The sequence below is a fragment of the Chromobacterium sp. CCUG 76385 genome (assembly GCF_059916625.1).
In genome coordinates this window covers 1-111,882 of record NZ_JAUCGU010000010.1, presented here as the reverse complement: position 1 = coordinate 111,882, position 111,882 = coordinate 1, and the positions used below count along the sequence as shown (strand labels likewise).

At 64.2% G+C, this 111,882-nt stretch carries 111 protein-coding genes and 1 riboswitch (1 of these 112 only partly in view); of the genes, 54 read left to right on the top strand and 57 right to left on the bottom strand.

From position 1 onward, the window contains the following. Positions 1-57, bottom strand: the beginning of a protein-coding gene (locus tag QUG01_RS09275; protein WP_500829878.1) for a DUF3141 domain-containing protein. It extends 2,211 nt beyond the left edge of the window; only the first 57 of its 2,268 coding nucleotides appear in the window; its start codon is at positions 55-57; the stop codon falls past the left edge of the window. Positions 58-431: 374 nt separating this feature from the next. Between QUG01_RS09275 and QUG01_RS09270 the strand changes: the two genes are divergently transcribed. The 3 genes from QUG01_RS09270 to QUG01_RS09260 all read left to right on the top strand — a co-directional run bounded on the left by QUG01_RS09270 (position 432) and on the right by QUG01_RS09260 (position 1,736). Next, on the top strand, positions 432-875 hold the full coding sequence (locus QUG01_RS09270; RefSeq protein ID WP_500829877.1) for a Spy/CpxP family protein refolding chaperone: 444 nt from the start codon (positions 432-434) through the stop codon (positions 873-875). 287 nt (positions 876-1,162) lie between these two features. Beyond that, positions 1,163-1,369 (top strand): hypothetical protein, encoded by a 207-nt coding sequence (locus tag QUG01_RS09265; RefSeq protein WP_500829876.1) that lies wholly within the window; start codon positions 1,163-1,165, stop codon positions 1,367-1,369. Between the two features lie 184 nt (positions 1,370-1,553). Further along, the gene (locus QUG01_RS09260; protein ID WP_500829875.1) at positions 1,554-1,736 is read left to right on the top strand and encodes a hypothetical protein; all 183 of its coding nucleotides are present in this window, start codon (positions 1,554-1,556) and stop codon (positions 1,734-1,736) included. A 32-nt stretch (positions 1,737-1,768) separates the two neighbouring features. On the opposite strand, the gene QUG01_RS09255 is transcribed toward QUG01_RS09260, so the two are convergent. From QUG01_RS09255 to QUG01_RS09195, 13 genes are all read right to left on the bottom strand, one after another. After that, a complete protein-coding gene (locus tag QUG01_RS09255; RefSeq protein ID WP_043626947.1) occupies positions 1,769-2,233 on the bottom strand; it encodes a DMT family transporter in 465 nt (154 codons plus the stop codon). 16 nt (positions 2,234-2,249) lie between these two features. Beyond that, the gene (locus QUG01_RS09250) at positions 2,250-2,612 is read right to left on the bottom strand and encodes a nuclear transport factor 2 family protein (protein ID WP_500829874.1); all 363 of its coding nucleotides are present in this window, start codon (positions 2,610-2,612) and stop codon (positions 2,250-2,252) included. A gap of 41 nt (positions 2,613-2,653) precedes the next feature. Beyond that, complete coding sequence (locus QUG01_RS09245; protein ID WP_043626951.1) at positions 2,654-3,043, bottom strand: YkgJ family cysteine cluster protein; 390 nt, start codon at positions 3,041-3,043, stop codon at positions 2,654-2,656. Between the two features lie 72 nt (positions 3,044-3,115). Beyond that, positions 3,116-3,655: a P-loop NTPase family protein gene (locus tag QUG01_RS09240; RefSeq protein WP_500829873.1), complete on the bottom strand. Its 540-nt coding sequence runs from the start codon at positions 3,653-3,655 to the stop codon at positions 3,116-3,118. Beyond that, positions 3,642-4,139, bottom strand: coding sequence for a DinB family protein (locus QUG01_RS09235; RefSeq protein ID WP_500829872.1), 498 nt, complete (start codon positions 4,137-4,139; stop codon positions 3,642-3,644). The genes QUG01_RS09240 and QUG01_RS09235 overlap by 14 nt, the downstream gene beginning before the upstream one ends. Next, complete coding sequence (locus QUG01_RS09230) at positions 4,132-4,440, bottom strand: putative quinol monooxygenase (RefSeq protein WP_500829871.1); 309 nt, start codon at positions 4,438-4,440, stop codon at positions 4,132-4,134. The genes QUG01_RS09235 and QUG01_RS09230 overlap by 8 nt, the downstream gene beginning before the upstream one ends. 32 nt (positions 4,441-4,472) lie before the next feature. Next, a complete protein-coding gene (locus QUG01_RS09225) occupies positions 4,473-4,928 on the bottom strand; it encodes an NUDIX domain-containing protein (RefSeq protein ID WP_500829870.1) in 456 nt (151 codons plus the stop codon). Positions 4,929-5,018: 90 nt separating this feature from the next. After that, positions 5,019-6,200, bottom strand: coding sequence for an alkaline phosphatase family protein (locus tag QUG01_RS09220; RefSeq protein WP_500829869.1), 1,182 nt, complete (start codon positions 6,198-6,200; stop codon positions 5,019-5,021). Between the two features lie 73 nt (positions 6,201-6,273). Next, positions 6,274-6,717 carry a YiiD C-terminal domain-containing protein gene (locus QUG01_RS09215; RefSeq protein ID WP_043626958.1) on the bottom strand — a complete coding sequence of 148 codons (444 nt, stop codon included), beginning with the start codon at positions 6,715-6,717 and terminating at the stop codon, positions 6,274-6,276. A gap of 51 nt (positions 6,718-6,768) precedes the next feature. Then, positions 6,769-7,824 (bottom strand): linear amide C-N hydrolase, encoded by a 1,056-nt coding sequence (locus tag QUG01_RS09210; RefSeq protein ID WP_500829868.1) that lies wholly within the window; start codon positions 7,822-7,824, stop codon positions 6,769-6,771. Positions 7,825-7,986: 162 nt separating this feature from the next. Continuing rightward, on the bottom strand, positions 7,987-8,388 hold the full coding sequence (locus tag QUG01_RS09205; protein WP_500829867.1) for an MAPEG family protein: 402 nt from the start codon (positions 8,386-8,388) through the stop codon (positions 7,987-7,989). Positions 8,389-8,476: 88 nt separating this feature from the next. After that, positions 8,477-8,617, bottom strand: coding sequence for a hypothetical protein (locus QUG01_RS09200; protein ID WP_500829866.1), 141 nt, complete (start codon positions 8,615-8,617; stop codon positions 8,477-8,479). Positions 8,618-8,793: 176 nt separating this feature from the next. After that, positions 8,794-10,770 (bottom strand): peptidase U32 family protein, encoded by a 1,977-nt coding sequence (locus QUG01_RS09195; RefSeq protein ID WP_500829865.1) that lies wholly within the window; start codon positions 10,768-10,770, stop codon positions 8,794-8,796. A 206-nt stretch (positions 10,771-10,976) separates the two neighbouring features. Between QUG01_RS09195 and QUG01_RS09190 the strand changes: the two genes are divergently transcribed. The 8 genes from QUG01_RS09190 to QUG01_RS09155 all read left to right on the top strand — a co-directional run bounded on the left by QUG01_RS09190 (position 10,977) and on the right by QUG01_RS09155 (position 22,249). Further along, on the top strand, positions 10,977-12,677 hold the full coding sequence (locus QUG01_RS09190) for a methyl-accepting chemotaxis protein (RefSeq protein WP_500829864.1): 1,701 nt from the start codon (positions 10,977-10,979) through the stop codon (positions 12,675-12,677). 421 nt (positions 12,678-13,098) lie between these two features. After that, the gene (locus tag QUG01_RS09185; RefSeq protein WP_500829863.1) at positions 13,099-14,490 is read left to right on the top strand and encodes an OprD family outer membrane porin; all 1,392 of its coding nucleotides are present in this window, start codon (positions 13,099-13,101) and stop codon (positions 14,488-14,490) included. 83 nt (positions 14,491-14,573) lie between these two features. After that, entirely contained in the window at positions 14,574-15,830 is a 1,257-nt protein-coding gene (locus QUG01_RS09180) for an ABC transporter substrate-binding protein (protein ID WP_500829862.1), read from the top strand. A gap of 75 nt (positions 15,831-15,905) precedes the next feature. Next, positions 15,906-16,775: a carbohydrate ABC transporter permease gene (locus QUG01_RS09175; RefSeq protein ID WP_103320941.1), complete on the top strand. Its 870-nt coding sequence runs from the start codon at positions 15,906-15,908 to the stop codon at positions 16,773-16,775. A gap of 9 nt (positions 16,776-16,784) precedes the next feature. After that, on the top strand, positions 16,785-17,639 hold the full coding sequence (locus QUG01_RS09170) for a carbohydrate ABC transporter permease (protein ID WP_043626972.1): 855 nt from the start codon (positions 16,785-16,787) through the stop codon (positions 17,637-17,639). Then, on the top strand, positions 17,636-19,153 hold the full coding sequence (gene nagZ, locus QUG01_RS09165; protein WP_500829861.1) for a beta-N-acetylhexosaminidase: 1,518 nt from the start codon (positions 17,636-17,638) through the stop codon (positions 19,151-19,153). Before QUG01_RS09170 ends, nagZ begins: the two co-directional genes overlap by 4 nt. Before the next feature lies 1 nt (position 19,154). Further along, positions 19,155-20,270: an ABC transporter ATP-binding protein gene (locus QUG01_RS09160; RefSeq protein ID WP_500829860.1), complete on the top strand. Its 1,116-nt coding sequence runs from the start codon at positions 19,155-19,157 to the stop codon at positions 20,268-20,270. A gap of 356 nt (positions 20,271-20,626) precedes the next feature. After that, a complete protein-coding gene (locus QUG01_RS09155) occupies positions 20,627-22,249 on the top strand; it encodes a methyl-accepting chemotaxis protein (protein ID WP_500829859.1) in 1,623 nt (540 codons plus the stop codon). A 56-nt stretch (positions 22,250-22,305) separates the two neighbouring features. Here the strand turns inward: QUG01_RS09155 and QUG01_RS09150 are convergent, their stop codons facing one another. The 4 genes from QUG01_RS09150 to glpK form a co-directional block, all read right to left on the bottom strand. Next, the gene (locus QUG01_RS09150; RefSeq protein WP_500829858.1) at positions 22,306-22,962 is read right to left on the bottom strand and encodes a B3/B4 domain-containing protein; all 657 of its coding nucleotides are present in this window, start codon (positions 22,960-22,962) and stop codon (positions 22,306-22,308) included. 149 nt (positions 22,963-23,111) lie between these two features. Then, positions 23,112-24,623: a glycerol-3-phosphate dehydrogenase gene (glpD, locus tag QUG01_RS09145; RefSeq protein ID WP_500829857.1), complete on the bottom strand. Its 1,512-nt coding sequence runs from the start codon at positions 24,621-24,623 to the stop codon at positions 23,112-23,114. Between the two features lie 256 nt (positions 24,624-24,879). Next, positions 24,880-25,581 (bottom strand): MIP/aquaporin family protein, encoded by a 702-nt coding sequence (locus QUG01_RS09140; protein WP_103320948.1) that lies wholly within the window; start codon positions 25,579-25,581, stop codon positions 24,880-24,882. A 64-nt stretch (positions 25,582-25,645) separates the two neighbouring features. Further along, on the bottom strand, positions 25,646-27,148 hold the full coding sequence (glpK, locus tag QUG01_RS09135; RefSeq protein ID WP_500829856.1) for a glycerol kinase GlpK: 1,503 nt from the start codon (positions 27,146-27,148) through the stop codon (positions 25,646-25,648). 749 nt (positions 27,149-27,897) lie between these two features. Here glpK and pyk point away from each other — a divergent pair. Continuing rightward, a complete protein-coding gene (pyk, locus tag QUG01_RS09130; protein WP_500829855.1) occupies positions 27,898-29,304 on the top strand; it encodes a pyruvate kinase in 1,407 nt (468 codons plus the stop codon). A gap of 131 nt (positions 29,305-29,435) precedes the next feature. Next, on the top strand, positions 29,436-30,200 hold the full coding sequence (locus tag QUG01_RS09125) for a substrate-binding periplasmic protein (protein ID WP_500829854.1): 765 nt from the start codon (positions 29,436-29,438) through the stop codon (positions 30,198-30,200). Between the two features lie 19 nt (positions 30,201-30,219). On the opposite strand, the gene QUG01_RS09120 is transcribed toward QUG01_RS09125, so the two are convergent. Beyond that, positions 30,220-30,591 carry a VOC family protein gene (locus QUG01_RS09120; RefSeq protein ID WP_500829853.1) on the bottom strand — a complete coding sequence of 124 codons (372 nt, stop codon included), beginning with the start codon at positions 30,589-30,591 and terminating at the stop codon, positions 30,220-30,222. Positions 30,592-30,724: 133 nt separating this feature from the next. Between QUG01_RS09120 and QUG01_RS09115 the strand changes: the two genes are divergently transcribed. Beyond that, positions 30,725-31,933, top strand: a complete 1,209-nt coding sequence (locus tag QUG01_RS09115; protein ID WP_500829852.1) for a winged helix-turn-helix domain-containing protein — start codon at positions 30,725-30,727, stop codon at positions 31,931-31,933. A 3-nt stretch (positions 31,934-31,936) separates the two neighbouring features. Here the strand turns inward: QUG01_RS09115 and QUG01_RS09110 are convergent, their stop codons facing one another. Then, positions 31,937-32,296: an EthD family reductase gene (locus QUG01_RS09110; protein ID WP_500829851.1), complete on the bottom strand. Its 360-nt coding sequence runs from the start codon at positions 32,294-32,296 to the stop codon at positions 31,937-31,939. Positions 32,297-32,443: 147 nt separating this feature from the next. On the opposite strand from QUG01_RS09110, the gene QUG01_RS09105 reads away from it, so the two are divergent. The 3 genes from QUG01_RS09105 to QUG01_RS09095 all read left to right on the top strand — a co-directional run bounded on the left by QUG01_RS09105 (position 32,444) and on the right by QUG01_RS09095 (position 34,623). Then, the gene (locus tag QUG01_RS09105) at positions 32,444-32,737 is read left to right on the top strand and encodes a hypothetical protein (protein WP_043626996.1); all 294 of its coding nucleotides are present in this window, start codon (positions 32,444-32,446) and stop codon (positions 32,735-32,737) included. A 109-nt stretch (positions 32,738-32,846) separates the two neighbouring features. Further along, positions 32,847-33,416: a PTS sugar transporter subunit IIA gene (locus QUG01_RS09100; protein WP_500829850.1), complete on the top strand. Its 570-nt coding sequence runs from the start codon at positions 32,847-32,849 to the stop codon at positions 33,414-33,416. An 85-nt stretch (positions 33,417-33,501) separates the two neighbouring features. Continuing rightward, the gene (locus QUG01_RS09095) at positions 33,502-34,623 is read left to right on the top strand and encodes a GGDEF domain-containing protein (protein ID WP_500829849.1); all 1,122 of its coding nucleotides are present in this window, start codon (positions 33,502-33,504) and stop codon (positions 34,621-34,623) included. A gap of 202 nt (positions 34,624-34,825) precedes the next feature. On the opposite strand, the gene QUG01_RS09090 is transcribed toward QUG01_RS09095, so the two are convergent. The 3 genes from QUG01_RS09090 to thiC all read right to left on the bottom strand — a co-directional run bounded on the left by QUG01_RS09090 (position 34,826) and on the right by thiC (position 38,567). After that, positions 34,826-35,947 (bottom strand): GGDEF domain-containing protein, encoded by a 1,122-nt coding sequence (locus QUG01_RS09090; protein WP_500829848.1) that lies wholly within the window; start codon positions 35,945-35,947, stop codon positions 34,826-34,828. A gap of 376 nt (positions 35,948-36,323) precedes the next feature. Next, entirely contained in the window at positions 36,324-36,563 is a 240-nt protein-coding gene (locus tag QUG01_RS09085; protein WP_500829847.1) for a DUF2789 domain-containing protein, read from the bottom strand. Between the two features lie 105 nt (positions 36,564-36,668). Next, complete coding sequence (thiC, locus tag QUG01_RS09080) at positions 36,669-38,567, bottom strand: phosphomethylpyrimidine synthase ThiC (RefSeq protein ID WP_500829846.1); 1,899 nt, start codon at positions 38,565-38,567, stop codon at positions 36,669-36,671. Positions 38,568-38,643: 76 nt separating this feature from the next. Next, a riboswitch (TPP riboswitch) is annotated at positions 38,644-38,790 on the bottom strand. Between the two features lie 114 nt (positions 38,791-38,904). On the opposite strand from thiC, the gene QUG01_RS09075 reads away from it, so the two are divergent. The 5 genes from QUG01_RS09075 to aac(6') all read left to right on the top strand — a co-directional run bounded on the left by QUG01_RS09075 (position 38,905) and on the right by aac(6') (position 42,556). Then, entirely contained in the window at positions 38,905-39,564 is a 660-nt protein-coding gene (locus QUG01_RS09075) for a protein-L-isoaspartate O-methyltransferase family protein (RefSeq protein ID WP_261174613.1), read from the top strand. A gap of 2 nt (positions 39,565-39,566) precedes the next feature. Further along, complete coding sequence (locus QUG01_RS09070) at positions 39,567-39,893, top strand: rhodanese-like domain-containing protein (RefSeq protein ID WP_500829845.1); 327 nt, start codon at positions 39,567-39,569, stop codon at positions 39,891-39,893. 113 nt (positions 39,894-40,006) lie between these two features. Then, the gene (locus tag QUG01_RS09065) at positions 40,007-40,729 is read left to right on the top strand and encodes a uracil-DNA glycosylase (RefSeq protein ID WP_500829844.1); all 723 of its coding nucleotides are present in this window, start codon (positions 40,007-40,009) and stop codon (positions 40,727-40,729) included. A 79-nt stretch (positions 40,730-40,808) separates the two neighbouring features. Further along, complete coding sequence (locus tag QUG01_RS09060) at positions 40,809-42,119, top strand: hemolysin family protein (RefSeq protein WP_500829843.1); 1,311 nt, start codon at positions 40,809-40,811, stop codon at positions 42,117-42,119. Further along, positions 42,116-42,556 (top strand): aminoglycoside 6'-N-acetyltransferase, encoded by a 441-nt coding sequence (aac(6'), locus tag QUG01_RS09055; protein WP_500829842.1) that lies wholly within the window; start codon positions 42,116-42,118, stop codon positions 42,554-42,556. The genes QUG01_RS09060 and aac(6') overlap by 4 nt, the downstream gene beginning before the upstream one ends. Before the next feature lie 470 nt (positions 42,557-43,026). Here aac(6') and QUG01_RS09050 read toward each other — a convergent pair whose 3' ends face one another. Then, positions 43,027-43,479, bottom strand: coding sequence for a GNAT family N-acetyltransferase (locus QUG01_RS09050; protein ID WP_500829841.1), 453 nt, complete (start codon positions 43,477-43,479; stop codon positions 43,027-43,029). A 56-nt stretch (positions 43,480-43,535) separates the two neighbouring features. Continuing rightward, the gene (locus QUG01_RS09045) at positions 43,536-44,288 is read right to left on the bottom strand and encodes a glycosyltransferase family 2 protein (RefSeq protein ID WP_500829840.1); all 753 of its coding nucleotides are present in this window, start codon (positions 44,286-44,288) and stop codon (positions 43,536-43,538) included. A gap of 287 nt (positions 44,289-44,575) precedes the next feature. Between QUG01_RS09045 and QUG01_RS09040 the strand changes: the two genes are divergently transcribed. Genes QUG01_RS09040 through waaA form a run of 3 tightly spaced genes read left to right on the top strand, consistent with a single transcriptional unit; the run spans position 44,576 to position 47,022 of the window. Next, positions 44,576-44,764 (top strand): hypothetical protein, encoded by a 189-nt coding sequence (locus tag QUG01_RS09040; RefSeq protein ID WP_500829839.1) that lies wholly within the window; start codon positions 44,576-44,578, stop codon positions 44,762-44,764. A 33-nt stretch (positions 44,765-44,797) separates the two neighbouring features. After that, positions 44,798-45,757 carry a lipopolysaccharide heptosyltransferase I gene (waaC, locus tag QUG01_RS09035; protein WP_500829894.1) on the top strand — a complete coding sequence of 320 codons (960 nt, stop codon included), beginning with the start codon at positions 44,798-44,800 and terminating at the stop codon, positions 45,755-45,757. Beyond that, positions 45,754-47,022: a lipid IV(A) 3-deoxy-D-manno-octulosonic acid transferase gene (gene waaA, locus QUG01_RS09030; RefSeq protein WP_500829838.1), complete on the top strand. Its 1,269-nt coding sequence runs from the start codon at positions 45,754-45,756 to the stop codon at positions 47,020-47,022. The genes waaC and waaA overlap by 4 nt, the downstream gene beginning before the upstream one ends. A 75-nt stretch (positions 47,023-47,097) precedes the next feature. Here waaA and QUG01_RS09025 read toward each other — a convergent pair whose 3' ends face one another. Beyond that, on the bottom strand, positions 47,098-47,814 hold the full coding sequence (locus tag QUG01_RS09025; RefSeq protein WP_500829837.1) for a hypothetical protein: 717 nt from the start codon (positions 47,812-47,814) through the stop codon (positions 47,098-47,100). A gap of 172 nt (positions 47,815-47,986) precedes the next feature. On the opposite strand from QUG01_RS09025, the gene QUG01_RS09020 reads away from it, so the two are divergent. Both QUG01_RS09020 and QUG01_RS09015 read left to right on the top strand, forming a co-directional pair. Further along, positions 47,987-48,589: a CBS domain-containing protein gene (locus QUG01_RS09020; RefSeq protein ID WP_500829836.1), complete on the top strand. Its 603-nt coding sequence runs from the start codon at positions 47,987-47,989 to the stop codon at positions 48,587-48,589. 86 nt (positions 48,590-48,675) lie between these two features. Next, a complete protein-coding gene (locus QUG01_RS09015; protein ID WP_500829835.1) occupies positions 48,676-49,572 on the top strand; it encodes a methylated-DNA--[protein]-cysteine S-methyltransferase in 897 nt (298 codons plus the stop codon). A 27-nt stretch (positions 49,573-49,599) separates the two neighbouring features. Here the strand turns inward: QUG01_RS09015 and QUG01_RS09010 are convergent, their stop codons facing one another. Beyond that, positions 49,600-50,901, bottom strand: a complete 1,302-nt coding sequence (locus QUG01_RS09010) for an ATP-binding protein (RefSeq protein WP_500829834.1) — start codon at positions 50,899-50,901, stop codon at positions 49,600-49,602. Positions 50,902-50,904: 3 nt separating this feature from the next. Further along, positions 50,905-51,630, bottom strand: coding sequence for an osmolarity response regulator transcription factor OmpR (ompR, locus tag QUG01_RS09005; RefSeq protein WP_043624791.1), 726 nt, complete (start codon positions 51,628-51,630; stop codon positions 50,905-50,907). Positions 51,631-51,926: 296 nt separating this feature from the next. On the opposite strand from ompR, the gene QUG01_RS09000 reads away from it, so the two are divergent. Together QUG01_RS09000 and QUG01_RS08995 are read left to right on the top strand one after the other, a co-directional pair. Then, positions 51,927-52,280 (top strand): hypothetical protein, encoded by a 354-nt coding sequence (locus QUG01_RS09000; RefSeq protein WP_500829833.1) that lies wholly within the window; start codon positions 51,927-51,929, stop codon positions 52,278-52,280. Between the two features lie 62 nt (positions 52,281-52,342). Then, on the top strand, positions 52,343-52,795 hold the full coding sequence (locus tag QUG01_RS08995) for a hypothetical protein (RefSeq protein ID WP_500829832.1): 453 nt from the start codon (positions 52,343-52,345) through the stop codon (positions 52,793-52,795). Positions 52,796-52,799: 4 nt separating this feature from the next. On the opposite strand, the gene QUG01_RS08990 is transcribed toward QUG01_RS08995, so the two are convergent. Continuing rightward, positions 52,800-53,774: a quinone oxidoreductase family protein gene (locus QUG01_RS08990; RefSeq protein ID WP_500829831.1), complete on the bottom strand. Its 975-nt coding sequence runs from the start codon at positions 53,772-53,774 to the stop codon at positions 52,800-52,802. Between the two features lie 80 nt (positions 53,775-53,854). Beyond that, positions 53,855-54,436, bottom strand: a complete 582-nt coding sequence (locus QUG01_RS08985; protein ID WP_500829830.1) for a YqiA/YcfP family alpha/beta fold hydrolase — start codon at positions 54,434-54,436, stop codon at positions 53,855-53,857. A 190-nt stretch (positions 54,437-54,626) separates the two neighbouring features. Between QUG01_RS08985 and QUG01_RS08980 the strand changes: the two genes are divergently transcribed. From QUG01_RS08980 to QUG01_RS08970, 3 genes are all read left to right on the top strand, one after another. Further along, positions 54,627-55,034 (top strand): hypothetical protein, encoded by a 408-nt coding sequence (locus tag QUG01_RS08980; protein WP_500829829.1) that lies wholly within the window; start codon positions 54,627-54,629, stop codon positions 55,032-55,034. 94 nt (positions 55,035-55,128) lie between these two features. Further along, positions 55,129-55,584, top strand: a complete 456-nt coding sequence (locus QUG01_RS08975) for a MarR family winged helix-turn-helix transcriptional regulator (RefSeq protein WP_500829828.1) — start codon at positions 55,129-55,131, stop codon at positions 55,582-55,584. Positions 55,585-55,670: 86 nt separating this feature from the next. Further along, on the top strand, positions 55,671-56,099 hold the full coding sequence (locus tag QUG01_RS08970; protein WP_500829827.1) for an organic hydroperoxide resistance protein: 429 nt from the start codon (positions 55,671-55,673) through the stop codon (positions 56,097-56,099). A 67-nt stretch (positions 56,100-56,166) separates the two neighbouring features. Here the strand turns inward: QUG01_RS08970 and QUG01_RS08965 are convergent, their stop codons facing one another. The 5 genes from QUG01_RS08965 to QUG01_RS08945 all read right to left on the bottom strand — a co-directional run bounded on the left by QUG01_RS08965 (position 56,167) and on the right by QUG01_RS08945 (position 63,304). Further along, on the bottom strand, positions 56,167-57,639 hold the full coding sequence (locus tag QUG01_RS08965; protein ID WP_500829826.1) for a diguanylate cyclase domain-containing protein: 1,473 nt from the start codon (positions 57,637-57,639) through the stop codon (positions 56,167-56,169). Between the two features lie 132 nt (positions 57,640-57,771). After that, positions 57,772-58,509, bottom strand: coding sequence for a LytR/AlgR family response regulator transcription factor (locus tag QUG01_RS08960; protein WP_500829825.1), 738 nt, complete (start codon positions 58,507-58,509; stop codon positions 57,772-57,774). After that, on the bottom strand, positions 58,497-60,206 hold the full coding sequence (locus QUG01_RS08955) for a response regulator (RefSeq protein ID WP_500829824.1): 1,710 nt from the start codon (positions 60,204-60,206) through the stop codon (positions 58,497-58,499). The genes QUG01_RS08960 and QUG01_RS08955 overlap by 13 nt, the downstream gene beginning before the upstream one ends. A gap of 139 nt (positions 60,207-60,345) precedes the next feature. Next, positions 60,346-62,484: a UvrD-helicase domain-containing protein gene (locus tag QUG01_RS08950; RefSeq protein ID WP_500829823.1), complete on the bottom strand. Its 2,139-nt coding sequence runs from the start codon at positions 62,482-62,484 to the stop codon at positions 60,346-60,348. A gap of 64 nt (positions 62,485-62,548) precedes the next feature. Continuing rightward, positions 62,549-63,304 carry a substrate-binding periplasmic protein gene (locus QUG01_RS08945; protein ID WP_500829822.1) on the bottom strand — a complete coding sequence of 252 codons (756 nt, stop codon included), beginning with the start codon at positions 63,302-63,304 and terminating at the stop codon, positions 62,549-62,551. 121 nt (positions 63,305-63,425) lie between these two features. Here QUG01_RS08945 and metH point away from each other — a divergent pair, with 121 nt between their 5' ends. Further along, positions 63,426-67,139, top strand: coding sequence for a methionine synthase (gene metH / locus QUG01_RS08940; protein WP_500829821.1), 3,714 nt, complete (start codon positions 63,426-63,428; stop codon positions 67,137-67,139). Further along, a complete protein-coding gene (locus QUG01_RS08935; RefSeq protein ID WP_500829820.1) occupies positions 67,129-67,641 on the top strand; it encodes a DUF2878 family protein in 513 nt (170 codons plus the stop codon). The genes metH and QUG01_RS08935 overlap by 11 nt, the downstream gene beginning before the upstream one ends. A 52-nt stretch (positions 67,642-67,693) precedes the next feature. On the opposite strand, the gene QUG01_RS08930 is transcribed toward QUG01_RS08935, so the two are convergent. From QUG01_RS08930 to QUG01_RS08920, 3 genes are all read right to left on the bottom strand, one after another. Further along, complete coding sequence (locus tag QUG01_RS08930; protein ID WP_500829819.1) at positions 67,694-68,962, bottom strand: MgtC/SapB family protein; 1,269 nt, start codon at positions 68,960-68,962, stop codon at positions 67,694-67,696. A 220-nt stretch (positions 68,963-69,182) separates the two neighbouring features. Beyond that, complete coding sequence (locus QUG01_RS08925; RefSeq protein WP_500829818.1) at positions 69,183-70,571, bottom strand: aminopeptidase P family protein; 1,389 nt, start codon at positions 70,569-70,571, stop codon at positions 69,183-69,185. Between the two features lie 98 nt (positions 70,572-70,669). Further along, positions 70,670-71,887, bottom strand: a complete 1,218-nt coding sequence (locus QUG01_RS08920; protein ID WP_500829817.1) for a benzoate/H(+) symporter BenE family transporter — start codon at positions 71,885-71,887, stop codon at positions 70,670-70,672. A 119-nt stretch (positions 71,888-72,006) separates the two neighbouring features. Here QUG01_RS08920 and QUG01_RS08915 point away from each other — a divergent pair, with 119 nt between their 5' ends. From QUG01_RS08915 to QUG01_RS08895, 5 genes are read left to right on the top strand one after another with little or no spacing between them, the layout of a single operon-like run. Next, positions 72,007-73,431 carry an aminotransferase-like domain-containing protein gene (locus tag QUG01_RS08915; RefSeq protein WP_500829816.1) on the top strand — a complete coding sequence of 475 codons (1,425 nt, stop codon included), beginning with the start codon at positions 72,007-72,009 and terminating at the stop codon, positions 73,429-73,431. Continuing rightward, complete coding sequence (locus QUG01_RS08910) at positions 73,428-73,940, top strand: GNAT family N-acetyltransferase (RefSeq protein ID WP_500829815.1); 513 nt, start codon at positions 73,428-73,430, stop codon at positions 73,938-73,940. The genes QUG01_RS08915 and QUG01_RS08910 overlap by 4 nt, the downstream gene beginning before the upstream one ends. Before the next feature lie 9 nt (positions 73,941-73,949). After that, complete coding sequence (locus tag QUG01_RS08905; RefSeq protein ID WP_500829814.1) at positions 73,950-75,041, top strand: NAD(P)/FAD-dependent oxidoreductase; 1,092 nt, start codon at positions 73,950-73,952, stop codon at positions 75,039-75,041. A gap of 44 nt (positions 75,042-75,085) precedes the next feature. Continuing rightward, positions 75,086-75,850 (top strand): DeoR/GlpR family DNA-binding transcription regulator, encoded by a 765-nt coding sequence (locus tag QUG01_RS08900; RefSeq protein WP_500829813.1) that lies wholly within the window; start codon positions 75,086-75,088, stop codon positions 75,848-75,850. A 60-nt stretch (positions 75,851-75,910) separates the two neighbouring features. After that, positions 75,911-76,687, top strand: coding sequence for an EAL domain-containing protein (locus tag QUG01_RS08895; protein WP_500829812.1), 777 nt, complete (start codon positions 75,911-75,913; stop codon positions 76,685-76,687). 294 nt (positions 76,688-76,981) lie between these two features. Here the strand turns inward: QUG01_RS08895 and QUG01_RS08890 are convergent, their stop codons facing one another. The 4 genes from QUG01_RS08890 to QUG01_RS08875 form a co-directional block, all read right to left on the bottom strand. After that, positions 76,982-77,782 (bottom strand): hypothetical protein, encoded by an 801-nt coding sequence (locus tag QUG01_RS08890; protein WP_500829811.1) that lies wholly within the window; start codon positions 77,780-77,782, stop codon positions 76,982-76,984. 309 nt (positions 77,783-78,091) lie between these two features. After that, positions 78,092-78,496, bottom strand: coding sequence for a hypothetical protein (locus QUG01_RS08885; RefSeq protein WP_500829810.1), 405 nt, complete (start codon positions 78,494-78,496; stop codon positions 78,092-78,094). Positions 78,497-78,851: 355 nt separating this feature from the next. Further along, positions 78,852-80,021, bottom strand: a complete 1,170-nt coding sequence (locus QUG01_RS08880) for an MFS transporter (protein ID WP_500829809.1) — start codon at positions 80,019-80,021, stop codon at positions 78,852-78,854. Then, positions 80,021-81,196 carry a serine hydrolase domain-containing protein gene (locus tag QUG01_RS08875; RefSeq protein WP_500829808.1) on the bottom strand — a complete coding sequence of 392 codons (1,176 nt, stop codon included), beginning with the start codon at positions 81,194-81,196 and terminating at the stop codon, positions 80,021-80,023. The genes QUG01_RS08880 and QUG01_RS08875 overlap by 1 nt, the downstream gene beginning before the upstream one ends. A gap of 110 nt (positions 81,197-81,306) precedes the next feature. On the opposite strand from QUG01_RS08875, the gene QUG01_RS08870 reads away from it, so the two are divergent. Continuing rightward, positions 81,307-82,191, top strand: a complete 885-nt coding sequence (locus QUG01_RS08870) for a LysR family transcriptional regulator (RefSeq protein ID WP_500829807.1) — start codon at positions 81,307-81,309, stop codon at positions 82,189-82,191. A 135-nt stretch (positions 82,192-82,326) separates the two neighbouring features. On the opposite strand, the gene QUG01_RS08865 is transcribed toward QUG01_RS08870, so the two are convergent. Both QUG01_RS08865 and QUG01_RS08860 read right to left on the bottom strand, forming a co-directional pair. Continuing rightward, positions 82,327-83,094, bottom strand: coding sequence for a DeoR/GlpR family DNA-binding transcription regulator (locus QUG01_RS08865; protein WP_043613317.1), 768 nt, complete (start codon positions 83,092-83,094; stop codon positions 82,327-82,329). Positions 83,095-83,289: 195 nt separating this feature from the next. Next, positions 83,290-84,300 (bottom strand): zinc-dependent alcohol dehydrogenase family protein, encoded by a 1,011-nt coding sequence (locus QUG01_RS08860; protein ID WP_500829806.1) that lies wholly within the window; start codon positions 84,298-84,300, stop codon positions 83,290-83,292. A gap of 103 nt (positions 84,301-84,403) precedes the next feature. Here QUG01_RS08860 and QUG01_RS08855 point away from each other — a divergent pair, with 103 nt between their 5' ends. Beyond that, complete coding sequence (locus QUG01_RS08855) at positions 84,404-85,312, top strand: cupin domain-containing protein (RefSeq protein WP_500829805.1); 909 nt, start codon at positions 84,404-84,406, stop codon at positions 85,310-85,312. Here QUG01_RS08855 and QUG01_RS08850 read toward each other — a convergent pair. The 4 genes from QUG01_RS08850 to QUG01_RS08835 all read right to left on the bottom strand — a co-directional run bounded on the left by QUG01_RS08850 (position 85,309) and on the right by QUG01_RS08835 (position 90,163). Continuing rightward, the gene (locus QUG01_RS08850) at positions 85,309-86,004 is read right to left on the bottom strand and encodes an aspartate/glutamate racemase family protein (RefSeq protein WP_500829804.1); all 696 of its coding nucleotides are present in this window, start codon (positions 86,002-86,004) and stop codon (positions 85,309-85,311) included. The genes QUG01_RS08855 and QUG01_RS08850 overlap by 4 nt on opposite strands. A gap of 62 nt (positions 86,005-86,066) precedes the next feature. Continuing rightward, positions 86,067-87,629 (bottom strand): EAL domain-containing protein, encoded by a 1,563-nt coding sequence (locus tag QUG01_RS08845; protein ID WP_500829803.1) that lies wholly within the window; start codon positions 87,627-87,629, stop codon positions 86,067-86,069. A gap of 131 nt (positions 87,630-87,760) precedes the next feature. Next, complete coding sequence (gene argH, locus QUG01_RS08840; RefSeq protein ID WP_500829802.1) at positions 87,761-89,140, bottom strand: argininosuccinate lyase; 1,380 nt, start codon at positions 89,138-89,140, stop codon at positions 87,761-87,763. A 264-nt stretch (positions 89,141-89,404) separates the two neighbouring features. Next, positions 89,405-90,163 (bottom strand): substrate-binding periplasmic protein, encoded by a 759-nt coding sequence (locus tag QUG01_RS08835; protein WP_500829801.1) that lies wholly within the window; start codon positions 90,161-90,163, stop codon positions 89,405-89,407. A gap of 230 nt (positions 90,164-90,393) precedes the next feature. Here QUG01_RS08835 and QUG01_RS08830 point away from each other — a divergent pair, with 230 nt between their 5' ends. Further along, positions 90,394-91,350 (top strand): hypothetical protein, encoded by a 957-nt coding sequence (locus QUG01_RS08830; RefSeq protein WP_500829800.1) that lies wholly within the window; start codon positions 90,394-90,396, stop codon positions 91,348-91,350. Positions 91,351-91,419: 69 nt separating this feature from the next. Here QUG01_RS08830 and QUG01_RS08825 read toward each other — a convergent pair whose 3' ends face one another. The 6 genes from QUG01_RS08825 to QUG01_RS08800 all read right to left on the bottom strand — a co-directional run bounded on the left by QUG01_RS08825 (position 91,420) and on the right by QUG01_RS08800 (position 96,836). Next, positions 91,420-92,154 (bottom strand): amino acid ABC transporter ATP-binding protein, encoded by a 735-nt coding sequence (locus QUG01_RS08825; RefSeq protein WP_500829893.1) that lies wholly within the window; start codon positions 92,152-92,154, stop codon positions 91,420-91,422. Between the two features lie 5 nt (positions 92,155-92,159). Beyond that, positions 92,160-92,825, bottom strand: a complete 666-nt coding sequence (locus QUG01_RS08820; protein WP_500829799.1) for an amino acid ABC transporter permease — start codon at positions 92,823-92,825, stop codon at positions 92,160-92,162. Continuing rightward, positions 92,825-93,565, bottom strand: coding sequence for an amino acid ABC transporter permease (locus QUG01_RS08815; protein ID WP_500829798.1), 741 nt, complete (start codon positions 93,563-93,565; stop codon positions 92,825-92,827). Before QUG01_RS08815 ends, QUG01_RS08820 begins: the two co-directional genes overlap by 1 nt. Before the next feature lie 156 nt (positions 93,566-93,721). After that, entirely contained in the window at positions 93,722-94,621 is a 900-nt protein-coding gene (locus QUG01_RS08810; protein WP_103317167.1) for a glutamate/aspartate ABC transporter substrate-binding protein, read from the bottom strand. Between the two features lie 111 nt (positions 94,622-94,732). After that, positions 94,733-95,521: a 16S rRNA (adenine(1518)-N(6)/adenine(1519)-N(6))-dimethyltransferase RsmA gene (gene rsmA, locus QUG01_RS08805; RefSeq protein ID WP_500829797.1), complete on the bottom strand. Its 789-nt coding sequence runs from the start codon at positions 95,519-95,521 to the stop codon at positions 94,733-94,735. Positions 95,522-95,627: 106 nt separating this feature from the next. Next, a complete protein-coding gene (locus QUG01_RS08800; protein ID WP_500829796.1) occupies positions 95,628-96,836 on the bottom strand; it encodes a multidrug effflux MFS transporter in 1,209 nt (402 codons plus the stop codon). A gap of 247 nt (positions 96,837-97,083) precedes the next feature. On the opposite strand from QUG01_RS08800, the gene QUG01_RS08795 reads away from it, so the two are divergent. Together QUG01_RS08795 and rng are read left to right on the top strand one after the other, a co-directional pair. Next, the gene (locus QUG01_RS08795) at positions 97,084-97,680 is read left to right on the top strand and encodes a Maf family protein (protein WP_500829795.1); all 597 of its coding nucleotides are present in this window, start codon (positions 97,084-97,086) and stop codon (positions 97,678-97,680) included. A gap of 16 nt (positions 97,681-97,696) precedes the next feature. Beyond that, complete coding sequence (gene rng / locus QUG01_RS08790) at positions 97,697-99,193, top strand: ribonuclease G (protein ID WP_500829794.1); 1,497 nt, start codon at positions 97,697-97,699, stop codon at positions 99,191-99,193. Between the two features lie 212 nt (positions 99,194-99,405). On the opposite strand, the gene QUG01_RS08785 is transcribed toward rng, so the two are convergent. Beyond that, positions 99,406-100,638 (bottom strand): M23 family metallopeptidase, encoded by a 1,233-nt coding sequence (locus tag QUG01_RS08785; protein WP_500829793.1) that lies wholly within the window; start codon positions 100,636-100,638, stop codon positions 99,406-99,408. 231 nt (positions 100,639-100,869) lie between these two features. Between QUG01_RS08785 and QUG01_RS08780 the strand changes: the two genes are divergently transcribed. The 3 genes from QUG01_RS08780 to QUG01_RS08770 all read left to right on the top strand — a co-directional run bounded on the left by QUG01_RS08780 (position 100,870) and on the right by QUG01_RS08770 (position 102,709). Next, complete coding sequence (locus tag QUG01_RS08780) at positions 100,870-101,139, top strand: hypothetical protein (RefSeq protein WP_500829792.1); 270 nt, start codon at positions 100,870-100,872, stop codon at positions 101,137-101,139. A 221-nt stretch (positions 101,140-101,360) separates the two neighbouring features. After that, the gene (locus QUG01_RS08775) at positions 101,361-101,978 is read left to right on the top strand and encodes a glutathione S-transferase family protein (RefSeq protein WP_500829791.1); all 618 of its coding nucleotides are present in this window, start codon (positions 101,361-101,363) and stop codon (positions 101,976-101,978) included. A gap of 62 nt (positions 101,979-102,040) precedes the next feature. Further along, complete coding sequence (locus tag QUG01_RS08770; protein ID WP_500829790.1) at positions 102,041-102,709, top strand: O-methyltransferase; 669 nt, start codon at positions 102,041-102,043, stop codon at positions 102,707-102,709. A gap of 63 nt (positions 102,710-102,772) precedes the next feature. Here the strand turns inward: QUG01_RS08770 and QUG01_RS08765 are convergent, their stop codons facing one another. After that, the gene (locus QUG01_RS08765) at positions 102,773-103,522 is read right to left on the bottom strand and encodes a BPSS1780 family membrane protein (RefSeq protein ID WP_500829789.1); all 750 of its coding nucleotides are present in this window, start codon (positions 103,520-103,522) and stop codon (positions 102,773-102,775) included. Positions 103,523-103,763: 241 nt separating this feature from the next. Here QUG01_RS08765 and tkt point away from each other — a divergent pair, with 241 nt between their 5' ends. From tkt to fba, 5 genes are all read left to right on the top strand, one after another. Next, complete coding sequence (gene tkt, locus QUG01_RS08760) at positions 103,764-105,752, top strand: transketolase (protein ID WP_500829788.1); 1,989 nt, start codon at positions 103,764-103,766, stop codon at positions 105,750-105,752. 94 nt (positions 105,753-105,846) lie between these two features. After that, complete coding sequence (gene gap / locus QUG01_RS08755; RefSeq protein ID WP_500829787.1) at positions 105,847-106,857, top strand: type I glyceraldehyde-3-phosphate dehydrogenase; 1,011 nt, start codon at positions 105,847-105,849, stop codon at positions 106,855-106,857. A gap of 395 nt (positions 106,858-107,252) precedes the next feature. After that, positions 107,253-108,428, top strand: a complete 1,176-nt coding sequence (locus QUG01_RS08750) for a phosphoglycerate kinase (RefSeq protein WP_500829786.1) — start codon at positions 107,253-107,255, stop codon at positions 108,426-108,428. Between the two features lie 140 nt (positions 108,429-108,568). Beyond that, positions 108,569-109,198, top strand: coding sequence for a LysE family translocator (locus QUG01_RS08745; protein WP_307913652.1), 630 nt, complete (start codon positions 108,569-108,571; stop codon positions 109,196-109,198). Positions 109,199-109,281: 83 nt separating this feature from the next. After that, complete coding sequence (gene fba, locus QUG01_RS08740) at positions 109,282-110,346, top strand: class II fructose-bisphosphate aldolase (protein WP_043627725.1); 1,065 nt, start codon at positions 109,282-109,284, stop codon at positions 110,344-110,346. A gap of 86 nt (positions 110,347-110,432) precedes the next feature. Here fba and QUG01_RS08735 read toward each other — a convergent pair whose 3' ends face one another. Further along, positions 110,433-110,795, bottom strand: coding sequence for a hypothetical protein (locus QUG01_RS08735; protein WP_500829785.1), 363 nt, complete (start codon positions 110,793-110,795; stop codon positions 110,433-110,435). A 99-nt stretch (positions 110,796-110,894) separates the two neighbouring features. On the opposite strand from QUG01_RS08735, the gene moaD reads away from it, so the two are divergent. Beyond that, positions 110,895-111,146 carry a molybdopterin converting factor subunit 1 gene (gene moaD, locus QUG01_RS08730; RefSeq protein ID WP_440029586.1) on the top strand — a complete coding sequence of 84 codons (252 nt, stop codon included), beginning with the start codon at positions 110,895-110,897 and terminating at the stop codon, positions 111,144-111,146. A 1-nt stretch (position 111,147) separates the two neighbouring features. Next, on the top strand, positions 111,148-111,669 hold the full coding sequence (moaE, locus tag QUG01_RS08725) for a molybdopterin synthase catalytic subunit MoaE (protein WP_500829784.1): 522 nt from the start codon (positions 111,148-111,150) through the stop codon (positions 111,667-111,669). Positions 111,670-111,882 lie beyond the last annotated feature (213 nt).

The window sequence follows — 111,882 nt, the reverse complement described above, 5'->3', positions numbered from 1 at the left end:
GTAGTCCATCCAGTGCTGCCCCAGCGACCACCATCCTGCTTTGTCGGACTCTGCCATGCCCCGCTCTCCCTTTGTCAACAGCTTTCACTGTAGTCCACCATGCTGCAGCGCACCGCATCCTGCGCCAAGAACTTAGGGGCTGTTGACGTTTGGTGAGTGGATCGCGTTTGAGCTTCGCCAAACCCGCAGGGCCGGGCGCCTTTCGCGCCGACTCTTCGTTGTTCCGCGCTGGCAGAGAATGAAATGCGGCGCGCGAAACGCCTCGATTCGTCGCAAAACGCATCCCGGCGCGACCGCTCTCCAAACGTCAACAGCCCCTAGGAGGTCCCGCGCTTTAACAAAGCTGAACATCCGGTTTGCCCGCCGCAATACTCCGCTGACAAATTTGGCCGATACTGCCGATAGCTCATGCACTAACAGGAGTACCCGCCATGCCTCTGCTCTACAGGTCATTGCTTCTTGCCAGCATTCTCTGCGTCAGCGCCGCTCAAGCCGCGGAAACGGCTGAGCCACCGCATCCGGATAGGCAGATGGACCCGGCCATGCACCAGAAAATGATGGCCAGGCATATGCAGATGTTGCATGACAAGCTGAAACTGCAGCCGCAACAGGAAAGCGCCTGGCACGACTTCGTCGAGGCCATGAAGCCGCGCAAGCCCATGCCGCCGAAAGAGGGCCAGGATAGTGCGCCGGAAAGAATGGAACAGATGATGCAACAGCAGCAGGCCGAAATGCAGCAACGCCTGGACGCGTTGAAAGCTTTTTACGGACAGCTGACGCCTGAACAGCGCAAAGTGATGGACAACTTGCATCGCCCGGGCGGCGAGTGGCAACATCGCGGCAAGCGCGAGGCATCCAGCCCGAATCACGGCTGAACGGCGCGGCGGGGCCGTCTCTGATCAGGCTTGCTCCGCCGCCTTGCTGAGGGGGAGGCTGCGGCCAATTTAAGCGCGCTTCCTGTTTTATGCCTGACACGCTGCGCTTGCCGCGTTCGGTCAGCGCCGGACCGGCATCCGTCCCCGCGCGGCGGATGCAAAGCGATAAATACCCTCAACCGACTGCACGACTCGCCATGACAAGCCGCCAGCTTTCATCCCTGCTGTTATTGCTCGTTGGACTGGCTGGCCCGGCGCTCGCCGGCGCCGATAGGCCAAGTGACGATATGTCCCTCAACTGGCGCGGTGGCCACTGGCGCCATGGCAACCATGATGGCCGCTACGGCTGGTGGTGGGTCGTGGGCGGCATATGGTATTTCTACCCGACTCCGATCTATCCCTACCCTGCGCCCAAGGCGCCGGCGACGCCGGCCGCTCCGCCCGCTCCGCCCGCTCCGGCCCGCCCCTCGCAACCGATGGCGCCGGCCGGCTGAGGCCGCCATGCCGTTTAGAAACGGCGCTTAAGACATAGAAACACAATCGCGCCGCCATCTCCGCACGCTGGGCAAAACAGGGAGTCATACTGAAATCAGGCTTGGCCGCCGGTCAGGCCATCGCGCGGAGGCGCATCGAACAGATCGCCCCGAATCGCCGCTCACGCCCAAGAAGGAGTTCACAATGAAACTGTTCGCTCCACTAATGGCCGTTCTGCTCATGTTGTTGTCCAACCTGGCCAGCGCCCAGGATGCCAACACCCGGCCGTTCGACAGCACCGTGGTGCTGCCCAGCGTGCCCTTGTCGCTGCATGAGATGAACCAGCCCGTTAAACCCAGCGACGTCGTCGCCAAGCCCGCGCAATGAGCCCACGCCCTGCCATCCCGGCAGGGCTGTCTTTATCGGCCGAACCAGCGGTCGCCGAAATTCACCAGCAGCACGCCCGCCACCACCAACAGCGCGCCGATCAGCCGCGCCGCGCTCAGATCGCGCAGCGGCATAGCCAACCAGCCAAAACGATCGAACAATAGCGAAGTGCACACCTGCCCGGCGATGATCAGCGACACCATAGTGGCTACGCCCAGCCGCGGCGCCAACAGCGTGGTGCCGAACACGAAACCGGCGCCCAGCACGCCGCCCAGCAGCATCCACCACTCCACGCGGCTCAGCGCCGCCAGGCTCTGCCAACGCTGGCCGGTAGCCAGGCTGAGCAGGGCCAGGGTCAAACACCCGACGCTGAACGACACCAATGCCGCCAGCAGCGTGCTGCCGCCTATCAGCTGGCGTAATTGATTGTTCACCGCAGCCTGCATCGGCACCACTACGCCGACCAGGAACGCCAGCAGCGGAAAGATTGCCTGCATTGTCATCCCCTCTTATTCAATATCGTTCCACTGCCACGGCGCGCGCCGGCGCCTCATACGGTTCCGGCCACCAGTCGTCTATGCGCCGGATCAGGCCATCCTGGATGGTGAAGAAACTGATGCCGGACATCGTCTGCTGTTCCACGTGAAACGCGATCTCGCTGACCGCCTGATCGCCATCGGCCAGCACGCGGACAATCTCCAGCCGCCAGTCGCCCGGATAGGTGGCATTGAATGCCACGTATTGGTCCACGCCGCGGATCCGTTCGCGCGTCTGCGGCACCCGGTATTCGACATCCGGATGCAAGGTGTCGGCGAATCCGGTCCAGTCGCGCGCATTGGCGCATTCCCAATAGCGGCGGATCAACTGTGCGGACATGTCGGCTCCCGATCTATTCGAAGGCAAACAGGTTAATGGAATTATTTGCCTGGCGCGCGGCTATTGCGCGTATAGGCGCAAAAGCCGGGCTTGGGGCCGATCTTGGGATGGTTGCGGCAGGTATTGGGGCGGCGCTCGTAAATGGTGCAGCGCCGGGTCTGCGCGTCCAGATACAGGCAATCGCCGTTGGCGCGCTGCGCCAAGGTGAACAGGCTGTTCTTGAAATTGAAATGCTGGATCACCCGCTGCTTTTCCAGCCGCTTGGCGATGTTCTTGATCGGCTCTTCCAGCTCGAACTCGTCCACCACGCCGATGCGCACCAAGTCCGGCAGCTTCACTTCCACCGGCATGGTGCAACAGGACGCCATGCAGTCGCCGCACAGGCCGTTCTTGTACTTGATCCAGGTTTCCAGGCGATTGATATCGGCCACGTGGCATCCTTAACACATTGAATACGCGATACTTTCCCGTTGCGGGAAAGCGCGCATTCTACGGACGCCGCGTCAAACCGGCAAGCGGAAGGCGCGCAGCCAGCGCGCCGTCTCGTCCGGGCCGCGCAGCACATGCCACTGCGCCAGCGGATGCGCGTCGCGCAGCGCGGCCAGTTCGGCGCGGCGCTTGCCGTGGCTGCGCCAGGCCCACAGCAGCAGGGAATCTTTGGAAAACAACGTGCCGCGCAAGGTTTCGCGGTTGCCATGCGCCAGCGCCTCGCCGCGCCATGCCCGCAAGAGGCTGCGGCGCACGATGCGCCAAGCCATCAAGCTGAGGGGATAATCCAGCCAGACCACCAAGTCGGCGCGCGGCAGCAACTGGCGCAGCGCGGAACCATAGCAGCCTTCGGCCAGCCAGCGCTCGCCCTGCGCCAACGCCGCCACTCTGGCCTCGAACCCCTCCTGGCGAACCCACCCCGGCCCCCAGAACCATTCGTCCAGCTCCACCAGCGGCAAGGCCAGCGCGCGGCCGAGCGACTTCGCCAAGGTGCTTTTGCCGGCGCCGCTGCCGCCGACGATCAGCACCCGGCGCGGCGTCTCACATCCCGGCATAGCTGCGCAGAATGGCGGCGATGCGCCAGCGATGGTCGCGGTCGTGTTCGGCCAGTTGCTCCACCAGGCCCAGCACATTGATCGTGGTGCCGTCGCCGCGGATGCCGCTGCGGCCCAATTGCTTGGTATCCAGGCTTTTCAACTGCGCCAGCAGCGCCGCCCGTTGCGCGGTGAAGGCCGCAATGCCGGCCTCGCCGTCGCGCGCATGATAGGCGCGCGCCGCGGGCCAGTGCGACACCTCCATCGGCGCCAGCTGCGGCCGCTCCTCGCTCAGCACGCGGCGGATGCGCATGCCGTACAGATCGGTCTCGCAATCGTGCACATGCCAGACATGCTCCAACAGCGGCGAACGATCATGTATCGGCTGGCGGCCCCACACCTCGCCCGGCAAGCCGGACAGGGTCCTGCGCAAAAACACCGGCAGTTCTTCCAGCTGGATCAGCAGCTGCGAGTAGGCCTGCAGCAGCAAGGGGTGCTCAGTCATCGCGCTCCGCCTCCCGTCCCAGCCTGTCGCACGGATGCGCGGCACGATTGACCCGCGGCAGCACCTCAGGCAGATAAATCTCTTGAATCGCCGCCAATTTGCCGTGCGCCTCCCAATGGCCGCGGCTTTCCCAATGCTCCACCAGCACAAACTGGCTGGCGTCGGCCTGGGAATGGTAGGCCTCCCACAACAGACAGCCCGGCTCGGCCAGACACAGCGGCCGCATCCGCGCCAGCGCGGCGGCCACCGCCGGCGCCTCGGCCGGCTTCTTTACTTGCAGCGTCACAATCAACGGAAACATGGCATATCCCGGTTTGAAGTGAGCCCATCGACTCAATAGAATTCCATCTGGCGCAGGCCGACGTAGCGCGGCGCAATAAAGCCATGCTCGCGGTCGCGCCAATAATCGTCCAGCAGCATGGGAGGAAACACCGTCTTGTCGGCAAACTCGCCGCGCGCCAACCAGGCCGCCTCAACGATGTGCTCGCGCACCGCTTCCTCGGCGCTGCAATCGATGGCGCCGCCCAGCAGCTTGCCGGTGAACCAGAACTTGCACTCGCGGGTTTGCGGGCTGGCGAATTCCTCGATATAGGCCAGCGGCCCGATTTCCACCCGCAACCCGCACTCTTCCCACGCTTCGCGCCGCGCGGCGTCCGCCAGCGGCTCGTCATCGATGGCCCCGCCGCCCGGCGCCACCCAGAAGTCGTACACCCCCGGCTTGCAATGCCGCACCATCAGTACCCTGCCCTCATGCTCGACGATCACGCCGGCGGCTATGCGATGTTGCATGCCATTCCTCCCTGTAAACCGGCCAGTATACCAAATCAAATATGTATTTGGCATTACATGAAACAAGGCGGTTGGCAGAAAAATGCGCGTTCAGGGGCGGTAGACGATCAAGGGGATTTCCATCTCGTCCGGATGCACGCCGGCATGCGTGCCGGCCAATTGCAGCTTGCGCTCTCCGGGCAGCGTGTCGCGCAGGTTCCAGCCCGGCTTGGCGATCAGCGCCACGTCGCCGCAGCGATGAGCCAGGTCGGGATGCGCCGGCCCCGGGCCAAACACGCCGGCAGCCAGCAGTTCCGCGCTTGGCTCCACCCAGCAGGCGTGGCCCAGCCGCGCGCGCGCCAGCTCGATGAAACGCTCCATGCAGCCTGGCTTCACATGGCAGTAGCTCATGCGCGTCTCGCCGGATAGCGGGCGCGCCAACAAGCTGTACAGTTCCGGAATCTCGTCCACATCCAGCCATTGTTCGGCCGGCGCGGCGACAAAACCGTGGTCGGCAATCGCCACCACCGCCGCGTCGTTCTGCTTGGCCGCGTCCAGCAGGCGGCCGAAATCGCCGTCCAGCTCGGCCAGCAGCCTGACTGCCGCCTCGTCGTCCGGGCCGATCTCGTGCATCAGCGTGTCCATCTGCCGCAGATACAAATAATGGAAAGCCGGCACCGGCGAATACAGCCGCGCCGTGAGCTGGACGAAGGCATCCTCGGAATCGCGGTAAGGCAGGCGCATGCTGCTGCCGGCATGGTGGCGGCTGCATGGCGAGTGGCAGATGTCCTCCGGCAACATCAGGAAAGCCGGGCGGGAAAAACGCTCGAACAGCGGCGGCGCGCTGAACAGCGTATCGGCCAGCTGCTGCGGCGCGCTGGCGCTGCCAGCAGAATGGCGCACATATAGCGGCAAGGGCGCGATGATTTCCTCGCCATGCAACTGATGCCAGCCTATCAGGCCGTGGCGGCCCGGCGGCTGGCCGGTCAACACCGTGGTCACCGCCGCCGCCGTCGTGGGCGGAAACACGCTGCTCAAGGTGGCCCGCCGCCGCAGATTCAAGCGGGTTTCCGGCCCCAGCCGCCGCAGCTGCGCCGCGCCCAGGCCGTCTATCAGCAACAGGCAGACATGGCGGTGATGGCCAATGCCGGCCAGCACATCCGTGGCCAGCGGCGGATAACCCAGATCCGGGCCGCCCAGCTCCCAACTCAGCGTCTGCATCAGGTTGAGCAGGCCGCCGCCTTGATAATCCGGCCAAGCGGCCCCGGAACAACGGGATTTCAGATTGGACATGGCGGCTATGCCGATTGGGAAAACCGCATTGTTGTCCTCGCCGCCCGGCCCGTCAACGACTGACCGCGCCATGCTAGCTCGACAAGGCCACAAACTCGCCGCACAGCCGGCCCGCCTGCGCGCCATCATGTTCCAACACCGACGTCACCGCAATGCGGGCCTTGCCGCGACGCGACAAGGTTTTGATGAAACGCGGCCAGCTATCCGCTTCCGCTAGGAAGGCGCGCGCAGAAAACTCACCGGCGATGGTTTGCTCATACTCCATGCTGTTGCGCTGGATAAGCAATGTAGCGTTCCGGTCCTCGGCCCTCAGCCGGATATGCAGCAAGGACCAAGCCGCCAGGATGGCCAGCGCCGACCCGCTGCCGCCAAACACCGTCGCGCAATGGTTGATATTGGGCGCCAGCGGCGCGGTCAGCCTCACTTGGTCCGGATCGATGGCGGCCACCGATACCTCCATCGCGCGGGACAGCGGGATGTGCTGGTGCAGATAGGCTTGCAGTTGCTCAGCGTGCATGGCGTCTCCTGGAGCCGGGCATGATAAGGCCATTCTCAGCGACGCTCATGCTCAGAACGGCGCCTTGGCCAGCGGCTGGAATTGCTGATTGACGCTGCCGGACAGCTCCACATTGTCCGGATTCAGCATCCGCGCCGGCGCGCCGGCGGAAAAGTCCATCTGGTCCAGGTCCACCCGGATCACGTTGGGACTGCTGGCCAGCTCGAAGAAATACTGGCGGTTGCTCAGGTCCGCCACGGTACGGTATTCGGTGTCATAGCTCGACCCCGGCGTCTTGTACGGCGCGTTGAACGGCACCGAGGTATTGCGCGCGACGGACAGGATGGACGCCACCGCCTGGCGCTGGCTCTGCGGCTCGCGCAGCGTGCTCAGGAAGTAGTTGGCGCGGATGAAGCGGTCCACCGGATTGACATTGCCCGGCAGCGGCGTCTCGCGCGTGGCCTGGGAGAAATCCCACTTCTTCAGTTCCGCCAGCTGCTGCGCATACGGCGGATCGTTGGTCAGCACGCGGAATTCCCGGCCGTGATAGATCTGCGGCTTGCCGTCAACGTACTGGATCAGCGCCGAATCGCCGCTGGCATCCTCAATGGCCAGATGCAGCGAGGACTTGAAGCCGGCGAATTCCACCATCACCGGCTGGATGGCTCTCATCACCTCCAGCGCCTCCGCCACCGTCGCCGCGTTGTCCAGCAGATACTGGCCCCACAGCCCGGCCTGCACGCCCTGCTTGCCCGGTTCGCGCGCGCCGTAGTCGGTGGCGGTCAGGAACAACAGGTGCATGGCCAGTCCCTTCTCGTTCATGCCATCCACCGCGCCGACGCCATAGGCCGATGTCACCACGCTGCCGTATTTGGAGGTCCAGCGCGCCGCATTGTCCTTGATCACGGTGGCCGGCCCCAGCTTGCCGCCATCGCGCGCCATGCCGCGCGGCAGGATCATCAGCCGGGGTTGGGTGGATTCGGCCCAGTCCATGGACCGCCCTGCCAGCACGGCGAGATGGTTGGTATTCCACAGCGTGCGGGTGCAGGCATCCGCCACCGGGGACCACAGCGCGAACGAAGTCGTCGACGCGATCAGCAGGCTATGCAAGGCAGTCTTCATATCCATCCGGGACCCTTTATCGAAAATTATCAAAAACTTATAGACAGCGCCTAAGGCGAGCGGTTCCATGCCGCGCAGACGGAAACCGCCCGGCAAAGCCCGAGCAAGCCGAAAAATCAGGCCGCCACCGGACATGCCCAGCGGATATCAGGGCGGGAAACGCGGCGCTTACAAGGTGTATGCCAGCCAGCCCCACATCGCCAGCAACAGCGCGTTGGAAGTCAGGAAGGCCAGGAAACGGTGGATCGGGTGATTGTAGCCAAGGTGGATAACGGTATGGACCAGACGCAGCGCGACATAGCCCCAAGCCAGCGCCAGCACGGCCGGCGTGGCCAGATTCTTGGCGATGACGATGGCGCCGGCCACGTAAAACAGCACAGGCGCCTCGAACAGATTGGAGAAATTGCGCGCCAGCTTCACCTCGCTGTCCGGCGGAGCGTCGCCCTGCATCAGCCGGTAATAACTGCCCTTCACCCGCCCGGAACGGGCATTGGCGAAACGGGCGCGTCCCAGGCGGATGCCCACAAAGAAAGTCAGCAATACCAGCGCGAACATCGGGTAGATCATCATCGTCCCTTTCATAGAACCGCAATCGCTTCCCATCTCGTCTTGCAATGCCAACCATGTTGGCCTCCGGCCATCCCGTGGCACTCATTTCTCAATCAGCCTCTGCAAAAGCTCGGGCCGGGCTGAAAGCATGGTCCTGATATTTCCGCAGCAAAGGCATGAATGCCTCCGCCTGCATCCGGTACAGCGCCTCGGCATCGTCCAGTCTCGCCTTTATCGAACGGATTTCCATGCGTTCGCTCCCGACACGTTAACCGCACCATCAAGTTAAATTCAAATGCATTTGAATTTACCAGTTTCGATATTCTGGACAATCAAAAAGGGCAAGCCTTTTGGGGCTTGCCCTTTTCCTTACATCGATCCCAATATCGGTGCTGCGCCGCTATGGGGCGACCGCGCCCTGGCCCATCACTGCGGCCGCTGCTTGAAGAAAGTGATAGGCGCGCTGGCGGGGATTTCGCTCGGCGGCGGCGTCTTCAGGATGTGCTTCTTCATTTTGCCCATCACGTGCATCTCGCAGGGACGGCATTCAAATTTCAGGGTGTAGGTCTCGTCGCCGGATTTCAGAATCATCGGATCGGCGCGCACCTGGCCCATCACGCCCTTGACGCCCTTAGCCTGCTTCGGGCACAGATTATAGGAGAAGCGCAGGCAGTGCTTGGTGATCATCAGCGACACTTCGCCCTCTTCCTGGTGCGCCTCGTAAGCCGGTTCGATCACTTCCACGCCGTGCTGCTTGTAGAAGTCCCAGGCCAGCGCGTTGTAGACGTTGGCCAGATAGCTGAGCTCCTTCTGCGGGAAGACCGCCGGCGGCTCCACCGCCGCCTTGCGTTCGGGACGCGCCCAGGCGGCCAGGCGGGCGGCTTCCAGTTTTTCCACCGCCTCGCGGCGCAAGCCGTTGATGACGGAAGCCGGCACGAACCACGGTTGGGACAGGCTCAGCGACACATCGTGCGCCTGGAACAGGGTGTTGCCGAGCTTGGCGACGGCCTCGCGCAGGCTTTGCTCGGCGCGGGCGGCGTCCTTGGCCGGCTCCAGCGCCAAATCGACACTGGCGCAGGCGCTGCAGCCGTCGGCGTCGGTGTAAGTCAGCGCCAGGCCCGTAGCGGTTTCCGACAGCGTGGCCCACACGCCGATGCGGCGCTCGGCCGATTTTTTCAGCAGCGCCAGTTCCCAGGCGTGGTCGCGGTTGCGGCAAATATCGGTGCCGGGCTTCAGGCCGGAGAGCACGGCCGGATCGTTAGGCTCGCAGCGCCAGACCAGCAGGCTGCCGGCAGCCTTGCCCACCTGCTTGACGGTGTTGAGCTGCATGCCCACCACCTCGCGCTTTTTCATGAAGTTGATGCCGTCGCCGTTGGACATCTGCTCGCTGGTGGCGATTTCCAGCCAGCTATCGCCGACCTTGTGCACGGTGCCGAGGCCGACGCCGACGAATTTGGGCGAATCAAACGCGCCGATGTCCTGCTTGCGGCCGGTGGCGAAGTAATCTGTCGCGCCGCGATGGAAAGTCTTGTCCGGATTCGGCGTGAAGAAGATTTCGCTCGTGCCGCTGGCGGCCGGCGCCAGCTCCGGGCGGCGCTCGAAGATTTCGTCCAACAGCAGGCGGTAATGGGCGGTGATGTTCTTGACGTAGGACACGTCCTTATAGCGGCCTTCGATCTTCAGCGAACGCACGCCGGCGTCCAGCAACGCTTCCAGGTTGTCGCTCTGGTTGTTGTCCTTCATCGACAGCAGGTGCTTGTCGAAGGCCACCACGCCGCCTTTTTCGTCGGTCAGCGTGTACGGCAGTCTACAGGCCTGCGAGCAGTCGCCGCGGTTGGCGCTGCGGCCGGTGTCGGCGTGGCTGATGTAGCACTGGCCGGAGAAGGCCACGCACAGCGCGCCGTGGATGAAGTATTCGATGGTGGCGCTGTCCGCCACCCGGTCGGCGATGTTCTTGATCTGCGGGATGGTCAGCTCGCGCGCCAGCACGATCTGGCTGAAGCCGGCGTCGGACAGGAAGCGCGCCTTGTCGGCGTCGCGGATGTCGCACTGGGTGGACGCATGCAGCTGTATCGGCGGCAAGTCCATCTGCAGGATGCCCATATCCTGGATGATCAGCGCGTCCACCCCGGCATCGTACAGCTGCCAGATCAACTGGCGCGCGGCGTCCAGCTCGGCGTCGTGCAGAATCGTGTTCAGCGTGGCGAAAATGCGCGCGTGGTAGCGGTGGGCGAAATCGCACAAGCCAGCGATGTCCTGCACGCTGTTGCAGGCGTTGTGGCGCGCGCCGAACGACGGCCCGCCGATATACACCGCGTCCGCGCCATGCAGGATGGCTTCGCGGCCGATTTCGGCGGTTTTGGCGGGAGACAGCAGTTCGACTTGGTGCGGCAACAGGCTCATGGCGATTCCGGGGATGCTTTTAAGGTTATTCGGCTGGACGGGCGGGCCGGAAGTATAACGGAATCAGCAGCTTATAGATAGACCGGTTGATTTCATAGCGCGGATAAGTGCAACTACCTAGGATTGTTTATACGGATTGATTACCCACATGACGGCTGCTACCCAAAAAATATTGGAGGCGTGCCCTCCTATCCAGTGAGTCCGTCATGTTCCGCCAACTCTCCATCTTCCAGCGCCTGGCCATCTTGGTTGCGGCGCTGCTGTCCGTTCCCATCCTGGTTGGCCTGTATGGCCTGCATACCCAGGACGGCATCCTCGGCGACTTCGCCACCACCTACAACGACCGCGTGGTCTGCCTGAAACAACTGAAAATCGTAGGCGACGGCTACGCTGTCGGCATCGTCGACAACGCGCACAAACTGCGTAATCGCAGCCAGACCGCCAGCACCTTCCTCACCAACCTGAAGCAGGCCCAAACCGATGTCAAAAAGCAGTGGGGAGACTACCGCGCCACCTATCTGACGCCGGAGGAAAAACAGCTGGCCGATCAGACGGATCAGGCCATGGCCGTGGCCGACCGCAGCGTCGAGAAATTGCGGCAGATGGTTGAGCGCGGCGACGAAGCCGCGCTGCAGAACTATGTGGAACATGATATGTATCCGGCGCTGGATCCGGTAGCGCAGCGCATTTCCGCCCTGGTGGACCTGCAGCTGCGCGTCGCCGCCGAGGAATTCGCCTCGGCGCAACAGCGCGCCGCCAGCAGCCGGCTGGTCAACATCGCTTTGATCGTAGCCGGCGTGCTGCTGGGCCTGCTGCTGGCCCAGACCATCGTGCGCGGCCTGCTGGCCGAGCTGGGCGGCGAACCGCGCGACGTGGTGGCGCTGGCCGGCCGCGTCGCCCAAGGCGATCTGAGCCAAAAACTGCCGGTGAAGAATGGAGACCAATCCAGCATCGTCGCCTCGATGGCGCTGATGCAGAGCGCCTTGATCCAGCTGGTGCGCAATATGCAGGACATCACGCTGCGGCTGACCAATAGCGCGACCGAGCTGGCCGCGGCGTCGGAACAGGTGGCCAGCAGCGCCGAGGAGCAAACCCGCGCCGCTTCTTCGATGTCGGCCTCAGTGGAGCAGCTGTCGGTCAGCATCAGCTCGGTCAGCGACAACACCTCCGACGTGGCCAAGGATTCGGTATCCAGCGGCGAACTGGCGCGCAAGGGCGAGAGCATCATCAACGAAACGCTGCAAACCATGACCCATGTCGCCGAACAGGCGCGGTCAGCGCAGCAGCAAGCCGACCTGTTGGGCAGCCGTTCGCACGAAATCGCCAGCGTCATCCAGGTCATACGCGACGTGGCGGAGCAAACCAATCTGCTGGCGCTGAACGCGGCGATCGAGGCCGCGCGGGCCGGCGAACAGGGCCGCGGCTTTGCGGTGGTGGCGGACGAAGTGCGCAAGCTGTCGGAACGCACCTCGCATTCCACCACGGAAATCAGCGGCAGCATCCGCGACATGCTGGATTGCAGCCAGCACGTGGTGGACAACATCCATAGTACGGTGGAACGAATGGAAGCCGGATTAGGCCAGGCCGAACGCGCCCGCGAGGCCATCTCCGGCATCACCGGCAACGCGGAGCGGGTGAAACAGTCGCTGTCCGGCATTGCCATCTCCTTGAACGAACAGCAACAAGCCGGCACGGCCATTGCCGGCAATGTGGAACAGGTGGCGCAAATGTCCGAGGAAACCAGCACCGCCGCGATGCAGACGGCGAATGCCGCCAGTCAGGTCGAGCAGATGGCCGTCGCGCTGCAATCCGCGATCAGCCATTTCCGCCTGCCGGCTGGCGGTCTGGCTGCGGCCGGCGAACCCGCCTTGCAAGCCGCCGCCTCTCCCGCCGCCTGGCAAACCTGATCCACTGGCAGCGTGAGCCGCCGCTCTTAATCATTACGCGAGTCAAGATGGCGAACAGCAGTTCGCCATCTTTTTTTGTGCGCCGCACAAAAAATGTGAACTCTGATTTCGTTCGTTTTCGAAAACAAATTGGTATTAAAGTGGATATTTAACGACAATCTTTAATTATTTGTTTCGCATATGAATGGAAATTGCTTTTAAAGATTAAACACTCTCAATTTATTTTATTTTTCGTGCCATAACTCTAGTCAATTCATGACTTTAATCATAAGATGCATATTGCATGGCAACATTGCAACAGCATTACAGGCGATTTCCATTGGAATAGTCTCATACCAATTGAAGACCACTATAAGACCAGATAATTTGCCTCCAGGATTTCCACATATGGATTCCGCAACTGGACCTGGAGTTAAGAAAAATGCATACGCAACGCTCACTTCTCTTGGCAGTACTGGCTGCGTTCACCGGCGTCGCCCTGGCGGCGGAAGAGCCGGCCGTTCCCCCGGCAAGCGATGGCCCCGCACTGAAAGGTACGGCGCAGGCTATTCCCCCCAGCGATGTCTACGATCTGCTGACCAAATCGGAAACCACCTTCAGCGCGCTGTACTACGGCCGTGACCGGCAGGAAAAGCAGCCGAATAACAGCAACGCCGGCGATATCCGGGTCAATGCGCTGAACCTGGGTCTGAATTTCAAATCCGGCTACGCCTGGGACAAGCTGGGCTTCGACGCCGCGGCGCATAGCTCGATCCGCCTGACCAAGGGCATCGGCTTTTCCGAAGTGCTGTACCACGACTACAACGACATGAGCGACCCGGCGGAGGGCGGCGGCGGCAGGGACAAGAGCGATGCGGTGCTGAGCCAGGCGGCGGTCAAATTCCGCCAGAACCCGGATGGCCAAGGCCTGTCCTTCCGCGCCGGCTACACCCCGATCAGCATCGGCACCATGGGCACCTCCGGCGGCCTGCAGTCTCACGCCTATCGCGGTTTTGAAGGCAAATACAAGATCGGCGATTTCGAGCTGGGCTACGGCTGGGCCGATCAGTTCCGCAATGAGTGGGACTACCGCTTCCGCGACATGACCAACTCCTGGGAACAGGGCCGCAGCAACGGCAGCACTGCCAAGAAAGTCGATTACGTCAACAGCGTGGGCTTGCGCTACGCCCCGGAAAACGCCTTCATCGACATCGGCTTCGGCGAAGGCAAGGACTACCGCCGCACCGCCCAGATTGCCGGCTCCTACACCTGGAAACTCTCCGGGGGCGACACGCTGACCGGCGTCGCCTACTACTTCCAGGGCAAGGACGAATCGCAGCTGGGCATGAAGAATTCGCAAACCGCCTGGCACAGCAGCGCCAGCGTGACCTACACCACCGACGGCCTGTCGCTGATGGGCGGACTCGGCAAGAGCCGCAACCCGGATGGCGGCGAAGTGAACTTCCGCATGACACCGTACGGCAACAGCGACAACCGCAACTTCATCCAGACCTGGGGCCAGGACGACGACTTCGTCTGGGACGGCACCCAAGTGCTGAAGCTGGGCGTGAACTACGACCTCGCCAAATCCGGCCTGCCCGGCTTCACGGTTGGCGCCAGCGCCAACTACGCCACCGGCCTGAAGAACCCGAACGGCGCAGCGGACAGCAAGGCGCACGAAATCGACCTGAGCGCCGGCTACACCGTGCAAAGCGGCTGGCTCAAGGGCGCCAGCATCGGCGTCTACCCGGCCTGGTACCGCTCCGGCGACTTCTACGGCAAGAAGGACCGCAACGACGTGAAAGTGATCGCTTCCTACAGCAAGACCTTCTGATGAAACCCATGGCCGGCGCACCCATGCCGGCCGCTTCGCCCACTCAGTATCGTTAGGCGAAGCCACCAAGGAGAAAACCAATCATGAAGCTGAAGACCCTGAGCCTGTCCCTGCTGATCGCCGCGTCCGCCGCCATCCCGCTGGCCGCCCATGCCGCCGACAAGCCGGTGCTGGAAGTGTGGACCATGAGCCTGTCGCCTAAGTTTGACGGCTATTTCAAGAACCTGGTGGCCCAGTACAACGCCCAGCACCCGAATGTGGAAGTCAAGTGGACCGATTATCCCTGGGACGTGATTCAGGCCAAGTTCACAGCCGCCGTCGGCGCCGGCAAACCGCCGGCCCTGGTCAATCTGAACGTGCCCTGGGCCTACGATTACCAGCAGGAAGGCCTGATCCAGCCGCTGGACGGCCTTATCGACAAGAGCCAATACGTGGCCGGCGCGCTGAAGGATGTCACCTTCAACGGCAAGGTTTACGCCTTCCCGCATTACAACGGCGCCAACGTCATCGCCTACAACGCCGAGCTGTTCAAGAAAGCCGGCCTGGATCCGAACCAGCCGCCCAAGTCGTTTGACCAGGAGCTGCAATACGCCAAGACCATCAAGGCCAAGACCGGCGTGGCCGGCTTCGCCCCGACCCTGGGCCCGACCAAGATCGAAGCCCTGCTGATGCAAAACGGCCTGGACGTGGTCAAGGACGGCAAGCCGGCCTTCAACAGCCCGGCCCATGTGGCCTTCGTCAAGAAACTGGCCGACGCCTACAAGGCCGGTGCGCTGCTCAAGGACAACCTGTTTTCCCAGGACAACTTCCAGGTGGCGATGGCGGCATATAACGGCGGCCGTCTGGCGATGCTGGAATCGACGCCGACCACGTTGACCCGCGTGCGCGACGAAGCACCCAAGCTTTATGTCCATACCCGCGTCGCCCCGGCGCCGCTGGGGCCCACCGGCATCGCCGCCGGCGGCTGGATGTTCAACTTCGCCGTGGCGCGCAATGTGGACAAGGCACTGTTGCCGGAAATCGGCAAGTTCGGCAACTACCTGACCAATGCGCAAAACCAGCTGGCCTTCGCCAAGCTGGCCGGCACCTTGCCCACCGCGCGCCAGGCCGCCGCCGACCCGCACTTCCAGAAAGTGGCCGACAACGCCGGCGCGGCCGAGCGCGCCGTGAGCATCGCCGCCGCCAATCTGGACAAGACGCGCACCCTGTTCCTGTCGGTGAAGAACGCCGACGTGCTGTCGGCCAAGCTGTCGGCCGCGGTGGAGAAAGCCGTGACCGGCCGCCAGGACGCCAAGGCCGCGCTGGACGAAGCCGCCGCCTACTGGGCCAGCAAGCTGTAAGCCTCCCGCAGCGCCCCATCCGCCGCGCGCAACCGGCGGATGGGCGTTTTCGCCACCCCACCGGGAGTATGAGCAATGCGCAATCACCGCAAGACCACCCTGCAAGCCTATCTGTTCCTGGCGCCAGCTCTGTTGCTGCTGCTGGTGTTTTCGTTCTGGCCGGTGGGCTTCGGCTCCTTTCTCGCCTTCACCCGCTATAACCTGATCGATGCGCCGCAATGGGTGGGCTGGGACAATTTCCGCGACCTGTTCGGCGACGAGCTGTTCCTGTCGGCGCTGAAGAATTCGGCGCTGTATCTGGTGGTGGTGCCGGTCATCCAGCTCTTGGCCATCCTGCTGGCGGTGCTGGTCAACAACAATCTGCCCGGCATCAAGCTGTTCCGCGCCGCCTACTATCTGCCCGTGGTCACCTCGGTGTCGGTGATCGGCATCATCTGGAATTTCATGTACACCGAGGACGGCGTGCTCAACGCCGTGCTGCGCTGGCTGCATCTGATCAATGACCCAGTGGGCTGGCTCAGCGACGACCATATCGCGCTGTTCGCGGTGATGTTCATCACCGTCTGGCGCGGCATAGGCTGGTACATGGTGCTGTACCTGGCCGGCCTGCAGTCCATTCCGGCTGACGTGCACGAGGCCGCGCAACTGGACGGCGCCGGCCGCTGGCAGCGCTTCTGGCGCATCACCGTGCCGCTATTGGCGCCCACCATCCTGCTGTGCTCGGTGATGTCGGTGCTGGCGGCGGTGAAAGCGTTTGAGGAAGTGCAGATCCTGACCAAGGGCGGGCCGATGCAGTCCACCTATACCGCGCTCTATTACGCCTACGAGTTCGGCATCAAGTCTCTGAACTTCGGCCGCGCCCTGGCCGCCAGCCTGGTGATGTCCGCGTTCTGCATCGTGCTGGCCTGGCTGAACTTCCGTTACCTGCAACCGCGAGACCGCTGAGGAGGCGCGATGACCCCCACCACTACTCTTCCGGCCGCCGCGCCGCGGCTGGACCGCCTGGGCAACCGCGCCTTGCATTACCTGGCGTTGAGCGCCATCGGCCTGATCACCGTCTATCCGTTCTGGTGGACGCTGGTGACGGCGCTGTCCGGCGACGGCGAGGTGTTCGCCTTTCCGCCGCCGCTGTTGCCGACGGCGCCGACGCTGGCCCACTTCGGCGAGGCCATCTCCAGCATCGACATCCTGGCCTTCTATCGCAACTCGCTGGCCATCACCGCGCTGACGGTGGCCGGCACGCTGCTGGTCAGCGCGCTGGCGGCCTACCCGCTGGCGCGGATGCGGTTTCCCGGCCGCCGGCTGGTGTTCGGCGCCATCCTGGCAACCATGATCCTGCCCAGCGAGGTCAACTTCCTGGTCAACTTCATCACCGTGTCCAAGCTGCAGCTGACCGACAGCTATAGCGGCGTGGTGTTGCCGACGCTGGCCGGCGCGGTGGGCATCTTCCTGATGAAACAGGCCTTCGAGGCAGTGCCGCAGGATCTGATCGACGCCGCCCGCGTCGACGGCGCGTCCGAATGGCAGATCTTCTGGCGCATCATGCTGCCTCTGGCGCGGCCGGCGCTGGCGGCGCTGACCATCCTCACCACGGTGTCGGCGTGGAACCAGTACATCTGGCCGTCCATCGTGATGTCCAGCCCGGACAAGTTTCCGCTGTCGGTCGGCGTGCTGTACCTGGCCGGCGCCTTCAGCTTCAAGACGCGGGTGGTGGCGGCCGGCGCGGTGCTGACCGTGCTGCCCATCCTGATCGTCTTCCTGTTCACCCAGCGCTATTTCCTGCGCGGATTCGACGGAGCGGTGAAATGACCCTGACCCCTGAACAACTGGATGCCCTGGCCGGCCGCTGCCTGATGGTGGATGTGGAAGGCCCGGTTTTGAGCGATGAAGAAGCGGCGCGGCTGCAGCGCATGCGCGTGCGCGCCGTCTGCCTGTTCCGCCGCAATGTGCCGGACGCCGCCGCCACCCGCCGCCTGGCGGCGGACCTCAAATGCGCGCTGGGCGACGACATCCTGATCGGCATCGACCAGGAAGGCGGCGGCGTGATGCGCACGCTGTTCCTGCCGCAGGCCCCGGCGGCGATGGCGCTGGCCGCCGCGGACGACGAAGCGCTGGCGCGCAAAGTCGGCGGCGCGGTGGCGCGCGGGCTGAAGAGCCTGGGCATCAACTGGAACTTCGCTCCGGTGCTGGACCTGAACAACAATCCGGCCAATCCGGTGATAGGCGAGCGATCCTTCGGGGCGGACCCAGCGCGTGCCGCCGCCCTGGCCCGCGCCTGGATGGAAGGCCATCTGGCCGAAGGCGTGGCCTGCTGCGTCAAGCACTTCCCCGGCCACGGCGACACCCATACCGACTCCCATCTGGACCTGCCGGTGGTGGATAAGCCGCAGGCCGAGCTGCGCGACTACGAACTGGCCCCGTTCAAGGCGCTGGCGCCGGACGCGCCGGCGCTGATGAGCGCCCACATCCGCTTCCCCGCGCTGGACGCCGAATGGCCGGCCACCCTGTCGCCGGCCATCCTCACCGGCCTGCTCAGACAGGAGCTGGGCTTCCAGGGCGTCGCCATCACCGACGCGCTGAACATGCGGGCGATACGCGAGCGCTGGGGCCAGGCTGCCGGCGCGGTGCAAACGCTGAAAGCCGGCGCCGACCTGGCGCTGGTGCTGCAATTCGCCGACGAAATGGATGCCAGTTTCGATGCGCTGCGCGCGGCGCTGCAAAGCGGCGATTTGGCCAACTCGCGGCTGGCCGAAGCGGCCGCGCGGGTGGACGCGCTGATCCGCCGCTACCCCAGCCGGAGCGACTACGACTACGCCGCCGAGCAACGCGCGGCCGACGAGGCCTTGTTCGCCGACGCCTGGCGCCGCGCGCTGACGGCGCATGGCGACGTTCCCACGCTGCCGGCCGGCCAGCGGCTGCGGCTGGTGGTGCAGGACCAGGCGCCGTCCGACGGCGTGTCCGAAGCCGGCCTGTCCGCCAACAAGCTGATCGCCGCGCTGTCACGCCGCCACGCGCTGGAAGTGGTGCGCTTCCCAGAGCGCGCCGCGCTCGACTGGTCCACCCTGCCGCGGGACGGCGTGTTCACCGTGCTGGCCTCCACCACGCGCGAACGCTACGGCAGGCGCGAACAGCAAAGCTGGAAGCCGGATTTGCATATGGCTTTATGGAACCCCTACGCCGCCGCCGACATCGCCGCGCCGGCGCTGATCAGCTACGGCTTCGCCGATGCCGCGCTGGAAGCCGCCAGCCGCTGCCTGGCCGGCGAGATCGCCGCCGTCGGCCGCCTGCCGGTGGAACTGGGCCAACCCTATCAGGAGCAATGAGATGTCCCGACTCTCGCTGAAACACATCCGCAAGGTGTACGACGACGGCAACGCCGTGATCCACGACGTCAGCCTGGATATCCGCGACGGCGAATTCATGGTTTTCGTCGGGCCATCCGGCTGCGGCAAGTCCACCATGATGCGCATGATCGCCGGCCTGGAAGACATCACGGCGGGCGAGCTGTGGATAGACGACAAATTGGCCAATGACGTCGAACCGGCCAAGCGCGGCCTGGCCATGGTGTTCCAGAGCTACGCGCTGTATCCGCACATGACGGTGCGCGAAAACATGGCCTTCAGCCTGAAGCTGGCGGGCAAAAGCAAGGCGGAGATCGACGCCGCCGTGCATCGCGCCGCGCTGACGCTGCAGATCGAACACCTGCTGGAGCGCAAGCCCAAGGCCCTGTCCGGCGGCCAACGCCAGCGCGTGGCCATCGGCCGCGCCATTGTCAGGAAGCCCGGCGTGTTCCTGTTCGACGAACCCTTGTCCAACCTGGACGCCGCGCTCAGAGTGCAGATGCGCATCGAGCTGGCGCGGCTGCACCAGGAACTGGGCAGCACCATGATCTACGTCACCCACGACCAAGTCGAGGCGATGACGCTGGGCCACCGCATCGCGGTATTCAACGCCGGCCGCATCGAACAGGTGGGCAGCCCGCTGGAGCTGTACAACCGCCCGGCCAACCGCTTCGTCGCCGGCTTCCTCGGCTCGCCGAAGATGAACTTCATCCCGGCGCGCGCGCTGCAGCACACCCCCAGCGGCCTGCAGCTGCAACTGCCCGGCGACTACCGGCTAACCCTGCCGCTGAGCGACGCCGGCAGCGGCGAACTGGCGCTGGGCGTGCGCGCCGAGCATCTGTACTTCGCCGAAACCGGCCTGCCGGTAACGGTGCAGCTGGTGGAGCACCTGGGCGACCAGCAGATCGTCTACCTGCGCGTGGAAGGCGCCGAGGAGCCGATCGCGCTGAAGCTGAGCGGCCACGAGACTGAGCCGGCGCCGGGCAGCCTGCGTTTCGTGCAGCCGGATCCGCGCCATTGCCATGTGTTCGACGGCCAGGGAGCCGCCTTGCCGCGACTGGCGCCAGCCGATCAGAAAGAAACCGCGCTGGCCATGTGAAATATCGGGCGAGGAGAAGTCCCTCTTCGCCCTTATCCACAGCTTCCCGCGCTTTCAAGACTTATCCACAACTCTGTCATCGCCGCCTTGCCTCCTGTACCTCACTCAAGTTCGCCGGTGAAAGGCCTTCTCCTCTCGTGCAAGAGTGGCCAGAGGGAAAGGCGCGTCTCGCTCGCCCCTGCAGCCGCGCGGCTAAGCCCTTATCCACAACCGAAAAGAAATGGTGGATTTATCCACAGCAACGGCTCGCGTGGGAAAATAGTGAAAAACCTTTGATTTAGCTAAGTAAATATTCGTAAGACATCGCGAACTGCCCTACAACTAGAGCAAGATTCCTTCTAGCACGGAGGTTCTCCATGAACCGCCAATCCTCTCTGGCCGGGCAGCTGGCTGCCATTGTCGGACTCGCCATCGCCATCCTGCTGCTCGCCGCGATCTTTTCGCTGTCGCAACTATGGGGCAGCATCCGTACCTTCCGCGACCAGGTGGCTCAGGACCAAAGCAGCGTGCAGCAGGTGCTGACCATGCAGGTGGACTTCAAGAAACAGGTGCAGGAGTGGAAGGACACGCTACTGCGCGGGCAGGACCCGGCCAAGCTGGCCAAGTACTGGGGCAATTTTCAGAAGAAGGAAAACCAGGTGCGGGATGAGGGCAATGCGTTGGCCGCTTCGGTGCCCGACCCGCAAGCGCGGCAACTGCTGCAACAATTCGTCGCCGCCCACCAGAAAATGGGCGAGGACTACCGGCGCGGGCTGGATGCCTATAAGCAAGCCGGCGCCGATTTCAAGGTGGGCGACAAGCAGGTGGCTGGCATGGACCGTCCGCCGACCGAGCTGCTGACCCAGGCCAGCGATTTCTTGGCCAAGCGCGCGCAAAGCAATGCCGAGTCCGCCGTGGCCAGCGCCAACGCCGCGCTGTGGCGAGTGGCCATCGTCATGGCTGTCGCCACCGTCTTGGGCCTGGCCCTGTTCCTGTACTACGTCAACCGCGCCATCGTTTCCCGCGCCCGGCGGCTGGTTGAAGACCTGACCCGTCTGGCAGAGGGCGACTTCACCCGGCCGTTCCAGCCAGGCCGCATGGATGAGATCGGCCAGATCGCCGCCTGCAGCGAAACGGTGCGCACCCATCTGGGCGCGCTGATCGCGGAGCTGATCAACGCCGCCAAACAGGTCGGCGACACCAGCCAGGAGCTGGGCCGCTCCGCCCGCGCGCTGGCCAGCGGCGCCGAGACGCAGAACGACGCCATCGCCAGCAACGCCGCCTCGCTGGAGCAAATGGCCACCAGCATAGACACCATCGCCGAACAAACCGTGCGCATCAGCGAGGACTCCCACACCAGCGCGCAGAAAACCCGCAGCGGGCTGGAAGAAGTGGCGCACCTGCGCCGTCAGACGACGACGATAGACACAGTGATGGGCCAGGTGGACCAAGCCTCGCAGGCCTTCCGCGACAGCACCGAGGCCATTGGCCACCTGACCGGGCAGATACGCGACATCGCCGAGCAGACCAATCTATTGGCGCTGAATGCGGCCATTGAGGCGGCGCGCGCCGGAGAAACCGGCCGCGGCTTCGCCGTGGTGGCGGACGAGGTGCGCAAATTGGCGGAAAACTCGGCCAAGGCCGCCAGCGAAATCAAGATGGTGACCGAACGCCTGAACCAGAACGCCCACTCGGTGGGCGCGACGGTGCAGAGCGGCATCGACGCCACGCGGCAGAGCCGCAGCACGATGGAGACTGTGATCGCCAATCTGCAGGCCGCCAACGACAGCGTGCAGGAAGCCAGCGGCGGCGTCGGCCAGATCCGCGACGCCATTTCCGAACAGAAAAGCGTCTGCAACAGCATCGCGGGCAGCTTCGAAACCGTGTCGCAGATGGTGGCCGACAATACCGAGGCCGCCAGCGAACTGCATGGCGCGGTGCTCAGCCTGAACGAACTGGCCGAACACATGCGGCAAATGGTGGAAAAATTCCGCCTGTAGGGCGGAGGCCGGGTGTTCCGCCAACCACGGCGGATCGCCCCTGCGGGGCGTCCGCCCTACCTCTCAAACACGGGATGGTCGGCATCCAGCCGGAAACGGATCAGCGAGCCGGCATGCGGCGCCAGCTCGCGCGCCAGCCAGTCCATGCCGGCCGCGCCGGACGGGAAGCCGGCATCCGGGCGTTCGCTGACGAACACCACATTGCGGCTGGCTTCGTCTAGCTTGAAGTGATCGGATTCCAGCCAGTTCAAGCAGCGACACACCACTTCGCCGTCCCCGTTAAGCCATGCCGCTTCGTTTGGCTGCGGCTGTTCGGCTTCCATTTTGCCCAGCGGCAAAAAGCTTTCGTCGCCGCGCGCCAGAGCCAGCCGCAATTCGCCGCCGAGCTTGTCGATGTCCTCGCCGCCAAACGGCGCCAGGCTCTGCAAAGAGGCCTGGTTGTACAGGTCCACCAGCGGCAGGATGCGGCGCAGCTTGTCTTTTTGCGCGGCCTTGACCAGATATTCCAGCGAGCAGCGCGCCTTCTTGTCGCCCGGCAACCCACGGTACAAGGCCTTCCAGCGCTGCAGCAGCGCATCCAGATCGATGTCCGGCTCCGGCAAGGCCAGCACGGCGGCTGGCAGCGCCGCCTGGTTCACGCCCAGCGCCAGCAAACCCTCCACCTCCATTCCCGGCAACCGTCCCAACACAGCCTGGCTCAACGCGACGCGCATTTCGCTCTCCCTTTTCGCTATCGATGGCTCATGCTAGCCAAACGCCGGCGCAGCGGGAAACGAAAGCTTTTAATGGGGCATAAGCCTGCCGCGCCGCCATGCAAAACAGCCCGGAGGAACCGGGCTGTTGTCAGGACGAATCAGGGCGGTCAGGCGCTCAAGGCTTCGCGCGAGGATTGCGAGCGGGCGGCCAGCCAGGCGTCGATCACCCTGGCGGCATAAGCCGGCAGATGCAATTTCAGCTTGGAGCGGCGCCACAGGATGTCCTCGCTGCGCGTCGCCCATTCGGCGTCCACCAGATACTGCAGCTCGGCTTCATACAGGCCCGGCAGGATTTCCGCACCCAGGTCGGCCAGAGTATTCGCCTGGCCGATCAGCTTGGCCACGCGCGTGCCGTAGGCGCGGGCCCAGCGCTCGGCCAGTTCCGCCGGCAGCCACGGGTGGCGCTGCGTCAAATCGCCCAGGAAGCGGCCGAAGTCGGCGCCCGGCATATCTCCGCCCGGCAGCGGCGCGTCGGCGGTCCAGGTGGCCTGGTGGTTGCCGAGCAAGGGCGCGAGCTTGTCCACAGCCTCTTCCGCCAGCTTGCGGAAAGTGGTGATCTTGCCGCCGAAGACCGACAGCAGCGGCGCGCCTTGGGTATCCATTTCCAGCGCGTAATCGCGGGTGACGCTGGAAGCGTTGTCCGAGGCGTCGTCCAGCAGCGGGCGCACGCCGGAATAGGTGGACAGCACATCGGCCGACGAGATCTGGCTGTGGAAATAGCGGTTGCTCATTTCGCACAGATAGCCGATTTCGTTGTCGTCTATCGCCACCTGGCCCGGATCACCCTGGTATTCGACGTCGGTGGTGCCGATCAGGGTGAATTCCTGCTCATACGGAATGGCGAAGATGATGCGCTTGTCCGGGTTCTGGAAGATGTAGGCGAACGGGTGGTCGAAAATTTTCTTGACCACGATGTGGCTGCCCTTGACCAGGCGGATGGACTTGCTGGACGGCATGGCCAGCTTGTCTTCGATCAGGCTCTGCACCCACGGGCCGGCGGCGTTGACCAGCGCGCGCGAACGCACTTCGAAGCGGCCGCCGTCCTCGCGCTGCAGCGTGGTCAGCCAGTGTTCGCCGTCGCGGCGCGCCGCCACGCAGGCGGTGCGGGTGTAGACCTGGGCGCCGCGCTCGGCCGCGTCCATCACATTCAGCACCACCAGCCGCGCGTCCTGCACCCAGCCGTCGGAATAGACGAAACCGCGCTTGAAGGCGTCCTTCAGCGGCGCGCCGGATGGATGCTTGGCGAAGCTGACGGTTTTCGAACCGGGCAACACTTCACGCTTGGCCAGATGGTCGTACAGGAACAGGCCGCAACGTATCATCCATTCCGGACGCTGATCGCGCGCATGCGGCATGACAAAGCGCAGCGGCCAGATGATGTGCGGCGCCGCTTTCAGCAGCACTTCGCGCTCCTGCAGCGCCTTGCGCACCAGGCCGAACTCGTAATATTCCAGATAGCGCAGGCCGCCGTGTATCAGCTTGGTGCTGGCCGAGGAGGTGTGCGAGGCCAGATCGTCCTTTTCGCACAGCGCCACCGACAGGCCGCGGCCAGCCGCGTCGCGCGCGATGCCGGCGCCATTGATGCCGCCGCCGATCACCATCAAGTCGTATACCTTCATTTGCCCGATCCTTGCTTATTCCGTCCCCGTCATTCTATCCACAATAGCTAACAAGGAACACAAATAAAACATTTTTCGTTCGTTATTTTTCGTTTTTGCCACAGATGCCGCAGATTCGCGGCAGGAAAGCCGGAAATGGCGAAGGAAAGCGAGAGACAACTGCTTACGTAGGAAGGGATTTTTCCGAATTACAGCGCAGGCGAGAGAAACGAACAAAAAAGGAAAACGGCGCGCCGGGAGCGCGCCGTCGCGCTTATTACAGGGTATAAGCCAGCGCCGCCAGCGTGCCGCCCAACAGCGAGCCGACCACCGGCACCCAGGCATAGCCCCAGTCGCTGTCTCGCTTGCCCGGAATCGGCAGGATGGCGTGCATGATGCGCGGCGCCAGATCGCGCGCCGGGCTCATGGCGTAGCCGGTGGTGCCGCCCAGCGACACGCCGATGCCCAGCACCAGCAGGGCCACCGGCAGCGCCTCGATCGCGCCCAGCGACATTTTCGGCCCTACCATGGACAGGATGGCGAACACCAGCACGAAGGTGGCGACGATCTCGGACACCAGATTGCCCGGCAGGCTGCGGATGGCCGGGCCGGTGCAGAAGGTGGCCAGCTTGGTATCGGCGCAATCGGTGGTTTCATAGTGCTTGCGGTAGATCAGCCACATCAGGCCGGCGCCGGCCATGCCGCCCAGCATCTGCGCCGCCACATAACCCGGCACCTTGTCCCACGGGAACTTGCCGGCCACCGCCAGCGCCACCGATACCGCCGGGTTCAGGTGCGCGCCGCTGATCGCGGCCACGCTGAACACGCCGACGAACACCGCCATCGCCCAGCCGAAGGCCACCACGATCAGGCCGCTGTTATGGCCCTTGGTGTTCTTCAGCAGCACATTGGCCACCACGCCGTTGCCCAGCAGCACCAACAAGGCGGTGCCGATGAATTCGCCCATCAAAGGATTCATGATTGTCTCTTTCCAACTTTATCTAGGGATGCCCGCCGCGCGCGGCGGCGGGTCTTACGGAAGATCAAGCCTGGTCGTCGGCCCACACCTTGGCGGCGTTGACCGCGCGCTGCCAGCCCTTGACGTTGCCGGCCACTTCAGCGGCGGCCATCTCCGGCTTGAAGCGGCGATCCAGCTGCCACTGGCCCAGCACGTCGTCCAGGTTTTTCCAGTAGCCGACAGCCAGGCCGGCCAGGTAGGCGGCGCCCAGCGCGGTGGTTTCGGTGATCTTGGGGCGCACCACATCCACGTTCAGGATGTCGGACTGAAACTGCATCAGCAGTTCGTTGACGGTGGCGCCGCCGTCCACGCGCAGTTCGGCGATGCTCATCTTGGCGTCGGCTTCCATGGCCTTCAGCACGTCGCGGGTCTGGTAGGCGATGCTGTCCAGCGCGGCGCGGGCGATGTGGGCGGCCTTGGTGCCCAGGGTGGCGCCGACGATGGTGCCGCGGGCGTTGGCGTTCCAGTGCGGCGCGCCCAGGCCGGCGAAGGCCGGCACCAGATACACGCCGTCGCTGTTTGGCACTTCCTGCGCCAGCGGGCCGACATCGGCCGAGTGGCGGATGATGCCCAGGCCGTCGCGCAGCCATTTGACCACGGCGCCGCCGATGAAGATGGAGCCTTCCAGCGCGTACTGCACCTTGCCGTCCACTTTCCAGGCGATGGTAGTCAGCAGGTTGTTCGACGATTCGATCGGCTTGTCGCCGGTATTCAGCATCATGAAGCAGCCGGTGCCGTAGGTGTTCTTCACCATGCCCGGCGTGGTGCATTGCTGGCCGAACAGAGCGGCTTGCTGGTCGCCGGCCACGCCGGCGATCGGGATTTCCACGCCCAGATGCGCGGCATGGGTATGGCCATATACTTCGCTGGAGCTCTTCACCTGCGGCAGCATGCTGGCCGGGATGCCCATGATGTCCAGCAGTCCGGCGTCCCATTCCAGGGTGTGGATGTTGTACAGCATGGTGCGCGAGGCGTTGGACACGTCGGTCACGTGCACCTTGCCGTGGGTGAAGTTCCAGATCAGCCAGCTGTCCACGGTGCCGAAGGCCAGCTTGCCTTCGCGGGCGCGTTCGCGGGCGCCCGGCACATTGTCCAGAATCCACTTGATCTTGCTGCCGGAGAAGTAGGCATCCACCAACAGGCCGGTCTTGCTGCGGATCAATTCGGAGAGGCCGCGCGACTTCAGTTCGTCGCAGAACTCGGCGGTGCGGCGGTCCTGCCACACAATGGCGTTGTACACCGGCTGACCGGTTTCGCGGTCCCACACAATGGTGGTTTCGCGCTGGTTGGTGATGCCGATGGCGGCGATGTTGCGACCATCAATGCCGGCCTTGGCCACGGCTTCGGCGGCCACGCCCACCTGGCCGCCCCAGATTTCCTGCGGATCATGTTCCACCCAGCCCGGTTGCGGGTAGATCTGGCGGAATTCCTTTTGCGCCAGCGACACGATGTCGCCGCTGCGGTTGAACAGGATGGCGCGGGAACTGGTGGTGCCCTGGTCCAAAGCCAGTACGTACTGATCGCTCATTGTGTCTTCTCCTGATTGCCGGTAAGGCGGCTTGGTTAACAGCCGGGGATGTCAACGTTGCGTTGTATGTTGCTTTTTTTGCTTATGACGTTCGTTTTATTTGCGAACAATTCTATGCCCGAACAGACGGTTGTCAATAATTCGGTAAAAAAAAATACACTTTTCGGCGAAATCCAGCGTGTCCGACAACAGGAAAATCATGGAAAACCATTTAATATCAAATAATTAAAAAATGTAGCGCAGCGCTACATTTTCACATCAAACAAGCCAGCCGCTGCAGATAGAATAAAAGACAGGCGTTTCCCATTTCTGCAAGCAAGGTCCGGATAAGACCCCACGCCCGGGAGAAGGGAAATCCACAAATCCCGCTTTGCAACAAGCATTTGCATGCGTTACAGACAAATCAGCGCAAAGGAAAAAATAAGAACATTATCGAAAATAAAGACTGCTAAATTTCCGCCATGCAAAGCCACAAAACGTTGTTTTATAATCGGAAACACACATTTACGTAGTTCTGACGCTACACGCCGCTTATGGCAGCATGAATGGCGTCGCCGGATGCCAAGAGTTGGACCCAGCGCAAAAAAACCGCCGCGCCGCTGTGGCATCATCCCCGTTGAGGCCTTGCCGTCCGCCCAGCGGACGCCCCTGCATTGCGACGTCCTGCCGCGCGCAGGGATTAAGCAGCGTCGGCCCACAACACGCAATCGCTCCTGATCAATCGGCCGGATGGGCCGCAAAGGACTGTCATGCTTCGCAACACCAAAATTCTCGCCACGCTGGGACCTTCCTCCAGCACTCCGGAACAAATCCTGGAATTGGCCCGCGCCGGGGTCAATATCTTCCGGCTCAATATGAGCCACGGCAGTCATGACGACCATCGCGCCCGTCTGCAGGCGATCCGCGCCGCCGAACAGGCGCTGGACAGGCCGCTGGGCGTAGTGGTGGACCTGCAGGGTCCCAAACTGCGCATCGGTAAGTTCCCGCAGGCCACGCCGGTAAAAACCGGCGATCGCTATGAATTCGTGCTGGATGAAGTGATGGGCGACGACAAGCGCGCCATGCTGCCGCACCCGGAGGCCTTCGCCGCGCTGCAGCCGGGCCACCGCATTCTGGTCAACGACGGCAAGCTGGCGTTCCACGTGGAACATGTGGAACCGCGCCGCATCGTCACCCGCGTGGAAGTCGGCGGCGAACTGTCCAGCAACAAGGGCTTCAACCTGCCGCACACCGTGCTGCCGCTGTCGGTGATCACCGAAAAAGACCGCAAGGACGCCGAATTCGCGCTGGCGGAAGGCGCGGACTGGCTGGCCATGTCCTTCGTGCAAACCGGCGCCGACGTCAAGGAACTGCGCAACATCGTCGGCAAGCGCGTCGGCATCATTTCCAAGATCGAAAAACCGTCCGCGGTGGATGATCTGGACGCCATCGCCACGCTGTCCGACGCCGTCATGGTGGCGCGCGGCGACCTGGGTGTGGAGCTGCCGCCGGAAGACGTGCCGGTGGTGCAGCGCAAGATCGTGCATCAGTGCCGCCACCTGGGCCGCCCGGTCATCGTCGCCACCCAGATGCTGGAATCGATGATCACCGCGCCGACGCCGACGCGCGCCGAAGCCAACGACGTGGCCACTGCCGTGTACGAAGGCGCGGACGCGGTGATGCTGTCGGCCGAAACCGCCGCCGGACAATATCCTCTGGAAGCGGTGCAGATCATGGACCGCATCATCCGCCGCGTGGAAAGCGCCCCGGATTACCGCAAGGTGATGGCGCTGGACTACAGCGCGGCCGACGAGCCGGATCGCACCGACGCCATTGCCGCCTGTGTGCGCAAGGTGGCCACGCTGCTGCCGGTCACCGTGTCGGTGGCCTTCACCACCAGCGGCTCCACCTGCATCTATCTGGCGCGCGAACGCCCGTCCACGCCGATTCTCGGCATCTCGCCGAATCTGGCCACCGCGCGCCGCCTGTCGCTGGTATGGGGCGTGGTGGCCTACCATGGCCCGGACGCGGAAAACCTGGAAGACATGGTGGTGAAGACCACCTTCTGCGCCACCAAGCTGGGCCTGGCCCAACAGGGCAAGCCCATGGTGATCATCGCCGGCGTGCCTTTCGGCACCCCCGGCTCCACCAATCTGCTGCGCATCGTCTACCCGTAAACGCCAGCGGCGTAGAAAAGCAAAACGGAACTCGCGGGTTCCGTTTTTTCATGCGCGGCCCTACGACCGCTTCGTTGCGGCCGCTGCCGATACTATGCTGATACGGTAGCGATTCGTTCGGAACGTTAACGATGCAGCGGCAATCCTTTCACGCATTCCTCGCCATCGTGTTGTTGGCTATCTCGTGCTCCACCCCGGCCAGCGAAGGATCTGGTCTGGTCATCAATTTCGATGCCAGCAACCCGCCGCTGATGTATGCGGCCAAACAAGGGCCGGCAGGGCTTTACCCGGCTTTGATTTCCAAGGCGTGCGAACGCGCGGGCATCGCCGTCACGCTGCGCGCGGGCTCATGGCGTTTTGCCCTGCAGGAACTGCGCGACGGCCGAGCCGCCGCCGGCGGCATCATCAAGACAGCCAGCCGCGAAAAACAGTTCGACTTCAGCCAGCCCATCTTTCAGGAACGCGTGGTCATGGCCTATCCGGCGCAAGCGCCGCGCTATCACAGCCTGGAAGATCTGTTCGGCAAACGCGTGGGCGTGATTGCAGGCTGGAGCTACGGTGACGCTTTCGACCTGGCGCGCAAAGAGGGCAAGCTGCTGGCATTCGACAGCGACAGCGACGCGCAAAACCTGCGCCAACTCAAACTGGGCAGGCTCGATGTGGTGCTGGGCATACGCGAATCGCTGCAACTGGTGCTGCGCGAGGGCGGCTATCAGGATGTGACGCTGACGCAGGAGGCGCTGGTCAGCAATCTCTCTTATCTCGCCATCAACAAGACCTCGCCGCAACAAGCGCTGCTTGCGCGTTTCAATCAGGCGCTGGAAGCCATGCGCAAGGACGGCAGCTACGAGGCTATCGTGCGCGAGGTCTTAACCGGCAAGCCGGCTGCGCCGTGATCGCTCTGATCCTGCCTCCTCAAAAACTATAAGTACCCACTTCGATCAGATTGCCGTCCGGGTCGTTGAAATACACCGAGGTGATGGGTCCCATCGCGCCGCTGCGCGTCACCGGCCCTTCCACAATATCCACCCCCTCCTGCTTCAGATGCGCGATCACGTCGGTCAGCGGCACGGATGCGATCAGGCACAGATCGCCGCAGCCGATGGCGGCATGGTTGCGCGTCTCCTGGCCCAGGGTCTGCAAATTGATCTTCTGGTTGCCGAAACGCAGCGCGCGGCGGCCGTTGCCGAAACTCACCTCCTCCAGCTTCAACGCGCGCTGGTAGAAAGCCACGGCGGTTTCGACGTCGCGCACCGTCAGGACAAGGTGGTCGATATGGCTGATCATGCTGGCGCTCCAAAACAATAGGGCTGTCCACACTGCCACAAAGCTGACGCCATGTCATGCCAAACGCATCACCAAAAGACTGTGACGGCCGGGCCTGATATAGTCGTCGTTCCCACTTTCCCATGCCTAGCCCATGACACATCACCTGTCGCTGCAGCAAGCCCGCCACCTGCAACTGGCCGCCCAGGGCCTGCTGTCCGCGCCACGGCGCAAGGCAACCCAAGCGGATGTGCTGGCCGCCATCCGCCGCATGGCGCTGTTGCAGATCGACACCATCAGCGTGGTGGCGCGCAGCCCTTACCTGGTGCTGTACAGCCGCGTCGGCGCCTACGATCCGTCCTGGCTGGACCAGTTGCTGGCCGAAGGGGCCTTGTTCGAATACTGGGCGCATGAGGCCTGCTTCGTGCCCGCGGAAGACTATGGCCTGATGCGTCACCGCATGCTCGACACCACATGGATGGGATGGAAGTATTCGCAGCGCTGGTACGAACAGCACCGCGCGGCAATCGAAGCCATCGTTGAGCATATCCGCGAACACGGCCCGGTGCGCTCGGCCGATTTCGAACGTAAAAACGGCAAGGGCAACGGCTGGTGGGACTGGAAGCCGGAAAAGCGCCATCTGGAAACGCTATTCACCCTAGGCCGGCTGATGGTGAAGGAGCGGCGCGCCTTCCAGCGCGTCTATGATTTGGCGGAACGGGTAAGGCCGGACTGGGACGACGCGCGCGACCTGCCCACGCCGGAAAAGATGCGGTTGGAACAAGTGCGCAACAGCTGCCGCGCCCTGGGCATCGTCAAGGCCGGCTGGGTGGCCGATTACTACCGGCTCAAGCGCGCGCCGTATGGCGAGCTGCTGCGCGGCCTGGCAGACAAGGGCGAGCTGATCCCCGTGAAAGTGGAAGGTTGGAGCCACGACGCCTTCGTCCACGCCAGCCTGGCCGCCGAGCTGGAGCAGGCGGCGGCGGGCACGCTGAACAGCGGCAACACCGCCATTCTGTCGCCGTTCGACCCGCTGGTGTGGGACCGCAAGCGCGCGCTGGAGCTGTTCGACTTCGATTACAAGATCGAGTGCTACACGCCGGCCCCCAAGCGCAAGTACGGCTACTTCAGCTTGCCGATTCTCCATCGCGGCAAGCTGGTGGGCCGGCTGGACGCCAAGGCTCACCGCGCACAGGGCGTGTTCGAGGTGAAGTCGCTGCACCTGGAGCCCGGCGTGCGCGTCAGCCAGCGGCTGAGCGATGAGCTCAAACGCGCGCTGAGCCGGATGGCCGATTGGCACGGCACGCCGCGGCTGGCGATAGGCCAGGCGCCGGATGGCTTGGCAGAGCGGCTGGCCGGCTGAAGATCATTCCGCGTTGGCATACCAGCCGTGGACGCCGGCCGGCCGCTCGTCCCACAGCAGCAGCTCGTTGTACTGCAGCTGCGGCGTGATATCGGTGTAATTCGGAATATCGCCCATGATGCGCGCCGCCGCCGGAGCGAAGGCTTGCTGAAACGCCTCAACCGAATCAAACACCAGCAGGGCCTGCGCCACATAAGCTGCCGGGCTGCCCGGCTCCATGCCGGCCACACCACGCTCCACCCGCACGCCCTTTAAGGCCGGACCGAGCAACTGCTGCACCAGGGGAATGTGGCGCTGCAGGTAGTAGTCGAAATCGAAACGCGCGCCGGCGCGTTGCGGATAGAGGACGCTGACAGTCATCATGACGGGCTCCATATCGTTAGCACACACGACAAGTTAAACCCAAACCGCTGCATTTCCAATGTCATTTAGCGAAAACTGCCTCATTGGCCGGAACTTGCCCCCCGTCCAACCGCTCTGTAACAACATTCCATTGTGTAGGACAACACCATGCGCACCGTGATAATCGCCGCCAGCAGCGCCTTGATTCTGGCTGGCTGCAACCAGCAACAAACCAGCCAGTTGCAACAAGCTGCCTCCGCCGCCATCGGCAGCGTGCATCAGAGCGTGGATGGCGCCAGCGCCCCCTTAGGCCAGCTGCAACAGCAAGCCAGCGCCGCCCTTGGGGTAGCCAAACAGGTGGGCGCCGCCGCCACCGTGCTCAACCCGGAACTGAAACAGCAAGTGGACAAGCTGAAGGAACAGGCCTCCGCGTTGAAAGGCGCGATCAAGCCGGCCGATTAGAGGCTGTTGACAAGATTTTGATGCGGCGCGGCAAGATATTTAGCTGCAATTTAGCCGCCGCGTCCTAGCATGGCTGCGTCACCCTCACACAACACGGGAGCGCACCGCCATGCAAACCTTGCCCGACATCTGCCAGATCAGCGACATCCTGCTGGACGTGGACATAGAAAACAAACGCCAATTGTTTGAATTCGCCGCCCGCCAGCTGGGCCAGCGCCACGCCCTGAACGCCCAGACTCTGGCCTCCGCGCTGCAGTTGCGCGAGCAATCCGGCAGCACCGGCCTGGGACATGGCCTGGCCTTGCCGCACGCCCGCATTTCCGGCCTGGCCGAAGCCCATGCGCTGTTTCTTCGCCTGAAGCAGGGCCTGGAGTTCGATGCCCCGGACCACGCGCCGGCGCACAGCTTTCTATTCCTGTTGCTGCCGCAGGATACGCGCCAGCCCCATCTGCAGCTGCTGGCCTCCATTGCCCGCATGTTCAGCGAACGGCCCTTCCACGAAGGGCTGGCGCGCAGCCACCATCCGCAGCAAGTGCGGCGCTTGTTCCAATTGTGGGCCGATCCGGACGCTGACAACGATCCGCATTTCCTGCTCGACAGCAACCGCTACTTCCTGGATGCCGAAGCCAGCTTGAGGCCAGACTACAGCATACGGCGCAAGGTCGTGGCCCGCTTCTAAAACGCCGGTTCTCCACAAAGCACCGGCAGCGAAACGGCGTTTGCTAAAATGAATCGGTTACCGCCCAATAGACTGCCATCGCCCTATGTCCGACTACCTGCTGATCATGGTTTCACTGGCTGTCGCCAGCATAGGTGTCATCACCTGGCAGCACAGCATCCGCGCCGATCTGGTGCGCGCCAGGCGGCGCTGGCTGCAGGCCTCGCTGCTGCTGGCTGTCGGCATGCTGGTGGAAGGAAGGCTGTTCGGCTGGGGCGCGCTGCAAAAAAGCATAGGCCCGGCCATCAGCAGCGCCGGCATCACCCTGCAATTGATGGTGATCGCCCGCCTGATCGGCAAGCGGCCGCCGGGCTGGCTATGGCTGGCGGTGGGCGCCTATGCCGGGCTGAACTATTGGATACCGTGGGACACGCTGCAATTGGCGCTGGATGCGGCGGAAATCCCTGTGCTATATCTGGCCGCCGCCTGGCTGTATCAGCAGGCGGAGCGTCAGATATGCCGCAACCGCTTCAGTCCCACCGCCCTGCTATTCCTGATCGGCGCGCTGCTGTACATCTGGCGCGACGGCGCCGACTTGTGGCGCCATCTCCATGGCCTGTCCATCCTGCCGCATCCACAAGATGGCGTGCATCATCTAGCGCTCACCGTCGCGGCAGCAGCCCAGGTCTGCGGCGCGGTGGGCTTTCTGAACATCGCCCTGCAGCGGCAGAACAGCCGGCTTCAGGACGCCGCCAATATCGACCCGCTCACCGCCGCCGGCAACCGCCGCGCGCTGCAATACTGGCTGAACACGCTCGATGCCGCCACCGAGCGCGTCTGCGTGGTGATGCTGGATATCGACCACTTCAAATCCATCAACGACCGCTTCGGCCATCCGGCCGGCGACGCGGTGCTGCAGATGCTGGCGGCCGTGCTCAACAACGGCGTGCGCGGAAACGATCTCCTGATCCGCTACGGCGGCGAGGAATTCTGCCTGGTGATGCCGGATACCTCTGCCGAGGTGGGCTTTGCGGTGGCGGAACGGTTGCGCCAGCAATTCAACCAGATGCAGCCGCTGCCCAGCCAGCCTGAGCTGCGATGCAGCTTCTCCGCCGGCGTTTACGAATGGCAGTGCCGGCAGCAGGACTTCGCCACCGCGCAACAGAAGGCCGACCAGGCGCTGTATCAGGCCAAACAGGGCGGACGCAACCAGGTGTGCCGCTTGTAAATCAGCAACCATCCACACCGTTTCGCTTAGGGGCGGTTGGCGTTTGGCGAGTGGATCGCGTTGGCGCTTCGCCAAACCCGCAGGGCCGGGCGCCTTTCGCGCCGACTCTTCGTTGTTCCGCGCTGGCAGAGCATGACTATGCGGCGCGCGAAACGCCTCGATTCGCCGCAAAACGCATCCCGGCGCGATCGCTCAGCAAACGTCAACCGCCCCTAGGCCCAACCGGCTCTTCCCGCGCCTCTTCCCTTTCCGCCTCCGTCCCATGCTTGCGGCCTAGCTGCTTGACCCGGTACATGCGCTGATCCGCCTCGCCCAGCAAGACATCAGGCAAGATGAACTCGTCGGGGCCGGTTTCGGCGCACCCCATGCTCAGCCGCACATCGGGCAAAGCTTTCTCCATTTCCAAGGTCAACCGCGCCATGAAGGTTTCCTCGGCCTGCCGGGCATCGCAATTGGGCAGCACGATGCAGAACTCGTCCCCGCCATAACGGAAGCAGCCATCCTCGGTGCGGGAAATGCGCCCTATAATGTCTCCCAGCAAGCGCAGTATCTCGTCTCCTCGCTGATGGCCCTGGCTGTCGTTGATGCGCTTGAAATCGTTGATGTCCACATACACCAACGCCACCTTCTCTCGCCTATGCTGCGCGCCGCGCAATACCCGGGTCAGCGTCTCATCCAAATAACGGCGGTTCAGCAGGCCGGTCAGCGGATCGGTGCGGGACAGCTCCTCCAGCTGGCGGGTGCGCATCGCCACCTTCTCCTCCAGCAGGCGGGCATATTGCTCGGACTTGTTGCGCGAGGTCTCGATCTCCGCCACCAGGCTGCGGATATAGGTCTCGAATACCAGCGCCACGTCGAACATCACCAGCTTGTCCAGCGCCAGCAAGGTATGCACGCGCACGTCCGGATCCGGCAGCAACTCGCTCAGCTTTTGGATTAGCAGGGTTTTCAGGGTCTGCACCGCCGCCAGGTACAGCTTGGGCTCCACGCCTATGCGCTTGTGCACCAGGCCGATGCGCAGGCGGTTGTTGACGTAGTCCAGATCGTAAACGCCGCTGAACAGGTCTATCACATAACGGCGCTGCGCCGCGCGCAGTCGCTGCAGCGTATCGGCGTCGCCTATCAGCAGCGCGATTTCCGGCGTACTGGTCTGCAGTTCGTAAAAACGATCCACCAGATCATCGAGATGCGCCTCTATCGCCGTTCCGGCTGCGCGCAGCAGCAACTCGTCGCGCGGCTCCAGTACGAACAGGGTTTTACGCTGCTCAATCTCGAATTCCGTGATGCGAAGTTGCTCCAGCAAGGTCTGTTCGGACTGTTTCATACTGCCGCTCCATCCGCCGCCGTTTGCGTTCGAACCATTGCAACTATAGTTCGCCACGCCCGCATCCAGTCTGATTTATCGTACCTTCCGGCCAGGCCTTACAGCTCGTCGGCCAGGCCCGCCGCAGATGCCGCTTCCATCTATTGCGCGGCCGCCCGGCTCAATTAGTTGGCTTCAAGCAGGATATTTTCGACATAGCGATGAAGAGCTGGCACAGGCGGACCGCTACGAAGTCGACGATTACCAGCGGGTCGAAGCGCTGCTGGATATGGGCGAACGGGCCTGGTCTATATCGCCGCCTAGCCGCAAAGGGCAATAGACAAGGGGCGATGGCTTATCCACAAGCCATCGCCCATTTCTATTTTTATCCACAATTTCAGGACTCGCCTTGCTGCAGCAACACCGCCAGCTCGTCCACCGCCTCACTCCATTCGGCATCATTCTCCAGCGATTGCCGCAGGAAAGCCGCTTGCGATGGGCTCCAGAACGGCGCGTCGGCCAGATTGGACTTGGGCGGCAGCGGATGACTGGCGATGAAGGCGCGCATCGCCGCCGGATCGTCGGACAAGCCCAGCTGGCGGAACAGGCCGGGCAACAGATGACTGCTGGTATCCATAGCAAGCTCCTGCGGTGAGGGAGATACGCTCATCGTATACCCAAGCCATCGTGGCGGCATGAAAAAAGCGGCAGTCAACGCCGCCGCCTGTTGTTCAAGCCATGCTCAGACCTTGTCGTACAACTTGCCGCCGCTCTGCACGAATTCGATGGACTTCGCTTCCATCCCTTTTTGCAGGGCATCCTGCGCGCTGATGCCTTGTTTGGCGGCGAAGTCGCGCACATCCTGCGTGATCTTCATCGAACAGAAGTGCGGGCCGCACATGCTGCAGAAGTGCGCCACCTTGGCGCTGTCCTTGGGCAGCGTTTCATCATGGAAGTCGCGCGCCTTGTCCGGATCGAGGCCCAGGTTGAACTGGTCTTCCCAGCGGAATTCGAAACGCGCCTTGGACAGCGCGTTGTCGCGGATCTGCGCGCCGGGGTGGCCCTTGGCCAGATCCGCCGCGTGCGCCGCCAGCTTGTAGGTGATGATGCCCTCTTTCACGTCGTTCTTGTTCGGCAGGCCCAGGTGTTCCTTCTGCGTCACGTAGCACAGCATGGCGGTGCCGTACCAGCCGATCTGCGCCGCGCCGATGGCCGAGGTGATGTGGTCGTAGCCCGGCGCGATGTCGGTGGTCAACGGGCCCAAAGTGTAGAACGGCGCTTCGCGGCACCATTCCAGCTCCTTGTCCATATTCTCCTTGATCAGTTGCATCGGCACGTGGCCTGGGCCTTCTATCATCACCTGCACATCGTGCTTCCAGGCGATTTCGGTCAATTCGCCCAGGGTTTTCAACTCCGACAGCTGCGCCTCGTCATTGGCGTCCCAGGCGCTGCCGGGACGCAGGCCGTCGCCCAGGCTGAAGGCCACGTCGTAGGCCTTCATGATTTCGCAGATGTCCTCGAAGTGGGTATAGAGGAAGTTCTCGCGGTGATGCGCCAGACACCACTTGGCCATGATGGAGCCGCCGCGGCTGACGATGCCGGTCATGCGGTTGGCCGTCATCGGCACATAGGCCAGGCGCACGCCGGCGTGGATGGTGAAATAGTCCACGCCCTGCTCGGCCTGCTCGATCAGCGTGTCCTTGAAGATTTCCCAGCTCAGGTCCTCAGCCTTGCCGTTCACTTTCTCCAGCGCCTGGTAGATCGGCACGGTGCCGATCGGCACCGGCGAGTTGCGCAGAATCCACTCGCGCGTTTCATGGATGTTCTTGCCGGTGGACAGGTCCATGATGGTGTCGGCGCCCCAGCGTATGCCCCAGGTCATCTTGTCCACTTCCTCGGATATCGACGACGTTACCGCGCTATTTCCGATATTGCCGTTGATCTTCACCAGGAAATTGCGCCCTATGATCATGGGTTCGCTTTCCGGGTGGTTGATGTTGGCCGGGATAATGGCGCGGCCGGCGGCCACCTCCTGGCGCACAAATTCGGCGGTGATCTCTTCCGGCAGATTGGCGCCGAAACTCTGCCCCTGATGCTGGCGCGTCATCAGGTCCCGCAGGCGCTGGTTGCCGGCGGCCTGCAGCGATGCCACATAGGCGCGGCGGTTCAGGTTTTCGCGGAGGGCGACGAACTCCATCTCCGGCGTGATGATGCCTTGCCGGGCATAGTGCATCTGGCTGACGTTGCGGCCGGCCTTGGCGCGGCGCGGTTTGCGCTGCAGATTGAAGCGCAGCTCGGCCAGCTTGGGGTCGGCTTCGCGGGCGCGTCCGTATTCGCTGGATAGGCCGGGCAGCTGCTCGCAATCGCCGCGCTCGGCGATCCAGCCGGCGCGCAGCGGCGCCAAGCCGCTTTGGATGTCGATGTTTACCGCCGGATCGCTGTACGGGCCGCTGGTGTCGTAGACATAGATGGGGGGGTTCTTTTCGCCGCCGAACTGGGTCGGCGTGTCGGCCTGGCGGATCTCGCGCATCGGCACTTGAATGTCCGGACGGCTGCCCTGTACATAGATCTTGCGGGAATTCGGCAAAGGCTGGGTGGCGGCGGCATCCACCACCATGGCTTGGTTCACGGGCGCGTTCATCGGGCGGGTCTCCAAAAACGATGAAACGGCGCAAGGAGCGATCCGGCATGGCCGGCTGCGGGCCCGGGCGGGCCAGTGAGGGCAGTTGACGCTTCCCTACGCCGGTATTATCCGGGTCAGGTTCCAAGGGTATTTCTCACCCGCGCCCCGCCGCCCGTCTCAACAGACTACACTGGGGTAGCCCTTGCGACGGACGCCGGGGGCAGGACCCCTAGCGATGCTGTGAAGGTAAGGCAAATATGGGATAATCGCAAGTTATCGTCATGACCAGAGTCTTGCCGCCGCCGCTGTCTTCCATCCGGCGGAGCGGACTCCCAGCCCTCCGGAGTGTAAGTTGATGGATTTCGAAAAAACCCGTTTCAACATGGTCGAACAGCAGATTCGCCCGTGGGATGTACTGGATCAGACCATTCTGGACCTGCTGTTCCACGTGAAACGCGAGGACTTCGTCGCCGACAGCCAGCGCCAGCTGGCTTTCGTCGATACCGAACTGCCGCTGCCCAACGGCCGCAAGATGTTGCAACCGAAGATGGAAGCGCGCCTGGCCCAGGACGCCGGCATCCAGCCGACCGACAAGATTCTGGAAATCGGCACCGGCAGCGGCTACCTGACCGCGCTGCTGGCCAAGCTGGGCAAACAGGTGGTCAGCGTCGAAATCGATCCGGCGCAGAAGGAACGCGCCGCCGCCAATCTGAAAAAAGCCGGCATCGCCAACGTCACCCTGCTTGAGGGCGACGGCGTGCTGGGCCTGCCGGACCAGGCGCCTTACGATGTGATCGTGGTGGGCGGCTCCCTGCCGGTTGTGCCGCAGGAACTGAAGAACCAGCTGGCCGTCGGCGGCCGCCTGATTCTGGTGGTCGGCGATCTGCCGGTCATGAGCTGCAAGCTGATCCAGCGCGAAACCGAAACCAGCTTCCGCGAAACGGCGCTGTTCGAAACCTGTATCGAGCGGCTGCAAAAATTCGAGGCGGTGGAACCCGCCCGTTTCAGCTTCTGATCATGCTGCGCGAAATCACCGCCCCCGCCCTCGCCGCGCAACTGGCAGACCCGCAGGCCAAGCGCCCGGTGCTGCTGGACGTGCGCGAAGGCTGGGAATACCAGCTGGCGCGCATCGAAGGCAGCGTGCACATCCCGATGAATCTGATTCCGATCCGGATGAGCGAGCTGCCGGACGACGCCACCATCGTCGCCATCTGCCACCATGGCATGCGCAGCGCCCAGGTGGCGCTGTTCCTGCAGAATGCCGGCTTTGACGATGTGATCAATCTGCAAGGCGGCATCGACGCCTGGTCGACGCAGGTGGATTCGACGGTCGCACGCTACTAAGCGCGCCGCCCCCGCCAGACGACACCGCCTCCGGGCGGTGTTTTGTTTGGAACGAATCGCGCCGTCCCCATTCCAAGCCTCCTGATCCGCATGACCCGCCGCAAAGAAACCTTATGTCCGCTCTGACTTACCTGTCTCCCGCCCTCGCCCGCGTCCACCCAGCCTGGGAAACCGTGCTGCGGCAGCCGGCCATCGCCGCAAAACTGGCCGAAATCGACCGCCAGCTTTGCCAGCAACAACAAGACGGCAAGACGCTGTTTCCGCCGCCGCCGCAAGTGTTCAACGCGCTGAGCTTCGCCGCGCCGGCCGACGTCAAGGTGGTGATCCTGGGCCAAGACCCCTACCACGGCGACGGCGAGGCCATGGGCCTGTCGTTCTCGGTGCCGGAAGGCGCGCGGGTGCCACCCAGCTTGCGCAATATCTACAAGGAACTGGCGGCCGACCTCGGCCTGGGCATTCCGGCCAGCGGCGACCTCAGCCACTGGGCGCAACAGGGCGTGCTGCTGCTGAACAGCGTGCTGACCGTCGAGCGCGACAAGGCCGGCAGCCACGGCAAGCTCGGCTGGCAAATGGTCAGCGACGCGCTGATCGACGCCGTCAACACGCATAATCCTGGCTGCGTCTTCCTGCTGTGGGGCAACTGGGCGCACACCAAGGCCGAACGCATCGACACCAGCCGCCACCTGGTGCTGACCGCCGCCCACCCGTCGCCGCTGTCCGCCAGCCGCGGCTTCCACGGCTGCCGCCACTTCTCCCAGGTCAATGCCTGGCTGATCGCACGCAGCCGCCAGCCGGTGCGCTGGGCGCCCGCCGCCACGCAGAGCAGCCTGTTCTAAACATGAAGTCCGCTGTGCCACTTTTCGCGGCGGACGGCTTGCCCTAAGCTAGTAGCTCCGCCACTCCTCTCTCTACATCGTGGAAATCTTGCTGCTGCTCGGCCTGGTACTGTTGAACGCCGTTTTTGCGATGGCCGAAATCGCTATTGTCTCCTCCCGCAAAGTCAGATTGCAGCAAAAGGCCGACGAAGGCCACAAGGGCGCCCGCGCCGCGCTGAAACTGGCAGCCGACCCCACCCGCTTCCTGTCCACCATCCAGATCGGCATCACCTCGATCAGCATCCTGTCCGGCGTCTACGGCGAGGCGGCGCTGTCCGAGCATCTGCGCGGCGCGCTGAGCCACTATGCGCTACTGGCGCCGTACGCCAAGCCGCTGTCGGTGGCCATCATGGTGCTGTTCATCACCACCCTGTCGCTGATCCTGGGCGAACTGGTGCCGAAGCGGCTGGCGCTCTTGAACCCGGAGCGGGTGGCGATGACGCTGGCGCGACCCATGCTGTTGCTGTCGCGCGCCAGCAGCCCGCTGGTGCAAGTGTTCAGCCGCATCACCGACGGCCTGCTGCGCTTGCTGCGCGCCAAGAAAAGCGACGAGCCGTCCATCACCGAGGACGAGATCCGCACGCTGATGGAACAAGGCGCCGACGAAGGCGTGTTCGACCGCGCCGAACAGGAGTTGGTGGAAAACATTTTCCGGCTGGACAACCGCAAGGTGGCCTCGGTGATGACGCCGCGCAAGGACGTGGTGATCCTCGATCTGGAAGACGGTCCTGAGCAAAACCGCGAAGTATTGCTGCAGCACGCTTTCAGCCACTTCCCGGTGTGCCGCGGCGACACCGACCAGGTCATCGGCATCCTCAACGCCAAGCGCCTGCTGGACCGCCTGCTGACCGGCCAGACAGTTGATTTTTCCGCCGATCTGGCTCCGCCGCTATACGTGCCGGCCACCTCTTCATTGATGCAGCTGCTGGAGCAGTTCAAGCAGGCGCGCAGCCATAGCGCGCTGGTGGTGGACGAGTACGGCGAACTGGAAGGCCTGGTATCGATCAATGACGTGATGGAAGCCATCGTCGGCGATATGCAAGCCATCAGCGGCGAAGACGACGAGATTGTGCAACGCGAGGATGGCAGCTGGCTGGTGGACGGCATGGTGTCGCTGGACAACTTCCGCGAATTTTTCGAACTGGACAGCACGCTGCCGGGCGAAGCCGGCGGCAACATCCATACGCTCGGCGGCGTGATGATGTACAAGCTCGGCCGCATTCCCAGCGTCACCGACCGTTTCGAGTGGAACGGCTTCAGCTTTGAAGTGGTGGACATGGACAAGACCCGTGTCGACAAAATCCTGGTGCAACGCCGCCACATGCCGCAACCGGAATTCGAATCGATATGATTTTACTCAGCCCCGCATCTGCCCATGCCGCTGACTGGCTGAACCTGCGCACGGCGCTGTGGCCGGACTGCCCGGCCGCTGAACACCAGCAGGAGATCGCCGGACAAACGGCCAACCCCGCACGCTTCGCCGCCTTTGTGGCACGCGACGACGACGCGGCAATAGGCCTGCTTGAAGTTGCGATTCGCAACGACTATGTCAACGGCACCAGCCACTCGCCAGTGGCCTTTGTCGAAGGCATTTACGTCGCGCCATCGCATCGCCGCGCCGGCGTGGCCGCCCTGTTGCTGGGCGCGGCACGGGAATGGGCCCGCGCCCGGGGCTGCGCCGAACTGGCCTCCGACACCGGCCTGGACAATCTGACGGCGCAAGCCGCCCATCTGGCGCTGGGTTTCGAGGAGACCGAGCGCGTGGTGTTCTACCGGATGGCGCTGTAAGCCCCGTGGCGGGCTTGGCACCGCCTCAAGCCACCCGCGCCTATCCAAAAGCCTGCAAAGCCGCCCAGCGGCTGTACAGCCCCCTCCGTGGCGACTTGTCCACCTTCCGCGCCAACCCATAACGAAACGTCGCCGCGACAAGCGCCCGCCCCTGCGGGTTTGGCGAAACGCACGCGCGGTCCGCACCGCAATCGTCAACCGCCCCTGGCCATAAACCGACGTTAAGGCCCCTCAGCGCGCCTGGAGCGCCTTCAAGCCACCCGTCCCTCCCCCGCTACCTGCCAGGCCGCCCAGGCGCCGTTAAGCAGCCGCCATTGCGGAGGTACGTGGCCGATGCCGGCGTCCACCCCCACCAAATATGGCAAACCGTCCCGCGCGGCTTCGAGTTGGCCATGCCCTTGCGGGCGCAAGGCAGATGAAAAAGCGGATCGGCATGCTGACTTGCAAAAGCTTGTGGATAACAACTCCGCTCAGTCTTGTCGCGGCAGGTCGAGCGCAAAAGTGAGGCCGGTGTTTTTCTGCTGATAGCCGATATGACGGTAAAAAGCATGCGCCTCGACGCGCTGCACGCCGGAGCGCAGGCGGATGCGCGGGTAGCCCAAGGCCTGCGCCCACTGCTCGCAGGCGGCCAGCAAACCCCGGCCGATGCCGCGTCCGCGACAGGCCGGATCCACCACGATGCCGCCAATCTCGACATAGCTTTCCGCTTCCAGCAGATGGCCGCCGTGGCCATGCAACCATCCCACCACTTCGCCATGGCGCTCCGCCACCCAGATCTCGTTATCGGGAAACGCGCGCACCGCGGCGTAGCGCCGCGCCAGTTGCTCCGGCGTGGTCGGATAGTCGAGGTCGCCGCATAAACGCGCCACCGCATGGATATCGGCCTCTGTCATGGGCCGGATGAGGATCTGGTTTGCAGGCATGCCGTCGCTTCCGGAAAAGGACTGATGCTAAGGCAAACGGCCTGACAAACCAAATGTCATTTTCTCAGCCGATGCAGCTCGATCAGCTTGGCGTACTTGATGTAACTGTTGAAGCAGCCGATGGAGATATGGACCAGCCCGGCCAAGCCGTCCAGAAAACCGCGGCGAACCAGATAGAACTTGAAGAAGCGCAGCAGCGGGCTGAACACCAGCTTGGCGGCGCCCGCCTTTTTGCCGCGGGCGAACAGCTGTTCCGCCTGCAGCGTGGTGTAGCGGTTCTGCTTGGATAAATACCGCGCGATGTCCTCGCCGGACTCGTGCATCAAGTCGCCCGCCAGTTTTTCCACAGGTCCGTCGCAGATCACGTACTCGTGCACCACGTCGTCGGACCAGCGCGCGCGGCGCCGATCAAACAAGCGCAGCGACCAATCCGGATAGCCCTCGCCGTGTTTCAGGAAACGGCCCATGAAACGGTTGCAGCGGGCAAAGCGGTAGGCCGCGGCCTGTGGATTGTCCAGTATCTGATTGATCGATAAGGCTAATTCAGGCGACAGATATTCGTCCGCATCCAAGCACAATACCCAGTCATGGCTTGCCTGTTCCACGGCAAATTGCTTTTGCGGACCGAATCCCAGCCATTCCTGGTGGATAACTTTTGCCCGATAGGCTGCGGCTATTGCCAATGTGTTATCCGTGCTGCCGGAATCCACAAGCACGATCTCGTCGGCAAAGCTCACGCTCTGCAGACATTGTTCCAGTTGTTGACCTGCATTTTTGGTGATGAGCACCACGCTGATCGCGTATCGCATCTTTTCTATGTTTTCCCATTTATAAAATGAAGAAACTGGTAGAAGTCCCTTCATTGCTGTGGATAACCACTATTTTTCTTTATTTTTCAGTAGCTTGTTATGCATTGAAAACTGTTGTCTACCCTGCGCGTCTGCGACTAACCAGTTGTGGATAACTTTCAGGTTTGCTGCAGACCCTGAGTTATTCACATCGCGGCAAGCAGTTTTGCCCGCTGTCCTGTTAGCCAAATTTTTTGCGACAGACTTGCGCTTCACCAACGGGTTTTCATTAACGCAACTATAAATTGATGAAACTGCTGAAGGTGAGCTTTTTGTGTGGACAAGTGAAAAAAATCCATACCGCTCATGGTCTTGCCCTGTTGATAGGCATGGGATTATTGCAGCGCGCAACGTTCTGGCAGATTGTGGATAAATATGGTCAAACTTATTCACAGCGGCTTATCCACATCTGGTCAGGCCGGATTTTACTTGGTTAACCACAGGCCCGCTCGGGTACAATGCGCGCCATGATGAATGTGCTGATTGTGCGCACCTCGTCGATGGGCGACCTTATCCACACCTGGCCGGCCATCACTGAGTTGAAGACGCACTACCCGAATATCCGGCTGAGTTGGCTGGCGGAAGAAAGCTTTGCCGACATCGCCCGGCTCCACCCGCAGGTGGCGGAGGTGCTGACGCTGCGCTGGCGAAGCTGGCGCAAGCGTTTGCTGCAGCCTGCGGCCTGGCGAGAGTTGCGGGCCTTGAAGCGGCAGCTGCGCGATACCCACTTCGATTTGGTGCTGGACAGCCAGGGTTTGCTGAAGAGCGCGATTCCGGCCAAGTGGGCCGGCGCGCCGCTGGCCGGGCTGGATTGGTCCAGCGCGCGCGAATCGCTGGCCAGCCTGTTCTACGACAAGAAACACACGGTTTCGCGGCAGCTGTCGGCCATCGAGCGCAACCGCCTGCTGTTCGGCCGCTGTTTTGGCTATGCGCCGCAAGGCGCGCCGCAGTTCGGCGTTCGTCCGGGCGAGCGGCCGGCCTGGATGCTGTCCGGCCGTTACGCGGTGCTGCTGCATGCCACCAGCCGCGCGTCCAAGGAATGGCCGGAGACGCATTGGGTCGCGCTGGGTCAGGCGTTGTCGGTCGGACACGACATGGTGACGGTGCTGCCCTGGGGAAATGAGCGGGAAAAAGCGCGCGCCGAACGGCTGGCCGTCCAATTGCCTGCCGCGGTGGTGGCGCCGCGGATGAATCTGATCGAGGCTGCCGGATTGCTGGGCCACGCCAGCGCCGTCATCGGCGTCGATACCGGTCTGGCCCACCTGGCCAACGCTTTGAGCGTCCCCCTGGTCGCCATTTACACCGATACCGATCCGCAGCAGACCGGGGTGGTGGAGACGCCCTGGGCGACCAATCTGGGCCATATCGGCCAGTGTCCGACGGTGGAAGACGTGCTGGCGGCGCTGCGCTCGCGGCAGGATTGGCAATGAGCTGGCAGCGCGCGCTGTACAACGGCTTGTTATGGGCCTTGAAGCCGCTGATCCGCCGCTATCTGAAAAAGCGGGCGCGCAAGGCGCCGGCTTACCTGCAGCATTGGGACGAACGTTTCGGCCAGGCGCTGTCGCCCAGGGCTAGCGGCGCGATCTGGATACACGCGGTGTCGGTAGGCGAAACCCGCGCCGCGCAGCCGCTGGTGGCCGCCATCCGCCGTCAATGGCCGGATGCGCCGCTTTTGTTGACGCAGATGACGCCGACTGGCCGCGTCACGGCGGAACAGCTGTATCCGGACGCCGAAGTGCGCTATCTGCCGTATGACTACCCGCGCGCGACGGCGGATTTTCTGCGGGCTTACCGGCCGCGTTGCGGCGTGCTGATGGAAACCGAGATCTGGCCCAATCTGCTGCATGCCGCCGCCGAGCAAGACGTGCCGCTGCTGTTGGCCAATGCCAGATTGTCGGATAAATCGCTGAAAGGCTACCGCAAGGTATTGGGGCTGATTCGGCCAGCTGTTCAGAAATTGACCGCCATTGCCGCGCAAACCAAAGAAGATGCGGACCGTTTGCGTCAATTGGGCGCGCAAAACGTCATCGTCTGCGGCAGCAGCAAATATGATATTGAGGTTTCGAAAGCGCAGTGGCATCTTGCCGGCGCGTTTCATGAGCGCATTGGCCGGCGGCCGGTGCTGCTGTGCGCCAGCACCCGGGACGGCGAGGAAGCGCTGATTCTGGACGCGTGGCGGGCGGCCGGCGGCGCGGTGGGCAACACACTGCTGGCGCTGGTGCCGCGCCATCCGGAGCGCTGGGACGAGGTGGCGCGGCTGGCAGACGAACGCGGCTTCAAGCTGCAGCGGCGCAGCGACGACGCAGCCGTGGCCGCCGACACCCAGGTGTGGCTCGGCGACAGCATGGGCGAGATGTTCGGCTACCTGGGTGCTTGCGATGTCGCTTTCATCGGTGGCAGCCTGCTGCCGTTTGGTTGCCACAATCTGATCGAACCGGCGCTGATGGGCGTGCCGGCGCTGTTTGGACCGTCAGTGTTCAATTTTCAGCAGGCCGCTGCCGACTCATTGGCCGCCGGCGCCGGATGCCAGGTGGCCGATGCCGACGAGCTGGTGTCCACCGCCCTGGCCTTGCTGGCCGATCCGGCGGCTGCCGAAGCCATGCGCGGCGGCGCGGCGCGTTTCCGCGATGCCCACCGCGGCGCCAGCGAACGGATGTTGGCCGTGCTGAAGTCGGTATTGGAGCCGGCCAGCTGAGGAGCCGCTCTTAGACGACAAGGCCGCCTGTCGATTTGGCAAGGCGGCCTTGTCTTTTTTGGCTGAGCGCGAGCCTTAGTTGCCGGCGGCCGGCGGATTCAGCGGAAAGGCGAACAGGTCGCGGCGGTAAGTTTCCACCACCAGGCTGAACGGCGTGCCGCCGTCCTTGTACAGCACCGCGCGGTGCTGCAGCACCCGCTCCGGGATATCCAGGTCGGACTGGCCCATGGCCGCGGGCAGCGGACGCGTTTCCCAGCCCTGCGGCAAGGGGGACCACAACAGGCGCGCGCTTTCGGTGCGTCGGGTGAAGTTCAGCGCGCGCACCGCGCTGCCGAACGGGGTGTCGGTGGTATCCAACAGATGGTTCATCTCCGGCGTCAGCCGCGACGGCACATACCAGTTGTCCGCTTCGGACAGCACATGGTCGCCGCAGGCCAGTTGCACGCGGCGATAGCCTATCGCCTCGTCAGCCCCCACTTTCAGCTGGCTGCGCACCTCGGCGTCGGCCGGCTTGCGGGTGGCGGTGTCGCGCAGCGCGCGGATGCGCGGCTCGGCCGCCAGTTGATGCGCCTCGCACCATTGTTGCAGCGTGCGGGTGGCGCTGGGCTGGCTCAACAGCGTGGCGTTGACCGATTGCAGCAGGGCCAGCGCCTTGACGCGGGTGGCGGCGTCGTCGTGCCAACCCGGATAATCCCAGCCATCGGCTCGCGCGGCGCTCGCGCACAGCAGCAGTCCGCAGGCGAAGGGGAGGAATCGTGCGGCTTTGCGCGGCTTCCGGAGGCTATTCTTCATAGTTTTTCGCATCATTTAGAATAAACACATAAAAGACCTTGGGCGTAAACGTAAAGTTTACTGTCCGAGTACTGAAGTCGGCCGGCTTTTCCACTACCTTGAAGACTGGGCTGGCCGCAACGGGCGGGCTGGCGCCATTCATCCTTACTCATTGTCCTGACAAGGAGCCGCCATGGCCAACGAATATCAGCCCCTGCCCACGCTGACTCTGCCACGCACGACCGATTTGGTGCAACTGGAGCAGCGTCCGCATCCGCCCATCAATATGCACAGCCCGGCGTTGAGCGTCATGACCGACCTGAGATTGGTCAATCCGGTCGGCATCCGCGGCGACGCGGACCTGCGCGAGGCCCATCAGCGCATGATCAGCCACGGCATCCGCCTGTTGTTCGTTCATGACGACAACGGCAGCCTGCTCGGCATCGCCACCGCGGTGGACCTGCTGGGCGAGCGGCCCATCCAGTGCATGAGCGAGCATGGCAAGCATCATGCCGATCTGCAGGTGTCCGATGTGATGACGCCGCGCGACAAGCTGGACGCGCTGCGGATGGAAGACGTCGCAGCGGCGAACGTCGGCCAGCTGATCGCTACCATGAAGCAGCTGGGTCGTCAGCACGCGCTGGTGGTGGAGATCAATCCGGGCAACGGCCATTACGAAGTGTGCGGTTTGTTCTCCACTTCTCACATGGCGCGTCTTCTGGGCATGCCGCTATCCTTCATCCGCGTGCCGCAGGCCTTATCGGAAATCCAGTACTCCTTGCTGTATACCGGCTGACCTCCGCGCAAGTTGGCAAGAATCGGGTCGCGGCTCGTGTAATGCCCGCTTAGACTGGCTTCATGACATAGCATCGGGAGCTAGACATGAATGGCCCGCTCGAATATGCAGGGGAAAACGCCGCGGAGGGCGGACGCGACTACGCCCGCATCCGCGACGCCATCCGCTATCTGATTGCCCATGCCGGCGAGCAGCCGCGGCTGGCCGATCTGGCCGCGGCGCTGCATCTGTCCGAATCGCGCCTGCAGCGCTTGTTCACGCAGTGGGCCGGAGTCAGTCCCAAGCGTTTCATCCAGCAACTGACTTGCGAGGCGGCCAAGGTCCGCTTGGCGGCCGGCGCGCCGGTGTTGCCGCTATCGCATGAACTGGGCCTGTCCGGCGGCAGCCGGCTGCACGATCTGTTCGTCACCCTGGAGGCGATGACGCCGGGCGAATTCCAGCGCGGCGGCGCCGGGCTGGACATTACGTGGAGCGTGGAAGCCAGCCGTTTTGGCCCGCTGCTGCTGGCGCGGACCGACCGCGGCATCTGCGCCTTGCAGTTCGTCGCCGACGAAGCCGCCGGCGAAGCCTGGTTGCAGGACCAGTGGCCGCACGCCGCCTTGCATTGGCGGCCGGGCCAGGGGCAGGCGCTGTGCGAACGGCTGTTTGCCCCCTTGTCCGAGCGCAGCGGCGCGCCGCTGGCGCTGCGGGTGCAGGGCAGCAATTTCCAGATCCAGGTATGGCGGGCGCTGCTGTCCGTGCCGTATGGCGGCCTGATCAGCTATGGCCAGCTGGCGGCGCGCATGGGGCAGCCTAGCGCGGCGCGCGCCGTCGGCAGCGCGGTCGGCGCCAATCCGGTGGCCTGGCTGATTCCCTGCCATCGGGTGATCCGGGCCGAGGGGGCGCTGGGCCAATACCGCTGGGGCGAGAAGCGCAAAATCGATCTGATCGCCTGGGAAAGCGCGCGGCTGGGCCGCGAGACGCTCACAGCGTCGATGGCATGAGGCGCGCGTTTGCCTGGTAGATTCGGCTCAGGCCATGGGCAGGCGGATGTCCACCTTGAAGGCGCCGTCTTCTTCAGTCAGATTCAAGGTGCCGTCGTGCTGTTTGACCACCCGCGAGACGATGGCGAGGCCGAGGCCGCTGCCGCCATCGGTGCCGCGATGTTCGGCCAAGCGCTCGAACGGCGCCAGCGCGGTTTCGCGCAGCGCCTCCGGTATGCCTTTGCCGTGGTCTATCACGGCCAGCCGCGCTTCGTTGTCGCCGCGCTCCAGCCGCACGACCACGGGCGGCTTGCCGTAACGCCGGGCGTTTTCCAGCAGATTGCTCAGCAGGCGCTCCAGCGCCAGCGCGTCGGCCTGCAGTTCCGGTTCGCCGCGGATGTCCAGCCGCGCGTCCATGCCTTCGCGGCGGAAACGCGCCACCACGCTGGAGGCCAGGTCGGCCAGCGCGACCGGCACCATCTGATTGCTTTCCTCTGCGCGGGCAAAATCGATGAACTGGCGCACGATGCGCGACAGCTCGTCGATGTCGGACAGCATGTCGTGCTGGTCCACGCTGGCTTCCTGCATTTCCAGCGTCAGCTTGAGGCGGGTCAGCGGCGTGCGCAGATCGTGCGACAGTCCGGCCAGCATCAGCCGCCGTTCGCGCGCCGCGTTGTCCAGCGCCTGGGCCATGCTGTTGAAGTTGTGGGCCAGCAGCTGCACTTCGCGCGGGCCGGTTTCGGGAATCAGCTTGGGCATTTCGCCGCAGGCCAGCTCGCGGCTGGCCTGCACCACGCGGCTGATCGGCCGGGTGATGCGCCAGGCGAACAAGGAGGCCAGGACGGTGGCGAACAGCCCGGCCAGCAGCGAGGCCTGCAGCATGGTGGTGATCATCCGGTCGCGATAGCGGCCGAACGGCATCACCAGCCAGTACGGCTGTCCCAGCACATGCACATGCACCCACAGCTCGCTGTGGTCGTCGCGCACCGCGAAATGGGCCTGGATAGGTTCATTGAGGTCGTGAGACAGCCGCTGCGTCAGCATGGCGCCGATGGGCGGCAGTTCCTTGGCAAACTGTTGCCCCTGGTCGGCGTTGAACGGCAACAGGCTGGGCAGGCCGGGACGGTTGTAGCTGTCCAGGAAGTTCTGCTTCTCCTCGTTGTCCATGCCGGTCATGGAGTTTTCCAGGAAGGACAGCGTATCCAGCACCTGGATATACAGCTGACGCTCCAGCAGTTTGTGGCGTTCCCGGTTGGCCAGCGAGATGGTGAACAACTGGGTGGCGATCACCACAGTCATCACCAGCAGCGCCAGCCGGAAGAACAAGGAGCCGAACAGCTTGCGTATCAAGTCTTACTCCCTGGGGGAACCGTCCGGCACGAACACATAGCCGTAGCCCCAGACGGTTTGGATATAGCGCAGCGGGCTGTCGCCGTTTTCCAGCGCCTTGCGCAGCCGCGAGATATGCACGTCTATGCTGCGATCCAGCGATTCGCCGTTACCTTTGCCCAGCGCCAGCTCCATCAGCTGTTCGCGAGTCAGCGGGCGGCGCGGATGGTTGACCAGCACCGACAGCACGGCGAACTCGGCGCTGGTCAGCGCGACCGGCTGGCCGCAACGGCGCAATTCGCGTTGGCCCAGGTTCAGCGTGAAATCGCCGAATTCGACGGCGTCATCGGCGCTGTGCTGGGCAGCCAGCGCCGGCGTGGTATGGTGGCGGCGCAGCACGGACTGGATGCGCGCGGTCAGTTCGCGCGGATTGAACGGCTTGGGCAGGTAGTCGTCGGCGCCCATTTCCAGGCCCAGGATGCGGTCGATGTCCTCGCCGCGCGCGGTCAGCATGATCACCGGCAGCGTCTCGCCCTGCGCGCGCAGGCGGCGCACCACGGCCAGGCCGTCTTCGCCCGGCATCATCACGTCCAGCACGATCAGGTCGGGACGGTTGCGCGCCAGCTTGCGGTCAAGGTCTTTCGAGTCCGGCAGCGTTTCCACGCTGTAGCCCTGCTGGGTCAGGTAACGGGTCAACAGTTCGCGCAGCTTGGCGTCGTCATCGACGACCAGGATTTTATTGTGTTCCATATGCTGTTCCTTGAGTGTTCTGGTTGGCAGCTTAAGCGCTCGCGCGCCTTGGCAGTCGGGCCTTGTTTTTACAGATGTTAAGCTGGTGCCCTGCGCTACAGTCCTTAACAATTGTGCCGCCAGAACTGACGTATGAGCAAATGCTTGCGTTTAAGCTGAAGCAACTGGCGAAAACCCGCGGCGCAATGGCTTCCTGCCGCATGATGGTTCCAAACGGGCCATGGCCTTTCCGGGCCGGCCCTGATCGGAAAATGACTTAAGCATTAAGGGTTCCCCCCCGCCGTGGACAAGGTAAAATGGCGACTATGAAGCGATATCTGATCACTCTGCTGAGCGCAAGCCTGTTGCTGCAACAGGCGGCATGGTCGCGTCCGCAGAAAGAATCGCCGCCGCAGCGCGACAGGGGAACCTGGAATCAGATGTCGCGCAAGACCTGCGAAGCCAATCGCAATTGTCCAGACAGCCGCCGCCTGCAGGAGTTGCAGCTGCGCGAGGCCGCGCGCAATGGCGATATCGGATTTGATCCGGCGCGCCATCCGAACCGCATGATGCCGCCGCCGCCGGACGGCCATCCACAAACTATACCCAGCAAGCCCAATTTTTGGCAGGATAAGCACAGGCAGGAACTGGAGCACAGCCAGTCCGAATAAGAGTGCGGCACTTGAATGCCGCAGGGTTCCGAATTGTCGTCCGACCGGGAAGGGACGCCGCGATGAAGCAGCAGGGGACATCCAGATGGCAGGGCTATCTGCGGGCCGGTTTTGGCTTGCTGCTGCTCTGCCAGTACGGCTATGCGGCGGCGCCCGCCATCGATGATGATTGCAGCCGCGCCGTGGCGCCGCAGCGTTGCCTGCTGTACCGCCAGGGATTGCGCAGTTGTCAGGATCTGGGCGAATCGCGCCGGCGAGCCTGTCTGGCCTACTACACCCCAGCCCTGAATTGCCAACGCCAGCGCGATGCCAAGCGTTGCGAGGCGCTGGTCGCGGCTCAGACTTCCTGCGAAGGCGCCCTCGGCGCCGCGCGTCGGACGTGCGTGGACGAAAGGCTGCCGGCGGCCGACTGCAGCCGCGGGCAGCCGGGCTGCGGCACCGCCGACGAAGGATGCGACGGCGGCAGGGGGCGCGATGCCCGCGAGTGTGCGCCGCCTCTGCCCTTGGGCGATTGAGGCTTCAGGGCAGCAGGATCACCGAACCGGTGGTCTTGCGCGCTTCCAGGTCGCGGTGCGCCTGGGCCGCCTCGGCCAGTGGATAGCGATGGGACGGCGTCAGCTTGATCGTGCCGTCCTCCAGGCGGCGGAACAGCGCGGCCGACGACGCTTCCAGCTCGGCGCGGCTGGCGATGTAGTCGCCTAGCTTGGGCCGGGTCAGGAACAAGGAGCCGCGCTTGGTCAGCTCCAGCGGCGACACCGCCGGCACGGGGCCGGAGGCGTTGCCGAAGGTCACCATCATGCCGCGCGGACTCAGGCTGTCCAGCGAGGCTTGGAAGGTGCTCTTGCCCACCGAATCGAACACCACCGGCACGCCCTTGCCGCCGGTGATCTCGCGCACTCGCGCCGCGACGTCTTCCTCGCTGTAATTGATGACATGGGCGGCCCCCAGCCGGCGCGCGATCTCGCCCTTGGCCGCCGAGCCGACGGTGGCGATCACCTGCACGCCCATCGCCGACAGCCACTGCAATGCGATCTGGCCGACGCCGCCGGCGGCCGCATGCCACAGCACGGTCTGGCCCGGCTGCACCGGGAAGGTGCGTTGCACCAGGTATTCGACAGTCATGCCCTGCAGCATCGCGCAGGCGGCGGTTTCGTCGGCGATGCCGGCCGGCAGCTTGAGCAGATGCTCCGCGGCGATCAGCCGCTCGCTCGAATACGCCCCCAATGGCCCGCCGGCGTAGGCGACGCGATCGCCGGCTCGCAGCCCGTCCACGCCTTCGCCCACGGCAAGCACCACGCCGGCCGCTTCGCTGCCCAGGCCGCTGGGCAGGGACAGCGGATACAGGCCGCTGCGCTGGTAGGTATCGATGAAATTGACCCCGATGGCGCTATGGCGCAGATGCACTTCGCCCGGCCCGGGCCGGCCGATCTCCACATTTTCCAGCTTCAGCACTTCCGGGCCGCCGGTGGCGGCGAAAACGATCTTCTGACTCATGAGCAACTCCTCGCGGAAAATATCGGATCAGTGTGCCGCCGCGCCTCACGGCGAACAAGCGCCGCGCGCTGAACGGGGCGTCAAGAAAGTTTGGACAATTGTCTTTGGCCCCAGGCCACCACGTCCGGCAATACCTTGGGCCAGTTGTTCAAACGGTGGTCGTCGCCGTTGAATACGGTTTGTCGGCTGCCGCTGTAATGTCGCGCGGCTTCGCGCCAATCCAGCACTTCGTCGCGGCTGCCCAGCAGCAGCCAGTAGCGTCCCGCCGTCGGTTTATCCGTTTTTTGCGCTTGCAGCGCCGCCAGATCGGCGTCGCCCAGAGTGTAGACCTCGCCGGTATACGGATTGGTCTGTTCCCCGGCGAAGCGCGCCAGGTCGCGGTCGGGCTGGATGGCGGGATTGATCAGCGCCGCCGGCCGGCCGTGGCGTTCGGCCAAATAGCTGGCGTAGAAGCCGCCCAGCGAGCTGCCTATCAGCAAGGTATCGGCCGGCAGCGACAGCAACAGCGTTTCCGCCTGGCGGATGGCTTCGGCCGGATGCGGCGACAGTTTGGGGCAGTGCAGTTCGATATCCGGCGCATGCAGGCTCAGCCAGGCGGCGGTTTCGCCGGCTTTCAGCGATTTGGGGCTGGAGTTGAAACCATGAAGATAGACAATGTGCATGACGGGATCCGCGGTAACGATGGGCTCATGGTACGCGCCATGCCAACGATTGTCAGTGCCGGGTAAACCCGATGGCCGATGTTGTTAATATCGAGTAAAAACTCCTTTCCAATGGTTTCCAGCCATTGTCATGGCATCCCGCAAGATGCTGAAATATGCGCCAAATATACAAGCACGAGGAGAGAACATCATGAATCATCTGCCTGCCGGCGGCCCCGCCGCCACGCCGCATTCGCTGGAAAGCCTGATCATCGCTTGCGGCTATCTGCAGCACAGCGCTCTGCTGTTCGCCGAGGACATCGATGCCGACAAGGCGCTGATCCGGTCCGGTTTTTGTCCGCTGCATCAGGTGCAGCTGGATGCCCAGGGCGGCATGCGGGTGTTCGCTGAAGTGCACGCGGAGGTGAACGCCTTGTTGCGCGACAGCCATACCTTGCGTTTCGCCCTGCACGAAATGCTGATGCAGTTTGGTCCGAGCGTATGCAATGATGCGCTGGCGCGCATCGTGTTGCAGGGCGTCAACTCATTGGCGGATTGGCAGCAGGCCTGCCGTTCGCTGGCCGATCTGGGCCGCGGGCCGGTGCGGGTGGCGGCCTGAAGCGGATCGCGCCGTCGGTGCAGGCTGACGGCGCGTAGCGCGCCCATCAATAAAATAGCTTGCAATTAAATTGTGCACTATTTAATATGCAGCCATGGAAACCAAAGATTGCTGTCCCCCGGCGGACGAGTTGCTGCGTTTGGATCAGCAGCTGTGTTTTGCGCTGTATTCCGCCTCGCTGGCGATGAACAAAGTGTACCGCGACAGCCTGAAGCCGCTGGGCATCACGTATCCGCAATATCTGGTATTGCTGGTGTTGTGGGAACAGGATCAGCGTTCGGTGTCGGACATCGGCGACAAGCTCTATCTGGATTCGGCGACCCTGACGCCGTTGTTGAAGCGGATGGAGGCGGCTGGCTGGCTGGAGCGGCAACGATTGGCCAGCGACGAACGCGTGGTGATGGTCCGCTTGAGCGAAGCCGGCAAAGCGCTGCGAGCGCGGGCCGAGCAAATTCCGCTGCAATTGGCCTGCCGCAGCGGACTGCAATTGGATGAGATCGCGCATTTGCGGCAGGCCTTGTGCGGCTTGCGCGATCAGTTGCTGCAGTAAACCCGTCAGGGTTTTGATAATTAAATAGTGCACTATTTAATAGTGAATATTTTCGCCGGAACGGCGATAGCCATAGGAGCAGTCACATGAATCTTCTGCAAAAAGTGCTGTACACCGCTGAAGCCACCGCCACGGGAGGCCGCGATGGCCATGCCGAATCGAACGACGGCGCGCTGCAAGTGAAGCTGAGCACGCCGCGCGAGCTGGGCGGGACTGGCGGCGACGGCACCAATCCCGAGCAATTGTTCGCGGCCGGTTATTCCGCCTGCTTCATCGGCGCGCTGAAGGTAGCGGCGCAACAGGCAGGCGTGCGTCTGCCGGCGGAGGTGTCGGTGACCGGCAAGGTATCGATCGGCCCCATCGCCCATGGCTTCGGCATCGCCGCCAAGCTGGCGGTGTCGCTGCCCGGCATCGAGCGCGAGGCCGGGGAGAAGCTGATCGAGGCGGCGCATGGCATCTGCCCGTATTCCAACGCCACGCGCGGCAATATCGAAGTCGAGCTGACCCTGGCGTAAGCGCTTTCGCGCCCACCCAAGCCAAGACGCCGCCCGGCATGCCCGGCGGCGTCTTGTTGTGCGGCGCTCAATCTATGGTTTCGGATTCGCGGCTCAAGGATTGTTTGTTGCCGTACATCTTGCGGTCGGCCACAGCCAGCAATTCGTCAATCAGCAGGCCGTCTTCCGGGTAGTAAGCGGTGCCGATGCTGACGCCGACCAGGACGCGATGCTGCTCAACCTGATAGGGAAGCTGGATCGACTGTTTCAGCCGAGTGGTCACCTTGTCGGCCTCGCGGTTGGATTCGACGTCTTCCATGAGGATCACGAACTCGTCGCCGCCGATGCGGGCGACGGTATCCTCGTCGCGCACCACGTCCTGGATGCGGGCCGCGATCAATTGCAAAATCCGGTCGCCTACCACATGGCCGAAAGTGTCGTTGACCGGTTTGAAACGGTCCAAGTCCAGAAACAGCAGCGCCAGCCGCTTGCCGTTGCGGTCGACGCGGCTGATGGCGTGCTGCAGCCGGTCGTAGAACAAATTGCGGTTGGCCAGGCCCGTCAGCCGGTCGTGATTGGCCAGATGAAACAGCTGGCTTTCCCGCTGGCGCCGCAAATTGCTGCTGCGGACAAAGCTGTAACTGGCCAAGGCGAGTCCCAAGGCGAGCAGCAGGCTCAACAGCAGCCAGACCGACCATTCAAACAGGCCGATTTGCGCCCAACCCTGCTGCCAGCGCAAGGTGAGGCGCAGCGGCTGATTGCCGCCGCCCAGCAGTTGGGTGGCTTCCAGGCGCGGGAACAGCAGCTGCTCCAGCTGGCTGGCCCCGGCGTTGCCCAGCCGCAGCGCGTGGCCGTCTGGCGGCTGCGGCGGATCATCGCGATGGCGGATGCTGAGCTCCATGCCGGTGGGCAGGGACAAGTCGGCGGGCAGCAGAGAATCGGCGCGGATGAACAGCATGGCGAAATGCTTGGGTTGCAGATCGAGCATCCTGGGGGACTGTTGAGTGTCGATGTCCCGCAGTAGCGCGTAGCCGGTTTCGCCTTGCGGGAGAGTCAATTGGCGCGACAAAGTGGTGCGGCCGCTGTTCAGGCTCTCTTGCAAGGCATCGCGCAATTGCGGTTGCTGCCAGGCGTCGCGGCCGACCAGCTGTAGATTGCTTTGCGACTGCGGTTCGGCAAACATCAGCGGAAAGTATTGATCTTGTCCGGCGGACGGTGTTTCGTCGTTGTCGAAGCCGCGCAGGCGATAGCCTTTGCCATACTCGTGTTGCAGTTTCTTTTTGAAATCAGCCAGTTGAATGGCGGAGATGCGCTCAATATGAGCCAGCGCGGAGATCTGCGGGTAGCGCCGCAGCAGCTGCAGGACAAATGGATGTTTTTGCCGAGTTTCGCTGCGATGGTCCAGCGCGCTGAAGGTGGCATAGCTGTCGAGCACGGTCTCGTTGGTCAGCAGGCGCTGTTTCAATTGTTCGGTCAACTGCTGCATCTGGTTGTTGAATTGCTGCTCCGCGCCCAACAGCGAGCGGCTGGCGATGGACAGCGCGGCCAGCGCGCTGAGCATCAGCCAAAGAGCTATGCATACAACATAAACCAGTCTTGCTTGCATGTTAAAACCATCGACATAAATTCGGCAATGACTGATTCTATAAGAATGGGGGGCTATTTTTTAGCAATAAATCGGAGAAACAGCGAATTAAGTAATAGTACGTAACGCCTGGCGAGAGGCCAGCGCGGACTTGATCGCGGGGATTTGGCGGCGGCTGACCGACAGCGGCTGGGCGATGTCGCGCAGCTTGATTTGCCATTGATCGACGGCGGTTTGATTCAGCTCCTGAACCGTGTCCCGCATGACCAGGCAGCTGCGGTGGATGCGCAGCACGGCGTCGCCCAGGCGCTGCTCCAGCGCCACCAGCGCTTCGTCCAGCAGGTATTCCGCGCTGCGGGTGACCAAGGTGACGTATTTCAACTCGGCTTTCAGATAGCGAACCTCGCTGAACGGCACGTTGAGCAGCCGGCCGCGCTGACGCACCACGAAGCAGGGCGGCGCGTCCGGATTGCCGCAACGCGCCTCGGCGCGACGCAGACCTTCGGCCAGCCGCTCGCGGCGCACCGGCTTCAGCAGGTAATCGGCGGCGTTCAGTTCAAACGCCTCCACCGCGTAATGGTCATGAGCGGTGCTGAAGATCAACTGCGGCGGCAGCGCTTGCTGCCGCAGATGGCGGGCCAGGGCCATGCCGTCGCGGCCGGGCATGCCGATATCGAGCAGCACCACGTCGACCGGGTGGCGCGCCAGCCAGTCCAGGGCAGCCTGGCTGTCTGCCTGGCAGTGCACCTGCGTCACGCCCAGATCGCCGAGCAGTTGGCGCAAGCGTTCGCGCGCCAGCATTTCGTCGTCCACCACCAGCACGCGCAGACGGCTCAAATCACCCATTGCGGCTTGTCCATCTTGCTGACCAGCAGCCGCCACGACTGCAGCATCTTCTGGAATTTGTTGTTGGTCGGCGCCAGATCGCGCACCTTGCCCAGCAGCTCGTAGGCGCGGCGCATATGGCTTTCGTGCCAGCCGCTCTGGCTGACATACGCCATCACGGAGTTGATCAGGTTCAGCATGATCTGCACATTCTGCGGCAATTCTTCCAAGGCCTTGATGAAGTGTTCGATCGCCGCTTCGTATTGGCCCGATTGGGCCAGCAATACCGCCTGGTTGTTCAGCTCGGACACCGATTTGACGTTGCTGGCGATCAACTGGCGGCCAACGGCGCCCAGGCCGATTTCTTCGAACATCTCGCCGAAACGGGCCAGGGCATCCTCTTCGTCGTGATGATTGCGGATCAGGTATTCCATCACCTCATTGGCGCGGCCTTCCCGGCCTTGCTGGTAGCAGGCGCGGGCGTATTCCATCTGCGCGTCCTGGTCCAGTTTGGGCAAGAGCTGGCGGAAGCGCTCGTCGGCGGTGTCCAGCAGCTCGGCCGCCTTGCCGTCTTCGCCGTTCTTGGCCTGCAGCCGGCTGTCTACCACGCCGGCCAGCCATTCCGCCTCCTCGTTGTAACGGTAGTCGTGGCGCAGATTGCCCAAGGTTCGGCTGGCGCTGGCGGTGTCGCCGCGCGCCAGCTGGATGCGGGCCAAGGTGGCGTAATGGGTGGGGCTGCGGTGCCAGGTGTATTTGGCGATGTCCAGCGCCTGCTGATAAGCGGTTTCGGCGGTGGCCAGATCGTTGTTCATCACCGCCGCCTCCGCCAGCCGCTGCTGGCGGCTGAACACCACCGGCGACAGTTCGGCCGCCTGCTGCAAGACATGCTGCGCGCGTTTCAGATCGCCATTGCCGCGATACAGCTTGGCCAGCCAGTCATAGGCTTCCATCACCTGGTTGTTGTCGGCCAGCACGGCCTCGAACAGCAGCCTAGCCTCGTCCAGCGATTTGAGGCCGACCAGCGCCTTGGCCAGGCCCATCTTGGCCCAGGTGGTCGGTTTGATGCGCAGCACCTGCATATAGGCGTCGCGCGCGGTGTCGAAGTCCTGAATCTTCAGCGCCAGCGAGCCTTTCAGGCGCATGAAGTCGAAGGCGAATTCGCCATTCTCTTCTATCTTGCGGTTGCAGGCGTCGATGGCGCTCAGGTATTCATGGTGCAGGATGCTTTCGTCCACCAGCCGGAACGCCTCGCGCTTGCGCATCGCCCTCTCCAGCCGCGCCCGCAGCACTTCGCCGGTGAACGGCTTGAGCAGGTAGTCGTCCGGCACCAGCTCGGCGGCGGAAACCACGCGTTGCGAACGGCGTTCGCCGGTGACGATCATGAAGACGCAGGATTGTTTCAGCAGATTGCGCGCGCGGATCTCCTCGAACAGATACAGGCCGTCGTAGCCGTTGCCAAGATCGTAGTCGCACAGCACCACGTCGAACTCGTACTTGGCCATCTTGGCCAACGCGTCGCTGGGTTTGCTGGCGTATTCGACGCTGTTGGCGCCGAAGGACGACAGGGTCATCGCCATCGCCCGCTGCATCTGCGGCAGGCTGTCTATGATCAGAAACAGCCGTTTGGCGTAGGGATTGTCATAGCCGCGCTGCGCGGCGGGCCGCGCGCGCTGCGCCGGTTCCGTCGCGACGGCCGGGCTGGAGGGAGAGTCGCTCATCGCACCTGGGTCTGGCATGGTTATGGCTCAGTCGGATTGTTTTTGCGGCGGGCATGCTCCACTTCGGCCCGGTTTGTCGATCCGCCGCCCTCTGCTGTTGTCTTGCCACGGCGTGGCGTGGCTCAGGGGGCGGCGTTTCTTAGGCTGGCGTCAGCTTGGCGTAGCGCAAGTCCAGCCACTTTACTCCATGTTCGGCGAAGTTGATCTGCAAGCGCACATCCTCCCCGTTGCCTTCGGCGTCTATCACCACGCCGATTCCGAACTTGGCGTGGCTGACCGCCTGGCCGATGGACAGGCCGTAGGCGTTGTCGGCCTGGCGGCGCGGCATGGCGGCGCGCCTTGGCTGCTGCGGCGCAACGGGTGCTTTCACTGTAGCAGACAGCGAATGAATCAGTTCGCCCGGAATCTCGTCGATGAAGCGCGACGGGATCGGATACCGGCTCTGCCCATGCAGCATGCGGCTTTGCGCGCTGGACAGATACAGCCGCTTGCGGGCGCGGGTGATGGCCACATACATCAGCCGCCGCTCTTCCTGCAAACCCTTGCCGTCCATGATGCTGTTCTCATGCGGGAACAGGCCTTCTTCCAGACCGCTGACGAACACCGCGTCGAACTCCAGGCCCTTGGCGGCGTGCACCGTCATCAGCTGCAGCGCGTCGCTGCCGGCGTCGGCCTGGTGCTCGCCGGCCTCCAGGCTGGCGGCGGACAGGAACTCGGTCAGCGCCTGCTCGGGCTGGTCGGGCAGGAAGCTGGCGGCGGCGTTGACCAGTTCGTCCAGGTTGGCCAGCCGCTCCTCGCCGTCCTTCTTGTCCTGCTCGTACATGTCGCGCAGGCCGCTGCGGTCTATGGCCAAGCTGATGGTTTCGGCCAGGCTGAAGTCGCGGCTCTGCTCGCGCAGCCGCTCGATCAGCAGCACGAATTCGCCGATCTTGGCGGCGGTGCGGCCGCTGCCGGCGCCGCAGGCGGCCTGCCATAGCGAGACGCCCTGCTCGCGGCCTATGGCCTGCAGGTTTTCCACGCTGCGCGCGCCGATGCCGCGCGCCGGCACGTTGATCACGCGCAGCAGCGCGTTGTCGTCGTCCGGGTTGGCGATCAGCCTGAGGTAGGCCAGCGCGTGCTTGATTTCCTGGCGCTCGAAGAAGCGCAGGCCGCCGTAGATGCGGTAAGGGATCTGAGCGTTGACCAGCACATGCTCCAGCAAACGCGATTGGGCGTTGGAGCGGTACAGCACGGCCATGTCCGACAGGGCCAGGCCTTCGCGGTGCAGGCTTTTCACCTCGTCGATGATGAATTCGGCCTCGTCGCCGTCGCTGCCGGCCTGGTAGAAGCGGATTTTTTCGCCTTCGCCGGCATCGGTCCACAGATTCTTGCCCAAGCGGCCGTCGTTCTGTTCGATCAGCGCGTTGGCGGCGTTGAGGATATTGCCCATGGAGCGGTAGTTCTGCTCCAGCCGCACCGGCTCGGCGACGTGGAAGTCGGACAGCAGCGCGCGCATATTGCCCACCTCGGCGCCGCGGAAGCCGTAGATGCTCTGGTCGTCGTCGCCGACGGCGAACAGCGCGCCATGCTCGCCGGCCAGCAGCTTCAGCCAGGCGTACTGCAGGCGGTTGGTGTCCTGGAACTCGTCCACCAGGATGTGGCTGAAGCGGCTGCTGTAGTGCGCGCGCAGCGCCTCGTTGCGCGACAACAGTTCGTAACTCCGCAGCAGCAGTTCGGCGAAATCCACCACGCCTTCGCGCCGGCACTGGGCGTCGTAGGCGGCGTACAGCTCCACCAGTTTGGCTTCGTACGGGTTCAGCGCCGGCGGTAGGGCCTCGGCGCGCAGGCCGGCTTCCTTGTTGCCGTTGATATAGCTTTGCACCGCGCGCGGCGGGTATTTCTCGTCCGACAGCTCCAGGCTTTTCAACAGGCGCTTGATCGCGGCTTGCTGGTCGGCGGAGTCGAGGATCTGGAAGGTTTGCGGCAGGCCGGCGTCGCGATAGTGGATGCGCAGGAAACGATTGCACAGGCCGTGGAAGGTGCCTATCCACATATTGCGGACATTGACCGGCACCTGTGCCGACAGCCGGGTCTGCATCTCGCGCGCGGCCTTGTTGGTGAAGGTGACCGCCAGCACGCCGGCCGGCGAGGTCTGCCCGGTGGACAACAGCCAGGCGATGCGGGTGGTCAGCACCCGCGTTTTGCCGCTGCCGGCGCCGGCCAGCACCAGCGCGCTCTTGGCGGGCCAGGTGACGGCGCGCAGTTGTTCGGGATTCAGGCCGGCTAACAGATCGCTCATGACGGGACGTTTTCGCTGCAAAAACGCCATTTTAGCATGCGTCCCCGTCAGCTCATGGCCGGCGTCACTCCTGGGCCTGATAGCGCGTCAGCATCGCCTTCAGCTTGCCGTTCTTGTGCAGCCGTTCGATGGCGCGGTTCAAAGCGTCCAGCTTCAGCGGCGATTGCGGCGACAGCGCGCACATCGTCGGATGCGAGGACACCACCAGCGGGTGCAGTCTGAACGCGGCGGCTTCCTGGGCGTGGCCGCGCGCCCACCACGCATAGATGAACTCGGTGACGATGGCGACATCGCTCAACTGCTTTTCCAGCGATTTGAACAGCAATTCAAAACGCGTTTCGGTTTCGCGCGTGCTGCGATTGCTGGCCCACAGGTATTCCAGCTCCGGGTAGTGGTAGCCGTGCTGGGTGCCGATGCGCTTGCCGGCCAGATCGTCGAATTGGCGGATGGTCGGCAGGCCTTTCAGCGACAGCACCCGTTCGGTCAGCGGGTAGATTTCCCGGCTCCAGTTCAAGCGGGCGGAATTGCCGTACCAGTCAGGATTGGCGTTGCAGATGACGTCCACCTTGCCGGTTTCTATCGCCGGCTCCACCCGGCGCCGCGCCAGGATGACGAATTGCGGCTGCATATTGAGCTCTTCGGCCAATAGTTGGCCGATATCGAGCGACAGTCCGCCTGTCAGTTTGGCGCCATCGGGCGACAGTACCGCCATGGGCGGCGCGTCGGTATCGGCGACGCCGATGCGCAAGGGAGCGGCCGAGGCGGCGGACGCGATCAGCAGCAGGCAGGAAAACCACCATTTCTTATTCGTGCTGGCCATATCGATGCGTTCTCTTAATTCTAATGAGGGCTGTCAGAAGCGGTGAAAGCCGATGTTATGATGACCGTAGCAGGCCCGGTGGCCCCTAGATACCGTTTTAGACAAACACGCTGCAATTGATATGACAAAACCATTACCTCATCCAGTTTTTCAGCACCTGTCGCAACGCATTCTGATCCTGGATGGGGGCATGGGCACCATGATCCAGCGCCATCAGTTGTCCGAGGCCGACTACCGAGGCGAGCGTTTCGCCGACTGGCCCTGCGATGTCAAGGGCAATAACGACCTGCTGGTCTTGACCCGGCCCGACGTGATCGCCGGCATCCACCAGGCCTATCTGGACGCCGGCGCCGACATCGTCGAGACCAATACCTTCAACGCCACCTCCATCGCCATGGCCGACTACCGGATGGAGAGCCTGGTGTGGGAAATCAACCGCGAGGCGGCACGGCTGGTCAAGGAGCTGTGCGTGGCGGCAACCGCCCGCAACCCGGCCAAGCCCCGATTCTGCGCCGGCGTGCTCGGTCCCACCAACCGCACCTGTTCCATCAGCCCGGATGTCAACGATCCCGGCTATCGAAATGTCACTTTTGACCAACTGGTGGCAAGCTATACCGAGGCGATAGACGGCCTGGTGGCCGGCGGCGCGGATCTGCTCTTGGTGGAAACCATCTTCGACACGCTGAACGCCAAGGCGGCGGTGTTCGCCATCCATCAATACTTCGACGAGCGCCCGGACACCCCGCGCTTGCCGATCATGATCTCCGGCACCATCACCGATCAGTCCGGCCGCACGCTGACCGGGCAGACCGCCGAGGCCTTCTACAACTCCTTGTCCCACGCCAACGCCGCGAGCTTCGGCCTGAACTGCGCCTTGGGACCGGACTTGCTGCGGCCCTATGTCGAGGAATTGGCGCGGGTGTCGGCGACGTATGTGTCCGTGCACGCCAACGCCGGCCTGCCCAATGCCTTCGGCGGCTACGACCTGGAGCCGCAGGCGATGGGCGAGCATGTGCGGGAATGGGCGGAATCGGGCCTGATCAACATCGTCGGCGGTTGTTGCGGCACCACGCCGGAACACATCGCCGCCATCGCCCAGGCGGTGGACGGCCTCGCGCCGCGGGCGCTGCCGCGGATCGAGCCCAAGTGCCGGCTGTCCGGCCTGGAGCCGTTCAACATCGGCGACGAGGATTTGTTCGTCAACGTCGGCGAACGCACCAACGTCACCGGCAGCCGCGCCTTCGCCAAATTGATCCTCAACGGCGACTACGCCACCGCGCTGGACGTGGCGCGGCAGCAGGTGGAAAACGGCGCCCAGGTCATCGACATCAATATGGACGAGGGCATGCTGGACGCCCACGCCGCTATGGTGCGCTTTCTGAACCTGATCGCGTCGGAGCCGGACATCGCCCGCGTGCCCATCATGATCGATTCGTCCAAGTGGGAGGTGATCGAGGCCGGCCTGAAATGCATCCAGGGCAAGGGCATCGTCAATTCCATCTCCATGAAGGAAGGCCGCGACAAGTTTGTCGAGCAGGCGCGCTTGCTGCGCCGCTACGGCGCGGCGGTGATCGTGATGGCGTTTGACGAGCAGGGCCAGGCTGATACCTACGCCCGCAAGATCGAGATCTGCGACAAGAGCTATCGCATCCTGGTGGACGAGGTGGGTTTTCCGCCGGAAGACATCATTTTCGACCCGAACATCTTCGCCGTCGCCACCGGCATCGACGAGCACGCCCGCTACGGCCTGGATTTCATCGAGGCCACCGGCTGGATCAAGCAGCACCTGCCGCACGCCAAGATATCCGGCGGCGTGTCCAATGTGTCGTTCAGTTTCCGCGGCAACAACAAGGTGCGCGAAGCCATCCACGCGGTGTTCCTGTATCACGCCATCCAGCGCGGCATGACCATGGGCATCGTCAACGCCGGCGCGCTGGAAGTGTACGACGAGGTCGATCCGGAGCTGCGCGCGCGCATCGAGGACGTGGTGCTGATGCGCCAGCCCAAGGACGGCGGCGACGCCACCGAACGCCTGATCGAGCTGGCCGAGAAGTTCAAGGGCGAGGCTGCCGGCGAGAAAAAAGGCGAAGACCTGGCCTGGCGTTCCTGGCCAGTGGAAAAGCGGCTGGAGCACGCGCTGGTCAAGGGCATCACCACCTTCATCGTCGAGGACACCGAGGAAGTTCGGCTGAAGTGCGCGCGGCCGATCCACGTGATCGAAGGCCCGCTGATGGACGGCATGAACGTGGTCGGCGATCTGTTCGGCGCCGGCAAGATGTTTTTGCCGCAGGTGGTGAAATCGGCCCGCGTGATGAAGGCGGCGGTGGCGCATCTGGAGCCGTTCATTGAGGAGGAAAAGATCGCGCTGGGCCTGTCCGACGCGCCGGCCAAGGGCGTGATCATCATGGCCACGGTCAAGGGCGACGTGCACGACATCGGCAAGAATATTGTCGGCGTGGTGCTGCGCTGCAATAACTACAAGGTGATCGACCTGGGCGTGATGGTGCCGTGCCAGACCATACTCGACGCCGCGCGCGAGCATAAAGCCGACATCATCGGCCTGTCCGGCCTGATCACCCCCAGCCTGGAAGAAATGAGCCATGTGGCCAAGGAGATGCAGCGCCAGGGCTTCGACATTCCGCTGCTGATAGGCGGGGCGACTACGTCCAAGGTGCACACCGCGGTCAAGATCGCGCCGCACTACCAACATCCGGTGGTGTACGTGCCGGACGCCAGCCGCGCGGTCGGCGTTTGCTCCAATCTGCTGTCCGACACCCTGAAGGACGCCTTCGTGCTGGAAAACGCCGCCGAGCAGCAGCGCGCGCGCGAGGGCCATGCCAACAAGGCGGGCCGCAAGGTGGTCAGCCTGGAAGCCGCGCGCGCCAATAAAGAGAAAATCGACTGGGCCGGCTATACGCCGCCCAAACCGCAATGGCTGGGCGTGCGCCGCTTCGAGAACTACCCGCTTTCCGAGATAGCCACCTACATCGACTGGACGCCGTTCTTCCAGAGCTGGGAGCTGGCTGGCCGTTTCCCGCGCATTCTCCACGACGAGATCGTCGGCGAGTCGGCGCGCGCGCTGTATGAAGACGCCCAGCTCATGCTGAAGCGGATCATCGACGAGAGCTGGCTCGCCGCCAACGCGGTGATCGGCCTGTTTCCGGCCAATAGCGTCAACGACGACGACATCGAAATCCGCAACCCGGACAACCGCGCCAGCCTGATGACCTGGGTGGGCCTGCGCCAGCAACTGCCCAAAACCGACGGCAAGGCCAACTGGGCGCTGGCCGATTACATCGCGCCCAGGGACAGCGGCGTGCAGGACTATATCGGCGCCTTCGCCGTCACCGCCGGCATCGGCATCGAGCCGCACGTGAAGCGTTTCGAAGACGCCAACGACGACTATTCGGCCATTCTGCTGAAGGCGCTGGCCGACCGCCTGGCCGAGGCCTTCGCCGAGTTGATGCACGCCCGCGTGCGGCGCGAATTCTGGGGTTACGCCGCCGACGAGCATCTGGACAACGAGGCGCTGATAGACGAGCAGTACCGCGGCATCCGCCCCGCCCCCGGCTATCCGGCCTGCCCGGACCACACGGTGAAGACCGGCTTGTTTGAGCTGTTGGACGCGCCGGCCATCGGCATGACCTTGACCGAAGGCTACGCCATGTTGCCGACGGCCGCCGTGTCCGGCTTCTACTTCAGCCACCCGGCTGCGCGCTACTTCGGCGTTGGCAAGGTGGAGAGGGACCAGGTGCAAAGCTACGCCGAACGCCGCGGCGTCAGCATCGAACAGGCCGAGCGCGATCTGGCGCCGAATCTGGGCTATGACGCCTGAACATGCCACGCCGCCATGGCGCCGGCTGATCGCGGCCGGCCTGGCCTTCAACGGCTGGTGGCTGCTGCTGGTGTGGTTCCGCGACCATCTGGCCGTGCTGACCCTGGCCGGCGCCTTGCTGGCCTGGGAGGCGCTGCCGTCCGGGCTGAGAAAGCCCGCCCTGCTGCTGGCGGCTGCCGGCGGCGCGCTGGATTTCGCCTTGGCCGCCAGCGGATTGCTGCGTTTCGTCGGCGTCGGCACCCTGCCCTTGTGGATGATGACGCTGTGGCTCAGCTTCGCCTGCTGGTGGGTGTGGCTGCTGCAGGCCTGGCGGCCGTCGCCGCGCCTCCTTGCCGCCCTGGGCGCGCTGGCGGGTCCGGCGGCCTATTACGCCGGCTTCCGCCTGCAGGCGCTGCAGCCGGGCTTGCCCTGGTGGGGATTGATGCCGATCTTGGCCTTGCTATGGGGCGTAGGTTTGCCGCAGACCTTGCGCCTGCGGCTGCAAGAGCGCGCGGCTCAATGAACGAAACTGTGGATAAGTTTCAGCGTGTCGCATGGTTGTGGATAAGCGGACTTCACGCCCATAAAACAGACCCCAGCCCCAGCCCCAGCCCCAGCGCCGCCAGCGCCAGCAACATCAACAGTGCCTGCCGTCCGGCTTCGCGCGACCCCAGCGACAGCGCGTAACACCCCTTGGCCACGTTATTGGCCGAGGCGGCGATCAAAATGGCCGCGGCCGCCACCGGCAGCGGCGTCAGCTGCGGCGTGGACTGGGTGATGCCCATGATGAACGGGTCCACGTCGCTGACGCCCATCACCGCCGCCAGCGTATAGACGCCGGCCGCGCCCAGGTATTGCGCCGCCAGCCGCGTCGCCACCAGCATGGCGATGAACAGCGCCGCGAACAGCAGGGCGGTGCTGATTTCCAGCGGGTTTTTCGGCTGATAGGCTTCGTTGGCCACGGCGGCGTTCGCTCCGCTCTTGGACCACAGCCAGCCGCCCAGCAGCGCCAGCGCCGCCAATAGCGAAAACAGCGGCCACAGCCGCAAGAGCAGCGGGAGATTGAACAGCGCCAGGAAGGCCATCAGCCGCAGATACATCATGCCGGAAGCCATCACGATGGCCCCGGCGTACTCGCGCGGCGCGGCGGCGCCGGCGGAACGGCGCGCCAACACCACCGTGGTGACGGTGGACGAATAGGCGCCGCCGGCCAGCGCCGCCAGCAGCAGGCCGCCGCGCCCCTGGCGCAGCCGCTGCAGCAAATAGCTGCCATAGGAAATAGCGCTGACCGCCACCACCACCAGCCAGGTGTTGAACGGATTGATCTGGAAGCGGCTCATGGCCTGATTGGGCAGCAGCGGCAGAATCACCGCGGCCAGCAGCAGAAACTGGGTGAGGATGAGGATGTCCGTCGGGTCGATGCGTTGGGCCAGGGTTTCCAGCCGCGTCTTGAATTCCAGCAGCAGCAGGCTGGCCACGGTCAGCGTGGCGGCCAGCCAGTACAGCTCGCGGCAGACCAGCACGCCGATCAGATAGGTGGCCAGGCCGGTCATCTCGGTGGTGACGCTGGAATAGCCGGAGCCGCTGAGCTTGTGCCAGTACGACATCAGCAGGAAAGCCGCCACCACCGCGAAGCCGAGCGCCACCGGCATCCATTCGCCGTGCGCCAGCGTGGCGATGACATAGCCGATCAGGCCGATCAGCGGATAGGTGCGCACGCCGCCGAAAGCGTATTTATCGCCGCCGGCCTTGCGCTCTTCCCGCTCCAGCCCGATCAGGAAGGCCAGGAACAGCACCAGGGTGATTTGCGTCGCCTCGGGCGGCAGCCAGTCCAGATAGCGCATGGGCAGGGGTTTCCGTTTGAAACGGTACTGTCTTCAAGATATCCCGTATGGATGGCTGTGTATACCAGCGATGTCGTCGCCGCGCAGGCTGGTTGATTCGGATCAGGCGCGCGGGCTGTGGATCAATCGGCTATTGGACTTGATGTGTGGATAAGTCGGCAGAAGGCCAACAAAAACCCGCGCCTGGCGGCGCGGGCTGCGGGGTGGCTGCGGCAGGCGCTTATACCGCCATCACCGCCTCGATCTCGTCCACCGTCTTCGGAATCGGCTCGCCCAGCACGCGGCTGCCGTCTGCCGTCACCAGCACGTTGTCTTCGATGCGGATGCCGCCGAAGTCGGCGTATTCGCGGAATTTGGCGTAGTTGATGAAGGCGCTGTGGCGTTCTTCCTTCTCCCAGGCTTCGATCAGCGCCGGAATGAAGTAAACGCCCGGCTCAACCGTCACCACCATGCCGGCCTTCAGCGGCTTGCCCAGGCGCAGGTAGCCCAGGCCGAACAGCGGGCTGCGCTCGGCGCCGTCGCCGTAACCGACCAGGTCTTCGCCCAGCGCTTCCATATCGTGCACGTCCATGCCGATCTGGTGGCCCAGGCCGTGTGGGAAAGCGATGGCATAGGCGCCGGATTCGACGATGGCGTCGACGTCGCCGCGGAAGAAGCCCAGCTCGGCCATGCGCTCCACCATCACGGCGGCGGACAGTTTGTGGATGTCCTGGTATTTGACGCCGGGTTTGATGGCGGCGATGGCGGCCTCCTGCATCTCCAGCACGATGTCGTACAACTCGCGCTGGCGGGTGGAGAACTTGCCGCCCACCGGGAAGGTGCGGGTGATGTCGCTGGCGTAGCCACCGCCGCTGGCGCAGCCGGTGTCGTTCAGCACCAGGTCCCCCTGCTGCAGCACATTGCCGTGGCCATGGTTGTGCAGCACTTCGCCGCGCTTGGAGAAGATGGACGGGTAGGCCAGATGCCAGTCATGGCGGCGCATGATGCCTTCCATGATGCCCACCACCTGGTATTCCAGCACGCCCGGCTTGGCGTTTTGCATGGCCGCGATGTGCATGGCGTGGGTCACGCCCAGCGCGTTTTCCATCTCGGCGATCTCTTCCTCGCCCTTGATCTCGCGCAGCGCCACCACGGCGCGGGTCAGCTCGGGACAGAAGCCGGCCTTGACCTCGGCCGGATGCACGTCCAGCAGACGGCCCAGCTCTATCATGGTTTCGCCGCGGTACGGCGCCAGGTAGCGCACCGGGCGGCCGGCGGCGCGGGCCTCGGCCAGCAGTTGGGCCAGTTCGGCGTACGGGCGGCTTAGGCCGACTGCCGCCTTGGCGGCGCGTTCGGCCAAGCTGGGCAGCGGGCCGGTCCAGACGATGTCGGATACGTCCGGGTCATTGCCGAACAAGGTGGCTTCGCCGCTGTCGGCGTCGATCACGCCGGCCAGGCCCGGCTCGTTCAGGCCGAAGAAGTAGCGGAAGCTGGAGTCCTGCACAAAAGGCAGAGTGTTGTCGTGGTAGTTCATCGGCGAGTCGACATTGCCGACGAACAGCAGCAGGCCGGACAGACTTGCCTGTTGCAGGCGGGCGCGGCGCGCGGCGAAGACGGAAGGGGCGAACATGCTTTTCTCCTTTTGCCGCAGGGCGGCTAAGCATGCCGCTGCGGATAGATTTAGCCGTCTAACTTATCACGCGCCGGCCCGGCCGGCCAGCCGCCGGCTCAAGGCGCGGCCGCGGTTTCCGCCTTGGAAGGCGCAGGCTTGGCCGGTTGCAGCAGCCAGCGCAGCAGGCCGCCGGCCAGCATGGCCCACAAGGGCGCTCCCAGGCCGGCGATGCTGACGCCGGAGGCCGCCACCACGAAGGTCAGCAGCGCCGCTTCGCGGTGTTCGCCGTCGGCCAGCGCCGCGCCCAGCGACGAGGCCAGGGTGCCGAACAGCGCCAGCCCGGCCGCCGTCACCACCAGCGCCTTGGGCAGCAGCAGCACCAGGGCGGCCAGCGCGCCGCCGGCCAGGCCCAGGACGATGTAGAACAGGCCGCAGAACAGTCCGGCCACGTAGCGGCGGCTGCGGTCCGCATGCGCTTCCGGGCTGGTGCAGATGGCGGCGATGATGGCGGCCAGCGTCACGCCGTGGCCGCCGAACGGCGCCGTCAGCAGCGAGGCGACGCCGAGCACGGTGACCGGGGAGCGAGCGGGAACGCTATAGCCAAAGGTGCGCAGCACGGCCATGCCGGGCAGGAACTGGCTGGTCAAGGCCAGCAGGGCCAGCGGCAAGGCCAGATTGATGAAAGCGGACCACGACCAGGCCGGCAGGGTGAAGGCTGGGCCGACGATGCCGGAGAGCGCGCCGGCCGGTGGCGCGTGGAGCTGTCCTTGGCCCGCGCACAGTGCCACGCCCAGCGCGATGGCCGCCAGCAGCGCCCAGCGCCCAAACCAGCGCCGGCCGGCAAAAAACAGCGCCGCCATCGGCAGCACCAATGCCAGCTGCCGCGCGGCCTCGGTCACCACCTCGCCGACAAAATGGAACAGGATGCCGGCCAGCAGCGCCGCCGCCAGCGCGGGCGGAAACAGCGCCATCAGCCGGTCGAACAGGCCGCTCGCGCCCACCAGCGTCACGATGGCCGCCGCGGCCAGGAAGGCGCCGATCGCCTCCGGGTAAGGCACGCCGGGCAAGGCCGTCAGCAGCAGCGCCGCACCGGGCGTGCTCCAGGCGGTGATCACCGGGGCCTTCCAGCGCCAGCTCAGCCACAGGCCGGCCACGCCGGAGCCGATGGACACCGCCCACACCCAGGAGCCGAGCTGGCCGGCGCTGAGGCCGGCCGATTGCGCGGCATGGACGATGATCAGAAATGGGCCGGAATAACCGACCAGCAAGGCCAGCGCGGCGGCCAGGGCCGAGGACGGCGCGGCGTCGCGCCGCAGGGTTTGCCAAAACTTCATGAGCGGGCTTTCTTGAATCAAGACGAATAGCGGCAGCGTGCCATGCCGGCCGCCAACGTCCTCCCACAAGCCAGGTAAACAGTTTGTATGCGGCGCAATCTGTTTGATATAACAGTTGCATGGAAGCGATCTACCAAGACATAGCACGCCAATTGGCGGCGAGAATGGACGCCGGCGAATTCCCGCCCGGCAGCAAGCTGCCCTCGGTGCGGCAGCTGGCCGCCAGCCACGGCGTCAACAGCCTGACCGCGCTGGCCGCCTACCGCTGGCTGGAACAGAAGCAGCGAGTGGTGGCGCGGCCGCGCGCCGGTTTCTTCGCCGCCCTGCCGGCTGTGTCGGCAGCTGCAGCCCTCCACCGCGCGCTGCCATCGCCGGCCACGCTGGTGGACGTGGACAGCCGCATGTCGCAGCTGGTGGCGTTGTCGGCGTCCGATGTGGCGGTGCAGCTGCACATGGCCGAGGCCCACCACAGCCTGTACCCGGCGGCCGAGCTGGCGCGGCGGCTGCAGCAAACGCTGCTGCGTCAGCCGGAGCTGATCGGCGCCTACCTGCCGGCCGCCCAGCATGAGCGCCTGTGCGCGCAACTGCGGCAGATGGCCGCCGGCTGGCAGATGGAGGTGAAGGCGGATGAGATCCTGTTCTGCAACGGCATCACCGAGGGCATCAGCCTGGCCTTGCGGCATTTGACCCGTCCCGGCGACACGGTGGCGGTGGAAACGCCGGTGTACTTCGGCCTGCTGCAGACGCTGGCGGCGCTGGGACTGAAGGCGCTGGAAATTCCGTGCACGCCGGACGCAGGCCTGTCGCTGGAGGCCTTGGAATTTGCGCTGCAGTACGGCCCGCCGGTGCGCTGCCTGGTGACGGTGACCAATTACCAGAACCCCACCGGCGCGCGCATGCCGGACGACAACAAGAAACGGCTGCTGGCGCTGGCGCGCCGCCATGGCGTCACCCTCATCGAGGACGACGTGTTCGGCGAGCTGTATTTCGGCGAGGCGCGGCCGACGCCGCTGAAGGCCTGGGACCGCGACGGCGACGTGATCTACTGCGCCTCGTTCACCAAGAGCCTGGCGCCGTCGTTCCGCCTGGGTTGGTTGTCCGGCGGCCGCCACCACGCGGCCTTGGAGTGGCTGCGCGCCAGCAGCAGCCTGGTCAGCCCGGCGCTGCTGTTGGGGGTCTTGAGCGATTTGCTGGCCAGCGGCGACTACGCCCGCATCAGCCAACGCCTGCGCCGACAGCTGGCGCGGCAGATGGAGCAGGTAGCCGACGCGGTGCTGGCAGCCTTCCCGCGCGGCACCGCGCTCAGGCGGCCGCAGGGCGGGCTGTTGCTGTGGGTGGAAGGACCGGAAGGCCTGGACAGCGGACGGTTGCTGGAGGCGGCGCTGAAGGAATCGATCAGCTTCGCGCCGGGCATGTTGTTTTCGGCGGAACCGCGTTTCCGCCATTGCCTGCGGCTGAATTTCGGCCAGCCTTGGGACGCGGCGCAACAGGCGGCCATCGCCCGGCTGGGCGCGCTGGCCGCCGAACAACTGAGGACGACATGATAGAAGACGGTTTGCTGATCCGCCCGCCCGAGGCGGCCGAACTGCCGCTGCTGGCGCAAATAGAGCGCCGCGCCGCGCGGCTGTTCTCCCTGGAAGACCTGCCTTCCGCGCTCAGCGAAGACACGCTGCCGGCCGGGATGCTGAGCGATGCCCGCGACGCCGGCCTGTTGTGGGTGGCGGACGATGGCGGCCTGCCAGTCGGCTTCGCGCTGGCAGAGAGGCTGGATGGCCAGTTGCATCTGGCCGAAATGGACGTGGACCCAAGCCACGCCCGCCGCGGCATAGGCGCGGCGCTGCTGCGGCAGGTTTTAGCCCAGGCCGCTCGGCATGGCTGCGCCGCCGTCACGCTGACCACCTTCGCCCACTTGCCATGGAACGCGCCATTCTATCGCCGCCATGGCTTTCAGGATTTCGCGCCCGCCGCCGGCAGCCAACTCGCGGCGCGGCTGCGCGCCGAGGCGGCGGCCGGTTTCCGCAATCGCGTCGCCTTGCGGCGCGTCATCGACTGAGGCCGTACGATGGACAGAATCGATAGCGTGGTCATCGGCGCCGGCGTGGTTGGCCTGGCCGTCGCCAAGGCGCTGGCCGAGGCCGGGCGCGAGGTGGTGATCGTCGAGGCGGAGCAAGCCGTCGGCCAGCACGCCTCCAGCCGCAACAGCGAGGTGATCCACGCCGGCCTGTATTACCCGGCCGCCAGCCTGAAGGCCAAGCTGTGCGTGGAAGGGCGCGAGCTGCTCTACCGTTACTGCGCCGAACGCGCCATTCCGCATGCGCGCCTGGGCAAACTGATCGTCGCCAGCCGCGACGGCCAGCTGGCCAGGCTGGGTGCCCTGGAGGCGCAGGCGCGCGCCAACGGCGTGGCCGATATCCAGCGGCTGTCCGCCAGCCAGGCCCGCGCGCTGGAGCCGGCGCTCGATTGCGCCGCCGCCCTGCTGTCGCCGTCCACCGGCATCGTGGACAGCCACGCGCTGATGTTGTCCTTGCTCGCCGATGCCGAAGCCGCCGGCGCGCAGCTGGCGCTGGCATCGCCGATGGAGAGCGGCGTGGTCACGCCGGACGGCATCGTGCTGCGCGTGGCCGGCCTGGAGCTGCTGGCCGAGCGCGTGGTCAATGCCGCCGGCCTGTTCGCGCCCGATGTCGCCCGCGCCATCGCCGGCCTGCCCGCCGCTGCGATTCCGCAGGCCCATTACGCGCGCGGCGTGTATTTTTCGCTGCAGGGCCGCGCGCCGTTCTCGCGGCTGATCTATCCGCTGCCGGAAGCCGGCGGCCTGGGCAGCCATTTGACCTTGGACCTCGCCGGCCAGGCGCGCTTCGGCCCGGATGTGGAATGGGTGGACGGCGTCGACTACCGCGTCGATCCGGCGCGCGCGGCCGCCTTCTACCGCGCGGTGCGCGCCTGGTGGCCGCAGCTGCCGGACGGCGCGCTGTCGCCCGGTTACGCGGGCATCCGCGCCAAGATCGCCGGCCCCGGCGAGCCGGATGCCGACTTCGTCATCCAGGGGCCGGCGCGCCACGGCGCGAAGGGCCTGGTCAACCTGTTCGGGATCGAATCGCCTGGCCTCACCAGCTGCCTGGCCATCGCCGATGCCGTGGCCGCGCTGCTGGATTAGAGCAAATCGCTTACAATCGCCGGCAAAGGGGAGAAACCACAAGCATGCTGATCCTGAATCAAAGACAACAAGAGCTGCTGGACATGGTCAGGCGCGAAAGCTATGTCAGCGTGGAGAAGCTGGCCGAATACTTCGAAGTCACCCGGCAGACCATACGCCGCGACATCACCTTGCTGGCCGAGCATCAGCAGCTGCAGCGCTACCACGGCGGCGCCAGCGTGCTGTCCAGCGTGGAGAACGTCGCCTACCAGGCGCGCCAGGTGCTGTGCATAGAGGAAAAGCGCCGCATCGCGCGCTGTCTGGCGCGGCACATCCCGGACAACGCGTCCCTGTTCATCAACTTGGGCACCACCACCGAGGAAGTGGCCAAGGCGCTGCACCGCCATCGCGGCCTGCGGGTCATCACCAACAATCTGCACGTGGCCGAGCAGATGTGCGACTACCCGGACTGCGAGGTGATCGTGCTGGGCGGCTCGCTGAGGAAGCGCGACCGCGGCCTGACCGGCGAGGCGACGGTGCAGATGATCCGCCAGTTCCGCGTCGACTACGGCATCATCGGCGTGTCCAGCATCGAATCCGACGGCACGCTGCGCGATTATGACTACCGCGAAGTGCGCACCACCGAAGCCATCATCCAGCAGTCGCGCCAGGTGTTTCTGGCGGCCGATCACAGCAAGTTCGACCGCCCGGCGCTGGTGGAGCTGGGCCGGCTGTCCCAGATCGCCGCGCTGTTCACCGACAAGCCGGTGCCGCCGGCCATCGCCCGCTTGATGCAGGAAGCCGGCACGCAATTGCATATCGCCGAATAGCACTGATAAGTATTTTCGGCATTGCTATGCTGAAGCATCGCGTCCAACTGGAGGGGCGGCATGGAACCCTCTTTTTCCGCCCAAAACGGCACGCTGTTCCGCGATGCCTCGGGCCGCTATTGCGCCAGCCTGGATGGCTGTCGTTTTCTCAGCGTGTTTCAGCCGATTTTCTACAAAGGCGGCAGCCTGTTCGGCTATGAGGCGCTATTGCGGGTGGTGGACGAGGGCGGCGAATGGCAGGCGCCGGACCGTTTCCTGGCCAGCCTTTCCCCGGAGCGGGCGCAACTGGCCGACACCCTGGCGCGGCTGATCCATGTCCGCAATTTTGCCCAAAGCCGCCTGGAAACCTGCTTGACCTTGAACCTGCTGGCCGCCACCGTGCAGGAAGACCACCGAGGCCTCACCCACCTGCCCCTGCTGAAAAATCTGCTGCAAAGCGTGGAGCTGGATTGCGGCGGGGTGATTTTCGAAGTGCCGGCGCGCGAGGTGGAGCACCACGGCCAAGCCCTGCTGGACGGCTTGCGCCATGCCGCGGAAATGGGTTTCGGCACCGCGGTCGATGACTTCGGCGCGGCGGAGGCCCCGTACGGCAAGGTGACCGAGCTGTCGCCGGACATCATCAAGCTCCATCCCAGCCTGCTGCATGAATACATGGCGGGCGAAACCAAAAAGCTGCCGGCGCTGCTGGAGTCGGGTTGGCAGATCGGCAGCCGCATGCTGGTGGAAGGCGTGGAAACCGCCGAGCAGCTGGAAGCGATGCGCGCGCTGGGCGTGGAGCTGTACCAGGGCTATTACCTGGGGCGGCCGGGCGAGCTGGCGGTGGCGTGCCAGCTGTAGGGCGCAGGGGCTTATTGGAAATCACGGGTATGGCCTGCGGCCAACCCGCGCTACGGGGCTGCGACTCGTACTAATCCTTAGCGTCAAAGACCATGCGCACAGCGCGCTCGCGGACTGCTGGGGAAAACTTGGTGGATTTGCTCATAGCTCCATTCTCTCAAGTGAGGGAGCCTCCGCGAAACCCGGGGCGGTTCATATCGCAACTTGAAGCGGTGCCACACCATACCATCAATCGGTGACCAGGCAGCTCGCGGGCTTGTCGTTCTCCCTTCTGCTATGGCAGGGAGAACCTGATCAAGCCTGTTCGTGGAGGGGAGCATGGGGGCTGGCTTGACCCCAAGCTTGGTAAGCTTGCCAGGCGGCATTGAGTTTCTGATCCAGACTGTCTGAGTCGGCGATGCCGCTCAAGTTTACCCCCATGCGCTGCAAGCCTCCCGAGATGCGATCCCAATCCTGGTCCACATAGTGACCTTCGGACGTTCCTTGCTGCATTCTGGAGATCCAACCCTGGGTCTTAAAGTCATCAGTCGCTTGCTGCAACGCCTCTGCAGAGGCTTCTTGGATGCGATCATCTTTTTGCAGCACATCGTGAAGCGCGGATAGCTTTTGCATCAGCTTTTGCGCTCCCTGGTAGCTGGCAATCGCGTTATGCTCCAGCTGCATTCTTCCCGTTGTCACAACGGCATTGACCAAGTCCATTTTGTCATTGAACAATGATTTGGCATCAATGATGTTGGATCTACCAATATCCACCTGTATGGCCATTATGGTGCCGGCTGAATCGGCGTCTACCGAGCCATGGTTGTAAAGCAAGCCCGTTAGTTTAACCAAGTCATCGACGCTAATGTTTTTCACGTCATAGTGTTTTATCAACTGCAGCATGCTCTCGCTCATGCCGTAGTCATTGTGGGCAGAGGATTCTCCAGAGGATGCCGTCGCCGTCGGCTCTTGAGATTGAGGTGCGCTAACTACCGGGGTATTCGCAGGGCTTTGAACACGCACCGTAAGGTTAGGGTTAGTGCTGACATAGGATTGAGCTAGCGGAATGGACGGAAGGTTGTTCATGTCGATCAGGAAGTTTGTGTTGTCTCTCATGAGATCGGCTTCGCGAGTCTTAACTTAACTTTCCCCTGTCAAAATTGACAGGGGAAAGTTACTTAGTTACTTGGATACGTCACATTCAATTTCCAGTTTTGTTGATCCGCGGGGCCATATGCTCCGATCAGGAAGCGAAAGGTTCCACCCGACTGAACTGCATTCAAATAACCATAGTTGCTGTTTGAAACGGCTTTGTTGCATAACTCAAAAATCATGCCAAAATGTGGAAGATTTATGGTGGAAAATTTCACACCAGTGTCAGCAATTTTCTCTACCTTTCTTGCTGCACAGTGGCACAAAAATTAGTTATGCAACAAAGCCGTTTGAAACTAGAACCCATTTCCCGGTGAAATCTTTTTTTTCGAATCTAATGGATAAAGGGATATTTCCAACAGTAAACCCAGCCTGGTGCGTTCCTCTGCATGCTGTAGTGTAAGGACCAAATGCAATCCAATAATCACCCTGATTAGGTATCGAGCCACTAACCGGATAAGGGCCAATCGAGCGCGGACATGGTGAGTTCGGATCTCCAATCCCCGTCACTACAGGATTCTTCAGACTCTGTTTCAATAAAACCTTTGAGCCGTCAGGCTTTATAAATTCTTTAAGCTGGGATGACTCAATGGATTCAGGTGCGGCGACTGCAATTGTGGGAACGGTGACGGAAAATAAAGACAGTATTAATACTGTTCTCGATAGAGTAATTTTCACTAGAAACTCCAATAAGCACGATGGAGCTTAATTATATTTTAAAATGACAACGTCTTGTCAGTTGATGGTATCGATTCCATCGAACAGACAGGACACCTCACTGCGTGTCTTGTTTTCGTTTAGACTACATCCAACTCATGGACATCATCCGGCAGCAGTCCCAGCAGCTTATCAGCGCCGCCGCCCTCGCCGACATCGACGACCGCGTACCCCGGATATTGCCAAGATGAGCGTGGCTTGGCGGAACTCCCGGCTTGGCCGGGATTCCGCCCTACGGTTGATGGTTTCGCGTAGGGCGGATACCCCGTTCACGGGGTGATCCGCCGCTCACGGCGTACCCATTAACCAACTTCCATCAAACCGACACCTCCGCCGGTCGGGTCTTGGCCTGCCAGCTGTCGCCGCCTCTATCCAGGCTCAAACTGAGCCAAGCCAGCAAGGCCAGCGCCGCGCCCAGCCACAAGGGCGCGCGCAGGCCCCAGCCGGCGTCCAGGCACAGGCCGCCGGCCCAGGCGCCGAACATCAGGCCCAGATTGATCACCGCCATGTGCAGGCTGTTCGTCATCGCTCCGCTTCCTCCGGCCCGTACCACCCGCGCCACCATGGCTGGGTTCATCGGCAGGCCGGCCGCGCCCAACAGGAACACCGCCGCCACGGTCAGCGCCTGCCATTGCGCGCCCAGCGCCAAGGCAGTCATCGCCATTAGCAGCGTCAGGATGCCGCCCTGCAGCACGCGGCGGGTATGGCGGTCGGCCAGTCGTCCGGTGACCAGATTGCCCAATACCGTGGCCACGCCGTAGACGCCAAACAGCACAGGCGCCATGGCGGCGGAGAAGCCGCTGACCTGCAGGAACAAAGGCGCCAGATAGGTGAAGACGGCGAACACCGAGCCGATGATCAGCGCGCTGGACAGGTAAGCCGCCCACAAGGCCGGCCTGGCCAGCGCGCGGATTTCCTCAGCCGCCTCCTGGCGCGCCGGCTTCGCGCCGGCCGGCGTCAGGACGGCGATGCCCAGCATGGCCAAGCCAACCAGGCCCGCCACCAGCCAGAAGGACATGCGCCAGCCCCAGCGCTGGTCCAGCAGCGCGGCCATGGGCAGGCCGGCGACGGACGCCAGCATCAGGCCGTTCAGCACCAGGCCGGCGGCGCGGGCGATGCGATCCATGCCTACCAGTTCTCCGGCCAGGGCCAGCGCCACGCCGAAGAAGGTCGACTGCGCCACGCCGCAAATGATGCGCGAGGCCAGCATTTGAGCGTAGCTGTCGGCGGCGCCGATCAGCTGGCCGGCTAGGAACACCGCCAGCAGGCCCAGCAAGGCCGGTTTGCGCCGCGCCGCGCGCAGCCGCCAGATCAGCAGCGGCCCGCCCACCACCACGCTGGCGGCGAAGGCGGACACCAGATTGCCCACTTCGGCCAGCGAGGCGTGGAACGCCGCCGCCAGCGACGGCATCATGCCGGCCACCATGAATTCCGAGGTGGCCATGGCGAAAATGCACAGGCTCAGCAGATAGATGGCGGCGGGCATCAGGCGGTCCTCCCATTCAGCGCGGCGTAAACGGCATGCAGCCATTGCTGGCTAAACGCGCCCACGGAGCCTTCCAGCACGGTATTGGTGCAGACCACGAAGCTGATGCCGCGCGCCGGGTCCGCCAGCCAGCTATGGCCGTAGGCGCCCAGCCAGCGCCAGCTGCCGCGGCTGGCCGGCAGGCCCGCGCTTACCGGGTCGCGCAGCACGGCGCCAGCCAGACTGTGGCCCCAGCCGGGCCAACCTTCCATCTCGATGCCGATGATTTGGTCGCGCATCATTTCATCGCGCCACTCGCGTGGCAGCCAGTCTTCGCGCCCGCCGCGCAGCGTCTCCAGCAATGTGAGAAAGTCCCCTGCCGTGCCGACCATGCCCGCGCCGCCGGAGGGATAGGCTTGCTTATCCAGCGCTCTATCCGGCGAGAAGGCGATGCCGGCGAGTTCCGGCTGTAGGATCAGCCGATGCGCCTGCCCCATGCGTTGCGGCCCGCTCTCGGTTTCGGCATAAGCCGCGCCCAGGCGGGCCGGATCGACGGCGTGGAAGGCGGTATCGGCCAAACCCAACGGAGCCGTCACCTCCCGCCTCACCAACTCAGGCAGCGGCAAGCCGGTGGCCGCTTCCAGCGCCGCGCCGATGACGTCCGTTGCCAGCGAATAGATCCAGCCTTGGCCCGGCGCTTGCCGCAGCGTCTGTGCCGCGAGCCGGCGCAGATTCTCCTCCAGGCTGATGGCAGCCTGGTCCAGCCCGTCGGACACGCCGGCCGCATGATAGGCGCCGCCGCCGGCCGGCTCCAGAAAGCCGTAGCCCAGCCCCGCGGTGTGGGTCAGCAGCTGGCGCAGGGTGATGGCGCGTTGGCTGCCGTCGGCCAGGCGCGGCGTGAAATACGGCAGGTAGTCGCTGACGGCGGCATCCAGCCGCAACACGCCACGCGCGGCCAGCCGGATCGCCGCGCAGCTGGTGTACAGCTTGCTGAGCGAGGCTAGTCGGAACAAGCTGTTTGGTCGCATGGCGACGCCAGCCTCGCGGTCGGCCCAGCCGGCGGCGCGGTGATAGACGCGCTGGCCGTTGACGGCCAGCCAGGCCTCGGCGCCGATCAGCCGTCCCTCGTTCAGCGCGGCGTCCAGCATGCGATCCAGGGCGGCAGTGTCCACGGAGTGTGTCGCTTCGATATGCATGATCCAGGTCCAAAACAAGAAGATGGACCGATGCTAAAAGCCCGCGCATGACGAATAAATTGGTTAGCATTCCGTTCAAAACGGAATTTCATTCCGTAATGGATATCACAATGGAAAAAATGAGCGGAATCGAGCTGTTCGCGCAGGTGGCGCGCCAGGGCAGCCTGGTGGCGGCGGGACGGCAGCTGGGCCTGTCGGCGTCGGCGGTGGGCAAGGGTCTGCAGCGGCTGGAGCAAAGATTGGGCGTGCGGCTGGTTCACCGCAGCACCCGGCGGCTGGCGCTGACCGCCGAGGGGCAGCAGTATCTGGCGCGCTGCCAGCGCATCCTGGATGAGGTGGACGCCGCCGAGCGCGAGCTGCAGCAAGGACTGGCCGCGCCCAGCGGCAGGCTGAAAGTGGGCGTGCCGCACGAAAGCGGCCTGCTGACGTCGCATCTGGCCGGCTTCATGCGCGCTTACCCGCAAGTGGCGCTGGATCTCGATTACAGCGACCGGCTGGTGGACGTGATAGGCGAGGGTTTCGACGTGGTGGTGCGCGGCGGCGAGCCAGGCGATTCACGGTTGGCCGGACGCAAGCTGGGCGGCTACCGCATGCTGCTGGCCGCCTCTCCAGCCTATTTGGAGGAATGCGGCGCGCCGGGCTCAGCCGCGGACCTGGCGCGGCACCGCTGCCTGCACTACCGCTTCCCCAGTAGCGGCAAGCTGCTGCCTTGGCCGCTGGTGCTGGCCGAGGGCGAGGAGGCGTCGCCGCCGGTCAGCGCCAGCTGCAATACCGGCGAAGCCCTGATCGAGCTGGCGATGCGCGGCATGGGCATAGTCTGCATGCCGGACTTCTCCATCCGCCGCGAACTGGCCTCCGGCGCGCTGCTGGCGCTGGACAAGCCGCAGGTGCGGCGCAGCGGCAATCTGTATCTGCTCTGGCCGTCCACGCCGGCCATGCCGCCGCGGCTGCGCGCCTTCATCGACTACATGGCGGCGCATGTGTTCGCGGGTTGAGCGCCGGCTAAGGTTTTCGCGGGCATCGCCGTTGGCGAACCCGCGCCACTCCTGCCATGGCGTGGCGGCGGCGCGCTGGAAATGGAAAACCCGGCCAGCGGCCGGGTTTCGCGAAACAGGGCAAGCCGCGCGGGCTCAGGCCTCGGACAGCACCAGCCTGACGTTGTGTTCTTCCAGCAGCTTGGTGACCGGCTCCGGCGGCGCGGCATCGGTGAATACGGTGTGGAATTCGCTGATGTGGCCCATGCGCACCAGCGCGTTGCGGCCGAACTTGCTGTGGTCGGCGGCCAGGTAGCGGTGGCGGGCGTTGTTCATCATCGCCTGCGCCACGCGCACCTCGCGGTAGTCGAAGTCCAGCAGCGAGCCGTCCGGCTCGATGCCGGAGACGCCGATGATGGCGTAGTCCACCTTGAACTGGTTGATGAAGTCCAGCGTTGCCACGCCGGTGATGCCGCCGTCGGACGCGCGCACCGTGCCGGAAGTGATCATCGCGGTGAAATCCGGGTTGGTGGACATGATGGAGGCGACGTGGATGTTGTTGGTGATGACGCGCAGGCCCTTGTGCGTGGCCGTCAGCGCTTGCGCCACCGCTTCAATGGTGGTGCCTATGCTCATGAACAGCGAGGCGTGGTCCGGGATGCTGCGCGCGATCATGTCCGCGATATGGGCTTTTTCGCTCTGGAACTTTCCTTTGCGAGCAAAGTAGTCCTCGTTCTCCACGCTGTTGCCCAGCGCGGCGCCGCCGTGATAGCGGCGCAGCAGGTTGGCCTCGCACAGCTGGTTGATGTCGCGGCGAATGGTTTGCGGCGTGACATCGAGCAGACGGGCCAGCTCTTCGATCGGCATGAAGCCGTTTTCGCGGACCAGTTGCAGAATCTTGTCGTGACGTGGAGAGCGGCTCATAACTATTCGGAATCGAAAATCACGTTACTTTAGTAACATATTTGTCCCCGCAATAGCAAATGCAGGATGCAAAAAAAGCCGCATGTGCGTCCTAGCGCAAGACTGGCTGCTCGCGCTTGGGCAAGGGGCTTGGCGTGATTCCCGGCGCAGATGCCGACCGGCGCGCAGGCGATGCCCTCGCGCCAGTGTGCGCGGTTAGTGCGTGATCACCACCTTGCCGAAGTGGCGGCGCGCGTCGAAATGCTCAAACGCCGCGCGCGCCTGGTCGAAGGCGAAGGCTTGGTCTATCACCGGGCGCAGGCGATGCTGGCCGATGGCGCGCAGCATCGCCTCCAATCCGTCGCGGTGGCCGACCGCGATGCGTCTGAGCGTGGCGCCGCTCATGAAGAAGCGCATGAAGTCCAGCGCCGCGCCGCCCTGGTCCAGAAAGCCGATCACCGCGATCTCGCCGCCCGCCGCGATGGCGGCCAGCGATTGTTCCAGCGTGCCCTGGCCGCCCACTTCGATGATCCTGTCCACGCCCAGGCCGCCGGTCAGCGCCCGCGCCCGCGCGCCCCAGTCCGGCGTGGCCTGGTAGTCGATGACCTCGTCGGCGCCCAGCGCCCGCAGCCGCTGCGCCTTGTCCGCGCTGGAGGTGGTGGCGATCACGCGCGCGCCCATCAGCTTGGCCAATTGCAGCGCGAACAGCGATACGCCGCCGCTGCCTTGCACCAGTACGGTGTCGCCTGCCTGTAGCGGCTTGGGTTCTGTCAGGGCGGTCCAGGCGGTCAGCGCGGCGCAGGGCAGCGCGGCGGCCTCGGCGTAGCTCAGATGGTCCGGCACCCGGACCAGCGCCTCCTCGCGCACCGCCTTGTACTGGCACAGCCAGCCGTCCAGATTGCTGCCGTACTGGCGCGCGGCCTGCGCCAGCGGGAACGGCCCGCCGAACCACTCCGGGAAGAAAGCGTTGCAGACGCGGTCGCCGACGGCGAAGCGGCGGCTGTCCTCGCCCAGCGCGACGATGTCGCCGGCGCCGTCGGACAGCGGAATCAACCCATCTTGCCAGCTCATCGGATAGCGGCCGTGCAGCAGCGCCAGGTCGCGGTAGTTCAACGAACTGGCGCGCACCCTGACCAGCACTTCGCCGCGGCCCGGTTGTGGCATGGCTTCGTCGTGCCGTTGCAGATGGTCGAGGGCGCCGAAGCGCGAAAAACGGTAGCTTTGCATCGTAATGGTCCTGTTGAGAAACAACGCGGCCATCTTGCCGCGAGCAAGCGGTATGATGAATGACTTGCCGTGCCGGCTTTTTCACCATTCGTCTCAAACTGCCATGGACCTGCTGGAAAACCTGTTTACCGCCATGCGGGTGGAAAGCGCGCTGTACGCGCGACTGGAAGCGCGCGCGCCTTGGGGCATCGATTTTGCGCATCAAGTGTCGGCCCGTTTCGGCATTGTCGGCCATGGCCGTTGCTGGCTCAGCGGCGCCGGACTGGACCAGCCGCTGGCATTGTCGGCCGGCGATCTGTTCATCGTCAGCGGCGGCCAGCGCTTCAGCCTGCTGGACGCGCCGCAGCGCCCGGCCGTTCCTTGCGAAGAGGTCTTCGCCGGCCGCACCGCCGGGCTGATTCGCTTTGGCGGCGAGGGCGATAAAACCGATGTCGTGTCCGGCCGTTTCGTATTCGACGCCGCCGCCGGCGCGCCGCTGATGGCGCTGTTGCCGCCGGTGCTGCATGTGCCGCTGGACGCCGAGCGGGCGCGTTTGCTCCAGGCCGCGCTGGAGATGATTGCGCGCGAGAATGCCGAGCCGGGGCTGGGCTCGCGGCTGGTGGTGCAGAAGCTGGTGGATGTGTTGCTGATCGAGGCATTGCGGATTTATTGCCTGTCAGGCCGCGGCCAGGGCTGGCTGGGCGCGCTGTCGGACCCGCGCTTGTCGCCGCTGTTGCGCGCCCTGCATGCCGATTTGGCGGCGCCTTGGACGTTGCAGACGATGGCCGCGCGGGCCGGCATGTCTCGTTCCGCCTTCGCCCGTCATTTCCGCCAACGGGTGGGCGACACGCCGCTGAATCATCTGACGGCCTGGCGCATCGACCGCGCGCGCGGCTTGCTGCGCGAGAGCCGGCTGCCTCTGGCTGAAGTGGCGGCGCGCGTCGGCTACGACAGCGACGCCGCCTTCCAGCGCGCGTTCAAGCGGCTGACCGGGATGCCGCCGGGAGAATACCGGCGGGCGGCGGCAGATTAGCCGCAGGCTGCGGCCAGCGCAGCCGCTGCCAGCGTCAGCGTGGTGTCGATGGCCGGCATGCCGCAATTGGCGTCGTTCAGCACCAAGGGCAGTTCGGTGCAGGCCAGCGCCACGCCATCGCAACCCTGGGCCTGCATGGACTGCACCACTTGCAGCAGCGCGGCCAGCGTTTCGTCGCTGGCGCGGCCGGTGGGCACCAGTTCGGAGAAAATCGCGCGCTGGATGATGGCCTGCTGCGCTTCGTCGGGGATCACTTCCGCTATGCCGCGGGCGGCGAGCGGCGCCTGGTACAACCGGCGCGCCATGGTCCAGCGCGTGCCGAGTATCGCCACTCGTTTCAGGCCGCGCGCCGCGCAGGCGTCGGCCACCACGTCTAGCATGCTGATCAGCGGGATGGGCGAGCGGGCGCGGATGTCGTCCATCACCAAGTGCACGGTGTTGGCGGGGATCACCGCCAGTTCGGCGCCGGCGCCGGCCAGGCGTTGCAGCGAGCCGACGATGGAGTCGGCCACCTTATCCCAGCGGTCGTCGTCCTGGGCTTGGTGCACGATGCCGAAATCCGGCTGGTCCAGCACAAAGCGCGGGTGATGATGGGCGGGAAAGCGGTCTGCGCACAGACGATGGATCTTGGAGAGGCAATCGACGGCGCCGGGCACGGTCACGCCGGCGATGCCTATGGTTTTTGCTGTCATGATTCTGCCAGTCTGGCGGCGCCGCATGCCGGCGCCAACCGGCGCAGTCTACGCATCAGTCACTAAAATGACAATGTCCCATGCCCGTTCCAGGTGTCGCCGGCGCGCAGCCGGCGGATGAAGGCATCCAGCGGCATCGGTTTGGCGATGTAGTAGCCCTGCAGCCAGCCGACGCCGAGCTGGCACAGGTAGTCGAACTGCTCGGCGGTTTCCACCCCTTCTGCCACCGTCTCCAGACCCAGCTTGGCCGCCAGTTCGGCCACGCTGTCCACGATGTGGGCCGATAGCCCGTCGCTGCCGATGCCGGCGACGAAGCTCTGGTCTATCTTCAGTCCGTCCACCGCCAGCTGCTGCAGATACACCAGGCTGGAGTGGCCGGTGCCGAAATCGTCCAGCGCGATGGTGATGCCCAGCGCATGCAGCTGGCGGAACAAGGCCTCCACTTTCGGTGTGATGGTAATGATCTCGCGTTCGGTCAGCTCCAGCGTCAGCGTCGCGCCGCAGCCGGCCAGCGCGCGCTGCCAGGCTTCGCAGTCGCTGTAGAAACGCGGGTCGTCCAGATGGGCGCGGCTGATGTTCAGCCCCAGATGGAAGCCGTCCGGCAGCCGCAGCGCGGCCAGTTGCCGCAGCAGCCGGTTCATCATGCTGCGCGTCATCGGCACGATCATCCCGCTCTCCTCGGCGCGCGGGATGAACAGGTCGGGACGGATCAGCCCTTCGCGCGGATGGCGCCAGCGCATCAATACCTCCGCCCCCTGCCAGCCGGCCTGCCTGGGCCGGACGATAGGCTGCAGGAAGCCTTCGAATTCCTCGTTGTCCAGCGCGCGCAGCAGCTCCTCGGTGGGCGAGGCCGGCCGCCCTAGCAGCCGATACAGCGTGCCGCCGGCCAACAAGCTCAGCGCCGCCACGACCAATAGCAGCGCGGCATGATGTTGCCACAGCACCCAGTGGCCGGCGGGCAGCGCGTAGCCGGTGGAAACCGAATACGGGTAGCGCGTGGAATGGCGCTGCGCCTGGATCTGGGTGGGATGCGGCGGCTGGCCGTCGCCGGTTTTGTGCGGGCCCAGCCAGCGCGTGCCCACGATCAGGTAGACCGGGCCCTCGTCGCTGGCGTCCTGCAAGGCCAGTTGCAGGTAGCGGCCGTCCACTGCCGACAGCGCATCGCCATGCTCGCCGCGCAGCCGGAAATGCAGCACCGGCACATCGGGCGTGGTGCGGTTGCCGGGCAGCAGCCGCAAGGTGCCGGCGACGAATGGGGTGTTATATGGCTTGGGGTTGGAAATGAGACCCGATAGCGAGGTGCAATAGATCGCATCATCGCGCAGCAGCGCGGTGCTGCGCACGAAGGGCACGATGGTGGCCTGGCGGCGCAGCTCCTGTTCGGCGTCTGCGCAGGGTGCGCCGGCTAGCGGCAGAATGGCGCGGCTTGCCTGCTGTGCCTGATCGAGGATCTCGTCCAGCTGGATTTGGGCCTGCGTCACCTGTTGCTCGGCCTGGCGCCGCAGATCCTGCTTTTCCTGCCATATCAGGGTGGGAATGATGGCCAGCAAGGGCAGCGCGCTGACCAGCAGGCTGGCCAGCAGATGCGACACGCGGTGTTGGCGGCGTGGATGCAAGGGATTCATCGCGTCTCCGCGACAGGACCCCCCGTCCTCAAGGCCTGGTCCGCCGCAATTTGGTTTTAAATAAGCGTTTTATATTAAACCAGAAATGCAAAAACCCTCCGGGCGGAGGGTTTGGCGGACGCGGGGCGGGCTTATGCCAGCCGTGCGCGGTGGCGTGCGATCTGCGCTCTTACCTGGGTCGGCGCGGTGCCGCCGACGTGGTCGCGCTGCGCCAAACTGCCTTCCGGCGTCAATACGGTATAGACATCTTCGGCGATCAGCGCACTGAAGCCCTGCAGCACCGGCAGCGCCAGCTCGGACAGATCGACGCCCTGCTGTTCGGCATGGCGCACCGCCAGCGCCACCACTTCGTGGCTGTCGCGGAAAGGCAGGCCTTTTTTCACCAGGTAGTCGGCCAGGTCGGTGGCGGTGGCGTAACCCTGCAGCACGGCGGCGCGCATCGCCTCCGGCTTCACCGTCACGCCGCGCATCATGTCGGCGTAGATGCGCAGCGTGGTCTGCAGCGTGTCCACGGTGTCGAACAAGGGTTCCTTGTCTTCCTGATTGTCCTTGTTGTAAGCCAAGGGCTGCGCCTTCATCAGCGTGATCAGCGCGATCAGGTGGCCCACCACGCGGCCGGATTTGCCGCGCACCAGCTCCGGCACGTCCGGGTTCTTCTTCTGCGGCATGATGGACGAGCCGGTGCAGAAGCGGTCGGCGATGTCGATGAAGCCGACGCGCGGGCTCATCCACAGGATCAGCTCTTCTGACAGTCGCGACAGGTGGAGCATGACCAAGGACGCCGCAGCGGTGAATTCGATGGCGAAGTCGCGGTCGGACACCGCGTCCAGCGAGTTGTGGCAAACGTCGTCGAAGCCCAGCAGGCCAGCGGTGTAGTGGCGGTCTATCGGGTAGGTGGTGCCGGCCAATGCCGCCGCGCCCAAGGGCAGGCGATTGACCCGCTTGCGACAGTCCTGCATCCGCTCGGCGTCGCGCGCCAGCATCTCCACGTAAGCCAGCAGATGATGGCCGAAGGTCACCGGCTGCGCCACCTGCAGGTGGGTGAAGCCTGGCATCACGGTGGCGGCGTGCTGCTCGGCCAGATCCAGCAGGCTCTGCTGCAGCTCCGCCAGCAGGCCGGCGGTGGCGTCGATCTCGCCGCGCAGCCACAGCCGGATGTCGGTGGCCACCTGGTCGTTGCGGCTGCGGCCGGTGTGCAGGCGCTTGCCGGCGTCGCCGATGCGGTCGGTCAGCCGGCGCTCGATGTTCATGTGCACGTCTTCCAGATCGACGCTCCATTCCAGCTGGCCGGCGCGGATTTCGGCGCGGATTTCGGCCATGCCTCGTCGGATCGCTTCCAGGTCGGCGTCGCTGAGCACGCCGGATCGGTTCAGCATCGCGGCGTGGGCGAGCGAGCCTTCGATGTCGACTTCGGCCAGGCGGTAGTCGAAGCCGATGGAGGCGGTGTAGTGCTTGACGAGTTCGGAAACCGGCTCGGAAAAGCGGCCGGACCAGGCGTGTTGGTCTTGCATGGCGTTGCGTCCCACTGGTGATCGTGCAAAGACCCTACTATGCCAGCCGCCACCGCGCGCGGCCAGTGCGGATTTTGCCTAGGGGCTGTTGACGTTTGGTGAGTGGATCGCGTTTGAGCTACGCCAAACCCGCAGGGCCGGGCGCCTTTCGCGCCGACTCTTCGTTGTTCCGCGCTGGCAGAGAATGACTATGCGGCGCGCGAAACGCCTCGATTCGTCGCAAAACGCATCCCGGCGCGACCGCCCACCAAACGTCAACAGCCCCTAGCGAGTCCGCGCTTGTCCCACCGCCAGCAGGCGGGAGATGGTGCCGTCGGCCAGCATGGCGCGCAGCGTGTGTTCAAATTCGGCTTTTTCCGGCTGCAATGGAGAATGGCGCGCCAGGGCCAGACGGTTGGGATGGGGATTATCCAGCGTCAGCCGCGCGCGCTGCACCCGGCCGGCGAATTCCTCGTTGGACGCCAGCAGCGCGCTTTGCTGCTCATTGTCTATCAGCACATCGATGCGGCCTGCCACCAGCTTGCGGAAGCTCGATTCCACCGTCGGCCCGGCATCGCGGCGGATGCGGCTATCGGCGTCGAATTGCGGCTGGTACTGCACGCCCTCCACCACGCCCACCGTCAAGGGCAGTAGGTCGGCGTAATGGCTGATGTCGCGGCTGTCGCCGCTGCGCTGATACAACGCCAGCCGGTTGTCGTTGGCGAACGGCGGATCCAGGAAATCCAGATAGCGCGCCCGTTGCGGCGTGTTCTGCACGCCTATCATCAGGTCAGCCTTGCCATTCTGCATGGCCGCCAGACAGCGCGACAACGGGCAAGGCAGGAAACGCAGCGAGAGATGCATGCGCCGCGCCAGCTCGCGCACGATATCGGTGTACGGACCGGTCGGCTGGCCTTGGCTGTCGAATGTTTTCCAGGGCGCAAACGCGTTGTAGGCGAAAACCAGCGTTTGCGGGGCAGCCGGCGCGGCTGCCAGCGCCGAGGCGGGCAGAACGAACAGCAACAGGGCGGTCAGTTTCTTCACGGTGGTTTTGCTTGGAAATGTTTTCAGCAATCCTATCTGTTAATCATCAGCAGTACCGACTTTGTCAGCGCATACCGCATCGCCATGTTGTAAAAATGTCGCGTGCTATTGAAATGCTGCGACAGGAAAGATTTTTGTAAGGAATTGATATTTATAAAATTTAAAAAAAGTGTCAGTATGTAAACAAATTGTTTAAGGAGGAGCTTTCCTCCTGTCCATGGAGATGATGCATGTATCGCAAAGCAAAAATATTGTTGCTAACTTCCTTGCTGGCCGGTCAGGCCATGGCGGCGCAATTCGTGGTGTCGGAAAGCCGGGTGTTTCCTCAGGCTCCGGCAGTAGGCAAGCCCTCTCCAGGACTGGTGACGATCAATTTGCTGAACATCGGTGCGGCCGGCAACCTGCTGTCGCCGGTGCTGGGCGGCAACAATCCTGGCGACTTCTCCGTGGCGGCAAACAGCTGCGCCAATATCGCAGTGAACGGTTCCTGCCAGATCAGTTTCAGCTTCACGCCGTCAGCGCCAGGTGGCCGTAGCGCCACTGTGTTGTTGGGCTCCACTCTTATTACCTTGTATGGCAGTGGCAATAGCGGTATCGGCAATGGCGTGTCGCGTAATGGCGCTTGTGCCGTTGGCGCCGCCAGCGGCTGCGCCGCCTTCCCCGGCGGTTCGCTGCAAGTGACTGCCAGCGGCAGCATTGCCGTGGCGGCCAATGTCTGTAAGAGCAGTGGCAAGTGGTATTTTGAAATGACCCCGACGCAGCTGTCCGGCAACGCCTCCTCCCGCGCGCTGCTGGCGGGCTGGGCCGCCACCCCGGCGGGACCGCAGTTGACCGGCAACGGTATCACCGGCAGCGGAACCTACGCGGTGGAGAATGACCAGGTCTGGGGCATAGGCGCCACCCGCAATGGCGAAACGCTCATCAACAAGACCGCCATCGCCAAGCTGGCTCCCATCGGCTACGCCTTCGACGCCGACGCCGACGCCGACGCCGGCACGCTGAGCGTGTACAACGGCGGCAAGTCAGCGTATGCGGTGATCTACACCGGCATGGCGCGCGGCAACTACTGCCCGGTGGCCTTGGCTACCGGCGCGCTGAACAACAACACCTCGTCCGGCGCGTTCAACTTCGGCGGCAGCACCTTCGCCTATCCGGTGCCGACTGGTTACCACGCAGGTGTGTGGTAAGCCGTTAGCAGCTTTTCACGCAAAAAGCCCGCGCCAAGGCGCGGGCTTTTGTTTGGCTGTCGCACAAGATCAGTGCTGCAGGATCTTGGACAGGAAATGGCGCGCGCGCTCGCTGCGGGCGTCCAGATTGCCGAAGAACTCTTCCTTGGCGCAGTCTTCGACGATGCGGCCCTGGTCCATGAAGATCACGCGATCGGCCACGCGGCGGGCGAAGCCCATCTCGTGCGTCACGCACATCATGGTCATGCCCTCGTGCGCCAGGCCGGTCATCACGTCCAGCACCTCGTTGATCATTTCCGGGTCCAGCGCGGAGGTCGGCTCGTCGAACAGCATGGCGATCGGGTCCATGGCCAGCGCGCGGGCGATGGCCACCCGCTGCTGCTGGCCGCCGGACAGCTGGCCGGGGTGCTTGTCGGCTTGCTCTTTCAGGCCGACGCGGTCCAGCAGCTTCAAGCCCTTGTCCACCGCCTCGTCGCGGCTGCGGCCCAGCACCTTGATCTGGGCGATGGCCAGGTTTTCGGTAATGGTGAGGTGCGGGAACAGTTCGAAGTGCTGGAACACCATGCCGACGCGGCTACGCAGCTTGGGCAGGTCGGTTTTCGGATCGCCCACCGAGATGCCGTCGACGATGATCTCACCCTGCTGGAACGCCTCCAGCCCGTTGACGCACTTGATCAGGGTGGACTTGCCGGAGCCGGACGGCCCGCACACCACCACCACCTCGCCCTTGGCGACCTCGGTGGTGCAGTCGGTCAGCACCTGGAAGTCGCCATACCATTTGCTGACCTTGTTCAGCGAAATCATTGCAGTCATACAGCCAACCTTTGTTGCAGGCGCTTCACCAAACGCGAAGCGCTAAAACTGATTACGAAGTAGACCACGCCGGCGAATATCAGGAATTCGTGCGGCAGGCCGACGATGTCGCCCTTGGAGCGGGCGGTATTCAGAAAATCCATCAGTCCGACAGCGTATACCAGAGACGTGTCCTGGAATAGGATGATGGACTGCTGCAAGAGCAGCGGCAGCATCTTGCGCAGCGCCTGCGGCAGCACGATCAGCCCCATCACCTGGTGGTAGCGCATGCCCAGCGCGTAGGCGGCATTGGGCTGGCCCTTCGGTATCGCCTGGATGCCGGCGCGGACGATCTCGGCGAAATACGCCGCCTCGAACATCACGAAGGCGGTGAGGCAGGAGGTGAAGGCGCCCACCGGCTCCAGGCTGCCGGTAATCCGGTTCAGCAGCAGCGGCACCGCCAGGTAGAACCAGGAGATCACCAGCAACAGCGGAATGGAGCGGAAATAGTAGATGTAGGCCGTGGCCAGCGCCGACAGCGGCTTGAAGTCGGACAAGCGCGCCAGCGCCAGCACGATGCCGAGCAGCACGCCGCCGATCACGCCGCCGGCTAGCATCTTCAGCGTCAGCAGCATGCCTTGGCTCAGGCCGGGCAAAGCGGGGATGATTTGGCTGAAATCCATCATTTGCCTCCCATCATGCCGGGCACCCTGAGCTTTTTCTCCAGCCCGTTCATCAGCAGCATCAGGCTCATATTGAGCACGAAGTAGATGACGGTGGCCAGGGTGAAAGCCTCGAAGATATTCGCGGAATACTCGGCGGTCTGCCGGGTTTGCGCCAGCAACTCCATCAACCCGATCAGCGACGCCACCGACGAGTTCTTGATGATGTTCAGAAACTCGCTGGTCAAGGGCGGGATGATGACGCGCAGCGCCTGCGGCAGCAGCACGTGGCGGTAGGTTTGCGCCTGCGAGAAGCCCATCGCCATCGCCGCGTTGCGCTGGCCGCGCGGCAGCGCCTCGATGCCGGTGCGCACCTGCTCCGCCACGCGGGCGGCGGTGAACAGGCCCAGGCAGACGACCACCGACAGGAACTGCGAAGTCGTCGGCGACAAGTCCTGCTTGAACCAGATCTGCGCGCCCTCCGGCAGCAGGTCCGGCACCAGGAAGTACCAGATGAACAGCTGCACCAGCAGCGGCACATTGCGGAACAAATCGATATAAGCGGCGGCGAGCGCGGCCGGCCAACGCGTGGGCAGCGTGCGCGCCACGCCGACCACCGTGCCGATGGCGAGCGCGATGATCCAGCCGCTCAGCGCCACCGCCAGCGTCCAGTACAGTCCGCTGGCAAACCAATTCAGATAGATTTCGCTACCGACGCCGGTAGGTTTGAAGAAGATTCCCCAGTCCCAGTGATAATTCATGGCAACCACTCCCAGCCGCGCGGTCGGCAGATGGCGCGGCGATTGATGCCCCTGCCGGCCCAAGACGGCCGCGCAGGGTGAAACCGCCGCCTGCTTGGGCAGGCGGCTTGGCGTTCAAAGCTTCAGGGCGAAGGCCGCAGGCGCGGCCGGGCCGGCTTACTCGGCAGGCTTGTCGGTTGGTTTGGCCAGCAGCGCCTTCAGCTCGTCGGACATCGGGAAGTTGAGGTTCAGGCCCTTGGGCGGCACCGGGCTGGTGAACCACTTGGCGTAGATCTTGTTGATCTCGCCGGACTTGAAGGTATTGGTCAGCGCGGTATCCACCACCTTCTTGAAGGCCGGGTCGTCCTTGCGCAGCATGCAGCCGTAGATTTCATACGACTGCGACTTGCCGGTCACGGTCCAGTTGGCCGGGTTCTTGGCCTTGGCCATTTCGCCGTACAACAGCGCGTCGTCCATCATGAAGGCGACGGCGCGGCCGGATTCCAGCATCAGGAACGATTCGCCGTGGTCCTTGGCGGAAATGACGTTCATGCCCAGGTTCTTGCTGGCGTTCATTGCCTTGATCAGCCGCTCGGACGTGGTGCCGGCGGTGGTGACCACGTTTTTGCCCTTCAGGTCCGGGAAGTCCTTGATGCCGGAGGTCTTCGCCGTCAGCAGGCGGGTGCCGATCTCGAAGATGCCGACCGAGAACGCCACCTGCTTGCCGCGTTCGGCGTTATTGGTGGTGGAGCCGCACTCCAGGTCCACCGTGCCGTTCTGCACCAGCGGGATGCGGGTCTGCGAGGTGACCAGGTTGTAGCGCACCTGCAGATTCGGCATCTTCAGTTCTTTCTTGACCTCGTCCACCACTTTATTGGCGAGGTCCACCGAATAGCCGATCGGCTTCTGGTTGTTGTCGTAGTACGAGAACGGGATGGACGAATCGCGGTTGCCCAGCACGATCACGCCGGATTCCTTGATCTTCTTCAGCGTGCCGGTCAGCTCGGCCGCGCCTGCAGGCAGGGAGGCCAGTGCGGCCAAGGTACATCCGGCGATGACGGAGGTGCGGATATGCATGGAGTTTCTCCTTATAGACTCTCTTTGCGGGGGAGGTTGGCGCCGCGTGGGCGGCGCCTTGATCTTCTTTTTAGCGATTGTCTGACAGTATGCTGATATTTTTTGTTTGTGTCAGGACTGAATGCCTTTGTCAGACAAATGGTTGGCCAGGCGGACATAGTCCTCCACCGGCAGGTTTTCCGGACGCAGGCCCGGATCGATGCCCAGCGCGTCCAGATCGGCCGCATCGACCAGGCCCTTGAGATTGTTGCGCAGCGTTTTGCGGCGCTGGGCAAAGGCCTGGATCACCAGTTTTTCCAGCATCGCCTCATCGCGCGCCACGCCGCAGCGGCCCGGCGCCGGAATCATCCGCACCACGGCGGAATCCACCTTCGGCGGCGGCCAGAACGCCTTCGGCGGCACGAACAGGATGTTTTCCATATAGAAGCGGTACTGCAGCATGACGGACAGCCGGCCGTAATCGGCGGTGGACGGCTCCGCCACCATGCGCTCGATCACTTCCTTCTGCAGCATGAAGTGCATGTCCAGCACGCGGTTGCCGTAGCTGGCCAGGTGGAACAGCAGCGGCGTGGAGATGTTGTACGGCAGGTTGCCGACGATCTTCAGCGGCTGCTGGCTGACCGAAGCGAAATCGAAGGCCAGCGCGTCGCCGGCGTGGATGGTCAGCTTGTCGGCCGGGTGCTCGGCCTTGAGGCGCTCGATGATGTCGCGGTCGATCTCCACCACATGCAGGTGCTTGAGGCGCGCCAGCAGCGGTTTGGTGATGGCGCCCAGGCCGGGGCCGATTTCGATGACGATGTCGTCCGGTTGCGGATTGACCGCGTGGACGATGCCGGCGATGACGCTGGCGTCCTGCAGGAAGTTCTGCCCGAAACGCTTGCGCGGGATGTGAGTGCTCATGAATTTGCCAAATCTTGGAACAGCCGCGATTGTACTCGCGCCGCGGCAAATGTCCCAAGCGATTCAGGCAGTTGGCCTGATTTCCCGCAGAGCCTGCGGAAAGTCATCAGGCGCCCGCCGGCGCCGGCACCCCTGGTTGGCGCAGGGCCAGAGCGCAGCCGGCGGACAGCAGCAGCGCCGCGCCGGCCAGCGCCCACTCGCCCGGCACCGGCAAGGCGGCCAGTCCGGCCGACAGCGCGGCGGCGAACAGCATCTGGCTGCAGCCCAACAGCGCGGCGGCGCGGCCGGCGGCATGGCTGAACGGCGCCATCGCCAAGCTGCTGGCCGGCCCCAGAGTGAAGGCGAAGCCCACGCTCAACACCGCCACCGGCCCCATGTAATGCCAGGCTTCGCCGCGGCCGGAAAGCGCCAGCAGCAGCAAGCCGGCCAAGGCCATCAGGCTGAGCCCGCAGTGCAGCAGCGTCTGCAGCGAAAAACGGCCGATCAGCCGCAGGCTGGCGAAGCTGGCGGCCATGATCAACAAGGCATTGGCGCCGAACAGCAGACCGAAGACGGCGGCGTCCATGCCGCCGCGGGCGATCAGCACGCCAGGGGCCAGCGTGACGTAGCTCAGGATCATGCCCAGCGCGGCGCAGCTGCAGGCGCCGTAGCGCAGCAAGTCCGGATGGCGCAGCAAATAGGCGCTGCCGATGCGTTCGGCCCGCGGCGGCGCGGCGGGCCGCGTCTCCGGCATGCGCCAGGCCAGGGCGGCGAAGGCGGCCAAGGCCAGCGCCGCCAGCAGCTGGAAACAGGATGGCCAGCCGTATTGCCGGATCAACAAGCCGCCCAAGGACGGCGCCAGCGCCGGCACGATGCTGAGCGTGCCGTTGAGCAGGCTGTAGCGGCGGGCGGCCGCGTGGCCGGAGTAGCAGTCGCGGATCAGGGTGAAGGCGCATACCGCGCTGGCGCTGGCGCCCAGACCCTGCAGCATGCGCGCTAGCATGAAACCGGGCAAGGTGCCGCTGCGGCTGGCCAGCACGGAGGCGGCGGCATAGACCAGCAGGCCGCCCAGCGCCACAGGGCGGCGGCCGATGCGGTCCGCCAGCGGCCCGAACAGCAGCTGGCCCAGGCCCAGGCTGAACACGAAGGCGCCGATGCTGGCTGAGGCGTCGGCATGGAATTGGTTGTGCAGCTGCGGCAACGCCGGCAGGTAGAGATCAATGCCCAGCGGGTTGAACAGGATCAACAAAATGGCGACGGCAGTGGCCAAATTGGCGTGATGGGCGTTGAGGCGGACGTGCGGCATGGCGCGAAACGGCTGGCGAAAAATAGCCATGATACCAAAACAGTCTATTTATGCTCAATTTGCATAAAATAAATCATTGGTAAGATTGATGGCATGAACTCGCATCGGCCTGCCCCGTGCGGCTTACAAACGTTTACCAATCCGCTCCCTGCGCCAAGTGCTTGAATCCACGGGCGCGTCATGGCGCAAGCACCGGCCTGTCACGGTGGAAAGATGGTTGGCCGCCTGCCGCTCTGGTAACCTAGGCGACAGCCAAAGAACAAACGAGCAGCCTGACATGATCGCCAATGACAATAGAATATACCTCGCTTCCGGCAGCCCGCGCCGGCGCGAGATCCTGGAGCAGCTTGGCTTGAATCTGGAGCGCATCCACGCCGACATCGACGAAACGGTGCGGCCGGGCGAGGATGCCGTCGCCTACACCGAGCGGCTGGCGCGCGAGAAGGCGGAGGCAGGCTGGCAGGTGGTGGCGTCCTGCGGCCTGCCGGAGCGTCCGCTCTTGGCGGCCGACACCACGGTGACCCAGGACGGCGAAATCTTCGGCAAGCCGGAAGACGCCGCCGACGCCCGCCGCATGCTGCTGGCCTTCTCCGGCCGCAGCCACCAGGCGATCACCAGCGTGGCGGTCAGGCGCGGCGACAAGCTGCTCATCCAGACTTCGGTCACCGACGTTTATTTCAAGAAGCTGTCCGACGCTGAAATCCAGCGCTACATCGACGGCGGCGAACCGTTCGACAAGGCCGGCGGCTACGGCATCCAGGGCCGCGCCGGCGTCTTCATCGAGCGCATCGCGGGCAGCTACACCGGCGTGATGGGCCTGCCGGTGTATGAAACCGCCTTGCTGCTGGCCGAGTTCGGCTTCGATCTGCCGTAAGCCAAAGGACGCCATCATGCTGCATCAATCGATAGCCCTGCCGCGCGACCTGCCGCGGCCGCAGGAACAGATACTGGTCAATATCACGCCGCAGGAAACCCGCGTCGCCGTGCTGGAAGAAGGCGTGGTGCAGGAGCTGCACGTCGAGCGCGCCGCCAGCCGCGGCATCGTCGGCAATATCTACCTGGGCCAGGTGAAGCGCGTGCTGCCGGGCATGCAGAGCGCCTTCATCGAGATCGGCCTGGAACGCGCCGCCTTTCTGCACATCGCCGACGTGCTGGAGCAGCGCCAGCACCCGACCGAGCCGCAGCGCATCGAGAAGATGCTGTTCGAGGGCCAGACCGTGCTGGTGCAGGTGATCAAGGACCCGATCGGCACCAAGGGCGCGCGGCTGTCGACGCAGATCTCGCTGGCCGGCCGCTTCCTGGTGCACCTGCCGCAGGAAGAACACATCGGCGTGTCGCAAAAGATAGAAAGCGACAGCGAGCGCCACAGCCTGAAAGCGCGGCTGGAGAAGCTGCTGCCGGCCGGCAGCCCCAGAGGCTACATCATCCGCACCAGCGCCGAAACCGCGCGCGACGACGAGCTGGCCGCCGACGTGGAGTACCTGTCCAAGCTGTGGACCGACATCAAGCAGAAGTCGCAGACGCTGCCGGCGCAAAGCCTGTTGTACGACGACTTGCCGCTGGCGGTGCGCGTGCTGCGCGACATGGTCAGCGGCTACACCGAAAAAGTGCTGGTCGACTCCAACGAGAACTACAGCCGCATGGTGGAGTTCGCCGAGCAATACGTGCAGATCGCCGTCGACAAGATCGAGCGCTACGCCGGCGAGCGGCCGCTGTTCGAGCTGCACGGCATCGAGGCCGAGATCGACAAGGCCCTGGCGCGCCGCGTCAACCTGAAGTTCGGCGGCTATCTGATCATCGACCAGACCGAGGCGATGACGACGATAGACGTCAACACCGGCGGCTTCGTCGGCAACCGCAACTTCGACGAAACCATCTTCAAGACCAATCTGGAAGCCACCCAGGTCATCGCCCGCCAGCTGCGGCTGCGCAATCTGGGCGGCATCGTCATTGTCGATTTCATCGACATGGACAACGACGAGCACCAGGCCGCAGTGCTGTCCGAACTGGCCAAGGCCATGGCGCGCGACCGCACCCGGGTGACGCTGAACGGCTTCACCAGCCTGGGGCTGGTGGAAATCACCCGCAAGCGCACCCGCGAAAGCCTGGCCCATGTGTTGTGCGAACCCTGCCCCACCTGCCAGGGCCGCGGCGAGATCAAGACCGCGCAGACGGTGTGCTACGAGATCCAGCGCGAGATCGTGCGCGAGGCGCGGCAGTACGACGCCAAGAGCTACCGCATCCTGGCGGCGCAGTCGGTGATCGACATGTTCCTGGACGAGGAGTCGCAGAGCCTGGCCATGCTGGTGGATTTCATCGGCAAGCCGGTGTCGCTGTCGGTGGAATCGAGCTACACGCAGGAGCAGTTCGACGTGGTCTTGCTGTGACGTAGGGCGGAAGCCCGGCTGCGCCGGGCGTTCCGCCGGTTCCGCTGCGCGGAACGGTCATCCAAGAACGGGCAATCGCTACCGCGCGCTTGCCCGTTTTGCTTGGCGCGGCGGCTAGCCGCGGGCGCATTGTGGGTAAAAGGTGATTTCGTGGCTTGGTGTGGATAAGTTTCCGACGCGCTGAGTCAGCCGCTTCGCGCTAGCCCACGCGCTTACCAGGGACGCTGCGATGCCGGGCACAGCGGCGCCACCGCTTGATTGCTGCCGGTGTCGACGAAGCCATCGCTGACCCACAGGCCGGCCGAGGTCTGGTTCCAGATGTCGGTTCTGCCCCAGACGCCGTCCACCGGCTCGGCGCGGACATGGCAAACCAGCGCCACGCTTTCGCCGCGCTTGGCCTTGCCGCCGATTGGCGCGCCGAGGCTGGGCGAGGTGCGCAAGTTGACATGGCTGTTTCCGGCTTTGGGCGTGGCCACGCCGCTGAAGCCGCCTGGCTGCGGAGACGGCGGCGCGGGTTCCGCGCCGTCATGGTAATGCACCAGCCGGCCGCCTACGTTCACCCGGTTGCCATCGCGTTGCGCATAGCCCTGATAGGCGAGGTTGCCGGCAAAGAACTGCCAGCCGCCCAGACGCTTGCGGTTGACTGGCTCGGCCCGCCCCTGATGAATCAGCGAAAAATGGACATGCGGCCCGGTGGTGCTGCCGCCGCAGGGCAGGCCGTTGCCTATGGTCCCCAGATACGCGCCCTTGTCCAGCCGTTGGCCGTCTGGCGAGGAAGTCAGATTGATCATGTGGTAGTAGGTAGTGGAATAGCCATTGTCATGCACCAGCTTCACCAGCGCGCTGCCGTTGCGCACGCAGCTTTTGTAGATCACCCCGGCTTGCGGCGCCAGCACCTTGCCGTCGCCGCCGGCAAAGTCGATGGAGTCATAGGGCTGGCTTTCGCCGCTATAACCATGCGGCCCGCCGGTCATGCTCCAGGCCGCGCCCGCGCGCCAGGGCAAACCCAGGCCGGTGTTTTCCGGCGCCAGCCGTTTGGATTGGGCCAGCTGGCTGCGCCAGGCGCGCTTTTCCGCCTCGTTCAGCCAGCCGGCTGGCGCTTGCTCCAGCAACTCGGCGAAACGCGGATCGTCATCCAGCGCCAGCTGCCAGCCTTCCGCTTGGCGCCGGGCCAGAAACAGGCGCGACACCGGCACCCGGTCTTCTCCGGTCATTTGCGCGGGCAGCGGCTGGGTGGCGGAGCCGAGCACCCAGACTTGGTCCGGCGTTGTGCGATTGGTTTCAACCAGCGTGTCCATTTGGGAGCCGCTGGCCAGCGGCTGTGTCCGCAGCAGCGCCCGGCTGGCGGCCAGGCGCAGGCTGTCATCCTGCGTGGCTTGGGCCGCCATGGCGGCGCCGGCGGCAAGCAGGGAGGTCAGGGAGACAATGGAAATGAACGCTTTCATGGCGAGCTCCTCATCGTTATGAGCGTGGGGTGCAAGGCCGGATGGCCGTTTGCGACCATAGCCGCGAAATCTGAACAGGGCAGCTGGCCTTACGTACGACGGAATCGCTGGAACTTTGGCGAAGATGGCCGTTGGGCGTGGGCGCGGCAAACGTCAACGGCCCTCTCCCGGCAAACCCGCTACACTCAAAATGACAGTCTCGCGACGGTTATGCGACAGGAGGGGAAAGCCATGGACGCGCTCAGCCGTGAAAACCTGCTGTGCCTGATGCAGGATGTGGAGGAGGAGGACCCGATAGACTACGCCGACCTGCCGTTTGACGAGCAAAACCTGCGCGAGCTGATTGTCGATTCGCTGCTGGAGCGGGAGCTGGTCTTCCGCGCCGAAGAGCCGGACGAGGCCAAGCGCATGCTGGTGTATCTGGCCGCCACCGCCCGGCTGACGCTGGAAAACATGGTGCTGCACGCCCGCTTGCTGCGCGCCGGGCTGGAGGACGGTTAAGGCCGCTCGCCGCGGTTTTCGGCGAGCGGCCCTGGTCTTGAGGGCAGCGGATGGCGCCCCTTGCCCATCCGTCAAGCTGCCGGCTGAATCCCTGTTTACGGATGACTGTGTTTTGACAGCTTGTCGCCTTGAGCGGAACACACTGTTAAACGGCCGAAAATAAACATTTGGCATGGCGGGTGGTATGCTGTTCATCCCACTTCTTCCATCAGGATGACCCCATGCTCCGCCTGCTCGGCCGCGCCAACTCCATCAATGTCCGCAAGGTGCTGTGGACCTGTCATGAAATCGGCCTCGACTACCAACGCGAGGATTGGGGGCGCGGTTTCCGGCCGGTCAGCGATCCTGAGTTTCTGGCGCTGAATCCCTTCGCGCAAATCCCGGCGCTGGTCGACGGCGACACCGCGCTGTCGGAATCCAACACCATCTGCCGCTACCTGGCCGCCAAACATGGCCGCCATGATCTATTGCCGCAGGAAGCCGCCCTGCGCGCCCAAGTCGAAAAATGGATGGATTGGCAGCTCAGCGAGCTGAACGGCAGCTGGATGTATGCCTTCCACGCGCTGAGCCGCAACAGTCCGGATCACCAGGACCCGGCGCGCATCGCCGAAAGCGTGGCCGTGTGGAACAAGCAGATGGCGCTGCTGGAGTCGCAGCTCGGCGAACGCTGGATTCTGGGCGAGACCTTCACCCTGGCCGACATCGTGCTGGGCGTGTCGGTTCAGCGCTGGCTGTTGACGCCGTTCGACAAGCCGGCGCTGCCGAAGGCCGAGGCTTATTTCGAGCGCTTGCGCCAGCGGCCGGCCTACCGCGCCCACGGCGGCGCGGGCGTGGCCTGAGCGCGGTCCCTTTTCGGTTTGCGAGCCTGCTGCGAACAAGCCGCCCCACCTTGGAGAACGAGATGCATGACGCACAATGGACTGTCCTCGATGACTACTACAGCGCTACGCTGGTGCAGCAGGACGCCGCGCTGGATGCGGCGCTGGCCGACAGCGCGGCCGCCGGCTTGCCGGCCATCCAGGTGCCGCCGAATCAGGGCAAGTTTCTGAACTTGCTGGCGCGCATCCATGGCGCGAGGCGGATTCTGGAGATCGGCACCCTGGGCGGCTACAGCGCCATCTGGCTGGCGCGCGCCTTGCCGGCGGACGGCAGGCTGGTGACGCTGGAGTTTGAGCCGCGCCATGTCGAGATCGCCGCCGCCAACCTCAAACGCGCCGGCGTGGCGGACAAGGTGGACATTCTGCAGGGCGCGGCGGCGGATTCGCTACAGCGGCTGATCGCGCAAGGCGCGGCGCCGTTTGATTTCATCTTCATCGACGCCGACAAGCCGAACAATCCGGTCTATCTGGAGCTGGCGCTGCAACTGTCGCGCCCCGGCACGGTTATCGTCGGCGACAACGTCGCGCGCGGCGGCGCGGTGGCGGATGCGACCAGCGCGGACCCGGCCATCCAGGGCATACGCCGCTTCATCGAGCTGATGGGCGCCAACCCTCGCCTGTCCGCCACCGCGGTGCAGACCGTGGGCGCCAAGGGGCATGACGGTTTCGCGCTGGCCATCGTCGAACGCTGATCAGGCAAGCAAAACGGGCAGCGGCTCACGCCAGCTGCCCGTTCTCTTATGCCCGCTCGCTTATCACTGGGCGGCCGGTTGCGGCTGGCCGAACACGTCCTTCCAGCTGGTGTAGGCGGTGACGAAGGCGATGGGGCACCACAACAGCAGGCCCAGGCCCAGCGTCAGCATGGCCGGAATCAGCAGCAGGCCCAGCACCAGGCCGGCCACCAGCATCGGCAGCCAGTTGGCCAGGCCGGCGCGGAGGCTGGCCAGAATGGCCTGCCACGGCGAGACATTTGCCAGCGCCACCAGCGACGGGGCGAACCAGTAGCTGAGGCTGACCACGAACATCACCAGCGACATCGCCAGCAGTAACAGCGCGACGAAGCCGCCGGTTGCCGCCGGCTTGGCATCGATGGCCAGATGGCCGCTCGCCATGCCGCTCATCATCCCGGTGGACACGCCGGCCATGCCGACGATCAGCATCGCCGCCGCCATCAGCGCGAAGAATATCGCGCCCACCTGCAGCAGCGGGCCGGGCATCAGGCGGAAGCCGGCGAACAGGTCGGCCAGCTCCAGCTCCTCGCCGCGTTCGGACTTGCGCGCGGCCATCACGAAAGCGCCGGCGAACACCGGGCCGATGACGGCGCCGATCAGGCCGCCGATGAACGGCACCAGATTGATCGCAAAATGGATCATCAAGTAGACCAGGGTCAGCAGCACCCAGGTCAGGGGCTGCTCGCGCACGATGTAAAACGCTTCCACGCACCAGCGCCAGCCGCGGCCGGCGCCCACTTTGCGGGCTGGGGGCGGGGTGTTGAATGACTGCATATTCGGTCTCCGTTGCGGCGCATGCTGCGCCGGATTTGGGGGAAAGAAGGCTAGACCATGCCGTCTGTACATGGTTCTGCTTGATTCTACTCAATTTGTGTGTGGGATGGCTGGTTGCCGGAAAGTGCCAAAATCGGCGATAATCCGGCGGTTTTGCGACGGTAGACCCATGTCGCCAGCAGCATCGAGCGGATGGAAGAACCGTCGTTCCGGTTCCCAATAGTCTTGAGGTTTTACCGAAATGGTTACCCGCACCGAGCTTGCCAACGCCATCCGCTTCCTGGCCATGGACGCCGTGGAAAAAGCCAAATCCGGCCATCCGGGCGCCCCGATGGGCATGGCAGACATCGCCGAAGTCCTGTGGCGCGATCACCTGAAGCACAATCCGGCCAACCCGTCCTGGGCCGACCGCGACCGCTTCGTACTCTCCAACGGCCACGGCTCGATGCTGATCTACAGCTTGCTGCACCTGACCGGCTACGACCTTTCCATCGACGACCTCAAGAATTTCCGCCAACTGCACTCCAAGACGCCGGGCCACCCGGAGTACGGTTACGCGCCGGGCATCGAAACCACCACCGGCCCGCTGGGCCAGGGCATTACCAACGCCGTTGGCATGGCGATGGCCGAGAAGATGCTGGCCGCTCAGTTCAACCGCGACGGCCACGCCATCGTCGATCATCACACCTATGTGTTCATGGGCGATGGCTGCCTGATGGAAGGCATCAGCCACGAGGCCTGCTCGCTGGCCGGCACCTGGGGCCTGAACAAGCTGATCGCCTTCTGGGACGACAACGGCATCTCCATCGACGGCCATGTCGAAGGCTGGTTCAGCGACGATACCCCGGCCCGCTTCGAAGCCTACGGCTGGCAAGTGATCCGCAACGTCAACGGCCACGATCCGGTCGAGATCGCCACCGCCATCGCCACCGCCAAGCAGAGCGCCGACAAGCCGACGCTGATCTGCTGCAAGACCACCATCGGTTTCGGCGCGCCCACCAAGCAGGGCAGCCACGACTGCCACGGCTCGCCGCTGGGCGCGGCCGAAATCGCCGCCGCGCGCGAAGGCCTGAAGTGGCCGCACGCGCCGTTCGAGATTCCGGCCGAGATCTATGCCGAGTGGAGCGCCCGCGACAAGGGCGCCGTGGCCGAGATCGAATGGAACAAGCGCTTCGACGCTTACCGCGCCGCGCATCCGGAGCTGGCCGCCGAGTTCGAGCGCCGCATGAAGGGCGAGCTGCCGCAAGGCTGGGTGGAGGCTCAGGCCGCCGCCATCGCCAAGATCAACGACGCCGCCCAGACCGTGGCTACCCGCAAGGCCAGCCAGATCGCGCTGGAAGCGCTGTCGCCGCTGCTGCCGGAGTTCGTCGGCGGCTCCGCAGACCTGACCGGCTCCAACCTGACCAACTGGTCCGGCTCCAAGTGGATCAACCGCGAAGGCCAGGGCAACTACATCAGCTACGGCGTGCGCGAATTCGGCATGGCCGCCATCATGAACGGCATGACACTGCACGGCGGCCTGCGCCCCTACGGCGGCACCTTCCTGATGTTCAGCGAATACGCCCGCAACGCGCTGCGCATGGCCTCGCTGATGAAGATCAATCCGATCTTCGTGTTCACCCACGATTCGATCGGTCTGGGCGAAGACGGCCCGACCCACCAGCCGGTGGAACAGACCGCCACCCTGCGCTACATCCCCAACCACCACACCTGGCGTCCGTGCGACACCGTGGAGGCCGCGGTGGCCTGGGCGCACGCCATCGAGCAGAAGACCACTCCGAGCAGCCTGGTGCTGAGCCGGCAGAACCTGCCGTTCGTGTCCCGCGACGCGGCGCAGATCGCCGCCATCCGCAAGGGCGGCTACGTGCTGCGCGACGCGGCGGGCGCCAAGGCCGTGCTGATCGCCACCGGCTCCGAAGTGGAACTGGCGCTGAAGGCGCAGGAAACCCTGGCCGCCGAAGGCGTGCCGGTGCGCGTGGTGTCCATGCCTTGCACCAATGTGTTCGACGCGCAGGACAAGGCCTGGCAGCAGAGCGTGCTGCCGGCGGGCCTGCCGCGCGTGGCCATCGAAGCCGGCCATGGCGATTTCTGGCGCAAGTATGTCGGCCTGGAGGGCGAAGTGGTGGGCATCGACCACTTCGGCGAATCCGCCCCGGCCGGCCAGCTGTTCAAGGAATTCGGCTTCACCGTGGAGAATGTGGTCGCCAAGACCCGCTCCGTGTTGCGTTAAGCAGTCGACAGACCACCGCGGCGACGCGGTGGTCTTTTTTTGCCGCGTCATGTAGTCGTCGCACTACAAAAAAGCATCTGGAGAAGAGAGAAGCATGACCATCCGCCTCGCCATCAACGGTTACGGCCGCATTGGCCGCCAAGTTTTGCGCGCCATCTACGAAAACAAGTTGCACGACGATTTCAAGGTGGTGGCCGTCAACGCTTCCGGCGACCTTGCCATCAATGCCCACCTGACCCAATTCGACACCGTGCACGGCCGCTTCCCCGGCACGGTGGAGCAGGATGGCGAACACCTGATCCTGAATGGCGACAAGATCCCGTTCTTCAGCACGCGCAACCCGGCCGAGCTGCCGTGGCGCGAGCTGGAGGTGGACCTGGTGCTGGAGTGCACCGGCGCCTTCACCAGCAAGGAAAAGTGCCAGGCCCATTTGCACGCCGGCGCCAAGAAGGTGCTGATTTCCGCCCCGGGCGGCGACGACGTCGACGCCACCATCGTCTATGGCGTGAACCATGAGGTGCTGACGCCGGAGATGACCGTGGTGTCCAACGCCAGCTGCACCACCAACTGCCTGGCCCCGGTGGCCAAGGCGCTGAACGACGCGCTGGGCATCAAGAAGGGCCTGATGACCACCATCCACGCCTTCACCAACGATCAGGTGCTGACCGACGTCAAGCACAAGGACCTGCGCCGCGCCCGCTCCGCCACCGACAATATGATCCCCACCAAGACCGGCGCGGCCAAGGCCGTCGGCCTGGTGCTGCCGGAGCTGAAAGGCAAGCTGGACGGCTTCGCCGTGCGCGTGCCTACCATCAATGTGTCGCTGGTGGACCTGACCTTCACCGCCATGCGCGATACCTGCAAAGACGAAGTCAACGAGATCCTGCAAGGCGCGGCCAACGGCGCGATGAAGGGCATTCTGGGCTTCAACACCCTGCCGCTGGTGTCCGGCGATTTCAACCACACCGAAGAAGCGTCCACCTTCGACGCCACGCTGACCAAGGTGACCGGCGGCAATCTGGTCAAAGTGCTGGCCTGGTACGACAACGAGTGGGGCTTCAGCTGCCAGATGCTGCGCACCGCGCGCGCGATGTTCGCCTGCTGATCCAGCCGTAGGGCGGATGCCCCGCTAGGGGCGATCCGCCATCTTGTTGCGGGGCCAGTTTGCTCCGATGGAAAGATGGCGCGGCGGAACGCCCGGCCAGGCCGGGCTTCCGCCCTACCAAAACAGCGGTGCGCATGCCAAACGCACTGTTGTTTTGTTACATGGCGCGCGCAAGAAATTTGATTGGTGTTAAAGTGACGCCGCTGAATCGGCATACACTGCCGGATAGGGGCGAGCGCCGGGCGCGCCAGATCCATCCGCTCGCGGCCTTGCGCCGCGGTGGGAAATTTTGCAACAGCGCGCCGGCGCATGCCCGCGGTTTCGCCTTATCCCGTTCCGCAAGCCACTGGCTGCTTGCCGGATCGTCCCGCATCCAAACCTGAGTGAGTGAAGCGATGAAATTCAACAAACTCTCCGAGCAGAATCTTTCCGGCAAGCGCGTACTGATCCGCGTCGACATGAACGTTCCGCTGAAAAACGGCGTGATCGGCGAAGACACCCGCATCCGCGCCAGCCTGCCCACCATCGAGCACTGCCTGAAGGCCGGCGCCGGCGTGATGCTGATGACCCACCTGGGCCGCCCCACCGAAGGCGAACCGAAGCCGGAAGACAGCCTGGCGCCGGTGGTGGCCCGCCTGTCCGAGCTGCTGGGCAAGCCGGTGCGTTTGATCGCCGACTTCCACGCCGGCGTCGCACTCGCCCCGGGCGAAGTGGTGATGCTGGAAAACGTGCGCCTGAACAAGGGCGAGAAGAAGAACAACGAAGAACTGGGCCGCGCCTACGCCGCCCTGTGCGATGTGTTCGTGCATGACGCCTTCGGCACCGCGCACCGCGCCGAGGCCTCCACCCACGCCGTGGCCAAGTTCGCCCCGGTGGCCTGCGCCGGCCTGCTGCTGTCGGCCGAGCTGGACGCGTTGGGCAAGGCGCTGCAGGCGCCGGCCCGTCCGATGGTGGCCATCGTCGCCGGCTCCAAGGTATCGACCAAGCTGACCATCCTGGAAGCGCTGGCCGACAAGGTGGACCAGCTGATCGTCGGCGGCGGCATCGCCAACACTTTCCTGCTGGCTGAGGGCAAGGCCATAGGCAAGAGCCTGGCCGAAGCCGAGCTGGTGGAAGACGCCAAGCGCGTGATCGCCAAGATCCGCGCCCGCGGCGGCGACGTCCCGCTGCCGTCCGACGTGGTATGCGCCAAGGAATTCGCCGAAACCGCCGCCGCCGTCACCAAGCCGGTGGGCGAGGTGACCGCCGACGACATGATCCTGGACATCGGCCCCGATTCCGCCAAACAGCTGGCCGCCATCATCGCCCAGGCCGGCACCGTGGTGTGGAACGGCCCGGTCGGCGTGTTCGAGTTCGACCAGTTCGGCAATGGCACCAAGACCCTGGCTGAGGCCATCGCTAAGTCCAAGGCGTTCTCCATCGCCGGCGGCGGCGACACCCTGGCGGCGATCGCCAAGTACGGCATCACCGACGACATCAGCTATATCTCCACCGGCGGCGGCGCCTTCCTGGAATTCCTGGAAGGCAAGGAACTGCCGGCGGTGGCGATTCTGGCCGAGCGCGCCCACTAAACGGGAGACGCCAGGGCGGCTTTTGCCGCCATGGCGCTTGCGGATGACGATATGTTGGCAAAGACAGGATGTGAGATGAGCCGCCGCCTGACCCGGCCGCTCCGTTATACTGGCGGGTATCCCCCCACCAGGAGAACGTGATGTCTTTGCAAACCTGGCTGTTGTTCGTCACTACCGTCTTTTTCGTCTCCGCCACCCCCGGCCCCAATATGCTGCTGGCGATGACGCACGGCATCCATTACGGCGTGCGCCGCACGCTGATGACTTGCCTGGGCCTGATGACGGCACTGGGCCTGATCATGGCCGGCTCGGTGGCCGGCCTGGGCGCGCTGCTGGCCACCTCGGAGCTGCTGTTCTCCATCGTCAAGTACGCCGGCGCGCTGTATCTGGTGTATCTGGGGATCAAGACTTGGCGCAGCCTCCCGCAACCGGTGGCCGAGCTGCGCGAGGACGACAGCGGCAAGCATGGCCCGTGGGCCTTGTTCCGCCATGGCTTCCTGGTGGCGATGAGCAACCCCAAGGCCTTCATTTTCTTTACCGCGCTGTTCCCGCAGTTCATGAACGCGCATCAGCCGCAGGGGCCGCAGCTGGCCATCCTGGCGGCGACGTTTTACCTGATCGAGTCCTGCTGGCAGCTGACTTACGCCAGCAGCGGCGCCCGGCTGGCGCGCTGGTTGAACAGCGCGAGCCGGCTGCGGATGGTCAACCGCTTCAGCGGCGGCGCCTTCGTCGGCGCCGGCGTGCTGCTGACCGGCTTGTCCAGACAGTAACCATCACGGCTGCCGATTCGTCATCGCCAGCCGTTTTTTTCGAACTGGCCCCGCGAGCTGCGGGGCTCACGAGGGAGAGATTCATGGCACTCGTTTCCATGCGCCAGCTGCTGGATCACGCGGCTGAATTCAGCTACGGCCTGCCGGCCTTCAACGTCAACAACCTGGAGCAGATGCGCGCCATCATGGAGGCCGCCGACAAGGTGAACGCCCCGGTGATCGTGCAGGCTTCCGCCGGCGCCCGCAAATACGCCGGCGCGCCCTTCCTGCGCCACATGATCCTGGCCGCGGTGGAAGAATTCCCGCACATCCCGGTGGTGATGCACCAGGACCACGGCGTGAGCCCGGACGTCTGTCAGCGTTCCATCCAGCTGGGCTTCTCCTCGGTGATGATGGACGGCTCGCTGAAGTCCGACGGCAAGACCCCGGCCGATTATGACTACAACGTCGGCGTGACCCGCACCGTGGTCAGCTTCGCCCACGCCTGCGGCGTGTCGGTGGAAGGCGAAATCGGCTGCCTGGGCAGCCTGGAAACCGGCATGGCCGGCGAGGAAGACGGCGTCGGCGCCGCTGGCGTGCTGGATCACAGCCAACTGCTGACCGATCCGGAAGAAGCCGCCCGCTTCGTCAAGGACACCGGCGTGGACGCCCTGGCCATCGCCATCGGCACCAGCCACGGTGCCTACAAGTTCACCAAGAAGCCCACCGGCGACGTGCTGCGCATCGACCGCATCAAGGAAATCCACGCCCGCATCCCCAACACCCACCTGGTGATGCACGGCTCCTCCAGCGTGCCGCAGGAATGGCTGCAGATCATCAACCAGTATGGCGGCGACCTGGGCGAGACCTACGGCGTGCCGGTTGAGGAAATCGTCGAAGGCATCAAGCACGGCGTGCGCAAGGTCAACATCGACACCGACCTGCGTCTGGCCTCCACCGGCGCCATCCGCCAGTTCATGGCCAAGAACCCGGCCGAATTCGACCCGCGCAAATACCTGGCCAAGACCATCGAAGCGATGCGCGATGTCTGCATCGCCCGCTACGAGGCGTTTGGCGCGGCCGGCATGGCCAGCAAGATCAAGCCGATCAGCCTGGACGCGATGGCCGACAAGTACCTGAAAGGCGAGCTGGCGCAAATCGTGCGCTGAGTCCTGTGACAGAATGCGACAGCTGTTTGTAAGAACAGTGTAAAAGCTCTTGTCACCTGAAGTGATGATCTGCGATAATTCATTTGTCATTTCAGGAAAAGGGATTGTATGCAGCCCAGTCCGCAATGCGACTGTCCTGCCATACGGCTTACCCGACCCGCCCGCGAGGCGGGTTTTTTTTTCCAAAGGACCGCAAGATGCGCATCAGGCTTCCACAATGGCAAGCGGCGACGGGCGGTTGACGAAGCGATAGCCGCCACGGCCATCGGCATTTTGAAACTGTTGCGCGAAAGACTAAGTTGATAGCGGAAAGGGCGCCATCCCGCCGCCGCGGGAGGCCCGATGCGTCGATGGCCGCCGATGACGGTAGCCGCATCGGCGCGCGCGGCGGCTGATTCCCTGTCCCATCCGCGTTTGTCCGACAGCGTGCCGTTGACCGACCAGGCCATGTGGCATCATGCCTTGATCGGCGTCCTTTTCCGTAGCCCGTGCTTTGCTTACACTGCTGCCATCATCAAAACGGTCCGCAACGGCCGGTAGGAGGCGCAATGAAACTGAACTTGCTGTATTTCTCCCGTCTGCGCGAGACGCTGGGCGTGGAGTCCGAACAACTGGATAGCGAAGCGGCCACCGTGGCGGAGCTATTGGCGCAATTGCGTCAGCGCGGCCAGGTCTGGACGCAGGAGCTGTCGATGGACAAGGTATTCCGCGTGGCGGTGAATCAGGAGATGGCCGGCCTGGACACGCCGTTGGCCGATGGCGACGAAGTGGCGGTGTTTCCGCCGGTCACCGGGGGCTGAGATGGCGGTCAACCACATCCGGGTGCAGGGCGAGGATTTCGACGTCGGCGTCGAGGTCCGGCGCTGGTCGGCCAATCCGGCTTGCGGCGCGGTGGTCAGCTTCTCCGGCCTGGTGCGCGATCATGGCGACCGCCAGGACGTGGTGGCGCTGGAACTGGAACATTATCCGGGAATGACGGAAAAAGCCCTGGCCGATATCGTGCGCGAGGCGCGCCAGCGCTGGTCCTTGAAAGGAGTGACCTTGATTCATCGCGTCGGCCGGCTGGCGTTGGGCGACAATATCGTGTTGGTGGTGACGGCCAGCAGCCACAGGCGCGACGCCTTTGAGGCCGCGTCGTTTCTGATGGATTACCTGAAACGGCAGGCGCCGTTCTGGAAGTGCGAAATCCTGGCCGATGGCAGTCGCCATTGGGTGGACGCCAAGACCAGCGACGAAACCGCCGCCGCGCGCTGGGATCAGGCGGCTGGCCCTGATGAAGCTCGCGTGACGAACGCCGGCCGCGGCCAGCCATCCAGCCGGTAATGGCGGGCGCCGCCGGGTCGCAGGACGGAGGCGAATAAGTTGACTTCGCGCAAAGGCATGACCAGCGGCGGTAGGACCTGTTGCGGCAGCGGCCGCGCCAGATGGCGCAGCAGGGTCAGGTGCGGCCGGTATGGCATAGGGGCTGTTGACGTTTGGTGAGCGGTCGCGCCGGGATGCGTTTTGCGCCGAATCGAGGCGTTTCGCGCGCCGCAT

Coding starts and splice junctions, on each gene's coding strand:
- QUG01_RS09270 (WP_500829877.1), top strand. CDS start 432: ATGCCTCTGCTCTACAGGTCATTGCTTCTTGCCAGCATTCTCTGCGTC.
- QUG01_RS09265 (WP_500829876.1), top strand. CDS start 1,163: ATGTCCCTCAACTGGCGCGGTGGCCACTGGCGCCATGGCAACCATGAT.
- QUG01_RS09260 (WP_500829875.1), top strand. CDS start 1,554: ATGAAACTGTTCGCTCCACTAATGGCCGTTCTGCTCATGTTGTTGTCC.
- QUG01_RS09255 (WP_043626947.1), bottom strand. CDS start 2,233: ATGCAGGCAATCTTTCCGCTGCTGGCGTTCCTGGTCGGCGTAGTGGTG.
- QUG01_RS09250 (WP_500829874.1), bottom strand. CDS start 2,612: ATGTCCGCACAGTTGATCCGCCGCTATTGGGAATGCGCCAATGCGCGC.
- QUG01_RS09240 (WP_500829873.1), bottom strand. CDS start 3,655: ATGCCGGGATGTGAGACGCCGCGCCGGGTGCTGATCGTCGGCGGCAGC.
- QUG01_RS09235 (WP_500829872.1), bottom strand. CDS start 4,139: ATGACTGAGCACCCCTTGCTGCTGCAGGCCTACTCGCAGCTGCTGATC.
- QUG01_RS09230 (WP_500829871.1), bottom strand. CDS start 4,440: ATGTTTCCGTTGATTGTGACGCTGCAAGTAAAGAAGCCGGCCGAGGCG.
- QUG01_RS09225 (WP_500829870.1), bottom strand. CDS start 4,928: ATGCAACATCGCATAGCCGCCGGCGTGATCGTCGAGCATGAGGGCAGG.
- QUG01_RS09220 (WP_500829869.1), bottom strand. CDS start 6,200: ATGTCCAATCTGAAATCCCGTTGTTCCGGGGCCGCTTGGCCGGATTAT.
- QUG01_RS09215 (WP_043626958.1), bottom strand. CDS start 6,717: ATGCACGCTGAGCAACTGCAAGCCTATCTGCACCAGCACATCCCGCTG.
- QUG01_RS09210 (WP_500829868.1), bottom strand. CDS start 7,824: ATGGATATGAAGACTGCCTTGCATAGCCTGCTGATCGCGTCGACGACT.
- QUG01_RS09205 (WP_500829867.1), bottom strand. CDS start 8,388: ATGATGATCTACCCGATGTTCGCGCTGGTATTGCTGACTTTCTTTGTG.
- QUG01_RS09200 (WP_500829866.1), bottom strand. CDS start 8,617: ATGGAAATCCGTTCGATAAAGGCGAGACTGGACGATGCCGAGGCGCTG.
- QUG01_RS09195 (WP_500829865.1), bottom strand. CDS start 10,770: ATGAGCCTGTTGCCGCACCAAGTCGAACTGCTGTCTCCCGCCAAAACC.
- QUG01_RS09190 (WP_500829864.1), top strand. CDS start 10,977: ATGTTCCGCCAACTCTCCATCTTCCAGCGCCTGGCCATCTTGGTTGCG.
- QUG01_RS09185 (WP_500829863.1), top strand. CDS start 13,099: ATGCATACGCAACGCTCACTTCTCTTGGCAGTACTGGCTGCGTTCACC.
- QUG01_RS09180 (WP_500829862.1), top strand. CDS start 14,574: ATGAAGCTGAAGACCCTGAGCCTGTCCCTGCTGATCGCCGCGTCCGCC.
- QUG01_RS09175 (WP_103320941.1), top strand. CDS start 15,906: ATGCGCAATCACCGCAAGACCACCCTGCAAGCCTATCTGTTCCTGGCG.
- QUG01_RS09170 (WP_043626972.1), top strand. CDS start 16,785: ATGACCCCCACCACTACTCTTCCGGCCGCCGCGCCGCGGCTGGACCGC.
- nagZ (WP_500829861.1), top strand. CDS start 17,636: ATGACCCTGACCCCTGAACAACTGGATGCCCTGGCCGGCCGCTGCCTG.
- QUG01_RS09160 (WP_500829860.1), top strand. CDS start 19,155: ATGTCCCGACTCTCGCTGAAACACATCCGCAAGGTGTACGACGACGGC.
- QUG01_RS09155 (WP_500829859.1), top strand. CDS start 20,627: ATGAACCGCCAATCCTCTCTGGCCGGGCAGCTGGCTGCCATTGTCGGA.
- QUG01_RS09150 (WP_500829858.1), bottom strand. CDS start 22,962: ATGCGCGTCGCGTTGAGCCAGGCTGTGTTGGGACGGTTGCCGGGAATG.
- glpD (WP_500829857.1), bottom strand. CDS start 24,623: ATGAAGGTATACGACTTGATGGTGATCGGCGGCGGCATCAATGGCGCC.
- QUG01_RS09140 (WP_103320948.1), bottom strand. CDS start 25,581: ATGAATCCTTTGATGGGCGAATTCATCGGCACCGCCTTGTTGGTGCTG.
- glpK (WP_500829856.1), bottom strand. CDS start 27,148: ATGAGCGATCAGTACGTACTGGCTTTGGACCAGGGCACCACCAGTTCC.
- pyk (WP_500829855.1), top strand. CDS start 27,898: ATGCTTCGCAACACCAAAATTCTCGCCACGCTGGGACCTTCCTCCAGC.
- QUG01_RS09125 (WP_500829854.1), top strand. CDS start 29,436: ATGCAGCGGCAATCCTTTCACGCATTCCTCGCCATCGTGTTGTTGGCT.
- QUG01_RS09120 (WP_500829853.1), bottom strand. CDS start 30,591: ATGATCAGCCATATCGACCACCTTGTCCTGACGGTGCGCGACGTCGAA.
- QUG01_RS09115 (WP_500829852.1), top strand. CDS start 30,725: ATGACACATCACCTGTCGCTGCAGCAAGCCCGCCACCTGCAACTGGCC.
- QUG01_RS09110 (WP_500829851.1), bottom strand. CDS start 32,296: ATGATGACTGTCAGCGTCCTCTATCCGCAACGCGCCGGCGCGCGTTTC.
- QUG01_RS09105 (WP_043626996.1), top strand. CDS start 32,444: ATGCGCACCGTGATAATCGCCGCCAGCAGCGCCTTGATTCTGGCTGGC.
- QUG01_RS09100 (WP_500829850.1), top strand. CDS start 32,847: ATGCAAACCTTGCCCGACATCTGCCAGATCAGCGACATCCTGCTGGAC.
- QUG01_RS09095 (WP_500829849.1), top strand. CDS start 33,502: ATGTCCGACTACCTGCTGATCATGGTTTCACTGGCTGTCGCCAGCATA.
- QUG01_RS09090 (WP_500829848.1), bottom strand. CDS start 35,947: ATGAAACAGTCCGAACAGACCTTGCTGGAGCAACTTCGCATCACGGAA.
- QUG01_RS09085 (WP_500829847.1), bottom strand. CDS start 36,563: ATGGATACCAGCAGTCATCTGTTGCCCGGCCTGTTCCGCCAGCTGGGC.
- thiC (WP_500829846.1), bottom strand. CDS start 38,567: ATGAACGCGCCCGTGAACCAAGCCATGGTGGTGGATGCCGCCGCCACC.
- QUG01_RS09075 (WP_261174613.1), top strand. CDS start 38,905: ATGGATTTCGAAAAAACCCGTTTCAACATGGTCGAACAGCAGATTCGC.
- QUG01_RS09070 (WP_500829845.1), top strand. CDS start 39,567: ATGCTGCGCGAAATCACCGCCCCCGCCCTCGCCGCGCAACTGGCAGAC.
- QUG01_RS09065 (WP_500829844.1), top strand. CDS start 40,007: ATGTCCGCTCTGACTTACCTGTCTCCCGCCCTCGCCCGCGTCCACCCA.
- QUG01_RS09050 (WP_500829841.1), bottom strand. CDS start 43,479: ATGCCTGCAAACCAGATCCTCATCCGGCCCATGACAGAGGCCGATATC.
- QUG01_RS09045 (WP_500829840.1), bottom strand. CDS start 44,288: ATGCGATACGCGATCAGCGTGGTGCTCATCACCAAAAATGCAGGTCAA.
- QUG01_RS09040 (WP_500829839.1), top strand. CDS start 44,576: ATGAAACTGCTGAAGGTGAGCTTTTTGTGTGGACAAGTGAAAAAAATC.
- waaC (WP_500829894.1), top strand. CDS start 44,798: ATGAATGTGCTGATTGTGCGCACCTCGTCGATGGGCGACCTTATCCAC.
- waaA (WP_500829838.1), top strand. CDS start 45,754: ATGAGCTGGCAGCGCGCGCTGTACAACGGCTTGTTATGGGCCTTGAAG.
- QUG01_RS09025 (WP_500829837.1), bottom strand. CDS start 47,814: ATGAAGAATAGCCTCCGGAAGCCGCGCAAAGCCGCACGATTCCTCCCC.
- QUG01_RS09020 (WP_500829836.1), top strand. CDS start 47,987: ATGGCCAACGAATATCAGCCCCTGCCCACGCTGACTCTGCCACGCACG.
- QUG01_RS09015 (WP_500829835.1), top strand. CDS start 48,676: ATGAATGGCCCGCTCGAATATGCAGGGGAAAACGCCGCGGAGGGCGGA.
- ompR (WP_043624791.1), bottom strand. CDS start 51,630: ATGGAACACAATAAAATCCTGGTCGTCGATGACGACGCCAAGCTGCGC.
- QUG01_RS09000 (WP_500829833.1), top strand. CDS start 51,927: ATGGCGACTATGAAGCGATATCTGATCACTCTGCTGAGCGCAAGCCTG.
- QUG01_RS08995 (WP_500829832.1), top strand. CDS start 52,343: ATGAAGCAGCAGGGGACATCCAGATGGCAGGGCTATCTGCGGGCCGGT.
- QUG01_RS08990 (WP_500829831.1), bottom strand. CDS start 53,774: ATGAGTCAGAAGATCGTTTTCGCCGCCACCGGCGGCCCGGAAGTGCTG.
- QUG01_RS08985 (WP_500829830.1), bottom strand. CDS start 54,436: ATGCACATTGTCTATCTTCATGGTTTCAACTCCAGCCCCAAATCGCTG.
- QUG01_RS08980 (WP_500829829.1), top strand. CDS start 54,627: ATGAATCATCTGCCTGCCGGCGGCCCCGCCGCCACGCCGCATTCGCTG.
- QUG01_RS08975 (WP_500829828.1), top strand. CDS start 55,129: ATGGAAACCAAAGATTGCTGTCCCCCGGCGGACGAGTTGCTGCGTTTG.
- QUG01_RS08970 (WP_500829827.1), top strand. CDS start 55,671: ATGAATCTTCTGCAAAAAGTGCTGTACACCGCTGAAGCCACCGCCACG.
- QUG01_RS08965 (WP_500829826.1), bottom strand. CDS start 57,639: ATGCTCAGCGCGCTGGCCGCGCTGTCCATCGCCAGCCGCTCGCTGTTG.
- QUG01_RS08960 (WP_500829825.1), bottom strand. CDS start 58,509: ATGGGTGATTTGAGCCGTCTGCGCGTGCTGGTGGTGGACGACGAAATG.
- QUG01_RS08955 (WP_500829824.1), bottom strand. CDS start 60,206: ATGAGCGACTCTCCCTCCAGCCCGGCCGTCGCGACGGAACCGGCGCAG.
- QUG01_RS08950 (WP_500829823.1), bottom strand. CDS start 62,484: ATGAGCGATCTGTTAGCCGGCCTGAATCCCGAACAACTGCGCGCCGTC.
- QUG01_RS08945 (WP_500829822.1), bottom strand. CDS start 63,304: ATGGCCAGCACGAATAAGAAATGGTGGTTTTCCTGCCTGCTGCTGATC.
- metH (WP_500829821.1), top strand. CDS start 63,426: ATGACAAAACCATTACCTCATCCAGTTTTTCAGCACCTGTCGCAACGC.
- QUG01_RS08935 (WP_500829820.1), top strand. CDS start 67,129: ATGACGCCTGAACATGCCACGCCGCCATGGCGCCGGCTGATCGCGGCC.
- QUG01_RS08930 (WP_500829819.1), bottom strand. CDS start 68,962: ATGCGCTATCTGGACTGGCTGCCGCCCGAGGCGACGCAAATCACCCTG.
- QUG01_RS08925 (WP_500829818.1), bottom strand. CDS start 70,571: ATGTTCGCCCCTTCCGTCTTCGCCGCGCGCCGCGCCCGCCTGCAACAG.
- QUG01_RS08920 (WP_500829817.1), bottom strand. CDS start 71,887: ATGAAGTTTTGGCAAACCCTGCGGCGCGACGCCGCGCCGTCCTCGGCC.
- QUG01_RS08915 (WP_500829816.1), top strand. CDS start 72,007: ATGGAAGCGATCTACCAAGACATAGCACGCCAATTGGCGGCGAGAATG.
- QUG01_RS08910 (WP_500829815.1), top strand. CDS start 73,428: ATGATAGAAGACGGTTTGCTGATCCGCCCGCCCGAGGCGGCCGAACTG.
- QUG01_RS08905 (WP_500829814.1), top strand. CDS start 73,950: ATGGACAGAATCGATAGCGTGGTCATCGGCGCCGGCGTGGTTGGCCTG.
- QUG01_RS08900 (WP_500829813.1), top strand. CDS start 75,086: ATGCTGATCCTGAATCAAAGACAACAAGAGCTGCTGGACATGGTCAGG.
- QUG01_RS08895 (WP_500829812.1), top strand. CDS start 75,911: ATGGAACCCTCTTTTTCCGCCCAAAACGGCACGCTGTTCCGCGATGCC.
- QUG01_RS08890 (WP_500829811.1), bottom strand. CDS start 77,782: ATGAGAGACAACACAAACTTCCTGATCGACATGAACAACCTTCCGTCC.
- QUG01_RS08880 (WP_500829809.1), bottom strand. CDS start 80,021: ATGCCCGCCGCCATCTATCTGCTGAGCCTGTGCATTTTCGCCATGGCC.
- QUG01_RS08875 (WP_500829808.1), bottom strand. CDS start 81,196: ATGCATATCGAAGCGACACACTCCGTGGACACTGCCGCCCTGGATCGC.
- QUG01_RS08870 (WP_500829807.1), top strand. CDS start 81,307: ATGGAAAAAATGAGCGGAATCGAGCTGTTCGCGCAGGTGGCGCGCCAG.
- QUG01_RS08865 (WP_043613317.1), bottom strand. CDS start 83,094: ATGAGCCGCTCTCCACGTCACGACAAGATTCTGCAACTGGTCCGCGAA.
- QUG01_RS08860 (WP_500829806.1), bottom strand. CDS start 84,300: ATGCAAAGCTACCGTTTTTCGCGCTTCGGCGCCCTCGACCATCTGCAA.
- QUG01_RS08855 (WP_500829805.1), top strand. CDS start 84,404: ATGGACCTGCTGGAAAACCTGTTTACCGCCATGCGGGTGGAAAGCGCG.
- QUG01_RS08850 (WP_500829804.1), bottom strand. CDS start 86,004: ATGACAGCAAAAACCATAGGCATCGCCGGCGTGACCGTGCCCGGCGCC.
- QUG01_RS08845 (WP_500829803.1), bottom strand. CDS start 87,629: ATGAATCCCTTGCATCCACGCCGCCAACACCGCGTGTCGCATCTGCTG.
- argH (WP_500829802.1), bottom strand. CDS start 89,140: ATGCAAGACCAACACGCCTGGTCCGGCCGCTTTTCCGAGCCGGTTTCC.
- QUG01_RS08830 (WP_500829800.1), top strand. CDS start 90,394: ATGTATCGCAAAGCAAAAATATTGTTGCTAACTTCCTTGCTGGCCGGT.
- QUG01_RS08825 (WP_500829893.1), bottom strand. CDS start 92,154: ATGATTTCGCTGAACAAGGTCAGCAAATGGTATGGCGACTTCCAGGTG.
- QUG01_RS08820 (WP_500829799.1), bottom strand. CDS start 92,825: ATGGATTTCAGCCAAATCATCCCCGCTTTGCCCGGCCTGAGCCAAGGC.
- QUG01_RS08815 (WP_500829798.1), bottom strand. CDS start 93,565: ATGAATTATCACTGGGACTGGGGAATCTTCTTCAAACCTACCGGCGTC.
- QUG01_RS08810 (WP_103317167.1), bottom strand. CDS start 94,621: ATGCATATCCGCACCTCCGTCATCGCCGGATGTACCTTGGCCGCACTG.
- rsmA (WP_500829797.1), bottom strand. CDS start 95,521: ATGAGCACTCACATCCCGCGCAAGCGTTTCGGGCAGAACTTCCTGCAG.
- QUG01_RS08800 (WP_500829796.1), bottom strand. CDS start 96,836: ATGGCTATTTTTCGCCAGCCGTTTCGCGCCATGCCGCACGTCCGCCTC.
- QUG01_RS08795 (WP_500829795.1), top strand. CDS start 97,084: ATGATCGCCAATGACAATAGAATATACCTCGCTTCCGGCAGCCCGCGC.
- rng (WP_500829794.1), top strand. CDS start 97,697: ATGCTGCATCAATCGATAGCCCTGCCGCGCGACCTGCCGCGGCCGCAG.
- QUG01_RS08785 (WP_500829793.1), bottom strand. CDS start 100,638: ATGAAAGCGTTCATTTCCATTGTCTCCCTGACCTCCCTGCTTGCCGCC.
- QUG01_RS08780 (WP_500829792.1), top strand. CDS start 100,870: ATGGACGCGCTCAGCCGTGAAAACCTGCTGTGCCTGATGCAGGATGTG.
- QUG01_RS08775 (WP_500829791.1), top strand. CDS start 101,361: ATGCTCCGCCTGCTCGGCCGCGCCAACTCCATCAATGTCCGCAAGGTG.
- QUG01_RS08770 (WP_500829790.1), top strand. CDS start 102,041: ATGCATGACGCACAATGGACTGTCCTCGATGACTACTACAGCGCTACG.
- QUG01_RS08765 (WP_500829789.1), bottom strand. CDS start 103,522: ATGCAGTCATTCAACACCCCGCCCCCAGCCCGCAAAGTGGGCGCCGGC.
- tkt (WP_500829788.1), top strand. CDS start 103,764: ATGGTTACCCGCACCGAGCTTGCCAACGCCATCCGCTTCCTGGCCATG.
- gap (WP_500829787.1), top strand. CDS start 105,847: ATGACCATCCGCCTCGCCATCAACGGTTACGGCCGCATTGGCCGCCAA.
- QUG01_RS08750 (WP_500829786.1), top strand. CDS start 107,253: ATGAAATTCAACAAACTCTCCGAGCAGAATCTTTCCGGCAAGCGCGTA.
- QUG01_RS08745 (WP_307913652.1), top strand. CDS start 108,569: ATGTCTTTGCAAACCTGGCTGTTGTTCGTCACTACCGTCTTTTTCGTC.
- fba (WP_043627725.1), top strand. CDS start 109,282: ATGGCACTCGTTTCCATGCGCCAGCTGCTGGATCACGCGGCTGAATTC.
- QUG01_RS08735 (WP_500829785.1), bottom strand. CDS start 110,795: ATGGCCTGGTCGGTCAACGGCACGCTGTCGGACAAACGCGGATGGGAC.
- moaD (WP_440029586.1), top strand. CDS start 110,895: ATGAAACTGAACTTGCTGTATTTCTCCCGTCTGCGCGAGACGCTGGGC.
- moaE (WP_500829784.1), top strand. CDS start 111,148: ATGGCGGTCAACCACATCCGGGTGCAGGGCGAGGATTTCGACGTCGGC.